The organism is Streptomyces sp. NPDC048637 (assembly GCF_040650675.1).
Taxonomy (GTDB): Bacteria; Actinomycetota; Actinomycetes; order Streptomycetales; family Streptomycetaceae; genus Streptomyces.
In genome coordinates, this window is the sequence record NZ_JBEZHQ010000006.1 from 171,903 (window position 1) to 275,589 (window position 103,687).

Annotated in this window: 81 protein-coding genes and 2 pseudogenes; 34 read left to right on the forward strand and 49 right to left on the reverse strand. The window is 71.5% G+C overall.

All coding sequences use genetic code 11. From position 1 onward, the window contains the following. Positions 1–312: 312 nt before the first annotated feature. From AB0C46_RS11675 to AB0C46_RS11695, 5 genes are all read right to left on the reverse strand, one after another. A complete protein-coding gene (locus AB0C46_RS11675) occupies positions 313–723 on the reverse strand; it encodes a VOC family protein (RefSeq protein WP_362827610.1) in 411 nt (136 codons plus the stop codon). Positions 724–733: 10 nt separating this feature from the next. Further along, the gene (locus tag AB0C46_RS11680) at positions 734–1,177 is read right to left on the reverse strand and encodes a helix-turn-helix transcriptional regulator (RefSeq protein WP_362827611.1); all 444 of its coding nucleotides are present in this window, start codon (positions 1,175–1,177) and stop codon (positions 734–736) included. Positions 1,178–1,265: 88 nt separating this feature from the next. After that, the gene (locus AB0C46_RS11685; RefSeq protein WP_362827612.1) at positions 1,266–1,931 is read right to left on the reverse strand and encodes a response regulator transcription factor; all 666 of its coding nucleotides are present in this window, start codon (positions 1,929–1,931) and stop codon (positions 1,266–1,268) included. Next, positions 1,928–3,208, reverse strand: coding sequence for a histidine kinase (locus AB0C46_RS11690; RefSeq protein ID WP_362827613.1), 1,281 nt, complete (start codon positions 3,206–3,208; stop codon positions 1,928–1,930). Before AB0C46_RS11690 ends, AB0C46_RS11685 begins: the two co-directional genes overlap by 4 nt. Before the next feature lie 131 nt (positions 3,209–3,339). Next, positions 3,340–3,504, reverse strand: coding sequence for a hypothetical protein (locus tag AB0C46_RS11695; RefSeq protein WP_362827614.1), 165 nt, complete (start codon positions 3,502–3,504; stop codon positions 3,340–3,342). A gap of 76 nt (positions 3,505–3,580) precedes the next feature. On the opposite strand from AB0C46_RS11695, the gene AB0C46_RS11700 reads away from it, so the two are divergent. The 3 genes from AB0C46_RS11700 (at position 3,581) to AB0C46_RS11710 (ending at position 7,274) form a co-directional block, all read left to right on the forward strand. Next, entirely contained in the window at positions 3,581–4,204 is a 624-nt protein-coding gene (locus AB0C46_RS11700; protein WP_362827615.1) for a hypothetical protein, read from the forward strand. Between the two features lie 309 nt (positions 4,205–4,513). Continuing rightward, complete coding sequence (gene recQ / locus AB0C46_RS11705; RefSeq protein WP_362827616.1) at positions 4,514–6,535, forward strand: DNA helicase RecQ; 2,022 nt, start codon at positions 4,514–4,516, stop codon at positions 6,533–6,535. 454 nt (positions 6,536–6,989) lie between these two features. After that, a complete protein-coding gene (locus tag AB0C46_RS11710) occupies positions 6,990–7,274 on the forward strand; it encodes a hypothetical protein (RefSeq protein ID WP_362827617.1) in 285 nt (94 codons plus the stop codon). 277 nt (positions 7,275–7,551) lie between these two features. Here the strand turns inward: AB0C46_RS11710 and AB0C46_RS11715 are convergent, their stop codons facing one another. Then, on the reverse strand, positions 7,552–8,385 hold the full coding sequence (locus tag AB0C46_RS11715) for an isocitrate lyase/phosphoenolpyruvate mutase family protein (protein ID WP_362827618.1): 834 nt from the start codon (positions 8,383–8,385) through the stop codon (positions 7,552–7,554). 271 nt (positions 8,386–8,656) lie between these two features. On the opposite strand from AB0C46_RS11715, the gene AB0C46_RS11720 reads away from it, so the two are divergent. Next, a complete protein-coding gene (locus tag AB0C46_RS11720; RefSeq protein ID WP_362827619.1) occupies positions 8,657–9,046 on the forward strand; it encodes an ADP-ribosylation/crystallin J1 in 390 nt (129 codons plus the stop codon). A gap of 265 nt (positions 9,047–9,311) precedes the next feature. Here the strand turns inward: AB0C46_RS11720 and AB0C46_RS11725 are convergent, their stop codons facing one another. Both AB0C46_RS11725 and AB0C46_RS11730 read right to left on the reverse strand, forming a co-directional pair. Continuing rightward, positions 9,312–10,832 carry a glycosyltransferase family 39 protein gene (locus tag AB0C46_RS11725; protein ID WP_362827620.1) on the reverse strand — a complete coding sequence of 507 codons (1,521 nt, stop codon included), beginning with the start codon at positions 10,830–10,832 and terminating at the stop codon, positions 9,312–9,314. 326 nt (positions 10,833–11,158) lie between these two features. Then, complete coding sequence (locus AB0C46_RS11730; RefSeq protein ID WP_362827621.1) at positions 11,159–14,464, reverse strand: serine hydrolase; 3,306 nt, start codon at positions 14,462–14,464, stop codon at positions 11,159–11,161. 222 nt (positions 14,465–14,686) lie between these two features. Here AB0C46_RS11730 and AB0C46_RS11735 point away from each other — a divergent pair, with 222 nt between their 5' ends. From AB0C46_RS11735 to AB0C46_RS11745, 3 genes are all read left to right on the forward strand, one after another. Next, entirely contained in the window at positions 14,687–15,457 is a 771-nt protein-coding gene (locus AB0C46_RS11735; protein ID WP_362827622.1) for a GPP34 family phosphoprotein, read from the forward strand. Between the two features lie 260 nt (positions 15,458–15,717). Beyond that, positions 15,718–16,584, forward strand: coding sequence for a helix-turn-helix transcriptional regulator (locus AB0C46_RS11740; protein WP_362827623.1), 867 nt, complete (start codon positions 15,718–15,720; stop codon positions 16,582–16,584). A gap of 197 nt (positions 16,585–16,781) precedes the next feature. Beyond that, positions 16,782–16,991, forward strand: a complete 210-nt coding sequence (locus AB0C46_RS11745) for a DUF397 domain-containing protein (protein ID WP_208683311.1) — start codon at positions 16,782–16,784, stop codon at positions 16,989–16,991. A 182-nt stretch (positions 16,992–17,173) separates the two neighbouring features. On the opposite strand, the gene AB0C46_RS11750 is transcribed toward AB0C46_RS11745, so the two are convergent. After that, entirely contained in the window at positions 17,174–18,058 is an 885-nt protein-coding gene (locus AB0C46_RS11750) for a hypothetical protein (RefSeq protein ID WP_362827624.1), read from the reverse strand. 316 nt (positions 18,059–18,374) lie between these two features. Between AB0C46_RS11750 and AB0C46_RS11755 the strand changes: the two genes are divergently transcribed. The 4 genes and pseudogenes from AB0C46_RS11755 to AB0C46_RS11770 form a co-directional block, all read left to right on the forward strand. Continuing rightward, complete coding sequence (locus AB0C46_RS11755) at positions 18,375–19,598, forward strand: PLP-dependent aminotransferase family protein (RefSeq protein WP_362827625.1); 1,224 nt, start codon at positions 18,375–18,377, stop codon at positions 19,596–19,598. Positions 19,599–20,138: 540 nt separating this feature from the next. Next, a complete protein-coding gene (locus tag AB0C46_RS11760; protein WP_362827626.1) occupies positions 20,139–20,588 on the forward strand; it encodes a DUF2690 domain-containing protein in 450 nt (149 codons plus the stop codon). A 133-nt stretch (positions 20,589–20,721) separates the two neighbouring features. Then, positions 20,722–21,507 carry an SDR family oxidoreductase gene (locus AB0C46_RS11765; RefSeq protein WP_362827627.1) on the forward strand — a complete coding sequence of 262 codons (786 nt, stop codon included), beginning with the start codon at positions 20,722–20,724 and terminating at the stop codon, positions 21,505–21,507. A gap of 64 nt (positions 21,508–21,571) precedes the next feature. After that, positions 21,572–22,169 (forward strand): annotated as a pseudogene (locus AB0C46_RS11770) (Na+:solute symporter); the annotation flags it as partial. A 120-nt stretch (positions 22,170–22,289) separates the two neighbouring features. Here AB0C46_RS11770 and AB0C46_RS11775 read toward each other — a convergent pair. Beyond that, positions 22,290–23,408 carry an ADP-ribosylglycohydrolase family protein gene (locus tag AB0C46_RS11775; protein WP_362827628.1) on the reverse strand — a complete coding sequence of 373 codons (1,119 nt, stop codon included), beginning with the start codon at positions 23,406–23,408 and terminating at the stop codon, positions 22,290–22,292. A gap of 468 nt (positions 23,409–23,876) precedes the next feature. On the opposite strand from AB0C46_RS11775, the gene AB0C46_RS11780 reads away from it, so the two are divergent. Then, positions 23,877–24,164: an NAD(P)-dependent oxidoreductase gene (locus tag AB0C46_RS11780; protein ID WP_362827629.1), complete on the forward strand. Its 288-nt coding sequence runs from the start codon at positions 23,877–23,879 to the stop codon at positions 24,162–24,164. A 300-nt stretch (positions 24,165–24,464) separates the two neighbouring features. Further along, positions 24,465–24,728 carry a hypothetical protein gene (locus tag AB0C46_RS11785; protein WP_018092249.1) on the forward strand — a complete coding sequence of 88 codons (264 nt, stop codon included), beginning with the start codon at positions 24,465–24,467 and terminating at the stop codon, positions 24,726–24,728. Between the two features lie 196 nt (positions 24,729–24,924). On the opposite strand, the gene AB0C46_RS11790 is transcribed toward AB0C46_RS11785, so the two are convergent. The 4 genes from AB0C46_RS11790 to AB0C46_RS11805 form a co-directional block, all read right to left on the reverse strand. After that, on the reverse strand, positions 24,925–28,704 hold the full coding sequence (locus tag AB0C46_RS11790) for a tetratricopeptide repeat protein (RefSeq protein ID WP_362827630.1): 3,780 nt from the start codon (positions 28,702–28,704) through the stop codon (positions 24,925–24,927). 125 nt (positions 28,705–28,829) lie between these two features. Further along, positions 28,830–31,376 carry a bifunctional FO biosynthesis protein CofGH gene (locus tag AB0C46_RS11795; RefSeq protein WP_362827695.1) on the reverse strand — a complete coding sequence of 849 codons (2,547 nt, stop codon included), beginning with the start codon at positions 31,374–31,376 and terminating at the stop codon, positions 28,830–28,832. Between the two features lie 235 nt (positions 31,377–31,611). Continuing rightward, the gene (locus AB0C46_RS11800) at positions 31,612–32,010 is read right to left on the reverse strand and encodes a VOC family protein (RefSeq protein ID WP_362827631.1); all 399 of its coding nucleotides are present in this window, start codon (positions 32,008–32,010) and stop codon (positions 31,612–31,614) included. Between the two features lie 307 nt (positions 32,011–32,317). Further along, positions 32,318–33,142, reverse strand: coding sequence for a TIGR03619 family F420-dependent LLM class oxidoreductase (locus AB0C46_RS11805; RefSeq protein WP_362827632.1), 825 nt, complete (start codon positions 33,140–33,142; stop codon positions 32,318–32,320). Between the two features lie 172 nt (positions 33,143–33,314). Here AB0C46_RS11805 and AB0C46_RS11810 point away from each other — a divergent pair, with 172 nt between their 5' ends. Continuing rightward, positions 33,315–34,835 (forward strand): CehA/McbA family metallohydrolase, encoded by a 1,521-nt coding sequence (locus tag AB0C46_RS11810; protein ID WP_362827633.1) that lies wholly within the window; start codon positions 33,315–33,317, stop codon positions 34,833–34,835. A gap of 161 nt (positions 34,836–34,996) precedes the next feature. Here AB0C46_RS11810 and AB0C46_RS11815 read toward each other — a convergent pair whose 3' ends face one another. From AB0C46_RS11815 to AB0C46_RS11855, 9 genes are all read right to left on the reverse strand, one after another. Then, on the reverse strand, positions 34,997–36,457 hold the full coding sequence (locus tag AB0C46_RS11815) for an aldehyde dehydrogenase family protein (protein ID WP_362827634.1): 1,461 nt from the start codon (positions 36,455–36,457) through the stop codon (positions 34,997–34,999). Positions 36,458–36,737: 280 nt separating this feature from the next. Further along, on the reverse strand, positions 36,738–38,477 hold the full coding sequence (locus AB0C46_RS11820; RefSeq protein WP_362827635.1) for a D-aminoacylase: 1,740 nt from the start codon (positions 38,475–38,477) through the stop codon (positions 36,738–36,740). A 28-nt stretch (positions 38,478–38,505) separates the two neighbouring features. Beyond that, positions 38,506–39,630 (reverse strand): LLM class flavin-dependent oxidoreductase, encoded by a 1,125-nt coding sequence (locus tag AB0C46_RS11825; protein ID WP_362827636.1) that lies wholly within the window; start codon positions 39,628–39,630, stop codon positions 38,506–38,508. A gap of 125 nt (positions 39,631–39,755) precedes the next feature. Continuing rightward, positions 39,756–40,541: a glucose 1-dehydrogenase gene (locus AB0C46_RS11830; RefSeq protein WP_362827637.1), complete on the reverse strand. Its 786-nt coding sequence runs from the start codon at positions 40,539–40,541 to the stop codon at positions 39,756–39,758. A gap of 113 nt (positions 40,542–40,654) precedes the next feature. Next, on the reverse strand, positions 40,655–41,566 hold the full coding sequence (locus AB0C46_RS11835) for an LLM class F420-dependent oxidoreductase (RefSeq protein WP_362827696.1): 912 nt from the start codon (positions 41,564–41,566) through the stop codon (positions 40,655–40,657). A 151-nt stretch (positions 41,567–41,717) separates the two neighbouring features. Continuing rightward, positions 41,718–42,029 (reverse strand): hypothetical protein, encoded by a 312-nt coding sequence (locus AB0C46_RS11840; protein ID WP_362827638.1) that lies wholly within the window; start codon positions 42,027–42,029, stop codon positions 41,718–41,720. A gap of 438 nt (positions 42,030–42,467) precedes the next feature. Further along, on the reverse strand, positions 42,468–43,718 hold the full coding sequence (locus tag AB0C46_RS11845) for a helix-turn-helix domain-containing protein (RefSeq protein ID WP_362827639.1): 1,251 nt from the start codon (positions 43,716–43,718) through the stop codon (positions 42,468–42,470). Positions 43,719–43,956: 238 nt separating this feature from the next. Further along, the gene (gene cutA / locus AB0C46_RS11850; protein WP_362827640.1) at positions 43,957–44,280 is read right to left on the reverse strand and encodes a divalent-cation tolerance protein CutA; all 324 of its coding nucleotides are present in this window, start codon (positions 44,278–44,280) and stop codon (positions 43,957–43,959) included. A 91-nt stretch (positions 44,281–44,371) separates the two neighbouring features. After that, a complete protein-coding gene (locus AB0C46_RS11855) occupies positions 44,372–45,604 on the reverse strand; it encodes an amidohydrolase family protein (RefSeq protein ID WP_362827641.1) in 1,233 nt (410 codons plus the stop codon). 357 nt (positions 45,605–45,961) lie between these two features. Between AB0C46_RS11855 and AB0C46_RS11860 the strand changes: the two genes are divergently transcribed. From AB0C46_RS11860 to AB0C46_RS11880, 5 genes are all read left to right on the forward strand, one after another. Next, a complete protein-coding gene (locus AB0C46_RS11860) occupies positions 45,962–48,904 on the forward strand; it encodes a BTAD domain-containing putative transcriptional regulator (RefSeq protein ID WP_362827642.1) in 2,943 nt (980 codons plus the stop codon). Positions 48,905–49,114: 210 nt separating this feature from the next. After that, positions 49,115–49,375: a laminin G gene (locus tag AB0C46_RS11865; protein WP_362827643.1), complete on the forward strand. Its 261-nt coding sequence runs from the start codon at positions 49,115–49,117 to the stop codon at positions 49,373–49,375. Between the two features lie 391 nt (positions 49,376–49,766). Further along, positions 49,767–49,970: a hypothetical protein gene (locus AB0C46_RS11870; protein ID WP_362827644.1), complete on the forward strand. Its 204-nt coding sequence runs from the start codon at positions 49,767–49,769 to the stop codon at positions 49,968–49,970. Between the two features lie 210 nt (positions 49,971–50,180). Continuing rightward, the gene (locus AB0C46_RS11875; RefSeq protein ID WP_362827645.1) at positions 50,181–51,731 is read left to right on the forward strand and encodes an AMP-binding protein; all 1,551 of its coding nucleotides are present in this window, start codon (positions 50,181–50,183) and stop codon (positions 51,729–51,731) included. A gap of 139 nt (positions 51,732–51,870) precedes the next feature. Continuing rightward, on the forward strand, positions 51,871–52,461 hold the full coding sequence (locus AB0C46_RS11880; RefSeq protein ID WP_362827646.1) for a TIGR03086 family metal-binding protein: 591 nt from the start codon (positions 51,871–51,873) through the stop codon (positions 52,459–52,461). Positions 52,462–52,736: 275 nt separating this feature from the next. Here the strand turns inward: AB0C46_RS11880 and AB0C46_RS11885 are convergent, their stop codons facing one another. Then, entirely contained in the window at positions 52,737–54,374 is a 1,638-nt protein-coding gene (locus AB0C46_RS11885; protein WP_362827647.1) for a FadD3 family acyl-CoA ligase, read from the reverse strand. A gap of 108 nt (positions 54,375–54,482) precedes the next feature. Between AB0C46_RS11885 and AB0C46_RS11890 the strand changes: the two genes are divergently transcribed. The 3 genes from AB0C46_RS11890 to AB0C46_RS11900 all read left to right on the forward strand — a co-directional run bounded on the left by AB0C46_RS11890 (position 54,483) and on the right by AB0C46_RS11900 (position 57,040). After that, on the forward strand, positions 54,483–55,634 hold the full coding sequence (locus AB0C46_RS11890) for a lipid-transfer protein (protein ID WP_362827648.1): 1,152 nt from the start codon (positions 54,483–54,485) through the stop codon (positions 55,632–55,634). 72 nt (positions 55,635–55,706) lie between these two features. Further along, positions 55,707–56,189 (forward strand): OB-fold domain-containing protein, encoded by a 483-nt coding sequence (locus AB0C46_RS11895; protein WP_362827697.1) that lies wholly within the window; start codon positions 55,707–55,709, stop codon positions 56,187–56,189. After that, complete coding sequence (locus AB0C46_RS11900) at positions 56,186–57,040, forward strand: enoyl-CoA hydratase/isomerase family protein (protein WP_362827649.1); 855 nt, start codon at positions 56,186–56,188, stop codon at positions 57,038–57,040. The genes AB0C46_RS11895 and AB0C46_RS11900 overlap by 4 nt, the downstream gene beginning before the upstream one ends. 15 nt (positions 57,041–57,055) lie before the next feature. Here AB0C46_RS11900 and AB0C46_RS11905 read toward each other — a convergent pair whose 3' ends face one another. Then, entirely contained in the window at positions 57,056–57,598 is a 543-nt protein-coding gene (locus AB0C46_RS11905) for a hypothetical protein (RefSeq protein WP_362827650.1), read from the reverse strand. 195 nt (positions 57,599–57,793) lie between these two features. Between AB0C46_RS11905 and AB0C46_RS11910 the strand changes: the two genes are divergently transcribed. Further along, the gene (locus AB0C46_RS11910) at positions 57,794–58,756 is read left to right on the forward strand and encodes a hypothetical protein (protein WP_362827651.1); all 963 of its coding nucleotides are present in this window, start codon (positions 57,794–57,796) and stop codon (positions 58,754–58,756) included. A 223-nt stretch (positions 58,757–58,979) separates the two neighbouring features. Here the strand turns inward: AB0C46_RS11910 and AB0C46_RS11915 are convergent, their stop codons facing one another. Beyond that, a complete protein-coding gene (locus AB0C46_RS11915) occupies positions 58,980–61,628 on the reverse strand; it encodes a PQQ-binding-like beta-propeller repeat protein (RefSeq protein ID WP_362827652.1) in 2,649 nt (882 codons plus the stop codon). 932 nt (positions 61,629–62,560) lie between these two features. Between AB0C46_RS11915 and AB0C46_RS11920 the strand changes: the two genes are divergently transcribed. After that, positions 62,561–63,208 carry a TetR family transcriptional regulator gene (locus tag AB0C46_RS11920; protein ID WP_362827653.1) on the forward strand — a complete coding sequence of 216 codons (648 nt, stop codon included), beginning with the start codon at positions 62,561–62,563 and terminating at the stop codon, positions 63,206–63,208. Between the two features lie 229 nt (positions 63,209–63,437). On the opposite strand, the gene AB0C46_RS11925 is transcribed toward AB0C46_RS11920, so the two are convergent. From AB0C46_RS11925 to AB0C46_RS11940, 4 genes are all read right to left on the reverse strand, one after another. Next, complete coding sequence (locus tag AB0C46_RS11925) at positions 63,438–63,908, reverse strand: nitroreductase family deazaflavin-dependent oxidoreductase (RefSeq protein ID WP_362827654.1); 471 nt, start codon at positions 63,906–63,908, stop codon at positions 63,438–63,440. Next, on the reverse strand, positions 63,908–65,278 hold the full coding sequence (locus tag AB0C46_RS11930) for an acyl-CoA dehydrogenase family protein (RefSeq protein ID WP_362827655.1): 1,371 nt from the start codon (positions 65,276–65,278) through the stop codon (positions 63,908–63,910). Before AB0C46_RS11930 ends, AB0C46_RS11925 begins: the two co-directional genes overlap by 1 nt. A gap of 219 nt (positions 65,279–65,497) precedes the next feature. Continuing rightward, positions 65,498–65,992 (reverse strand): hypothetical protein, encoded by a 495-nt coding sequence (locus AB0C46_RS11935; protein ID WP_362827656.1) that lies wholly within the window; start codon positions 65,990–65,992, stop codon positions 65,498–65,500. Between the two features lie 209 nt (positions 65,993–66,201). After that, positions 66,202–67,818 (reverse strand): IPT/TIG domain-containing protein, encoded by a 1,617-nt coding sequence (locus tag AB0C46_RS11940; protein ID WP_362827657.1) that lies wholly within the window; start codon positions 67,816–67,818, stop codon positions 66,202–66,204. 438 nt (positions 67,819–68,256) lie between these two features. On the opposite strand from AB0C46_RS11940, the gene AB0C46_RS11945 reads away from it, so the two are divergent. Next, positions 68,257–69,441 carry an acetyl-CoA acetyltransferase gene (locus AB0C46_RS11945; RefSeq protein WP_362827658.1) on the forward strand — a complete coding sequence of 395 codons (1,185 nt, stop codon included), beginning with the start codon at positions 68,257–68,259 and terminating at the stop codon, positions 69,439–69,441. Positions 69,442–69,558: 117 nt separating this feature from the next. Here the strand turns inward: AB0C46_RS11945 and AB0C46_RS11950 are convergent, their stop codons facing one another. Further along, entirely contained in the window at positions 69,559–70,332 is a 774-nt protein-coding gene (locus tag AB0C46_RS11950) for a VOC family protein (protein WP_362827659.1), read from the reverse strand. A gap of 425 nt (positions 70,333–70,757) precedes the next feature. Here AB0C46_RS11950 and AB0C46_RS11955 point away from each other — a divergent pair, with 425 nt between their 5' ends. Further along, positions 70,758–72,260 carry an FAD-dependent monooxygenase gene (locus AB0C46_RS11955; protein ID WP_362827660.1) on the forward strand — a complete coding sequence of 501 codons (1,503 nt, stop codon included), beginning with the start codon at positions 70,758–70,760 and terminating at the stop codon, positions 72,258–72,260. A gap of 1 nt (position 72,261) precedes the next feature. Continuing rightward, on the forward strand, positions 72,262–72,996 hold the full coding sequence (locus tag AB0C46_RS11960; RefSeq protein WP_362827661.1) for a pyridoxal 5'-phosphate synthase: 735 nt from the start codon (positions 72,262–72,264) through the stop codon (positions 72,994–72,996). Positions 72,997–73,149: 153 nt separating this feature from the next. Here the strand turns inward: AB0C46_RS11960 and AB0C46_RS11965 are convergent, their stop codons facing one another. The 3 genes from AB0C46_RS11965 to AB0C46_RS11975 all read right to left on the reverse strand — a co-directional run bounded on the left by AB0C46_RS11965 (position 73,150) and on the right by AB0C46_RS11975 (position 74,612). Further along, positions 73,150–73,638: a GNAT family N-acetyltransferase gene (locus tag AB0C46_RS11965; RefSeq protein WP_362827662.1), complete on the reverse strand. Its 489-nt coding sequence runs from the start codon at positions 73,636–73,638 to the stop codon at positions 73,150–73,152. Between the two features lie 334 nt (positions 73,639–73,972). Next, positions 73,973–74,440, reverse strand: a complete 468-nt coding sequence (locus AB0C46_RS11970) for an OB-fold domain-containing protein (RefSeq protein WP_362827663.1) — start codon at positions 74,438–74,440, stop codon at positions 73,973–73,975. 43 nt (positions 74,441–74,483) lie between these two features. Further along, a complete protein-coding gene (locus tag AB0C46_RS11975; RefSeq protein ID WP_362827701.1) occupies positions 74,484–74,612 on the reverse strand; it encodes a hypothetical protein in 129 nt (42 codons plus the stop codon). 331 nt (positions 74,613–74,943) lie between these two features. Here AB0C46_RS11975 and AB0C46_RS11980 point away from each other — a divergent pair, with 331 nt between their 5' ends. Further along, complete coding sequence (locus tag AB0C46_RS11980) at positions 74,944–77,199, forward strand: acetate--CoA ligase family protein (RefSeq protein WP_362827664.1); 2,256 nt, start codon at positions 74,944–74,946, stop codon at positions 77,197–77,199. A 136-nt stretch (positions 77,200–77,335) separates the two neighbouring features. Beyond that, complete coding sequence (locus AB0C46_RS11985; RefSeq protein WP_362827665.1) at positions 77,336–78,250, forward strand: enoyl-CoA hydratase-related protein; 915 nt, start codon at positions 77,336–77,338, stop codon at positions 78,248–78,250. A gap of 27 nt (positions 78,251–78,277) precedes the next feature. On the opposite strand, the gene AB0C46_RS11990 is transcribed toward AB0C46_RS11985, so the two are convergent. Further along, on the reverse strand, positions 78,278–78,931 hold the full coding sequence (locus tag AB0C46_RS11990; protein ID WP_362827666.1) for a hypothetical protein: 654 nt from the start codon (positions 78,929–78,931) through the stop codon (positions 78,278–78,280). An 8-nt stretch (positions 78,932–78,939) separates the two neighbouring features. Continuing rightward, complete coding sequence (locus tag AB0C46_RS11995; protein WP_362827667.1) at positions 78,940–79,524, reverse strand: RNA polymerase sigma factor; 585 nt, start codon at positions 79,522–79,524, stop codon at positions 78,940–78,942. A gap of 204 nt (positions 79,525–79,728) precedes the next feature. Between AB0C46_RS11995 and AB0C46_RS12000 the strand changes: the two genes are divergently transcribed. Further along, positions 79,729–80,355 carry a flavin reductase family protein gene (locus AB0C46_RS12000; protein WP_362827668.1) on the forward strand — a complete coding sequence of 209 codons (627 nt, stop codon included), beginning with the start codon at positions 79,729–79,731 and terminating at the stop codon, positions 80,353–80,355. Between the two features lie 72 nt (positions 80,356–80,427). Here AB0C46_RS12000 and AB0C46_RS12005 read toward each other — a convergent pair whose 3' ends face one another. The 7 genes from AB0C46_RS12005 to AB0C46_RS12035 form a co-directional block, all read right to left on the reverse strand. Beyond that, positions 80,428–80,910: a hypothetical protein gene (locus AB0C46_RS12005; protein ID WP_362827669.1), complete on the reverse strand. Its 483-nt coding sequence runs from the start codon at positions 80,908–80,910 to the stop codon at positions 80,428–80,430. An 800-nt stretch (positions 80,911–81,710) separates the two neighbouring features. Next, the gene (locus AB0C46_RS12010; RefSeq protein ID WP_362827670.1) at positions 81,711–82,103 is read right to left on the reverse strand and encodes a hypothetical protein; all 393 of its coding nucleotides are present in this window, start codon (positions 82,101–82,103) and stop codon (positions 81,711–81,713) included. A gap of 481 nt (positions 82,104–82,584) precedes the next feature. Then, positions 82,585–83,163 (reverse strand): hypothetical protein, encoded by a 579-nt coding sequence (locus tag AB0C46_RS12015; protein ID WP_362827671.1) that lies wholly within the window; start codon positions 83,161–83,163, stop codon positions 82,585–82,587. 300 nt (positions 83,164–83,463) lie between these two features. Beyond that, entirely contained in the window at positions 83,464–84,828 is a 1,365-nt protein-coding gene (locus tag AB0C46_RS12020; RefSeq protein WP_362827698.1) for an MFS transporter, read from the reverse strand. Positions 84,829–84,913: 85 nt separating this feature from the next. Further along, positions 84,914–86,014, reverse strand: a complete 1,101-nt coding sequence (locus AB0C46_RS12025) for a Zn-dependent alcohol dehydrogenase (RefSeq protein ID WP_362827672.1) — start codon at positions 86,012–86,014, stop codon at positions 84,914–84,916. Further along, on the reverse strand, positions 86,014–87,204 hold the full coding sequence (locus AB0C46_RS12030) for an acyl-CoA dehydrogenase family protein (protein ID WP_362827673.1): 1,191 nt from the start codon (positions 87,202–87,204) through the stop codon (positions 86,014–86,016). The genes AB0C46_RS12025 and AB0C46_RS12030 overlap by 1 nt, the downstream gene beginning before the upstream one ends. 198 nt (positions 87,205–87,402) lie before the next feature. Beyond that, positions 87,403–88,311 (reverse strand): SDR family oxidoreductase, encoded by a 909-nt coding sequence (locus AB0C46_RS12035; RefSeq protein ID WP_362827674.1) that lies wholly within the window; start codon positions 88,309–88,311, stop codon positions 87,403–87,405. Between the two features lie 108 nt (positions 88,312–88,419). Between AB0C46_RS12035 and AB0C46_RS12040 the strand changes: the two genes are divergently transcribed. Then, on the forward strand, positions 88,420–89,346 hold the full coding sequence (locus tag AB0C46_RS12040) for a cyclase family protein (RefSeq protein ID WP_362827675.1): 927 nt from the start codon (positions 88,420–88,422) through the stop codon (positions 89,344–89,346). A 353-nt stretch (positions 89,347–89,699) separates the two neighbouring features. Here the strand turns inward: AB0C46_RS12040 and AB0C46_RS12045 are convergent, their stop codons facing one another. The 3 genes from AB0C46_RS12045 to AB0C46_RS12055 all read right to left on the reverse strand — a co-directional run bounded on the left by AB0C46_RS12045 (position 89,700) and on the right by AB0C46_RS12055 (position 92,957). Then, entirely contained in the window at positions 89,700–90,185 is a 486-nt protein-coding gene (locus tag AB0C46_RS12045) for an ATP-binding protein (RefSeq protein WP_362827676.1), read from the reverse strand. Between the two features lie 473 nt (positions 90,186–90,658). After that, positions 90,659–91,753, reverse strand: a complete 1,095-nt coding sequence (locus AB0C46_RS12050) for an acyl-CoA dehydrogenase family protein (RefSeq protein WP_362827677.1) — start codon at positions 91,751–91,753, stop codon at positions 90,659–90,661. 7 nt (positions 91,754–91,760) lie between these two features. Beyond that, the gene (locus tag AB0C46_RS12055; RefSeq protein WP_362827678.1) at positions 91,761–92,957 is read right to left on the reverse strand and encodes an acyl-CoA dehydrogenase family protein; all 1,197 of its coding nucleotides are present in this window, start codon (positions 92,955–92,957) and stop codon (positions 91,761–91,763) included. A gap of 228 nt (positions 92,958–93,185) precedes the next feature. On the opposite strand from AB0C46_RS12055, the pseudogene AB0C46_RS12060 reads away from it, so the two are divergent. Together AB0C46_RS12060 and AB0C46_RS12065 are read left to right on the forward strand one after the other, a co-directional pair. Then, positions 93,186–94,080, forward strand: a pseudogene (locus AB0C46_RS12060) (AMP-binding protein); the annotation flags it as partial. A 126-nt stretch (positions 94,081–94,206) separates the two neighbouring features. After that, on the forward strand, positions 94,207–95,394 hold the full coding sequence (locus AB0C46_RS12065; RefSeq protein WP_362827679.1) for a winged helix DNA-binding domain-containing protein: 1,188 nt from the start codon (positions 94,207–94,209) through the stop codon (positions 95,392–95,394). Between the two features lie 31 nt (positions 95,395–95,425). On the opposite strand, the gene AB0C46_RS12070 is transcribed toward AB0C46_RS12065, so the two are convergent. From AB0C46_RS12070 to AB0C46_RS12080, 3 genes are all read right to left on the reverse strand, one after another. Further along, positions 95,426–97,648 (reverse strand): protein kinase, encoded by a 2,223-nt coding sequence (locus tag AB0C46_RS12070; RefSeq protein WP_362827680.1) that lies wholly within the window; start codon positions 97,646–97,648, stop codon positions 95,426–95,428. Between the two features lie 213 nt (positions 97,649–97,861). Continuing rightward, positions 97,862–99,988, reverse strand: coding sequence for a serine/threonine-protein kinase (locus AB0C46_RS12075; protein ID WP_362827681.1), 2,127 nt, complete (start codon positions 99,986–99,988; stop codon positions 97,862–97,864). 313 nt (positions 99,989–100,301) lie between these two features. Then, positions 100,302–102,008 carry a glycerol-3-phosphate dehydrogenase/oxidase gene (locus AB0C46_RS12080; protein WP_362827682.1) on the reverse strand — a complete coding sequence of 569 codons (1,707 nt, stop codon included), beginning with the start codon at positions 102,006–102,008 and terminating at the stop codon, positions 100,302–100,304. Positions 102,009–102,225: 217 nt separating this feature from the next. Between AB0C46_RS12080 and AB0C46_RS12085 the strand changes: the two genes are divergently transcribed. After that, complete coding sequence (locus AB0C46_RS12085) at positions 102,226–103,473, forward strand: nucleotide sugar dehydrogenase (RefSeq protein ID WP_362827683.1); 1,248 nt, start codon at positions 102,226–102,228, stop codon at positions 103,471–103,473. The last annotated feature ends 214 nt before the right edge of the window (positions 103,474–103,687 follow it).

Sequence of the window (103,687 nt, forward strand, 5' to 3'; positions counted from 1 at the left end):
CTCCGTCAGCCACGCGGGGCGCCTTCGCGGTCTCCGTCAGCCACGCGGGGCGCCTTCGCGGTCTCCGTCAGCCACGCGGGGCGCCTTCGCGGTCTCCGTCAGCCACGCGGGGCGCCTTCGCGGTCTCCATCTGTCACGCGGGGCCGCCTTCGCGGTCTCCGTCGGCGTCGCCTGGCTCGATCTGGTCAGCCTCGCACAGGACGGCTGGTTCGCCTCCGCTTCGGCCCGTGGATCCTCTGGGCCCCGGACATGCGGCGGCAGCGCGCCGCTCCCGAGGCCCTCGACGCCCCCGTCCTCGCCCGTCCGGACGGCTCAGCGCAGCTCGTTGATGCGGAGCAGGTTGCCCGCGGGATCGCGAAAGGCGCAGTCGCGCACACCGTACGGCTGCTCGGTCGGCTCCTGGACGACCTCGGCACCGCCGGCCTGCAGCTGATCGAAGGTGCCGTCGAGGTCGGCGGTGGACAGGAGGAGGATGGCGTAGGTGCCCTTGGCCATCATCTCGGCGATGATGCGGCGCTCGTCGTCGGTGACGCCGGGGTCGGCGGCCGGCGGGTGCAGGACGATGGATGTGCCGGGCTGGCCGGGAGGGCCGACCGTGATCCAGCGCATCCCGCCGTATCCGACGTCGTTGCGGACCTCGAAGCCGAGAGTGTCGCGGTAGAAGGCCAGGGAGGCCTCCGGGTCGCTGTGCGGGAGGAAACTCGCGTGAATGCTGATGTCCATGGCAGCCACGCTAAGTGCGGCCCGGGGCCGGCGCTTCTCGATTCCTGATCGGTCTGGTCACCTGTTTCGCCACGCAGGACGGCATCCCCGCCGTCGCACGCATCGCCTGGCGCCGATAGACGCTGGGCGGCACACCGACCAGCTCGGTGAAGCGACTGCTGAAGGTGCCCAGCGACGAGCAGCCGACCGCGAAGCAGACGTCGGTGACGCTGAGGTCGCCACGACGCAGCAGCGCCATCGCGCGCTCGATGCGCCGCGTCATCAGGTAGCCGTACGGCGACTCACCGTAGGCACGCCGGAACTGGCGGCTGAGGTGTCCGGCTGACATGTTCACGCCGCGGGCGAGGGCCTCGACGTCCAGCGGCTGCGCGTACTCCCGGTCGATCCGGTCGCGGACGCGGCGCAGCAGCGCGAGGTCGCGCAGGTGTTGCGCTGTGGTGGCTCTGCTGGTCACCTACGAGATCGTGCCACGACGCATCGGAGTTGCCCACCGGAGCGGCCTCGGGCTGTGCCTCCGGGGCCGTTCTGCTTGGGGCGGGAGCCTACGAGGCTGGTGAGACGAGGCCGTTCTGCCAGGCCCAGGCGGCGATCTCGACGCGATTGCGGACCTTCAGCTTGGACTGGATGTTGGCGAGGTGGGTCTTCGCCGTGCCCGGTGAGATGACGAGTTCGGTGGCGATCTCCTGGTTGGTGGAGCCACGGGCTACCAGACGGACGATTTCGCGTTCGCGGTCCGTGAGGGTGTCGGGCGTGGGGTGGGGGCGCGAGGGCGGCGGGGACAACTGCCGGAGGAGCCGTACGGTGATCTGGGGGCTGATCAGGGCGTCGCCCGCCATCGCCGCACGGACTCCCTCGATCAGCAGGGCCGGGCCGGAGCGCTTGAGCAGGAAGCCGCAGGCGCCGTGGCGCAGGGCCGTGTGCACGTAGTCGTCGAGGTCGAAGGTGGTGACCACGACCACCCTGGTCGGCCGGGTGGCCTGCGGCCCCGCGAGCAGGCGGGTGAGTTCCAGGCCGTCGAGGCGCGGCATGCGGATGTCCGCCAGTACGACGTCCGGCCGGAGGTGGCGGGCCAGGTCGAGGGCGGTGGCGCCGTCCGCGGCCTCGCCGATGACGGTCATGTCCGGCTGCGAGTCGAGGACGAGCCGGAAGCCGCTGCGGACGTCGTCCTGGTCGTCGGCCAGGAGGATGCGGGTGGGGGTGCCGCTCATGCCGTCTCCTGGGGAAAGGTGCGGGTCTGCGGGAACACGGCCAGCACCCGCCAACCGCCGCCGTGCGGGCCGTAGGAGAGGGTTCCGCCGGTCGCCTGTACGCGTGCGCGCAGGGCGGTCAGGCCGCGTCCGCCGTGACCGTCGCGCTCCCGTCGGGCACGGAGGGCGGTGGTGGCAGCGGTTCCGGCGTCGTTGGCGACCTGGATCTCGACGGCGGGTACGGGGTGGGCGGCCAGGCTGCGGACGACAGGGGTGAGGGTCACCTCGACGCGGGCTGCTCCGGGGGCGTGACGGCGGACGTTGGTGAGGGCTTCCACGACCATCCGGTAGGCCGTGGAGCTGGTTTCGCGGGAGAGGGTTCCGGGCGTGGCGGACGGCATGGCGAGGCGGGCCTCGGTGGCTCCCGCGGAGGTGAAGCGCTCGATGAGGGCGGGCAGTTGGTCCACTCCAGGTAGAGGCTCGGGGCGGGGGCTGGGATCAGGGGGTGGGGATTTTGGTGTGGGTGCTTCCTGGGCCGCGGGGGCAGCTGCTGGTCCCGGAGCGTCCGTGCGCGTGATGCCGTTGCCCTGTGCCTCGTGCAGCATCCGTACCGTGCGGTCCATGGAAGCCAAGGCGTTCAGCCCCGCCCTTTCGATGCGTTCCAGGGCCGGCAGAGCCTGGCCCGGGTCGGCTGCGGCCACAAAGCGGGCGGCCTGTGCCTGCGCGACGATTCCACTGATGTCGTGTGCGACGAAGTCATGCAGATCCCGGGCGAGTTCGAGCTGCTGCGAGCGCCGGGTTTCGACGACCAGTCGGCGCCGCCGGTTTTCCACCAGTCGTGGATAGCCGCCAACGACAGCCGCGCCCAGCACCGGCAGCGTCCAGAAGGCGACGGCGCCGGCCAGCGGCAGCAGGGACGGCGCCGGGACCAGCGGCACCGTCCACGTCGCGACCGCCAGCCCTGCCACCACCCCCGCAGTCACCGCCTGCCGGCGCGGCGCCCAACGGGCCACCACGGCAAGGAGCATCAGCAGCACCGCCATCTCGGCCGGCCGCCACACGGCCCCCCAGGGCGTCGACGGAGGGTCGGAGGTGACCGTGGTCATCAGTGACAGACATCCGACGAGCGTCAGCGGGCGGGCGAGGCGGGCGCGTGAGCGAGGCCGGCAGGCAACGGCCCAGAGGAGCAGGGCGGCGGACGCGAGGGCCGGGACTGCTCCGTAGGGGATCGCCGCCCGTGTGCCGTACGCGAGGGTGAGGGCGGTCGGGGCTGCGAAGCCCGTTATGGCGGCGGTCACGCCACCGATCCTACGAGCGGCCGTGTGGACGCTCCCTCTGCCGAACGGCGGAGATGACGCCCGCTCCGGCGTCCGAGATCCGCTGATCGGCAGATGGCCCGGTCCGGCGGCCCGGCATCAGATTGGAGGCGTCACCGACAGGACGGCAGCCGCCAAGGCTGCTGCGTCTCCAGGGAGTTCATCGTGCCCGGCATCACTTCCTCCGCCCGTTCTTCTTCCGCCCCTTCTCCCTCCGCCCGTTCTTCTTCCGTCCCTTCTCCTTCCATCCCTTCTTCCTCCGTCCGTTCTTCTTCCATCCCTTCTTCCTCCGTTGGCAGTGCCGGTTCCGCCGCTTTCCGCCGTCGCAGGGGCGCAGTCGGAGCCGTCGCCGCCGTGGCCGTACTCGCCGCGCTGACGGGGCTCACCCCCGCCGCGTCCGCTGCGCCCTCAGGCGCCGTGGGCGTCGTGGGCGTCGTGAAGGCACCGGCCGGGCTTGGCCGGGTGAGCGGGCAGGCCCGCGTCTTCTATGCCTACTCCCCGCATGACGACATCCGCTTCTCCGTCGACGCGAAGGCCGCTCCGTTCAGCCGGCCCGTCGACGGGCTGCCTCAGGGAATGCCCACCGATGCACGGGGCACGGTCACGATCTCCCATTGGTCGCCCGAGAAAAAGCAGGGCCGACGTGCGGAGGCCGCGGTGGACTGCCTGGCCACCGGGGGCGACATGGCGACACTCAGCGCCGTGGTCACCAAGTCCGAGGACCCCGCGGAGATCGGGGAGCGGCTGGGCTTCAGCGTCAGGAGCGGGGGTCCCGGCACGGGGCGGTTCGGCTTCTCCTGGGCGGTCTCGAACGTCGACGTCGTCGATGGCAAGGCCGTCTTCCCGCATGTCGGCACCTGTATGGCACCGGCCCCGTTCGCGTCGGTGACGAAGGGCGGCTTCAAGGTCACGCACGCGGAGCTGCCGCCCCTGCCGGCGGGGTGGGGGAAGCAGGCCGACGAAGCCGGTGCCCGATGACGACGATCGAGCTGCCGACCGCCTGCTCCTGTGGCTGCTGGCGTGGGGCCGGCTCCTGGGGTGGGTGACGGACCGGCGTCCACCGCCGGCGCCGCAGGTCCGGATGAGGCCTGAGCACGGCGGCTCTCGGTCGGTACGGAGCTGCACGTAGTGTGCGGGGGCGAGGCCGTACGCACCGTGCGGAGGGGCGAGGCCGTACGTACTGTGCGAGGGATCTCGTCCCGGCTGAATGGCCGGCCGACGGTGCCGGACGGTGTGAGTTATCCACAGGGTCGACGGCGACCCCCGCGGAGCTCGTAGGCTTTCGGAATGGCTCTGGCGGACGTGGAAGTGGTCGTGGACATGGATGTGGAAGGCGCTTCGGACGCAAGCGAGGCGGTGCAGGTGCTGCGCCGGGTGTTCGGGTATGACGCGTTCCGCGGCAGCCAGCAGGAGATCATCGAGCACGTCATAGGGGGCGGGGACGCGGTCGTCCTGATGCCGACCGGTGGCGGCAAGTCGCTGTGTTATCAGATTCCCTCGCTGGTCAGAAGCGGTGTGGGGATCGTGGTCTCGCCGCTGATCGCGTTGATGCAGGACCAGGTCGACGCCCTGCGGGCGCTCGGCGTGCGGGCCGGGTTCCTGAATTCGACGCAGGATCTGGAGGAGCGGCGGCTCGTCGAGGCCGAGTTCCTGTCCGGGGAGCTGGATCTGCTGTATCTGGCGCCCGAGCGGCTGCGGGTCGAGCAGACGCTGAATCTGCTCGACCGCGGGAAGATCTCGCTCTTCGCGATCGACGAGGCGCACTGTGTCGCCCAGTGGGGCCACGATTTCCGGCCGGATTATCTGGCGCTGTCGATGCTGCACGAGCGCTGGCCCCAGGTGCCGCGGATCGCGCTGACCGCCACCGCGACCGAGGCCACGCACACCGAGATCACCTCACGGCTGCGGATGGCCGACGCCCGGCATTTCGTGGCGAGCTTCGACCGGCCGAACATCCAGTACCGCATCGCGGCGAAGAGCGAGCCGAAGAAGCAGCTGCTGGAGCTGCTGCGGAACGAGCATGCAGGGGACGCCGGGATCGTCTACTGCCTGTCGCGGGCCTCGGTGGAGAAGACCGCGCAGTTCCTGGTGGACAACGGCATTGCGGCGGTGCCGTATCACGCGGGGCTCGATCCGCGGATGCGCGCCGAGCACCAGGGCCGGTTTCTCCGTGAGGACGGGCTGGTCGTGGTCGCCACGATCGCGTTCGGGATGGGTATCGACAAGCCGGACGTCCGGTTCGTGGCCCATCTGGACCTGCCGAAGTCCGTGGAGGGCTACTACCAGGAGACGGGGCGCGCCGGGCGGGACGGACAGCCATCGACGGCCTGGCTGGCGTACGGGCTGCAGGATGTGGTGCAGCAGCGGAAGATGATCGACGGGTCGGAGGGCGACGAGGCGCACCGGCGGCGGCTGTCGGCCCATCTCGACGCGATGCTGGCGCTGTGCGAGACGGTCCAGTGCCGGCGGGTGCGGCTGCTGGCCTACTTCGGGCAGGAGAGCAGCGCCTGCGGCAACTGCGATACGTGCCTGTCCCCACCGCAGACCTGGGACGGCACAGTGCCCGCCCAGAAGCTGCTGTCGACGGTCGTACGGCTGAAGCGTGAGCGCGGGCAGAAGTTCGGCGCGGGCCAGATCATCGACATTCTGCTGGGGAAGAAGACCGCCAAGGTCATCCAGTTCGATCACGACGGGCTGAGTGTCTTCGGCGTGGGGGACGACCTCCGGGAAGCCGAATGGCGAGGCGTCGTACGGCAGTTGCTGGCACAGGGGCTGCTCGCCGTCGAGGGTGATTACGGCACGCTGGTGCTCACGGAGGCGAGCGGCGAGGTGCTGGGCGGCCGGCGCGAGGTGCCGATGCGGCGCGAGCCGGAGAAGGCGGCGCGGGCGTCCAAGTCGAAGGCGAAGGGCAAGCGCGCGGTGCCGGCGGACCTGCCGGAGGCGGCGCTGCCGGCCTTCGAGGCGCTGCGCGGCTGGCGGGGCCGTACGGCCAAGGAGCAGGGCGTCCCCGCGTATGTGATCTTCCACGATGCGACGTTGCGGGAGATCGCCATGCTCGGGCCGACGACGACGGCCGAGCTGGGCACGGTCAGCGGGGTCGGCGAGAACAAGCTCGCGAAGTACGGCCAGCAGATCCTGGACGTGCTGGCCGGGCGGGAGACTCAGGAGGGCGCGGGAGCGGGCGCGGACACCGGCGCCGACGCCGGCGCCGGCGCCACGACGGCGTCCGGGGCGGCCGAGGAGCAGCACGCCGTGCCGGAGCCCGAGGACGAGGACCTGCCGGAGCCGCCGGACGACATCGACTGGTGAGAGCGGCTGAGGTGGTGCAGTGAGCGCGGCCGGCCGCCCCGTTACTCCGTGGCGAGCAGCCGACCGTCGCCCGGCATGGACGGCTGGCTGAGCTCGCCGAGAGCGCCGGCCCGGGCTGGTGACGGTGGTCGGCCGAGCCACTGACGATGGCCGGCTGAGCTGGTGACGGTGGTCAGCTGTGCTGCTGACGGCGGTCGGCTGTGCTGCTGACGGCGGCCGGCCGAGCTGGTGAGAGTGGTCGGCTGAGCTCGGTGAGGCCGGGTCATGAGGTGCGGCTGGAGGGGGAATTCAGCCATTTTGGCCCGACCTGGGCAGGGGTCCCGTCACACGACCGATCCCAGAGATCTCGGTGACTGTTACACAACGGATGGATCGCCGTTAAGGACGCTCCGTAGCGTGCTGACTCTTATCGCATCCCTACGGCGGCGCGAGCCGCCCACGACGAGGAGTACCCATGCGGGCCCAGCGCCGCTCCGTGATCCGTACCGCCACCGTCGCGACCGGCGCGCTGGCCGTGCTGCTGCTTCCCGCAGGCGCCGCCTTCGCCGCCGACTCCACCGCTCCCTCGGAGAGCCGGACCTCGATCATGCTGCCTGACAACGGGCTGGCCGGACTGGCCGAGAAGGCCGGCGAGCTGCCCAAGGCAGGGCTGATCGGTGGCGCGGGTGCACTGGGCGTCACCGGTGCGGCGGTCGCCTTCCACCGCCGACGCCACGGGAGCCGCAGCCACCAGGCCTGAACCCGGACGCCAGGCCTGAACCCGGACGCCGGGCCTGATCCCGGACGCCCGAACTGACGCCGTAGGCCGGGGCCCCGCCCGTACGCCCGGACCGGCGCCGCACTCCCGGACCGCGCCCGTACGTCCGACCCCGCCCGTACGTCCGACCCCGCCCATACGCCCGAACCGCGCGCGTACGTCGACCTGAACCCGGACGCCGGAAGCCGGCCGTCACGCCGACAAGGCCCGACGACCCGGACGGCGAGCCCGCCCCCGGCCCCCGACGCCCCCGCCGTCCCTACTCCTCCCCCACCAGCCGCTGCACCTCCGCATAGCTCAGCACCTCGCCGCCCGCCCCGGCCGCTTCCGTCGGCTGCCGGCCCGTACGGATGGCGTCCGCCGCCGTGAGAGTGGCCTGCAGGGCGGTCCGGAAAAGTAGCGAGCCGGTGCTGATGCGGCGCACGCCGAGCTCCGCCAGACGGCTGACGGTGTGCCGCCCGGGATCGAAGAGGATGTTGAGCGGGGCGGGGATCTCGGCGACCAGAACCGAGATCTCCTCGTCGGCGATGACGCCCGGTACGAAGACACCGTCCGCACCCGCGGCCAGGTACGTCTCGGCGCGCGAGAGCGTCACCGAGAGGGGCGGTGGGCTGTCCGCCCGCCAGTGGGTGTCGATCCGGGCGTTGAGGAACAGGCCCGGTGCCCGCTCCTTCACCGCGCTGATCAATTCGGCCTGACGCACCGGATCCTGCAATCCCTCGCCGCCGGGCAGCCCGTCCTCCAGGTTCAGCCCGGCCGCCCCCGCTTCCGCCAACTCGGCGGCCAAGTCCCCCACTTGGCCGGCGTCGCCGCCGAATCCGCCCTCCACGTCGACCGTGTACGGGCAGGTCAACCGACCGTTGAGCCGCAGCGCAAGCGCCACGGTGGCGTCCCGGGCCTCGGCGAGCGCGCGCCCGTCCGGATAGCCGTGGGCCGCGGCGACGCCCAGGCTCGTGGTGCCGACTGCCGCGTATCCGGCCCCGGCGAGTGCGACGGCCGAGATGACGTCCCAGGCGTTGGGCAGCAGCAGCGGCTGGTCGGCGTGGTGCAGCGCATGGAAGTGGAAGGTGGCGTACTCCGGGGAGGTGCTCATATGGGCACCGTAGGCCGGAGTCCCTTCGGTAGGTGTCGAAGACTCGCGGCGGAGAACGGAGTCATGACCACTCCGGCGTACAGCCGCCCTGCGCCACCGCCCATCCGCCCCGCGAATCCGCACCACCCCGCTCGGCCCGGTACCTACCCCACGTCTCCCCCCGCTGCCGCCCGGCCCGGTACCCCGCGTCTCCCGCCCCCCGCTGCCGCCCGACCGCCCGCGCCCCGAAATCACCGCGCGCCCGCCCTCCCCGGCCTCGTACCGTACGAGCATGATCGAGACGCCGCGCCGGAGCGAGACCGCGCCCGCCACCCTCACCCTCTGGCGCCCCACCGGCCCCGAGGAGCTCGCCCTGGTCGAGGCCTCCGGCTGGCGCGCCTGGCCGCCGCGCCTGCCCGACCAGCCGATCTTCTACCCCGTGCTCAACGAGGACTACGCGATACGGATCGCCCGCGACTGGAATGTGCCGGCCTCCGGCGTCGGCCATGTCACCCGCTTCGAGGTCGAGGCGGAGTTCGCCGAGCGTTATCCGGTGCGGCAGGCGGGTGGCCGGACGATCCTCGAACTGTGGGTGCCCGCAGAGGAGCTGGCGGAGTTCAACCGGCACATCGTCGGGCGCATCGAGCTGGTCCGCAGCTTCCGTCCGCCTCAGGGGGAATGACCGGACGGGGAGCAACCACACGGGGAACGACCGGACGGGAAGCAACCACGCGGGGAACGACAGGACAGGAAGCAACCGCACGGGAAGCGACCCCACGGGGAACGACCGGACAAGGAACGACCGACGGCCGGTGTGAGCGCACCAGCCGCGCCCACACCGGCTGCCCCCACACCGGCCGCCCCCGCACCAGCCGCGCCCACACCAGCTGCCCCCGCACAGCCGTGCCCACCCCACCCGCGTGGTCGGTGCGCCCCGAGCCCGCCGCCTACCTCTCCCCGCCGCCTGCCTCTCCCGGCCTCCTACCTCCCCCGCCGCACTCCCCCGCCCGCCCGTACACCGTGATCCGGGCGCCCCGTACCTCCTTGGTGCGGCAGATCTCGAACGCGGCGCGCAGCGTGGACCGCTTGGCGATCTCCTGGTCGTTGTCGTCGGCGGGCTGGCCGTCCGGGTCACCGGCGACAACGATCCGTCGGGCGGCCAGCATCCGGTCGCGGATCTCGTCGCCGGAGCGCTCGGTGCCGTAGAGGGTGTGCGAGGCCAATGGGCTCCCGGCCAGCGCGAGATCGTGCAGGCCGCGGAAGTCGTGCGGCAGGGTCGCTCGCCAGATCCGCCGCCGGGACGGCATGAACAGCAGCCCGTCACCGGGCTCGGCCACCTCCCGTACGGCGTGCGCGACCGCGGTGACATCGTCGACCCGGCTGTCCGGACTGCGCAGATGGACGTTGACCGGCACCAGCACCGCCACCAGCACCACCACTGCAATCGCCCGCCGCAGCCGCCGCCCACGGGTCTGGCCCCGCTCGCCGGACGGCCTCAGCAGCCGTGCCAGCGCGGCGCCCGCGAGCAGCGCGAACCCGACCACGTAGTAGAGGACATAGCGGTCCACGTAGGCCGGCTCGACATGGGAGAGCAGCAGCAGGAGGAGGGTGGGCAGAAGCAGCAGGGGGACACCGAGGGCGCGCAGCCCGATGGGGCCGCGGGAGCGGACCCGGACACGGGCGCAGGCGAGGCCGAGGACGGCAAGCACGGCGAACGTCAGCAGCTGGAGGGGGTCGGGCCACATGAGCCAGCTGATCTGCGCCGACTGCCGGGTGCTGAACACCGCGAGCGGCGCCAGACCGGCGAGGACGGTGGCCGAAGCGAGCAGCCAGGCCCGCAGGACGCGGCGGGGCAGCCGCGCCAGGACCACCGCGGCGCCGTGCGCGGGCAGCGCCAGCACCGCGAACTCGTGCAGCAGACAGGCGGCCAGCATCAGTGCCGTATAGCCGAGCCACAGCCCTCTGCGCGGACGAGCCGCGGCCAGCACCAGCACATAGGTGGCCCAGACGACGAGCGCACAGACCATCGCGTACGAGCGGCCCTCCTGCGCGTACTGCTGCACGACCGGGATCAGCACGAAGGTGAGGCCCGCCAGCAGCCCCGCCCGCCGGCCGACCAGGCGCTGTCCCAGCAGCGCGACCCCGGTGGCGGCGAGCGTCATCGCCACCACGGACGGCAGCCGCAGGCCGACCGCATCGCCGAGAACGCCGCGGAGGGTGGCGTCGTAGCCGGTGAACCAGAGGTGCATCAGCACGTAGTACAGACCGTGCACGACATCGACATGCTGGAGCGTGGACCACAGATCGGCCAGGCCGCGGTGCGCCATGTCGTAGGTGACCGCCTCGTCCCGCCATATGGCGTCCTGCCGGCGGATCCCCCACGCCCCCAGGAACAGCATCAGCCCCGCGGGCATCAGCGCCACCGCACCCTGCGCCACCCAGGTACCGCGGGCGGCGACGGGGGACACGTGCGTCTGCTGCGCTTGCGCTACGTCGATGACGGACTCCGGTCACGCGCGGGACGGACGGACAGACAGTCAGATAGGCAGGCTCACGATAAAGCGGGCCACCGGTGGACAACCAGAGGGACGAGCAGGGCGGCGGCCACGGGCGGCGACCGGGGAAGGAACGCACGCGGTGGCCGCGGGACATGAGGAGATCAGGCCCCCGGAACCGGGCGGGGCCGGCGAACCAGGGGCCGCGGGCGGTGACCCGGGAGCCGCGGGCGGTGACCCGGGAGCCGCGGGCGGTGACCCGGAGGCCGCGGGCCGGACGCCCGCGGCCCCCGGCCCGCTCAGGTGATGCGGATGAGCTTCGCTCCGAAGGACGGCTCGACGAGGTCCTCCTGCAGGGCGACCGGCACCTTCTGCATGCTCTGGCCGTTGCCGACGGTCAGCACACCGACCTCGGTACCGGCCTTCGCGGTGTGCGGGACGGTCTTGCCCCCGTCACCGACACTCAACGTCAGCTTCTGGCCGGGGACTCCCACCGCCTTCAGGTCCTTGGTGGCGACGACCGGCGTGCGTCCGTTCAGGCCGTCGTCGACATAGCCGACGACCTGGCCCTTCTTCACCGCCGTGGCCGAGGTCAGCGCGTTGCGTACGGCCTCGATGACCTTCTGACTGTTTTCCTTGACCAGGATGAGGCTGTTGCCGCCGTTGGGGTCCAGGCCCTTGAAGTGCTGGTCCATCATCGTGCCCAGTATCAGGTGGTCCTTGCCGTCCACGGTCTTGTAGGCCGCCCAGGAGAGCGTGCCGCCGGCCGCCGTGCTGGAGCCGGTCTTGATGCCCTTGATGCTCAGGCCGGCCAGCAGCAAGTTGTCGATGTTGCTGTTGATCCGCCCCGGCAGGCCCGGGATGTCGGCGTTGGTCATGGCGACGATCGGCCGGAAGGCGTCGAACTTCATGACGGCCTCGGCCAGCTTGAGCTGGTCGACGGCGGTGCTGACGGTCTTGGGGTCCAGGCCGCTGGGGTCGGTGTAGGTGGTGTTCTTCATGCCCAGGTCCTTGGCGGCGGCGTTCATCTTCTTGACGAACGCTGCCTCGTTGGCGGACTTGGTGTCCCAACGGGCCAGCAGGCGGGCGATGTTGTTGCCGGACGGGATCATCAGCATCTTGAGCATGTCCTGCTCGCTGAACTTCTGCCCTGCACTGAGCCCCTCGATCCGGGACTCGCTCTGGGAGCCGCCCTCGGTCACCGCCTTGGCGTCGACCTCGATCTTCGGGCCCGTCTTGTCCTTCTTGAGCGGGTGGTCCCGGAGGATGACATAGGCCGTCATGATCTTGGCCACGCTCGCGGTCGGCACCGGCTTCTGCGGGCCGAACGTCCCCAGGTCCCCGGAGCCCACCACCTTGACTGCTGCCTGCCCCTGCGCGGGCCACGGGACGGCGAGCTTGCCGCCCTCGAAGGTGAACGAGGACTTGGCGTCGCCGACGGTGAGCGTCGGGTTGGGCAACGGGCGCACCGCCTGGGCGACCACGAAGATGATCACCAGCAGCACCGCCAGCGGGGTCCAGATCTTGAACCGGCGGACGACCGTGCGCAGCGGGGTCTCGGGCGGCGGCGGGGTGTTGGTGAGCTGCGCCAGGAGGTCGAGCGGCGGCAGCGGCTCCTGCTTGGTGCGCTCCGACTCGGGCAGCGCGGCGGGAGCGGCGGCGGCCGTGGCGCCCTTGGTGGCGGGCGGCATGGCGCCCGACGGGTCCGCGGGCTTGGGCGGCGCGGCCGGCTCGGCGGCCTTCGCGGACTTCGCGGGCTCGGCGGCCGGCAGCGCACCGGGTGCCTTGCCGGCCGGCTTGGCACCGGCCTTGTCGGCCGCCTTGTCCCCAGGCTTGCCCCCGGGCTTGCCCTCGTCCTTTTCAGGGGCCTTGTCAGGGGCCTTGTCAGGGGTACGGGCGGGCGTCTTCGGCGCCGTCTTGCCCAGCGACTTGCCCGCCGTGCCGTCGTCCGCCGACTTCAGCGCCACGAACTGACTGGTCCGCTCCGAGTCCCGCTCGGCGACGTTCGCAGCCTTGGCCTCGCTCTTGGCGTCGCTCTTAGCCTCGTTCTTGGCCTCGTTCTTGGCCGCGGCGTTCTTGGCCTCGTTCTTGGCCGCGGCGTCGGCCTTGCCCTCGGCGTCAGCCTTGCCCTTGCTCTCAGGCTTGTCCTTGGCCTTGCTCTTGGCCGCGTCGTTGTCCTTGGCGGGCGGGGAGATCTTGAACGCGGTGGTCGCCTGGTCGACGACCTCGTCCTCGGCACCCTTGCCCTTTAGCTTCGCAAAGGCAAAGACGCGCGTCGCGTCATCGCCCGCCGACTCCTCGGCCCCGACCTCAGCCTCTTCACCGCCCTTGCCGTTGCTGTTGCCGTCGCTGTTGCCGTCGCCCTTGCCGTCGCTCGCCGCACCGGCAGCCCCGCTGGGCTTGCTCTTCTGCGGCCCGACGGTCTTGAACACGGCGGTCGGCTGGTCGACGACCTCAACCTTGGGCCGCGACTCGGACTTGCCCTCGGACCCGGACTTGCCCTCGGACCCGGACTTGCTCCCGGAATCGGGCTTGCTGTCAGACCCGGGCCTGCTCGCGGAGCCGGGCTTACCCTCAGGCTCACCCTTGCCCTCGGGCTGGGACTTCGCCCCGGCCTCGGAGCCACCCCGACCGGCGTCGGCATCGGCGAGGGCATCGGCGTCGGACTTCGAACCGGACGCGGCAGGCTTCGACCCGGACCCGGACTCGGCCTTGTCCTTGTCCGTGACCCCGGCCGCAGCGCCCTCGCCGGCCTCCTTGTCCGCCTTCCCGCCGGCCGCGGCGTCCGCCCCCGCCGCACCCTTCGCCTCAGGCTTCACCTGCTGCTTTGCGTCGGACTTTGCGGCAGGCTTTGCTTCTGGCTTTGCTTCCGGCGTTGCTTCCGGCGTTGCTTCCGGCGTTGCGGCGGCATCCTCAACGTCGCCGTCCACCTCGCCCTCCACCTCACCGTCGGCATCCCCGGACGCCTCGGAGGCATCAGCACCGGCCTCCTTGGCCTCAGCCTTGGCCTTGGCCTCAACCTCAGCGTCGGCACCGCCGTCGCCACCCTCACCCGCCTCGGCGTCCTCGTCGCCCTTGCCCGCGACCCAGGCGGCCACAGCGGCGCGCAGGCGGGCGTCGCCACCCTCGGCGCCCCCGCCGCCCTCCTGGGCCCCCTGAGGCTCCTCAGGCGCGCTTTCGGTCCCCGACGCGTCCTCGGCCCCCGGCTCGCTCCCGGACTCCGCCTCCGTCACGGCCTCTGCCTCCGTCACGGCCCCGGACTCCGCCTCCGTCACGGCCTTCGTCTCGCTCCCGGACTCCGGCTTCGCCGAAGACTCCGGCCCGCTCGCCGGTGCGGACTTCGCCGCGGATCCCTGCTTCGCCGCAGATCCCGGTTCCGGCTTTGCCGCGGACTCCGGCTCCGCCGCGGACTTCGGCTCCGCTGCGGCCTCCGCCCCGTCCTCAGGCTTCGGATCCTTCCCGGCACCCGATTTCTTCGCCGATTCGTCCGGCTTCCCGCGGAAGGCCGACAGCCGCGGATCGCGTTTGCTCCGCGCCGTCTTCCCCGACGACTGCTTCTTGTCCGACTTGTCGGGGGACTCGCCCGCCACCGATGTCTCCTTCATACGTCCCACGCTGCTGGCCCAGTGTTCCCAAGTGTCCTGTGTCCACGTGGCCCCATCTCGCCGCCACGCGTACCGGTAGGCGCCGCACCCCTCAGAAAGATGTCGCCGACGTGCAAGACGAGAACGACATACCTACCGGTTCCCTACCGAACCCCCCACGCACTCTCGACAGATGAATGTGAGAGGGGTCACCCTGTCATTCATCCACGCGGGGAGGCATGGATGGGCAGGAGCCGCAGAACAATTCCGGAGGAGCTTCTGCTGCTCGCTTTGGACCCGACCACGGGAACCACAGCGCAGCCGCAGTCGCTCGACCTCGGCCTGGCCGGGGCACAGCTAGTAGAGCTGGCTCTGGCAGGACGGATAGCCCCAGACGGGGATCGTATCGCCGTGGTGATGGCACGGCCGACAGGAGATCCGACTTTGGACTCCGCGCTCGAACTGCTGCGCCGACGCGGCAGTCCGGTGCGCGCGGTCCACTGGATCGGCGGGCCCCGACTCGGGCTGCGCCAGACCTACCTCACGCATCTCGAACGGTGCGGCATGGTGCATGCCGTGGCGGGACAGATGTGCGGGGTGCTGCCGACGACGCGCTACCAAGCGACGGAGACGGCCATCAGCCGGGAAATCAGGGCTCGGCTGGATAATGCGATCCGCACCGGCGTACCCCCGGACCCGCGGACCGCGGCGCTCGCCGCGCTGGCCCATGCGGTCGGACTCGGCAAGCATCTGTATCCAGGGAACGAAGGGCGGTCATCGCGCTCCCGTCTCCGGGATCTGATCCGGCACGACCCGATGGGCGGGCTGGTCGCACACGCCGTCATGGATGTGCAGAACGGTGTCGCGGCCCAGCCGCGGCGGCCGCAGACGGCCGCCGCGGGAGCCGCGGGAGCCGTCCGGCAACCGGCGGCACGGGCCACGGCGGACCCGGCCGGCGCGCCGGTCCAGTCGCGGCACGCCCACGGCCGGATGGCCCGGGTAGGCGCCCGCTGACGCCGTAGAACGCCGTACGACCCCTCGTACCACCCAGCGCAGCACTCGCATCACCCGCACCACCCGTCCCCAAGTTCCGTTCGGGAGCCGCAGCAACAAGCGCGGGGTGGCGGGCCGACCGTTCTGGACGACGGCCGGCCCGCCACCCCGCGCTTCTGCTCGCTCGCCTTCTGTGTGCATTTCACTGCGCGGCGTCACCTCGGAGTGGCAGTCTGCTGAAAAGGAAACAACAGCAGTACGGAGCCGGAGGTGCACGTCCCGTGGCGTCCAATGTCAATCCCACCGTCAGGCGACGCCGGTTGGGCCAGGAGCTGCGAAGGCTCCGTGAGCTCAAAGGCATGACGGCGGAGGAGGTGGCCGAGCGGTTGCTGGTCTCCCAGTCGAAGATCAGCCGCCTGGAAAACGGCCGCCGCAGCATCAGCCAGCGCGATGTCCGCGATCTGTGCGGGGTCTACGAGGTCGAGGACCACCGCATCGTGGATTCGCTGATGCAGATGGCCAAGGATTCGCGTCAGCAGGGTTGGTGGCACGCCTTCGGCGACATCCCCTACAGCGTCTACATCGGCCTGGAGACCGAGGCGGCCTCGCTGCGGATCTACGAGTCCCTGCTGGTGCCCGGTCTGCTGCAGACCCCCGGCTACGCCGAGGCGGTCATTCCCGGCACAGTCCCCGAGCTGGCGCCCGACCATCTGGAGAAGCGCATCCAGGTACGGATGCGCCGCCAGGAGCGGGTCACCGACCCCGAGCGCCCGTTGCGGCTGTGGGTGGTGCTGGACGAGAGCGCGCTGCGGCGGGTGGTCGGCAGCCATCTGATCATGCGCGAGCAACTGGACCATCTCGTCGAGATGAGCCAATTGCCGCATGTGACCGTGCAGGTTCTGCCGTACGACACCGGTGCGCACGCCGGAATGTCGGGAACGTTCTCCATCCTGGAATTCGACGATGCCGCCGATTCCAGTGTGGTGTACATCGAGGGCGTCACCAGTGACCTCTATCTGGAGAAGACCAACGATGTGCACAAATACACGATCATGTACGAGCATTTGCGTGCGCAGGCGTTGAGTGCGGAGCACAGCCGGGAGTTCATCGCCGACGCGGCGAAATCCCATGCAGACGCCATGAGATGACGTCCACCAGGGAGTCAATAGCGCGGAATCCGGGATTCCGGCGAAAGGGATCGCACGGTACACCTGCGGTCACCCCCATGAAAAGAGATCAAGAAATAAGCCCTTCGTACGGGTGAACGGCCTCTGCGGCTCGTGATGTTGGCGCGTAGCGTCGTCAGTACCGAATCCCCGGTAACTCACAGTGAGTTGGAGTGAACATGGCCGTGCAGCCCAATTCCGCGTTCTCCTGGACCAAGTCCTCGTACTCCGGTGGCAACGGCGCTTGCGTGGAAATCGCCGTGCCGACCGCCGCAGCCATCGCAGTGCGGGACTCCAAGGACCCCGACGGTCCGCGTCTCACGTTCGACAACTCCTCCTGGCGCCACTTTGTGTCGGACGTCGCCGGCGGCGCGTTCGACGCGGCGTGACCTGAGCCGTCACCGTCCGCAATCCGCAGATGTGAGCCCTCTCGACTGGATCGCCGTCCCGGCCGAGGGGGCTCGGCCATGCCCGGGCCTCCCCTTCCGGCACACGGCAGCCGCCCGCCGACGCCCACCGCCCATCGCCTGCGGCCCATCGCCTGCCGCCCGCCACCTGCCGCCCGCGTCAGTCAGCGCAGTTCGGACACATACCGGTCCGTCCCGGGCACGGTCGGAAGGAACGGCGCCACCAGCTCCACCCGCCCCAGCCCTGACTCCGCGACCTCCTCCTCCAGGCCGGCGAACCGCTCCGCCCAGGTGTCGCGCGGGTCCTGCTGCAGGAACCACAGCAGGGTCAGCCGGGTGTCGACGCCCTCGACCTGCCGCACATACGACATCCGGTCCCCCGGCAGCGGCGTCGGGCGGAAAACCGTGACCATCGCGGCCGGTGAACCCGACAGCCGCCGCGGCAGATGCCGGGCACACAGCCACTCCAGCAGCGCGTCCCGCCGTTCCGGACCGTCCGCGTCGATCACCTCCAGCACCAGCCCGGCGTACGGGTGGTCCAGTGCGTGGAAGTCGCGGGGGCCCGCCGCACCGTCCCGGTAGACCGTCGCCAGATGGTCCTGGAAGGCCGTGAAGACATGCGTACGGTCCTGGTAGACCCGGCCGTCCCGGTTGAGGCGCTTGTTGATGCCGACGGTCCACTTCATGTGCTCGTCGTAGCGGCCCGCGGTGAGCCAGTACGTGGAGAGATAGCAGCCGGCCGTGACCGGCCGGGCGACGGCGGACTTCTCTGGGCGGCGCAGCAGTTGCAGCTCGCGCGTGGCGACCCAGCGGCGGCCGGCGAAGATCCATGGCATCGCCATCGCGCCCGCGATGTAGTGGTCGTCCTCGTACCAGCGGTTGTAGGCGTATTCATGCCCGGGATGCGGTTCGACCATGGTGATCAGCGCATGTCCGGGGTGCACGCCGTAGGGGCCGATGGCGGCCAGCTCGGCGTAGGTGGCGGGCCCGGTGTCGACGGCCGCGGCGGTGGTGGTGACCTCTGGCGTTCCTTCGCTGTCTGCGGTCATGACAGACAGGTGTAGCTGACGAATCGTCAGATGGGGAGAGGTTGGTGCACGAATCGTCGGAGAGGTGATGCACGACCTCCAGGCGGCTGTCGGAGAGGTGGTGCACGGGCCCTCCAGGCGACCGTCGGAGGCCGAGCGCGTGCGGCCGCCCCCGGCCCGTACGCAGCCCCACGCGTAACCCCACACGCCCCCGCAGTCCCATCCGCACCCGGCTCATCATGCGGGCACCCCTGCTTTCCGGTCCCGTGCCGCTTAAGCTGCCTGACATCTGCAGCTAACGCTGGTTAATCGCAGACCACGAGCGATTGGAGTCGCCATGCCGGACGCGATACTTGCCCGCGCAGCCACCCCCGTTCCCGGGCTCGCCGCCCGTGCGGCGCGGACCGGTAGCTCGCCCGTACGCGACATCCTGGCGCTCACCGCCCGGCCCGAGGTCATCTCGTTCGCCGGCGGGCTGCCCGCGCCCGAGCTGTTCGATACGGCGGGCCTCGCGGCCGCCTTTCAGCATGTGCTGGCCGAGGACCCGCTGCGGGCGCTGCAGTACTCCACCAGCGAGGGCAGTCCGGCGCTGCGCGCGGCCATTGCGGCGCGCACCACCGCGCGCGGACTGGCCACCGGCCCCGACGACCTGCTGGTCACCACCGGCTCCCAGCAGGGCCTGACGCTGCTGGCCACGGCCCTGCTGGAGCCGGGCGATGTGGTGCTGGTCGAGGACCCCTGTTACCTCGCGGCGCTGCAGATCTTCTCCTTCGCCGGTGCCCGGGTGGTGCCGGTGCCGACCGACGACGAGGGCCTGGATCCGGTCGCGCTGGACGAGATCACCGCGCGGGAGCGGCCCAAGCTGCTCTACATCGTGCCGACGTTCCAGAACCCGACCGGCCGCACGCTGTCCGCCGAGCGTCGGGTCGCGGTCGCCGAGGTCGCCGCCCGGCGCGGGCTGTGGATCGCCGAGGACGACCCGTACGGAGAGCTGCGGTTCGAGGGTGAGCCGGTGCCGTGGGTCGCGTCCTTCCCCGGGGCCGAGGACCGTACGGCGCTGCTCGGCTCGTTCTCCAAGGTGATGGCGCCCGGTCTGCGGCTGGGTTCGCTGCGGGCCCCGGCCGAGCTGCGGCGCGCCTGTGTCATCGCCAAGCAGGCCGCCGATCTGCACACCTCGACCGTCGACCAGGCAGCAGCGGCACGGTACTTGGCGGTCGCGGACCTGGACGCGCATCTGAAGCGGGTGCGCGACGCCTACCGCGAGCGGCGGGATGCGCTGGTCGACGGGCTGGCGGCGGCGCTGCCCGAGGGCTCGCGGTGGAACCGTCCGGCGGGCGGCATGTTCGTGTGGGCGACGCTGCCGGAGGGGTACGACGCGACGGCGCTGCTGCCCGAGGTGGTGCGGCATGACGTCGCGTACGTCCCCGGCGCGCCGTTCTTCGCCGGGCCGCCGGATGCCACGGCCGCCCGTCTGTCGTTCGTGACGCACCCCCCGGAGGAGATCCGCGAGGGGCTCGACCGGCTGAAGAAGGCGCTGGGGGGCGCGCGTCGGCACGACTGAGCGCGTGTGGCCGGTGCCTGCGCCGGGAAGCGGCGGGCGGCGGAAAATCCGCTTCCGGACGGCCGTCGCCCTGCCGGAAACTGGAGGCCCACGGCACGTGGACCTCCAGTGAACCTCCCGGGAGGCCGGATGACCAGTGGCCCGGACAACCCGCCGGACGCACCGGAGGACAACCCGGCGCACGGCCCGTCGAACCCCAGCCCCGAACCCGAACCCGATCCCCACCCTGATTCCGACGCCGACGCTGGCTCCCAGGCTGGTTCCCAGGACGGTCCAGATTCCGATCCCGGTTCCGGTTCTGGCCTCATCACACGCCGTGCCCCTGGCCGCGACCCCGGTTCCGATCCCCACCCCGATTCCCATGCAGGTTCCGGTTCCCCTCCCCCTCCCGCTCCCGATGCCGAGCCCGAGACCGGCTCCGAGCCCGGCCGCTCGGACAACGAACCGGCAGAGCCGTCCCCTTCCTTCCTTTACCGCGCCTGGGCGCGGCTCCGCTGGGCCGGGCGGTGGCTGCGGGCGCACACCCGGCATGCGCTGGTCGTGGGTGTCGTCACGGCGGTCGCCGGTGCGCTGGCCACCGTGGGCGCCGACCAGCTGCCCAAGCTCTTCGAGGATCCACCGCCCGGCTGCCCCGGGGTGGGCTGCGACGGCAGGACGCCCAAGGACAGCGGGTGCGCGTATGACGCCACCACCTGGGAGCCGCAGGAGGGCAACCCGGTCCGCATACACCTGCGTTACAGCAAAAGCTGCGGTGCCGTTTGGGGCCGGATCGTCAACGGCGAGCCGGGGGACACGGTGACGCTCCGGGTGTCGGGCGGCGCGGCCCGCAGTGCCTCCATCGACTACAACCACGACAAGTACACGACCATGGCGACCGTCGGCCCCACCTTCCGGGTGCGGCTGTGCGCGGTGCCCTCGACCAGTCCCCGCCGCACCGGCACATGGGTCAAGTACTGCTTCGAGGCGACAGAACATGTGCCCTGGGACTGACCGACGCGTCTCTCCCGTCTTGGCGAACGGCTCTGGTCTTCCCGGGCCCCCGGATCTAATCTGACGCCAATCTGACGGACCATCAGAAATGAGCTGGGCGGTGCCGGGTGGCCTGCCCTGCCGGGAGGCACACATGCTGCTGCGGAACAAGACCGTCGTCATCTCGGGCGTAGGAGCCGGGCTCGGCCATCAGGTCGCGGCGGCGTGTGTACGGGAGGGCGCCTCGGTGGTGCTGGGGGCCCGCACGGAGGCAAATCTCGCCAAGTCGGCGGCACAGCTGGACCCTTCGGGCGCGCGTACGGCCTGGCGGGCGACGGATATCGGCGACGAGGAGCAGTGCGCGGCGCTGGCCGGTCTGGCCGTGGAGCGGTTCGGCGGGATCGACGCGGTGGTCCATGTCGCCGCCCTGGACTCGCTCTTCGGGGGCCTGCGGGACGCCGACTTCGACTCCTGGCACAGCGTCGCGGACATCAATCTCTTCGGCACGCTGCGGATGACCCGTGCCTGTCTGCCGTCGCTCACGGCGCGCGGCGGCGGCTCGGTGGTGATGATCGGCACCCAGTCGTCGGTCGCCGCACCGTCACAGGTCCAGCAGGCGGCGTATGCGGCGTCCAAGGGCGGGCTGGTCTCGGCGATGTACTCACTGGCGCGCGAACTGGGGCCGGACCGGATACGGGTCAACACCGTGCAGCCCGGCTGGATGTGGGGCCCGCCGGTGGAGGCGTACGTACGGTTCCAGGCGCGCAGCGAAGGCGTCCCGGAGTCCGAGGTGCTGGCCCGGCTCACCGAGCGGATGGCACTGCCCGAGCTGGCGACGGACGCGGATGTGGCCGAGACCGTGGCCTTTCTGGCCTCCGACCGGGCGCGCGCCATCACGGGCCAGTCGCTGCTGGTCAACGCGGGGGAGCTGATGCGATAGCCCGCCCGCCGGGCACTTCTCCTCTCGGGTGGCTGACGGGCGGGTCAGCGGCCGGCGACTGGTCTCGCACACCATGGCCATGTGCTCCTCGGACGCCAATGCCATCTCCGCGGTGTTCACCCGGGACATCGCACCGGCCCTCTCGGCGAAGGCGCGCGACTGGTCGCACCGGGCGGGCCTGCTGGCCGCGCGGCTGTCCACGGTCGCCTTCCTGGTGCTGTCGATGGCCCTCCCCAACCAGGTCAACTCGCCCACGTTCAAAGACATCATCACCGTCGTCATCAAGTGGGTGGCCGGGCTGGTCGGGCCGATCTCCATCCCGTTCCTGCTCGGCATGCTACGGATCTTCCGCACGTCCGGGCCCACGGCGGCACTGGGTTCCTGGGCGGCCGGCCTGTTCGCCTTCTGGCTGACCAACTACGGCCTGGACGATGTCCCGTTGCAGTCCAGATCGTCTCGCCGGTCGCCACCTCGCTGCTCCTGTTCATCCTGCTCGGCCACGTACGGCCGGAGGACACACCGGAGCGGGACGCGGTGCTGGCGCGCATCAACGCCGATGACGACGGGGACGCGCGGCGGGCTCGGTGGCGATTCCTGAGCAAGGGGACGGGGCCGCGGACGGGATGCGGGGTGGCTCGGGGGAGGTGTCGAGGGATCGTTAGGGCGTTCCGTGGCGTTCCGTGGCGGTCCGTCCGGGGCGAAGCGCGCGCCGAGCGGGACGCTCCCGGACTGATCCAAGAGCGGTGCCGGCCGCGGGCCCACACCACCCCCTCGGACAGGCCCTAAGCCCTCGGATACCGGGCGAGCCAGCCCGGCGACGAGCCGGCCGGGCCGTGCAGCGCGGCGCCCTGCGTCATCTCCATCGAGAAGTCGTCGGCCAGCTGCAGGATCGTGTCCCGGCCCTCCAGCTCGACCAGCCAGACCGGCGGCAGCGCCGTCTCGCCGTGCAGGATGCCCAGCAGATTGCCGCAGATGGCGCCGGTGGAATCGCTGTCGCCGCTGTGATTGACGGCCAGCAGGAGACCATGCCGGATGTCCTCGGCGACCAGTGCGCAGTACACACCGATCGACAGCGCTTCCTCGGCCGTCCAGCCCTCGCCCAGGGACTCCACCCGGGCGGGCGTCGGCATGCCCTGCCGTACGGCGCCGAGCGCGCGCTTGAGGGCGTCGGTGGTCTCCTCGTGGCCGGGGCGGGTGGCCAGATGGGCCAGCGCCTTCTGTACGGCGCTGTCGAGGTCCTCGCCACGGGCCAGCGAATGGCTGATGACGGCGAACGCGCCGGCCGCCAGATAGCCGGTGGGATGGCCGTGCGTCTGCGCCGCGCACTCGACGGCGAGCTGGAAGACCAGCTGCGGCTCCCAGCCGACCAGCAGCCCGAACGGTGCGGAGCGCATCACCGCGCCGCAGCCCTTCGAGTCCGGGTTCTTGGGCTGGTCGAGCGTGCCCATCGCCTCGTCGCCGAGACCGCTCAGACAGGCCCGGCCCGGTGCCCGCCGGGAGTACAGCCACTCCTCGCGGGCCAGCCAGCCGTCGTCCTTCTTGCGCTCGTCCGGGCCCCAGTCGCGCTGGGTGACGGCCCAGCGCAGATAGGCGCGGTGGACGTCGGTGGGCGGATGCCAGGCGCCGGTGTCGCGGCGCACCTGGGCCCGGATCAGACCGTCCACGGTGAACAGGGTCATCTGTGTGTCGTCGGTGACCGCGCCGCGCCGCCCGAAGGCAGGCACGAAATCGGTCACGCCCTCCTGGCCGTGCGCCTTGCGGATCGCGTCGAGCGAGTCGAATTCGATACCGGCGCCGAGCGCATCGCCGATGGCGCCGCCGAGCAGACAGCCTCGTACCCGGCCGCGGAAATCCTGCTGCTCCGCGCGCCCCCAGATGGCGCCGCCGCCCGCTGCGCTCATGCCGAAACCTCGCTCCGCTCGGCCTCGCATTCGCGCGGCGCGCACCTCTGAACGGCACGCTCGCTGCGCTCGCTCACTGCGCCCTCCTGAAGCTCACTACGTCCCGGGGCCTTGCGGGGCCCCTGGCGCAGCACTGTAATCGACCAGGAATGATCAATTTTCAGCCAGGAGGGTATTGCGAATAGTCATTCGCAAGGAGGCTTTTGGCCGGTACCGTCCCGATGGGTACGAGCTCGGTCGATACGGGCCGCGTGGGTGCGGGTGGGTACGGGTGGGTGCGGATGGGTGCGGGTGGGTGCGGATGGGTGCGGGTCAGCGTTGAGTGGTTACGGGCCGCGGGGGTTCCGGGGCGCGGGGGTGCGGGGGCGTGTGGGTGCGGGGCGTGTGGGTGCGGGGGCGCGTGAGTACGGGCTCGCGTGGGTGCGGGCACTCGTGGGTACGGGAACGCGTAAGTACGGGCACGCGTAAGTGCGGGGCCACGTCGTTGCGGCCGCGTCGTTGTGGGGCCACCTCGGTGCGGGGCCGCATCGGTGCGGGGCGCCGCCGGGTCCGGCCCTGCGCGCCGGTGCCGGTCTGGACATCTTCGACCACGAGCCGCTGGCCGACGACCACCCGCCGCGCACCCTGCCGAACGTGCTGGTTCTCCCCCACCTCGGCCATGTCACCCGCCGCAGTGACGAGGGCTGCTTCCGACATCCGGTCGAGGACGACGTCACGGCCTTCCTGGCGGGCAGCCCGATCCGTCAACTGGGCTGAGGCGGCACCGGTCATCCGGACGTGGGACCCGCCCCACAGGCCGGCAGCCCCGGCCAGCCCTGCCCGGCCGCCCGCCGGTCGCGTGGAGGAGACCACAGCACCTCCAGCCGGTCCTCGACCGACGCCTTCGCCACCCCACGCCTCGGGCGGCGTCCCCCTCAGGTCAGGCGCGAAGAGGCCACCGGCCTCGTCCCACCGGGTGTCTGGCGCCACTCCCGCCCCTCCTTCCCCTTCCGCCCCCCCACCTGGGCGTTCATCCGTTCGATGATGGCGGCGGCGCCCGTTGGGCATGCTCTCCCCATGTCCGAGTACGAGTGGGATCGCACCACCATGGCTGTCGTCGCCTCCGCGCTCTCCGGAGACAGCGACGGCGCGGTGGAACTCCTTCGGCCGCTCCCCCAGAGCGATGTATGCCATATCGCCGTACGGCTCGCCGCCATGGCGGCCGACGCACTGATCGTCGCTGCCCAGGACAGCGGAGGCGACCGCGAGGAGGCACTCTCGCAGTGGCAGCAGTGCATCCTGCAGCACGAGGCGGAGTACGAGGGCGGAGTGGGGGACTGAGCGGCCCGTAGCACGGTCCTGGCCCTGCCCGGCGCAGCGGCCAACGAGGAGGGTGGCTCCGCTGCGCCTGCGCCTTCGCCTGCGGGTGCGGGTGCGGGTGCGGGTGCGGATCACCGGTGCTGTCTCCACGGACCGTCCTACCCCCAGGGGGAGCAGGCGGACACCATCGGCCATCGGCGAGGCGCTGGGCCGCCCGTCATTCCGAGGCGACAGCCGTCGCCCGCAGGTGACGTATCAGCCCGCTGCGCATCGCCTCCAGCTGGTCGACCTCCGCCCCCGGCAGACGCGCGAGATCGCGCAGCCCGAGTTCGGTCTCGGCAACGGCCTCCCAAGAGCCACCGTCCAGCAGCTCGGCGGTGAGAGCCTCGGCATCCGACCAGTCGCCGAGGACACAGCGAACGAGGACGGCGACCGGCACCATCCCCATGAGAGGTGCGGGGGAGGCGGGCGCGTTGCTCCCGTCGGGGGAGGCGGGGGCGTGGCTCCCATCGGCGGCGCCGCGGTCGGTGTCGGTGCTGCGGTGGCTGTCACGGTCGGTGTTGGTGCTGCCGTTGCTGTCAGGGTCGGTGTCGGTGCTGCCGCTGCTTTCACAGTCCGTGTCGGTGCTGCCGCTGCTGTCGCGGCCCGCGCAGCCGTTGCCGAAGGGGCTGGCAAGTATCTCCTCGGATCGCAGTGCCGCCCAGGCGTCTCCGGTCACCGTCGCCGTCGCGGACGCGGATGTGGACGTGGTCGTGGTCCCAGTCGCAGTCCCAGTCCCAGTCCCAGTCGCGTTCGCGTTCGCGGTCGCAGTCCCAGTCGCGGTCCCAGCCGCGGTCACGGTCCCAGTCGCCGTCGCGGTCCCAGTCGCCGTCGCCGTCCCAGCCGCGGTCGCAGTCCCAGTCGCCGTCGCCGTCCCAGCCGCGGTCACGGTCCCACTCCTGCTCGCGCCGCTGAGTGTGGCGGTGAGCAGCGCTGCCTCGTACCGGACGACCGGGCCGGCGGCCGGGTCGGTCGAGTCGGTAGCCAGCGCTTCCCGGGCCGCCTCGACCGCCTCGTGTGCCGCGTCGAGGTGGCCGGTGCGGCGCAGGCAGCCCGCCTTGAGGGCCAGGAGGGTGGCGGTTGGCGCGGCGTCGGTGAGGGCGCGGTCGAAATCGGCCAGGGCGCGGGGGTCATCTCCCCGTAGGAGGTGGGTTTTGCCGCGTGGGGCGAAGGTGAGGGCGGGGTCGGCGCCGAGTTCGACGGCGCGGTCGAAGTCCGCCAGCGCTTCCGTCAGTCGGCCGGTGAGCAGGTTGATCGCTCCCCGGGTGGCTGCGGCCCGGCCGCAGTCGGGGGTGAGGCGCAGCGCGGCGGAGAGTTCGGAGCGGGCGTCCTCGATACGGCCCAGCGCTTTCAGCACCAGGCCGCGTCGCCAGCGGGTGAGGCCTTCCGCGGGGTCCAGGGCGATCGACCGGTCGAGGTCCGCGAGGGCGCGTTCGTAGCGGCCCAGGTGGCCGGACACCGCGCCCCGCAGTCCCCAGGCCCGGGCGTCGCCGGGGTTGAGTTCCAGGGAGCGGTCAAGGGCTGCCAGTGCCTCGTCATCGCGGTCCAGGGCGTGCAGAGCGGTCCCGCGGGCCAGGTGGGCCCAGGCATAGTCGGGGTCGATGGCAAGGGCCCGGTCGGCCTCCAGGACTGCTTGCTCGTCACGCCCGCTGTGGAGGCAGGTGTGGCAGCGCTCCGCCCATACCCAGGGGTCGTTCGGATGCAGTTCGGCCGCGCGCCCGAGGGCGGTGAGGGCTTCCTCGTAGCGGCCCATCAACCGCAGGGTGATCCCCCGGCGGGCGTAGGCCCAGACGTAGGTGGGATTGACGGCGAGGGCGCGGTCGAATTCGGCCAGGGCCAGGGCGTACTGCCCCGTCTCGCGGTAGGTGGCGCCCCGTTCGGCCATCGCCCAGGCGTAGTCCGCCTTGATCTCGATGGCGCGCTCCAGACACGCCAGCGCTTCCTCGTGCAGGCCGAGGCGACGCAGGCAGACGGCGCGGCTGGCGATGCTGAAGGCGTGGCGTGGCTCCAGGGCCAGGGCCCGGTCGAACTCGGTCATGGCCTGCTCGTAGCGGCCCAGGAGCCGGTGGACCTCACCGAGTTGGGAGGCGGCGTCCAGGGAGTCGGGGGTGATCTCCAGGGCGCGGGTGTAGTCCTCGGCGGCGCGCTCGAAGCAGCGCATGTAGCGGTGGGTCAGACCGCGGCCTAGCAGGGCGGCGGCGTCGCGCGGGTCGAGTTCGAGGCAGCGGTCGAAGTCGGCGAACGCCTGCGGCCAGGCTTCGGCCTTGCGGTGCTCGCGGCCCCGGATGCGGTGGATGCGGGCCTGCCGGTGCGCATCGAGGCCGGGGCGGCCGAGCAGTGCGGTGAGGATCGAGATCAGGCCGCCGCCGTCCTCGGTGAGCGCGGCGGTCATGCGTGCGCCCCAGTCGCCGACCTCCGGGTCGCCGGCGTCCTCACCGGCCTGGCGGAGGGTCTCCACGACTCTGCGCACGGCGTCCGGCGCATGCTCGGCGGCGTCCAGGGTGTCGGACAGCGCCTGGGTGAGGGACGGCTGCGGGTCCGCGCAGAGGGAGTGGTAGATCTCCCGGAGCCGGTACTCCAGTTGGCGTTCACCGGACCACGACTCCGCCGGGTTCGCGTCGGGCGCGCGGTCCGTGCGGTGGCGCCGGGCGGCCTCGGCGAGATGGCGGTGCCGGGCCGTCCAGGTCTGCGGTGATCTACGGCGCTGGAGGCGCAGCATCGCCGTACGCACCACCTCGTGGTACTGCCATCGCCCGGCCCGGTCGGCGACGAACGGCAGCCCGCACAGCCAGCCGAACTGTTCGGCGGCGGCCGCGTCCACCGCGGCCCGGAAGATGTCCTCGTCCACGTGGCGCGGCAGGGCTGCCGCCAATGCGGCCTCGCGGCGCACCGGGTCCGTCTCCCATTTCAGAAAGCGTTCGACGGCTGTGTCGCTGGGGTCGTCGACGGCCTCGGCGGCGCGCGGGCGGTTCTCGGCGAGGGTGGAGACCAGCACCGGAAGGCCGCCGGACAGCCGCAGGATCACCTCGACGATGCGCTCGTCGGTGATGTCCCTGGTCGCCAGGAACTGGCGTGCCTCGTCCTCCGTGAAGGCGTCCAGCGGCAGATCCGTCACGCAGTCCAGGCAGTCGGCCCAGCACCGGCGGTCCAGTGCGGTCTGCCCGGCCAGCGTCACCACCACATTGGGCGCCAGCGGTCCATAGCGATCGCTGACCAGGACGTCACGCAGCCAGACGTCGAGCAGCGGCCCCGTCCGCTCATAGGTGTCGAAGAAGAGCGCCACCGAGGGTGACTCGTCCGCGACGGCACTCAGTTCGCGGACGAAGACCGGCGTCAGAGCCTCCAGCGGCTCCATCACCAGCTGCACCTCGTCATGGGTGCGCAGCCGGGCGCTGAGCAGACCGCGGAGCCGGTCCGCGCCGCGTGCCACCTGGCGGGGGTCCAGTCCTCCGGTGAGGGCGCCGACGCCGGGCAGCAGCCCCAGGCCGGCCAGCCCGGCCTGGGCGGCGATCATGCTGCCGGGCGAGGGGGCGGCCCCCGGGGGATCGTCCTGGTCCGCCGGGCCGGGCGCGCCCTCCGCGGCGACGGCCGCCGCTGCGACCTCGTGGCGCCGCTCCCGGTAGGTGGCGAGCAGCTTGTCGAAGACCTTCAAGGGACGGCCTTGCGCGGCTAGTTGGCCACTCATGGCCGCCATCGCCTCGGGGACGCCGTGCACCGCCTCGTCGACATACGCCGTCGGCGCGCCCTGCTCGCGCGCGGCCTCCTCGAACTGCCGGACCAGTGAGGTCTTGCCGACGCCCGCCTGGCCGTGCACATGGAAGAGGAACTGGTGCGCCGGATCCTCCACCGTGCGGGAGAAGTTGTCACGGAACGCGGCGATCTCGCCGCGCCGCCCGACGAACCCCTCCCGCCGCCGGAGCCGGATCAGCTCCTGTCGCGACAGCCTGCTGTGTGCCACCGGTTCCACCCCCTCCGCCCCGGCGTTGCCGCGGTGCCGGTTTTTCTGCCCTGCTCCCGCAGATTAGCCGTCGGCGGAGCTGCGGGAGCAGGGCTGTGGATAACCGCGGCCGCCTGCCCCACCGGCTACTCCACGACCGGCAGCAGCTCCGGCAGATGACCGTCCGACGCGAGGGCGGCGGCCTGGCGTTCCCCGGTGACCGGGGCGTAGGTCGTGGTGCGGGGGCGGGACGGGCGGCCGGCCCGGTCGGCGATGGCGATGAGGTCCTGGATGGAACGGTAGGAGCCGTAACTGGAGCCCGCCATCCGGGAGATGGTCTCCTCCATCAGGGTGCCGCCCAGATCGTTGGCGCCGGAGCGGAGCATTGCGGCGGCACCGTCCGCGCCGAGCTTGACCCAGCTGGTCTGGATGTTGGTGATGTGCGGGTGGAGCAGCACCCTGGCCATGGCCGTCACCGCGCGGTTGTCACGGGTGGTGGGGCCGGGTCGGGCGATGCCGGCGAGGTAGACGGGGGCGTTGGTGTGGATGAAGGGGAGGGTGACGAACTCCGTGAAGCCGCCGGTCTCCTGCTGGATTTCGGCGAGCAGACGGAGGTGGCCCAGCCAGTGGCGGGGCTGGTCGACATGGCCGTACATCATCGTCGAGGACGAGCGGATGCCCAGCTCGTGGGCGGTCTTGATGACCTCGACCCAGGTGGCGGTGGGCAGCTTGCCCTTGGTGAGGATCCAGCGGACCTCGTCGTCGAGGATCTCGGCGGCGGTACCGGGGATGGTGTCCAGACCGGCGGCCTTGGCCTCGCTGAGCCACTCGCGGAGGGACAGCCCGGTGCGCGTCGCGCCGTTGACGACCTCCATGGGCGAGAAGGCGTGCACATGCATGCCGGGGACGCGTTCCTTCACGGCGCGCGCGATGTCGAAGTACGCGGTGCCGGGCAGGTCGGGGTGGATGCCGCCCTGCATGCACACCTCCACCGCGCCCACGTCCCAGGCCTGTTGGGCCCGGTCGGCGACCTGGGAGAGGGAGAGGGTGTAGGCGTCGGCGTCCGTGCGGCGCTGGGCGAACGCACAGAAGCGGCAGCCGGTGTAGCAGACGTTGGTGAAGTTGATGTTCCTGGTGACGATGTAGGTGACGTCGTCACCCACGGTGTCGCGGCGCAGCTCGTCGGCGATGGTGCAGAGCGCGTCCAGGGCGGGCCCGTCGGCGTGCAGCAGCGCCAGGGCCTCCGCGTCGGTGAGCCGGGTGGGGTCGTCGGCGGCCTGCGCCAGGGCCTGGCGTACGTCGGAGTCGATGCGCTCCGGCGCCATCCCGGGGGCTGCGGCCTCGCGCAGCGCCTCCCAGTCGCCGTAGACCTCGTCGAAGTCGTCGCGGCGGTCGGCGGTGCGGCCTTCGGTGTCGATGGTGTGGTGCAGGTCCGTACGGCCCGAGGAGCTCATCGTGAAGCCCCCGTCGGGCTCCTGCCAGGGGCGTCCCACCACGGGGGCGTCCTCGACAGCCAGGCCGGTCTCCGGGTCGGCGAGGGCACGGACATGCGGCAGCAGGCGGGGGTCGAGCCAGGGCTCACCGCGCTGGAGGAACTCCGGGTAGATGGGGAGCCGTTCACGCAGCTCGAAGCCGGCCGCGGCGCAGCGCTCGGTGAGCTCGTCGATCTGCGGCCAGGGGCGCTCGGGGTTCACATGGTCGCGGGTCAGCGGGGAGACACCGCCCCAGTCGTCGATCCCGGCGTCGATGAGCAGCTGGTATTCGCCGTCGACCAGGTTGGGCGGTGCCTGGATACGGGTCGAGGGGCCCATGATGTGCCGGGCCACCGCGATCGTCGCGGCCAGCTCCTCCAGTTCGGCGTCCGGCATTCCGCGCATCGCCGTGTCCGGCTTCGCGCGGAAGTTCTGCATGATCAGTTCCTGGATGCCGTGGTAGGCGCGCTGGATACGACGCAGCGCGAAAAGGGACTCGGCGCGCTCCTCGTACGTCTCGCCGATGCCGATGAGCAGCCCCGTGGTGAAGGGGACGTTGGAGCGGCCGGCGTCCTCCAGGACGCGCAGCCGGACGGCCGGTTCCTTGTCGGGTGATCCGTGGTGCGGACCGCCGGGCTCGCTCCACAGCCGCTCGGCGGTCGTCTCCAGCATCATCCCCAGGGACGGGGCGACGGGCTTGAGCCGCTGGAAGTCCGTCCAGGACAGCACCCCGGGGTTGAGGTGCGGCAGCAGGCCGGTCTCCTCCAGGACGCGGATGGCCATGGCGCGGACGTACGAGAGCGTGTCGTCGTAGCCGTGCGCCTCCAGCCACTCGCGGGCCTCGGGCCATCGGTCCTCCGGCTTGTCCCCCAGGGTGAACAGGGCTTCCTTGCAGCCCATTTCGGCGCCGCGGCGGGCGATGTCCAGCACCTCGTCGGGGGACATGAACATCCCGTGGCCGTCCCGGCGCAGCTTGCCGGGGACGGTGACGAAGGTGCAGTAGTGGCACTTGTCCCGGCACAGGCGCGTCAGGGGGATGAAGACACCGCGCGAGTACGTGATGACCCCCGGGCGGCCCGCGGCCTCCAGACCGGCGTCCCGCACCCGGGCCGCGGAGGCACACAGGTCCCTGAGGTCCTCGCCGCGCGCCTGCAGCAGCACCGCGGCCTCGCCGGCGTCCAGCGCGACACCGTCGCGGGCCCGCTTGAGCGCGCGGCGCATCGCGTTCGCCGTGGGCCGGCCCGCGGCGGTGGGACCGGCGTTCGTCCCGCGGTCGGTCCCTTGGTCGGATGCCTGGTCAGGTACCTGCGCGCTGGAAGTCATCCTCCGAGGATACGAGCGCCCGCCGACAGCCCCGCCGCCGGAGAAGGAGCCGTTGCTGTGCCGCTGATCACTGCGGACGGAGGTTCCGTCGGGGTACGGAAGGGGCACTTCCCGGCGGCGGCGCACCGCACGCTTACATACTGGCCAGCAGTTCGTCGGAGTACGTCCTGGTCAAGAACTCCATGTTGTGGCCATCGGGGTCAAGGATGTAGACACCGCGGCCGCCGTCCAGGGTGTTGATCTCCTGAGCCCTGGTGTGCATGGGGTCGGCCCAGTAGGACAGCCCGCGCTCCTGTATGCGGCCGAAGATCCCGTCGAACTCTTCCTCGGTCACCAGGAACGCATAGTGCGTCGGGACGAATTCGCCGGCTGCGACATGCTCGGCGTAGTCGAGGGCCACCCCGTTGTCCAGCTTGAGGGCGGCGAAGGGCCCGAACGCCTTGGGCTCGGGCGCGCCGAGCAGATCGGCCAGGAACCGGGCGGAGGCGAAACGGTCGGTGCTGTGCACGATCGTGTGGTCGAGGCGAGGCATGGGATCTCCTTGATCTCTCTGGTCCCGTGATCGGCGTGGTCCTCTGATCTGCGGGATCGTTCGGACCGTTGATCTTGTTGGACCGTGGACCGATGTCCTTGGACCGCTGGCCGCGGGTGGCGCAACGGGTCCTCACCTTCGACGCTACGACCGGAGGGGGCGAATGCGAATCGGTCTCCGGTACCGACCCGGACGGGAGGGGCCGTACACCGATGGTCCTAGGGCGCACCCGGCGCGGTCCCCCTCCCCGGCCGGCAGGCATCCCGCCCGCCGCCGTCACCCATCCGGTACGGCCCGCTGCCGTACGTCACAAGTACTGCGCGAAGTCGTCCAGCGTCCGCAGCACCTCCGCCTCCCCCGCCGGTGGCAGTTGCAGCACCACCTCCTGCAGGCCCAGCTCGCGGTAGTGCGCCAGCTTCCCGGGCGACGGGCGGACCGCGTACGGCACCACCACCGGCTCACCCGTGCGCCCGGCGTCCGACCACGCCTGCCGCAGCACCGGAACGGTCTCGGGCAGCCCCCGCCCGCCGATCGGCAGCCACCCGTCCGCGTACTCCGCGATCTGCCCGAAGAGCTTGGGTCCGGCCGAGCCGCCGAGGAGGATGCGCGGCGCGCCGTGGGCCGGCTTGGGGTGCGCGAAGGACGCCCGTACGGACCCGAATGTGCCCTGGTACGCGGTCGGTTCCGTGGCCCACAGGGCCCGCATCAGCGCCACCCGGTCGCGGGTCAGCTCCCGCCGGGTCGACCACTCCACCCCGTGGTCGGCGGCCTCTTCGACGTTCCAGCCGTAGCCGATGCCGAGGGTGAAGCGGCCCCCGGAGAGGAAGTCGAGGGTCGCGATCTGCTTGGCGAGGTCGACCGGGTCGTGCTGGGCGACGAGGGTGATGCCGGTGCCGAGGGCGAGCCGCTCGGTGACCGCGGCGGCCTGGCCGAGCGCGATGAACGCATCGAGGGTACGGCCGTATTCGCGGGGCAGCGGCTCGCCCATCGGCGCCGGGGTGTCCCGGCTGGCCGGGATATGGGTGTGCTCCGGGAGATAGAGGCCGGCGAATCCGCGCTGCTCCAGCTCGCGGCCCAGCCGGTCCGGCCGGATCGTCTCGTCGGTCAGGAAGATCGTGGTCGCGATCCGCATGCTGGGACACCTCCGCGTCGGGCGTGTGCGTGACCGCATGTTGCCTCACCGACCGATGGTTATCCACAGCCCTTTCCCTCGGTGTCGCACCCGCGTACAACAGTTCTCACGCGGTGCAACGAGCCGGCCGCGAGACGGTACGAAAAGGACACGACACGGCGCGGGGGCGGGGATGGAACGTCGCGAGGTTCTGAGACTATCGGCGGTTGCGGGCGCGACGGGGGCGCTTACGCTCGGACATGTGAGCTTCGCCGACGCAGCGCCTGCGGGCGGTGGGCCGTCAGGCGCGCCGGGCGAGCAGACCCGGCGGGTGACCGGCCATCTGCCCACGGGCTCACCCGACTTCGTGTATCTGCCGGTCGAAGTACCGCGCGGGGTCCGGGAAATCGCCGTGGCCTACCGCTACGACAAACCCACCGTCCCTGAGGGCACGGCCGGCAACGCCTGCGACATCGGCATCTTCGACGAACGGGGCACGGACCTCGGCGGCACCGGCTTCCGCGGCTGGTCGGGCGGGGCACGTGCGGAGTTCTTCCTGCGCGCCGACGAGGCCACCCCCGGCTACCTCCCGGGCCCCGTCAACGCCGGCACCTGGCATATCGCCCTCGGCCCGTACACGGTCGCACCGCAGGGACTGTCCTATGACGTCACGGTCACCCTGAAGTACGGCCCCCAGGGCCACACCCCGGCGCCCGTCCATCCACCCGAGCGCGCCCGGGGCCGGGGCCGCGCCTGGTACCGCGGCGACAACCATCTGCACTCCGTCCACTCCGACGGCAAGCGCACACCCGCCGAGATCGCCGCGCTGGCCCGCGCCGCCGGGCTGGACTTCATCAACACCTCCGAGCACAACACCACCTCCGCGCACCGTGCCTGGGACGGTCTGTGGGGCGATGACCTGTTGATCCTGACCGGCGAGGAGGTCACCACCCGTAATGGGCACGTGGTGGCGATGGGCACCGATCCCGGGGTCTTCATCGACTGGCGCTACCGGGCCCGCGACAACGCCTTCGGGAAGTACGCGCGCGCCATCCGGCGGGCCGGAGGCCTGGTCATCCCGGCCCATCCGCACGCCACCTGCATCGGCTGCAACTGGAAGTTCGGGCTGAACGAAGCCGATGCGGTGGAGGTCTGGAACGGCCCGTACACCCCCGATGACGAGATCACCCTCGCCGAGTGGGACAACACCCTGGTCGCGCACGCGCAGGGCCGCGCGGACTGGCTGCCGGCCGTCGGCCACAGCGACGCCCATCGCGACCCCGATGTCGTCGGCCTGCCGCAGACCGTGGTGCTCGCCGACGATCTCTCGCGCCGGGCCCTGCAGGACGGCATCCGGGCCGGCCGGGTCTGGATAGCCGAGTCGTCGGAGGTCGGCCTGGCGTTCTCCGTCACCGGTGAGCGGGGCGAACACGCCGGAATCGCCGAGCGGTTGGCGGTCTCCCGTACGGCGAAGGTCACCGCACAGCTGACGGTCTCCGGCGCCCCCGGCTGCACGGTCTCCTTCGTCACCGACCAGGGGCGGCTGTACTCCACCGCGCTGCCGCCCTCGGGCGACGGCACCGTCAGCTGGCAGACCACCCCGGATTACGCCGCCTACATACGCGCGGAAGTCCGCCACCCGCCGACGACCCCGGGCCTGCCGGGCCCCATGGCCGCCATGACCAATCCGGTCTTCCTGGGCCGCTGGGGCTGAGGCCGACCGGGCGCGGCGGACGGCGACCGGCGCCGGGGGCACGGACGGCGACCGGCACCGGGCGTGCCTCTGCGGCAGGAGCAGCTCAGGTCGGCGGACCCGGGGCCGTCGGCCGGTCATCGCCGCCCCGCCCCGCCCCGCTCACCCCCGCTCACCCCCGCTCACCCCGGCCAGACGATCGCCTGCAGCTCGCTGTAGGCATGCAGCGCGTAAGAGCCCACATCTCGCCCCACCCCACTCTTCTTGAAGCCTCCGAACGGCGCTTCCATGTTCCGCCCGACGGTGTTCACCCCGACCCCGCCGGCCCGCAGCCGCCGGGCCACCCGGAAGGCGCGGGCGATGTCGCCGGACCACACGTAGTCGATGAGCCCGTAGTCGCTGTCGTTGGCGAGGGCCACCCCCTCGTCCTCCTCGTCGAAGGGCAGGACGACGACGACCGGGCCGAAGATCTCCTCCCGTACGACCCGCATGTCCCGGGTGCAGTCGGCCAGCAGCGTCGGCGCGACATAGAAGCCGCGCTCCGGAGCGGACGGCCGTTCGCCGCCCGCCACGACCCGGGCGCCCTCCTTTCTGCCCAGCTCCACATACGACTCGATCCGGTCGCGGTGCGCGGCCGAGATCACCGGTCCGACCACCGTCCCCGGTGCGCGGGGATCGCCGACCGTCAGCCGCCCGAGGTACCGGGTCAGCCGCTCCACCAGCGCCTCGTACACCCCGCGCTGCGCGAGCACCCGTGTCGGCGCGGTGCAGATCTGCCCGCTGTAGAAGGAGTACGTCGTGCCGATGCCGGCCACCGCCGAGTCCAGGTCCGCGTCGTCGAAGACCACCGCGGCGCCCTTGCCGCCCAGCTCCATGAGCTGGCGTTTCATGCCGCGGCCGCATACCTCGGCGATACGCTGCCCGACGGCCGTCGAGCCCGTGAAGCTCACCATGTCCACGTCCGGCGAGTCCACGGCCGCCTCGCCGACCGCCGGGGAGGCCCCACTGACGACGTTCACGACCCCAGGCGGCGCTCCCGCCTCCGCCAGCGCCGCCGCCATCCGGTACACCGACAGCGGGTCCTGCGGGGCGGGCTTCACCACGACGGTGTTGCCCATCGCCAGGGCCGGGGCGATCTTGCCCGCCGGGTTCGCCCACGGGTTGTTGTACGAGGTGATGCAGGTGACGACGCCGACGGGTTGCCGTACCGCCAGGGCACCGAGCACACCCGCCTTCCCCATCGGCCCGGCCTCGTTGATCTGCGGCGGCAGCCCCTGCTCCACGGGCTCCAGCGCCCCCTTCGCATACCGCCGGAAGCGGGCCACCCCCACCGCGACCTGCATACCGCGCGCCGTGCCGGTCGTCGCACCGCTCTCCGCCTGCGCCAGTTCGGCGTGCGCCGCGAAGTCGCGCTGCAGCACCTCCGCGGTCCGGTCGAGGATCTCGGCACGCCGCTGCGGCGACGTACGGGACCAGGCGTGGAAGGCCTCGCCCGCCGCGGACGCCGCCTCGTACACCTGCTCCCGGCTCGCCTCGGGCGCGAGCCCGACGACCGCCTCCGTCGCCGGGTCGATGACCTCATAGTGGCCGCCGTCGGGCTCGACCCACGCCCCACCAATGAACAGCCGCCCCAGGGACGTCACTTGACGCTCACCGCCGCCGCGCCGCGCCCCTCGCCCCGTAGGCCGCCCACGCGCCGCGCCGCGAGCCTCGGTTTGCCGGCGCCCCACCCAGCGACCGTCACACCACCCGCACCCCGCCCCACAACCCGTACGCCGCCCACGCGCCGCCCCACCAGCCTCGGTTCTCCGACGCCCCACCCCACCAGCCTCAGCTCGCCGACGCCCCGCCCCACCAGCCTCAGCTCGCCCACGCTCCGCCCGGCGACGGCCCTCACGTCACCCGCACCCCGCCCCACAACCCTCACTTCGTGCTCACCGTCCTCGTGTCCCGTCCCGACCGCAGTACCGTCCCCGGCACCGCGCCGGTCACCACGTCCTCGCGGATGGTCTCGACACCGTTGACCCACACCGCGTTGATGCCGATCGCCCGGGAGTCCAGGCGCGGGCTGTCGCCGGGCAGATCGTGGACGAGGGTGGCCTTGCCCGCATCGATCCGTTCCGGGTCGAAGAGGACGAGGTCGGCGTGCCAGCCCTCCTCGATGCGTCCCCGCTCCCGCAGGCCGAAGAGCTGCGCGGGGTCGTCCGTCAGCATCTTCACGGCCTGTTCCAGGCCCATCAGCTTCCGGCCCCGTAGACAGTCGCCGAGAAAGCGCGTCGTATACGGGGCTCCGCACATCCGGTCCAGGTGCGCGCCCGCGTCGGAGCCGCCGAGCATGACGTCCTCGTGCTGCCAGGTCTCGGCGCGCAGCGCCCAGGAGTCCGGGTCGTTGTCGGTCGGCATCGGCCACAGGACGGTCCGCAGCTGGTCGTTGGCACAGATCTCCACCAGGCACGTGAAGGGTTCCTGGCCGCGCTCGACCGCGATGTCCTGCACGACGCGGCCGGTCAGGCCCTCGTTCGCCGCGGAGTAGGTGTCCCCGATGACATACCGGCCGAAGTGGGCGAGCCGCCGGAAGACGCCCGCCTCCTTGCTGCCCGCGCGCCGCAGCATCTCGGCCCGGACCCCGGGGTCGCGGAGCTTCTCGATCCGTTCGGGCACCGGCAGGCCCAGGATGTCGCCCCATCCGGGGATCAGGTTCAGGGCGCAGAACGTTCCCAGGGACATGTTCATGGGCGTGAGAATCGGCATCGTCAGGGCCACGATCCGGCCGCCCGCCTCCCGGGCCCGTTCGCTGGCAACCAGCTGCCGTGGCACCCGTTCGGGCACGGCCGCATCGATGGTCAGCACATTCCAGTTCAGCGGACGCCCGGCCGCCGCGCTCATCCCGACGAGCAGTTCGATCTCGGCATCGCTGAACTGGTCGAGACAGCCGCCCACGATTGCCTCGATCTGGGTGCCCTCGTGCTCGCCCACGGCCTGCGACAGCGCGAGCAGCTCGGCCGGAGACGCGTGCCGGGAGGCGACCGGCTGCCCGTCCCCGTCGGAGTGGGTGGCGGACTGGGTGGTGGAGAAGCCCCACGCCCCGGCGTCCATCGCCTCGTGGAAGAGCGCCAGCATCCGCTCCAGCTGCGCGGGCGTCGGCTGCCCGCCGATGGCGTCCTCCCCCATGACGTAGCGGCGCAGTGCGCAATGTCCCACCATGAAGCCCGCGTTGACGGCGATCCGCCCCTCCAGGGCGTCCAGATATTCGCCGAACGAGCTCCACGACCAGGGTGCGCCCTCTTCGAGCGCCACCAGGGACATGCCCTCGACCTTGGACATCATCCGGCGGGTGTAGTCGGCGTCGGCGGGCCGCTCCGGGTGCAGCGGGGCCAGTGTGAAACCGCAGTTGCCGCCCGCCACGGTGGTCACTCCGTGGTTGAGCGAGGGCGTCGCGTACGGGTCCCAGAAGAGCTGTGCGTCGTAGTGGGTGTGCGGATCGACGAAGCCGGGGGCGAGGACGAGCCCGGTCGCGTCCTCGCTGCTCCTCGCCTCCTCGGTGACGGTGCCGGGCGGCCCGACGACGGCGATACGGCCGTCGCGGAGGCCGACATCGGCGGTGTACGAGGGCGTGCCCGTCCCGTCCACGACGGTCGCGCCCTTGATCAGGTGGTCGAGCATGGGGTGCGCCCCTTCCCCTCGGCGGAATTCAGCTGCCCGCGGCCTGCCGGAACCGGGTCGTACGGTGCACCGGATCCGTGTCGATCTCCGGGATCACGTGCTCGCCGATGAGCTTGACCGTGTTCATCGTGTCCTCGTACGACACCCCGATCGGCAGCCCGAAGCTCAGCTGGTCGGCACCGGCCTGCTCCCAGCGCTTGCACTGCCGGAGCACCTCGTCCGGGTCACCGCAGATCATCAGCTCCTCGGCGATCAGCAGCTCGATGATCTCGGTGGTGTAGTCGGGCAGCAGCTCGGGCCACTCGGGGATGCCCTCGGGCCGCGGGAAGGTGTCGTGGTACCGGAAGACCAGCGACTGGAGGTAGTTGAGTCCCCCGTTGACGGCGATCTCCACGGCTTTGTCATGCGTCTCGGCGCAGATCGCGGTCGACGTCACCATCACGTTGTCGTTGACGAAGTCGCCGATCGGCTCGGCGTCCCGGATCGCCGTCTTGTACTGCTCCAGCACCCACTCCATGTCGGAGACCTTCTGCACGCTGAAGCCGAGGACCCCCAGGCCCTTCTTCGCCGCCATGGCGTACGAGGTCGGCGAGCCGGCCGCGTACCACATCGCCGGGTGCGAGGCTCCGTACGGCTTGGGGAAGATCTTGCGCGGCGGCAGCTGCCAGTGTTTGCCCTGGAACCCGACGTACTCCTCCTGGAGCCACATCTTCGGGAACTCGGCGATGGTCTCTTCCCAGATCTCCTTGGTGTGGTTCATATCGGTGATGCCCGGCAGGAACCCCAGGATCTCGTGGCTGCCGGCACCCCGTCCGCTGCCGAATTCGAAGCGGCCCTCGCTGAGATGGTCGAGCATGGCGACCTTCTCGGCGACCTTGACGGGGTGGTTGACCTGCGCGAGCGGGTTGAAGATGCCGGATCCCAGGTGGATCCGCTCGGTCGCGTGCGCCAGATACCCCAGAAAGACGTCATTGGCGGAGAGGTGCGAGTACTCCTCCAGGAAGTGGTGCTCGGACGCCCAGGCGTACTTGAAGCCGGATTTGTCCGCCTGGATGACGTACTCGGTCTCCTCCATCAGCGCCTTGTGCTCCGCGTGCGGGTCGGTCTCGGCCCGCTTGCCCACATATCCCTGTACAAAGAGCCCGAATTCCAAGGAGGTTCACCGTCCTTGTGGCCATCGTTGTGAAGTATCTGACACACCGTCAGATTGGATGTGCCGACTGTTCCACCACGCACGGAGAGCGTCAAGAGCCGCCGCCGCGCCTTCCTGACGTACTGTCAGACGATGCTGACCCCCGCCAGCCAGCCACCGTCGACGACGAACGGCTGCCCGGTGATGTACGAGGAGTCCTCGCACGACAGGAAGAGCGCCAGCTTGGCGACCTCCTCCGGCTGCCCGATCCGCCCCAGCGGCACCAGCTTCTGGTAGAGCTCGTCCACGGCCCGCTTCGACTCGGCGGGATCGACGTCCGGGTCGAGCGCGGCCGGGTTGGTCATCGGGGTGTCCACCGCTCCCGGGCACACCGCGTTGACCCGGATCTTCCTGGCCGCCAGCTCCACCGCGGCGACCCGCGTCAGCCCGAGGACCGCATGCTTGGTCGCGGCATACGCGCCGACGAAGGCCATCCCCGTCAGCGCCGTGTACGAGGCGGTGTTGACGATCGTGCCGCCGCCGGCCGCCTCGATCTCGGGCGCCACCGTACGGATCCCCAGGAAGCAGCCGACCTGATTGACCTGCACCACCTGCTGGAACTCCGCCAGCGGCGTCGACACCAGCTCGTTGAAGCGCAGAATCCCCGCGTTGTTGACCAGCCCGTCGATCTTCCCGAAGGCGTCCTTGGCGGCGCCGGCCGCGGCCTCCCAGTCCGCCTCCTGGGTCACATCCAGATGGACATAGCGCGCGGCGCCCTCCCCCAGCTCCTTGGCGAGCGCCTCGCCCTGCGCGTCCAGCACATCCCCGAGCACCACCCGCGCGCCCTCCGCGACGAACAGCCGCGCCTCCTGCTCCCCCTGCCCACGCGCCGCACCCGTGATGATGACGACCCGCCCGTCGAGCTTGCCCATGCCTGCCACTCCTCCGCTGGTGAGAACGTCCGCCGATCCACCTGGCCGTCCGTCGTCCGCCGCCAGCCCTCAGCCCTGAGCCCTCAGCCGATGGGCCGACCAGCCGTCAGCTGTCAGCCGTTGAGCAGGGGCGCGACCTCCGCCCCGAACGCCGCCATCTGATCCGTGAGTTCACCGCAGCTCCGGCTGCGGAACCGCACCTGAATCTGCTGTACGCCCATCGCGCGGTACTCCCGCAGCGATGCGGCGATCCGCTCCGCCGCCCCGGACAGCGTCCACCGGCCGACCTCCCACCCCGGCTCACCGACGTACAGCGGCTCGGCGATGGTGCCGATCACGACCGGTTCCCCGATTCCGGCCGCTTCCCTCAGCCGGCGCAGCCTGGCGATCTGTCCGGGCAGCTGTTCACGCCGGTCACCCTGCGGGAGCCAGCCGTCGCCACGCTCCGCGGCCCGGCGTACGGCGGCGGGCGAGGAGCCGCCCACCCAGATCGGCGGCCGCGGCGTCTGCACGGGCCGCGGCGCCTGCCCCAGCCCCTCGAACGCGAACCGCTCCCCAGCGAACTCCGGGAACTCCTCGGGCCCCAGCGCCACCTTCAGCGCCTCGACGGTCTCGTCCAGCACCGCCCCACGCCGCCCGAAGTCCACCCCGAGCGCCTCGAACTCCTCCGGTACGTGCCCGGCCCCCACCCCGAGAATCAGCCGCCCGCCGGAGAGCCGGTCCAGCGTCGCGTACTGCTTGGCCGTGACCAGCGGATGCCGGAGCCCGACCACCGCGACATGGCTCAGCAGCCGGACCCGCTCCGTGACGGCCGCCAGATGCGCGAGCGTCGCCACCGGGTCATACCAGACGGTGCTCATCGCCTCGGCCAGCCGCCGCGGAATCGCGAGATGCTCACAGCAGGCCACGTACGCAAACCCGCTCCGGTCCGCCACCCGCGCGATCTCGACCAGATCGGCGGGCCCCGCGGCCGCCTCCCAGCACTCCGCATACAGCGTGCTCTGCGACTGCACCGGCAACTGCATGCCGTACACCAGCCGCCCGTCCGCCGGCCGCCACACCCCACCACGCTCGCCGCCCACAGGCCCTCCAGCTATATCTGACGCATCGTCACATAGCTTGCGCGGGACATCGTCGTGGTTGTGGCGGCATCAGGCAAGAGGTGGGAGCGAGGGCTCAATCGCCGGAAGAGGAACAGCCGCAGCCCGGCGCGGCCAGCCGCGCGCCCCTACTTTCCGCCACGCGACACACATCCCGTAACGCCGCCACCAACTGACAGCACAGATAGCGGAGTTCGACGACTGTCACGCTCCGTTCGTCAAGCATGCCGGCCGCGTGGCCGAGCAGCCCGGCCGCCATGTCGAGCTGTACGGCCTCCATACTGTCGGCGACGCGAGAGACGTAGCCCTCGCCGTCACTCACGAGGAGGCACGCCTTACCATCCGGGGTCGCCCAGGGCAGCAGTCGCGCCGTATTCGAGTCGCTCACCGCGCAGCCACCTCCACTCCGCGGACGAGACCGGGATCGAGATCCACGCCATACACGGACACCCGCAGGAGGCGACGGCCGCCACGCTGACGTCGCACCTCCTGCCTCCGCTCATGCTCGACGACATACGGCCGGACCAAGACGGTGTCCTCACCCCGCAGCAGGGGCCCGCGAGTCGGACAGCCGGCCTGGGCGGCCGCGCGGGCTTCCTCGGGACAGGCGCCAGCCGCCCGATGGCGGCCCAGCGGCGGCAATAGCCACCGCAACATCGACTCGAAGATGCGGGCGATACAGGGCGGCATGTCGACCTGCTTTCCTCAGGTTGGCCGTGCCCCCGGGCCCGCCTTTGCCGCGGTCGCGGGGGTCTTCGGTAGTCGTACGACGACTGACCGTAGGGGCCCTGAGGAGAGAGAGGGGTCACACTTTGTGCCCCCTCGTTCAGGCCGCCAATACGCCGAGCTTGACGGCGAGTTCGCTCGCCCGGCGCCGCTGGGCCGGGTTCTTGGACTCCGCCTCTTCGAGGACGATGCGCCGCGCATAGCCGTTGTACCGGACGGTTTCCGGTGCCGCCTCGTGGGCCTTGTCGAGGGCCGCCAAGGCGGCCTCCACCTGACCATCGAGTTGATAACCGCGCGCTTCCTCGATCCGGTGTCGCGCACGCCGGGGACGGGAGGGGATCGTCGTGGAATCCGCGGCAGCCGCCTGTCGCACGCTCTCCGCCCCCGCGTGCAACTCGACTGCGACGGTGACGGCATGGGCTCCCATGACAGCTCGGGAGAATGAAGTCACGGGGTGGTAGTAGTCAGCGGGCAGCCGCTCCGCCATGGCCCGCGCCGAATCCCAATAGCGCCAGGCAGTTCCGGTGTCCCCCCGACGAGCTGCGGTATATCCCGCCTCGAATTGCAGCGCTCCGGCAATGGCAAGCACATCGTCGGTCGCATCCGGCAGGAACGCTTCCAGGTAGCGGAGCGTTTCCAGATTCACCGCGTCGGCAGCGTCGAAATGTGCGTGCCCGCTGTCACGGTGCGCCTGAGTCGCCAGCCACGCCGAAATACCAATGGTGTGCGGGTCTTCGGATTCCTGTGCGGACATCATTCCGCGCTCCACGACCCGCCACAGCAGAGACGCATCCGGCTGGTACGCGAGAAAGAACTGGCTCAAGCTGTACGCCTCGGACAACAGTCGTTGCGCCACTCGCCGCTCGCTCGCCGAGTCGGCTTGCAGTACCGCCAACTGCGTGTCCCGGATGAGCTCCGGCAGGAGAGCCCCGATGACGTCGCGATGGTTCGGGGCGGAATGCCGGGCACCCCACGCGCGGACAAGGCGCTCCCGAAGGTGCGCCGGTGTCGGAGCTTCCCGTCGCGTCGTCAAGGGGAACGTGTTGAGGGCCGCTCGCACCGCGGGCAGTCGGACGTGCCCAGGCCCGGTGAACATGGCGATCGCCATTGACTGATCACCCGTGAGGTCGGCGAGATTCCTGACCCTGAGGGCCTCCGCAATGCGCAAGATCGTCGGCAGCTTGGGCATCTGCAGGCGCCCGCCCTCGATCTGCTTGACCCAGCTCGGCGACTTCCCCAGCAGCCCGGCCAGGACGTTGCGGCTCATCCCTCTACGGGTCCGCAGGATCTGCATGCGCTGACCAAAGGCAACCGGCTCGGCGAACGGGTCCGGCGTGGCATCTGAAGACACAGCCTTGCCCCTCTCTGTGCAGCTCGTCACTGTCAGAGTACGGGGCTGGGCCCTCCTTGTTGATCCCTTGTGGAAACCGCTGCCGCGGGCGGGCCGGGGGCGGATCTTGTACCGGACCATCCGGACGGGTGGCGTCCGTCCGCCCCCGCCAACGCCTCGCACCAACCCTGCGACGACTCGGCAACCACCGCGATCTCCCGGCAGTGGCCGGAGTACTGGAACGGGCCCAAGCCTGAGATCAAACCGGCGCCGTTGTCGTCTCCACCCACCGCAGATACGCGGAGGACCCGGCAACGATCCGCACAGCGGATACCTCCGGGTTCTGCCACGGGTGGCGCTCCAGCAGATGCGCCTCGATTTCGTCGTACCGGTCGGCACGGACCTTGAGGAGAAGCTGCCACTCCTCGCCCGTGCCGAACTCGCCCTGATGCCAGAACACGGAGACGACCGGCCCGACGATCTGCGCCCCTGCTGCGAGCCGCGCGGAGACCACCGACTGCGCCAGCTTCACAGCCGCCTCGCGGTTCTCCGTCGCGGTGGACACCTGAAGAAACTCAGTCATGCGGCGACCATATCCCCGACTCGACAGAGGAGGGGCGGCGTGGAGGACCGAGAGCTGCGCGCACCCCTTCCCTCAGCTCCCGGCCGAAGTCCTACGCCTCAGCCCCCTCCCCCGCCCAAAGCCCCTCCCCCGTCAGCCCCAGCAACGAAATCGCATTCCCCCGCACAATCCGTTCCACCACGTCCGGCGCCAGGTGCCCCATCTGGGATTCGCCGACCTCCCTCGACTTCGGCCAGGTCGAGTCCGAGTGCGGGTAGTCCGTCTCGTACAGCACATTCCCCACGCCGATCGCGTCGAGGTTCTTCAGGCCGAAGGCGTCGTCGAAGAAGCAGCCGTAGACGTGCTCGGTGAAGAGTTCGGACGGCGGGCGGAGGACCTTGTCGGCGACGCCGCCCCAGCCGCGGTTCTCCTCCCAGACCACGTCCGCGCGCTCCAGAACGTAGGGGATCCAGCCGATCTGGCCCTCGGCGTACATGATCTTCAGGCCGGGGAAGCGGTCGAACTTGCCGCTCATCAGCCAGTCGACCATCGAGAAGCAGCAGTTGGCGAAGGTGATCGTCGAGCCGACGGCGGGCGGGGCATCGGCGGAGGTCGAGGGCATCTTGCTGGACGAGCCGATGTGCATGGCGATGACCGTGCCGGTCTCGTCGCAGGCGCGCAGGAAGGGGTCCCAGTAGTCGGTGTGGATGCTGGGCAGGCCCAGGTGGGGCGGTATCTCGCTGAAGCAGACGGCGCGGACGCCGCGGGCCGCGTTGCGCCGTACTTCCGCGGCGGCCAGCTCGGCGTCCCACAGGGGGACGAGGGCGAGCGGGATCAGCCGGCCCTGCGCCTGCGGACCGCACCACTCCTCCACCATCCAGTCGTTGTAGGCGCGCACCCCCAGCAGGCCCAGTTCGCGGTCCTTGGCCTCGGTGAACGTCTGACCGCAGAAACGGGGAAAGGTGGGGAAACAGAGCGCGGACTGGACGTGATTGACGTCCATGTCGGCCAGGCGGTCGGGGACGCTGAAGGAACCCGGGCGCATCTGCTCGTAGGTGATGCCTTCGAGCTTGATGTCGTCGCGCGCGTAGCCGACGGCCGTGTCGAGGCGGGTCAGCGGACGGTGCAGATCTTCATAGACCCACCAGTCGGCTATGGGCCCGTCGTCACCCACGTCGCCCATCTTTGGGGCGAATTTTCCGCCCACGAACGTCATTTCCCTCACGGGCGCCCGGACGATGCGCGGGCCGGCGTCGCGGTACTTCGACGGGAGCCGGTCCCGCCAGACGTTGGGGGGCTCCACCGTGTGGTCGTCCACCGAGATGATCTTCGGGAAGGTCTCCATGGCGGATACGGTAGCGCTGATCTGACGGTCCGTCAGTAATGCGTTCCCGGGCATGGATCGCGGACGAGGGTTGTTGCCCGGAGAGTCAGCAGCGGGAACGGCGTACGGCCCGGGCTTCGGAGGGCAGGCGGGGTGCATTCAGGGCGCGCAGGGGCAACTACCGGCCAGAGGGCGCACGGAAGCGGACCCTCCGCGCCTCCTTGTGCGCTGGCGCGTACACCTCCTGATCACCCGAGGAGGCTTTGTGCATGCTCCGGACCCCTACTGACGTAAGGGGCTGGGACAAGGCAGACTGACCGTTGCGCACGGTGAACCGATGCGAACGGTACGAACGGATGGCACAAGGCAGGGGGAGACATGGACCACAGTCCGGGACAGGGGCGGGAGCGGCTCCGCTTCTCCGTACTCGGTCCCGTGCGGGCCTGGCGCGGGGATGCGCCGCTGGCGGCGGGCTCCCCGCAGCAGCGTGCGTTACTTGCCGCACTGCTGCTGCGCGGCGGCCGTACCGCCACCGCACCCGAGCTTGTCGACGCGCTGTGGGGCGACGAACCGCCGCACGCCGCGCTCGCCGCACTGCGTACGTACGCCTCACGGCTCCGCAAGGCGCTGGGTGATGACGCTGCCGCCCTGGTCAGTGAGTCCGGCGGCTATGCGATCCGCTCCGTGGACGGCCGCCCGCTGGACCTGGACCTGGACCATGCCGAGCAGTACGCGGCCGAGGCCGAGAAGGCCAAGGCCGCCGGCGATCGCGGCCGCGCCCGCGAGCTCCTCGACGCCGCGCTCGCACTGTGGGCCGGCGAGCCCCTGGCCGGCCTCGCCGGCCCGTACGCCGACACCCAGCGCACCCGTCTCGACGAGTGGCGGCTGAGCCTGCTGGAGACGCGCCTCGAACTCGACCTGGAAGTCGGCTGCCACGCCGAGGCGGTCTCCGAACTGACCGCCCTCACCGCCGCCCACCCACTGCGTGAGCGACTGCGGGAACTCCTCATGCTGGCGCTGTACCGCAGCGGCCGGCAGGCGGAGGCGCTGGCCGTCTACACCGACACCCGTCGGCTCCTGGACGAGGAACTGGCCGTCGAGCCCCGCGCCTCGCTCTCGGAACTCCAGCAGCGGATCCTCCGGGCGGACGCCGACCTGGACGCCCCCCTGACGCTCAGCGACGGCGCGGACCACGCCGACCATGTCTTCATCCGGCCCCAGCAACTACCCGCCACCGTCGCCGATTTCACCGGGCGCACCCCCTTCGTCGTCGAGCTGGGCGACCGGCTCGCCACCGCCGAGGGCAGCGTGATGGCGGTCTCCGCGCTGACCGGCATCGGCGGCGTCGGCAAGACCACCCTCGCCGTGCACGTGGCGCACGCCGCCCGCGAGCACTTCCCCGACGGGCAGCTCTACGCCGACCTGCAGGGCGCCGGACACGCCCCTGCCGAGCCCGAGGCCGTGCTCGGCGCCTTCCTGCGCGCCCTCGGCACCCCGGACTCCGCGATCCCCGACGGCCTGGAGGAGCGCTCCGCCCTCTACCGCTCCACCCTCGCCGGCCGCCGCGTGCTGGCCCTGCTGGACAACGCCCGGGACGCCGCACAGATCCGCCCGCTGCTCCCCGGCGCCGAGGGCTGCGCAGCGCTGATCACCAGCCGCGCGCGCATGATAGATCTCGCCGGGGCGCATCTGATCGACCTCGATGTGATGAGCCCCGACGAGGCGTTCACCCTCTTCACCCTCATCGTCGGAGAAGAGCGGGTGAACGCCGAGCGCGAGGCCTCGATGGACGTGGTCGGTGCCTGCGGATTCCTCCCGCTCGCCATCCGTATCGCCGCCTCCCGCCTGGCCTCCCGCCGCACCTGGACGGTCTCCGTGCTCGCCAGCAAACTGGCCGACGAGCGCCGCCGTCTGGACGAGCTGCGGGCCGGTGACCTCGCCGTCACCGCCACCTTCGAACTGGGCTACGGGCAGCTCGAACCCCAGCAGGCACGAGCCTTCCGGCTGCTGGGTCTGGCCGACGGCCCGGACATCTCCCTGGCCGCAGCCGCCGCCCTCCTCGGCATGGACGCCGATACGGCCGAGAGCCTGCTGGAATCCCTCGTCGACACCTCACTGCTGGAATCCGCGGCCCCCGGCCGCTACCGCTTCCACGACCTCGTACGCCTCTACGCCCGCTCCTGCGCGGAGCGGGACGAACAGCCTCCGGCGGAGCGCGAGGCGGCGCTGTCTCGCCTCCTGGACTTCTATCTGGCGACAGCCGCGCACCGGTACCCGCTCGAACGCCCCGGCGACATCCTGGTCGACCACATGGAGACGCCGCACTACCCCGGACTGGTCTTCGAGGACCGCTCCGAGGCGATGACCTGGCTGTTCAGTGAGACCCGATGCCTGATCGCCTGCGCGCTGCAGAACACCGCACCGGGCTCCCTGCGGCGTGCCGTCGACTTGCTGGTGCTCACCAGGGACATGGCCGATTCCGGTGCCAGCAACCGGCAGTTCGAGCAAGCCAGTCTCACCCTGCTCGCCGCCGCACTGAAGGCCGACGACCAGCACGCCGCGGCTCGCGTGCACTGGATCCTCGCCCCCATCTACACCCAGTCCGGGCGGCTCGGCGAGGCCGATGAGCACGCCAAGCTGGCAACGCTGCGCGGACTGTCCGCCGGCGACGACTTCTCCGCCTGCAACGGACTCAACGACCGGGGCATCATCGCCAGCATCGAGAGTCGGCTGGAGGAAGCGGATGCCTATCTGAACCAAGCCCTCCTCTCCTACCGTGACATCAACAACCGGCAGTCGGAGGCCAGCGCACTCTGCAACCTCTCCCGCGTCCACCTGGACACCGGTCGGGTGGACAGCGCGGTTGCGCTCGCCGAGCAGGGGGTCGCGCTGTACGAGGAGTGCGGTGCCTCGCGACGGCTGGCCAACGGCAAGTACAACCTGGGCATGGCCCTCACCCTGGCCGACCGGCTGGAGGAGGCCACGCAGCAACTGACCGCGGCGCTTGTCAGCTTCCAGGACACCCGGCAGCGGTTCTGGGAAGGCATGACGTATCTGCGCCTGGCAGAAGTGGAACTGGCGGCACATCAGCCCGCCAAGGCGGCCAACTACGCTGAACTGGCGGTCGCCGCGCTCCGCAGCAGCGGTGGAGACCGCTGGCGCGCCAGCGCACTCGCGGTACTCGGAAACGCTCTGAGCGAGATCGGGCACACTGGGCGCGCACAGGTCTGCCAGCAGGAAGTGCAGACTATTCACAAGAGACTGGGGCTGCCGCAGGGCAGCGGCTCGCAGCGGTTTCCCTCCTCGGTGGCTGTCGCGTAGCGGCAGCCAGGGCGCACCCCTCCGGCGTTTATCGATCGTTCATCGCCACACGGCAGTCTCTTCTCAACCGATCCGCCGCCTCGGGGGGCAAGCGGCTCGGTGAGCGAGCCCCACCGATAAGGTGTTCGGCCGCGGTTCGCCCGTCCGGCGACCCACGGGGGAGTTGCCGGGCGGGTGCGCCAAAAGCGCCCACACGTAGGAGTTGATCGTATGGCCACCGAGAACCAGTCTCGCCCGGGTGACGAGAAGGACATCGTCAAGCCGCTCGACAGCACGCGTCCGATCCAGCCCATGGACAGCACCCGTCCGATCCAGCCGATGGACAGCACGCGCCCCATCCAGCCGCCGGACAGCACCCGTCCGATCCAGCCGGCGGACAAGCGCACTCCCGTCGTCGGCGGCGCCGGCGCCAATGACGGTCACGCCGTGACGGCGAAGGACAGCACTCGGCCGATCATCGACCCGAAGTAGCCGGCATCGCCATCAAGTGAGCCCGGGTATCGGGGGATACCCAGGAGGGCCCCGGGAGGGAGACCCGGGGAACGGGGGAAGTACGGGGGAACGGGGGGAAGTACGGGGGAACGGGGGGAAGTACGGGGGGACACCGGGGAACGGGGGGAAGTACGGGGGAACGGGGGGACCGAAGGGGCCAGCCTCGATGACATTCCAAGGGGGGAGTCATCGAAGTCGGCCCCTTTCGCGTGCGCCGGCGCAGAAGGGTCTGTGCTGCGTGCCGTGCGCCGCAGCCACCAGCAACGGCAATTCCCCTCATTCTACAGCTATTTCAGGACACCTGATCGAATGTACGGCCTATGAGCGGCAAGCTTCTGTTGTTCATGACTCACCCCTTCAAGGAGTTCAGATGAGCCGATTCACGCGCACCCTCGTCACCGTCGCCCTCGCGGCCGCTGCCGCCGGCGGCGCCGCGACGCCGGCCATGGCGGACAGCCACACCCCCGCCGCCCCGGGCTTCTCCGCGTCGGACAGCACTATGCCCATAGCCGCCAACACGGCCACCCCCGACAACCACATGCCGACCGCACCCCAGGGGTCCGTCCAGCACTGACCGAACGCAGCACCGCACCTTCACGGGGGCCGGGCCCGTCGCGCCGCGACGGGCCCGCTCGGTTTCCGGCAGCCGCTCCGCCTGCCCCACAGACCCGTCACCCGCCTACCTGACGATGCATCAGTTTTGCTGCTACAGTCGCGCCGTTCAGGCCCGCCGAGGCCGTCGGGCCGGCCCCGCCCCGCTCCGCTCGTAGCCAGGAGGCGCGCCGTGTTCGAACCCGCCCGTATCCACACGCTCTGGGAACTGGTCGAGTACCGCGCGCGGGCCTCGTACGGGGCGCCGATGTTCTTCGACGGGGACGGGCGGACCGTCACTTTCGGCGGGGTTCGGGACGAGGCACTGCGGGTCGCGGCCGGGTTCCGGGAGCTGGGGATCGGCGCCGGGACGCGGGTGGCCTGGCAGTTGCCGACGCGGATCGGGACGGTGGTCGCGTCGCTGGCGCTGGCCAGGCTGGGGGCCGTACAGACACCGGTCATTCCGCTCCACCGGGAGCGTGAAGTCGGCTTCATCCTGGCGGAATCGGCGGCGGAGTTCGTGCTGGTACCGGGGGTGTGGCGGGGGTTCGACCACACCGCGATGGTGCGGAAGCTCACCGGCGACGGGGTGCGGGTGCTCCCGGTCGGGGACGGGCTGCCCACGGCGGACCCGGCCGGGCTGCCCGCCGTGGCGCCCGTCGGCGACGGGACCACCACCTGGATCTACTACACCTCCGGCACCACCTCCGCCCCCAAAGGGGTGGAGCACACCGATGCCGGCCTCATCGCCGGCGGCGCCGGGCTGGCCACCGCACTCGGCATGACCGCGGACGACATCGGCTCGATCGCCTTTCCGTACGCGCACATCGCCGGTCCGGACTATGTCATCGCCATGCTGATCAGCGGGTTTCCCGCGGTCGTCCTGGACACCTTCGAGCCGGACCGCGCGGCCGCCGTCTACCGGCGGCGCGGGGTCACCATGGCCGGCGGCAGCACCGCGTTCTACCAAGCGTTTCTCGATGAGTCGCGCCGCTACCGGCAGCGGCAGCCGCAGGCCGGGCGGCTGATTCCGTCGCTGCGGCTGCTGTCCGGCGGCGGGGCGCCGTTGCCGCCGGAGCTGTATGCGGAGGCCGGGCGGGAGCTGGGGTGCGCGATCGTGCACGGGTACGGGATGACGGAGTGCCCGATGATCGCGATGGGGACGCCGTACGACAGCGACGAGCAGCTGTCGCGGACGGTCGGCAGACCGGTCGTGGGGGCGCAGGTGCGGATCGCCCGGCCGGACGGCTCCGCGGCCGGACCCGGGGAGACCGGCGAGGTCACGCTCAAGGGGCCGATGCTCTTCCGGGGGTACACGGACCCGGCGCTGACCGCGGAGGCGTTCACCGCCGACGGCTACTTCCGCACCGGCGACCTGGGGCGGCTGCGCCCCGACGGGCATCTGGTGCTGACCGGGCGGCTCAAGGACATCATCATCCGCAAGGGCGAGAACATCTCCGCGCAGGAGATCGAGGATCTGCTCCACACCCATCCGGCAGTGGCGGAGGCCGCGGTGATCGGGCTGCCCGACCGGGAGCGCGGCGAGCGGGTGTGCGCGGTGGTCACGCCCGCCGATCCGGCCGCGCCGCCGCTCACCCTGGCCGCGCTGACCGCGCATCTGCGGGCGGCCGGGCTGATGACACAGAAACTGCCGGAGCAGCTGGAGACCGTCGGCGAGCTGCCGCGCGGCGGGCCGCTGCACAAGGTGCTGAAGACGGTGCTGCGGGAGCGGTATACGGGGTAGCCGGGGCCGTGCGGCGGTGTGGCGATGAGTTCCGGGGGCCGGTGGAGTCTTCACTGAGAGCGGCACCGGAGGTGTGCGCGGTACGCGTCCGGGGCCGGCCCCGGCAGGACGCACCCGGCAGGACGGAAGGACCCGGACGATGACCGAGACGATCGACTTCGCGGCGCAGGCCCGGCTGGTGTCGCAGCTCGCGGCCCGCACCGCCGATGAGCAGCTCGATGCCCCCACCCCCTGCGAGGCGTACGCGGTGCGCCATCTGCTGGGCCATCTCGTCGGCCTGGCCGCGGCCTTCCAGCACGCGGCGCGCAAGGACCTCGGGCCGATGACGAGCACCGACCCCACTGCGACGGTGCCCGATGTGGAGTCCGGCTGGCGCACCGAGCTGGACCGGAATCTGGAGGGGATGGCGGAGGCCTGGCACGCTCCGGATGCCTGGGAGGGCGAGACCCAGGCGGGCGGGGTGACCCTGCCCGCGGCCATTGCGGGGCGGATCGCACTCAACGAGCTGGTGCTGCACGGCTGGGACCTGGCGCGCGCCACCGGCCAGGAGTACGCGCCCGACACGGCCAGTCTCGGAGTCTCGTACGCGCTGCTCACACCGCTTGCCGAGGGCTCGGAGTCCGGGCCCTTGTTCGGCCCTCCGGTGACGGTGGCGGCGGACGCACCGCTCCTCGACCAGGTGGTGGCGCTCAGCGGCCGCCGGCCGGACTGGACACCCCCGACGTCGTAGGCGGGGGCCGAAGGGCTCGACGCCCGATGCGTGGCCCTCCCGCGTGCGTCCCGGACGTGCGTCCCGGAAGGTACGTCCCTGAACGTATGTCTCTGAACGTACGTCCCTGAACGTGCGGCACCGAGCGCGGACAGCGCCCCTGGACACGGGGTCAAGACGTCGCGGGGTCACGGTGCCAAGGCGTCACGTGTGACGGTGTGACGGGAACAGCCGCGGGGAGCTGCCGGCGGGCGGCCCCCTCACGCGGGGATGGCCCCTCACGCGGGAGCGGGCCCTCACGCGGGGGCGGGCCCCGGGGCGCCCTTTCGCAGCCGGGTCTTGAGGATCTTGCCGCTGGCGTTGCGCGGGAGTTCGGTGACGAAGGCGACCTCCCGCGGGACCTTGTAATTGGCCATCTCGCGGCGGGACCAGGCGATCAGATCGTCGGCGGTGAGCAGGGAGCCGGGGCGGCGGACCGCATAGGCCTTGCCCACCTCGCCAAGGCGGGGGTCGGGTATGCCGACGACGGCGACATCGGCGATGTCCGGGTGGCGGCCGAGGAGTTGCTCTATCTCGGCCGGATAGGCGTTGAAGCCGCCGACGATGAACATGTCCTTGATGCGGTCGGTGATCCGGAGGTTGCCGTCCGCGTCGAGCACGCCCACATCGCCGGTGCGCAGCCAGCCGTCGGGGGTGATCGCGCGGGCCGTGCCGGCCGGGTCCTCGAAGTAGCCGGACATCACGTGGTAGCCGCGGACCAGTACCTCGCCGGGGTCGCCGGGCGGCACCGGGCGGTCGGCGGCGTCGACGACCCGTACCTCGGTGCCGGGAAGGGCCCGGCCCGAGGTCGCGGCGATCACCTCGGGGGGATCGCCGCGGCGGCACATCGTGACCACACCCGAGCTCTCCGACAGGCCGTATGCGGTCAGGACGGTGGAGATCTTCAGCTCGCTGCGCAGCCGCTCGACCAGCTCCAGGGGGACCACGGCGGCGCCGGTGACGACCAGGCGCAGCGCGGAGAGGTCGTGCAGGGCGCGGGCGGGGTGGTCGAGGAGCTGGCGATGGAGGGTGGGCGGGCCGGGGAGGACGGAGATCCGCTCGGCGGCGATCTTGGCGAGTGCGGTCTCCACGCTGAAGACCGGCTGCGGGATCATCGTTGCGCCGCGCAGCAGACAGGCGATGACCCCGGCCTTGTAGCCGAAGGTGTGGAAGAACGGGTTGATGATCAGGTAGCGGTCGCCCTCCCGGAGGCCGGCCAGTTCGCTCCAGACGTCATAGGCACGCAGGGTCTGCGCATGCGTGATCACGGCGCCCTTGGGATGGCCGGTGGTGCCGGAGGTGAAGACGATGTCCGAGGGGGCGTCGGGGCGCAGCGCGTCGGCCCGGCCGTGGACGGTCTCCGGCGGCACCGCGGCGCCGCCGGCCAGGAACTCCTGCCAGGTGACGAAGTCGGCGGGGGCGTCGTCGGAGAGCACCACGACCTTTTCCAGCCGCGGCAGTCCGGGCAGCGGGCCGTGGCCGGTGCCTTCCCGGGCGGCGCGGCGGAGGGAGGCGACGTAGGACGTGCCGAGGAAGGTGCCGGTGACGAAGAGCAGCTTGGCGCGGGTGCGGCGCAGGACGTAGGCGGCCTCGGTGCCCTTGAAGCGGGTGTTGACGGGGACGAGGACGGCGCCCGCGGTGACGGCACCGAGGGCGGAGACGATCCAGTCGAGGGTATTGGGCGCCCATACGGCCACGCGGTCGCCGGGCGCGACCCCGGAGGCGATACAGGCGGCCGCCGCCCGCTCCACCCGCTCGCCCAACTCGGCGTACGAAACCCGGGTGCGGCCCTCGACCACGGCCTCCCGGGAGCCGTACCGCCGGGCGGCCGCGCGCACCAGACGGGGGATGGCGCCGTACTCCAGGTCCGCCCGCGCGTCCACGTCGTCACGCATCGCACTGCCTCCCGCCGAAGAGCTGTACGCCAGTAGCTGACTGTCCGTCAGATTAGCGGTAGCCTCCTCCGCTGTCAGCACCACTGGCGACCGACCACGGAGGTGGCGATGGGGCCGACCCTCAAGGACGCTACGGCGATAGCCGGCATCGGACAGACCCCGTTCGCCCGGCAACTCCCGGAATCCGAGAAGACCTTGGCCTGCCGGGCGATCGTCGCGGCGCTGGACGACGCCGGGATCGCCCCCTCGGAGGTGGACGCCTTCGCCTCCTACACGATGGAGGAGACCGACGAGGTCGAGATAGCCAAGGCCATCGGCGCCGGGGACGTCACCCACTTCTCCAAGGTCGGCTACGGCGGCGGGGGTTCCTGCGCGACGGTGGCTCATCTGGCCGCCGCCATCGCCACCGGCCAGGCGAGCGTCGGCGTCGCCTGGCGGTCCCGCAAACGCGGCTCGGGACCGCGCCCCTGGAAGAACACCCGGGTCCAGCTGCCCACCCCGGGACAGTGGACCCGCCCCTTCGGACTGCTGCGCCCCGCCGACGAGATCGGCATGCTGGCCCGCCGCTATATGCATGAATACGGCGCCACCCGCGACCACCTCTTCAACGTCGCACTCGCCTGCCGCAACCGGGCCAACCAGAACCCGGCCGCGATCATGTACGAACGCCCGCTGACCCGCGAGATGTACATGACCGCCCGCTGGATCAGCGAGCCGCTCTGCCTCTTCGACAACTGCCTGGAGACCGACGGCGCACTGGCCTGCGTCGTGGTCGCAGCCGGGCGCGCCCGCGACTGCCGGCAGCGGCCCGTCTACGTCCACTCCGCCGCCCAGGGGCTGCCCGCCCAGCACCACGGCATGGTCAATTACTGGAACGACGACCCGCTCACCGGCCCCGCCTGGACGGCCGCCCGGCACCTGTGGAAAGGCGCCGACCTCGGACCACAGGACGTCGACGTGGCACAGATCTATGACGCGTTCACCCCCCTGATCCCCCTCTCGCTGGAGGGCTACGGATTCTGCGGGCGCGGTGAGGGCGCGGCCTTCACCGAGGGCGGCGCGCTGGAGATCGGCGGCCGGCTCCCGCTCAACACGGGCGGCGGCGGCCTCTCCGAGGCGTACGTACACGGTTTCAACCTGATCACCGAAGGCGTCAAGCAGCTGCGCGGCACCAGTACCGCGCAGGTCCCCGACGCCGCCACCTGCCTGGTCACCGCGGGCGAGGGCGTCCCCACCTCGGCCCTGCTGCTGAGGAGTTGATAGGTCATGAACACTCGTGAGCCCGTGCGTGAGTCTGTGCGTGAGTCCGTGCGTGAGTCCGTTCGCGATGGCATGACACCGATCGTGGCACCCGCCACTGACAACCGGCCCGACAGCGGCTCCGACCTGCTGCTTCCCGCCCAGGACGACGACGGCGCGCCCTTCTGGGAGTACGCGGCCCGGGGCGAGCTGCGCATCCAGGCCTGCGCCGACTGCGACGAACTGCGCTTCCCGCCCCGGCCCTGCTGCCCGCACTGCCAGTCCTTCGCCGCCCGCTGGCAGCGGATGAGCGGCCGCGGCCGCATCTGGTCCTATGTGCTGCCGCACCCGCCGCTGCTGCCCGCGTACGCCGAGCAGCCGGGCTACAACGCGATCGTCGTGGAGCTGGCCGAGGCCCCGCGCATCCGCCTCGTCGGCAACCTCGTCACCGCCGCCGACGCCCCCCTCAACTCCGTCGACCCGGCCCGGCTGCGCATCGGCGCCCCGGTGAAGACCGTCTTCCACACCATGCCAGGAGGCGTGACCGTACCCCGCTGGCTCCTGGAGCGGCCATGACGGTCCGCACGGAGATCGAGGACGGGGTCGCGCTGGTCACCCTCGACCGGCCCGAGCGGCACAACGCCGTCGACCTCGACACCGCCGCCGAACTCGCCGACACCTGGCGGGCGTTCCGCTTCGACGACACCGTACGGGCCGCGGTGCTCACCGGCGCCGGCGGCCGGGCCTTCTGCACCGGAATCGACCGCTCCGCCGACGTCCCCCAGCCCTCCTCGCCCTTCTCCCTCGACGATCCGCTGCTCCGGATCGGCCCGAAGGCCAACGACCTGTGGAAGCCGGTCATCGCCGCCGTCGAGGGCATGGCCTGCGGCGGTGCCTTCTATCTCCTGGGCGAGGCCGAGTTCCTCATTGCCGCCGAGAACGCCACGTTCTTCGACCCGCACACCACCTACGGGATGGTGAGCGCGTACGAGTCCGTCCACATGGCGCAGCGGATGCCCTACGGGGAGGCCGCCCGGCTGGCCCTGATGGGGACGGCGGAGCGGCTGGGCGCCCCTCGGGCGTACGAGATCGGCCTGGTCTCCGAGCTGACCGCACCCGGCGCCGCGGCCGAGGTGGCGCGGCAGCGCGCGGGCGTGCTCGCCGCCCAGCCGACCGAGGCGGTCCAGGGCACCGTACGGGCCCTGTGGGCGGCCAGGGAGGCGGCCAGATCGCAGGCCCTGGCGCACGCCCCCCAGCTGATCGCGCTGGGCAGTCTGCCCGCCGACCGACAGGCCGCCCTGTTCGCCGCCCGTAAGCGGCAGGGCGACGGGACCGGCGACCGGGCCGACGGGCGGCACGGCAACCAGGACGGCGGGCGGAGCGGCGGCCAAAACGGCGGGCAGAGCGGTCACCCCCTGGTCAGGTGACCCCGCACCCACGGGTCACATACGGGTCTTGTGCGCCCGGGTGATCTCGCAGGTGAACCAGAACTGCCCGATGGAGGACTGGTTGACGGTGTACTTGGCGGTGTACGTCTCGGTGTCGCCGGGACCGACGGTGATCGAGCGCTCGTGCAGCCCGTACGCCTTGCCGTCGGCCGGCTTGGCCTTCATCCAGTTGACGGCCATGTCGTAGGAGAAGGAATCGTTCAGGGACGGGTTGGTGATGGAGACCGTGTACGTGAACTGGCGCAGCGAATCGGAGAAGTCGCAGCTGCTGCCGCGGACGTCCGACCGCCCGTCCGGGTCGTAGGTCTCCTCGGTCGGCGAGGGCGAGTAGGTGGGCTCGTAGGACGGGGTCACGTCGTAGCTGCTGGTGTACGTGGGGCTCGGCATGGAGACCGGCACCCTCACCCGGGGCCGTCCGAAGGCACAGCCGCCGACCGTGGCCACCGTCACCAGCGCCAGCCCGGCCGCGACCGCTGTCCTGGTACCCGTACGGGCGCCCCCGCGGATGCCCGTACTTCTGCGCGTGCGCTGCTTCATGCTGCCCATCCCCCGTGGAAAACTCTGAGCCCGTCACTCTTGAATTGACGCGTGCACGGCACCCTAGCAAGCACCGGTGACACCCCTTACGGGCCCCGGCAACGCGTGCGGGCGTACTTGTCTCGCGAGCACAAAGGCTCAGGCGTAGCGTCGGTCCCGGAGGATGACCGGACGACCCGAAACGAGGCGACGCCCGTGGTGCGCAACGTTCTCGGGTCGCTGATGGCCCTCGTCGGAGCGACGGCCGCCGTCTGGAGCCCCTTCCGTCCCTGGTACGACGGCCGTCACGGCAATGACGTGCGGATTGAGGACCTCTTCAACGGGCTCACCCGCACCAGCGCCGCGCTCTTCGGTTCCCTGCTCCTCCCTATGGCGTTCGCCGCCCTGCTGACCCTGATCGGTGTCGCCCTGCGCTCCCGGGTGCTGATCACCCTCGCGGGCCTGGTGGTGCTGGGTTTCACGATCCTGTGGATGGTCCGCCAGGGACAGGCCGCGACCGAACTGACGGCCGGCGCCCGCGGGCTGGGAGTGGGCGTCGCCAACGCCCTGGGCGGCGGCGCGCTGCTGCTGCTCGGCGCCCTGATCATGCGGGGCCGCCCCCGCCGGGTCTACGACCCCCGTTACGACGACCGGCAGTACGACGACCGGCAGTACGACGACGGCCACTACGGACGCTATGCGCACGATGAGCGCTACGACGAGCGCGCGCCCTACGACCCCTACACGCCCTATCCCCCGGGGACGCCCGAACCGTGGGATGCAGGCCGCCCAGGGGCCGAGGAGTGGAACCCGGAGCCGTACCCGACCGGCCCCGGCCCCGCGGGCCCCCCGGCCGGCCCCGGAGGTGGCCCCTACAGGCAGCAGGAGGACACCCCCACCACGCCGCTGCCGATCACCCCACCGCCACCACCGCCCCCGCAACAACAGCGACAGCAACAGCAGTGGACGCAAGCACAACAACGGCAGCAGCAACCGCCCCCACAGCAGCCCCCACCGGCTCCCCCGCCGCCACCAACCATGCCGGCCCATAAACAGCCGCCCACACCTCCGGTGGAGTGGGGCAAGGAGCACCGGCAGCCGCGCCCCGCCCAGCCCGAACGGCCCGCACAGCCCGAGCAACCCGAACGGCGCGAACAGCCCCCGGAGGACCGGGAGTAGACACCCGGGCAGATAGGGGACGCGCGGCCCGTCGCGGCCCGTCACAGCAAAACCGCGGCGTCACAAGCCCGGTGCCACGCCCGTGGCGTCACGAGTCCGGTGTCACCAGCCCGGCGTCACGCCCTCGGTAGCGCCCCCGGCGTCACCAGCGCCCGGCATCACGCCCTCGGTAGCGCATCCGGCATCACGACCGCCGTATCGCCCCCGATATCACGCCCCGGCGTCACGACCGCCGCGCCAGCCCCGTCCCCTTGGCCGCGTCCAGCGCGTACACACAACGGTCCTTGCTGCAGGCGTACACCACACCGCCGACCGCCACCGGTGAGCCGGTGATCTCGCCGCCGGTCGCCAGCTTCCAGCGCAGCTGGCCGCCCATCGCGTCGAGCGTGTAGAGGCAGTGGTCGGCGGAGCCGAAGTGCACCCGGCCCTCCGCGACGACCGGTGCGCCGACGACCTCCGCGCCGGCCTGGAACCGCCAGCGCGGGGTGCCGGTCACCGCGTCGAGTGTGTAGAGCGCCTTGCCGCTGCCCAGATGGACCGCGCCGTGTGCGACCAGCACCGGTTCGGTGGACTGCCGTGCCTCGGTGGCGATCCGCCAGCGGTCGCGGCCGTCCGCCGGGTCCAGCGCGTAGACCGTGCCGAGGTAGTCCGCCAGATAGACGCCGCCGCCCGTGACGGCGGGGCCGGGGGCGAAGGCGGGCGGGCTCAGGAACACCGCGGGCGCCTCGAAGTGCCAGCGCACATCGCCGCGCGCGATGTCGATCGCCAGCACCCGGGTACCGGCCACGACATAGACGGTTCCGTCCGACGCCGGCAGCAGCCGCATCGGCACCCCGCCGCAGGACGCGGCGTCGCCCACCGGGTACGACCAGCGCTCGGCGCCGGTCCGCGCTTCCAGTGCCTTGAGCCGGGCGTCCGCCCAGACGAAGACCGTGCCCTCGTGCACCACGGGCCCGGCCTCGGCGGTCTCGAAGTCGGTCTGGACGCCGCCGGTCTCCCACAGCCGTTCGCCGGTGGCGGCTTCCCAGGCCTGGACGCCGCCCCCGCGGGTGCTGGTGACGACGGTCCCGCGGTCGACCTTGAGGGCGTAGACCCAGCCCTCGGTGTTCAGCCGCCAGCGCTCGGTGCCGTCGTCGGCGTCCAGCGCGTACAGGCTCGGGCCGTCCGAGGCATGGATCCGGCCGTCCGCGACCGCCATCGCCCAGGCGACGTCACGGGTCTTGAACTTGCGGCGTCCGCTGGCCACATCGAGCGCGTGCACCTCGAAGGAGGTGACGTAGAGCAGGTCGTCGGCGACGGCGGGGGTGCCCCACACATCGTTCGACATCCGGAACCGCCAGGGGCGCCAGCGGCCCGGTTCGGCGGGCGGTGCCTCGGGCGGCGGGGGCGGCGCGGCCTCGCCGCGGGCCGGGCTCTCGCCGCCGTGGGCCGCGCCCTGCTGGGGCACCCTGGCCGTGGGTCCGGCACCGGGCGGTCGTACCCAGTTCGTCGCGGCACCGGCCTGCCCGCGCGGCGGCGGTGCGTCGGCGCGCGGCCCCGGCCCTATCGGGGCGGGCGAGCCACCGAGCTGTACCGGACCGGCGGCACCGTCCCCGGTGACGGACGACGGGGCGGGTGGTGCGGAGGACAGTGCGGCGGCGGGGGACGGTGCGGCGGCGGGCGGCGGTGCGGACACCGGGGTCACCCGGGCCGTCGAGGCGTCCGGGCCGAGCACCGCGGGCTGCGGCATCGGGCCGGGATGGGCACCGCGCGGATCGCTGCCGCGGTGTGCGCCGGGGCCCGCGCCGATCTGACCGGGCCAGCCGGACTCCGCAGCGGCGGGGGCGCTCTCCGGCCGCGGCGGCGCCTGGGCGGGCTGTGCTGCGGGCATCGGGGGCGACGCGGGCGGGGCCGGCGGCGCGGCGGGCGCCGCACGGCCGCCACCGCGGCCGGAACCGGCCCGCTGACCGTTGCCGGAGACGGAGGAGCGGCCGCCGCGCCGGCTCTCGATGAGGCCCACCGCGCCGGACGGCAGCCAGGCCGAGGCGGTACCGCTGTCGTCGCTGCCGGAGCCGAAGAGGTGCGGCGCGAGCTGGGACTGCAGATCGGCGGGGGACGGCCGCTGGCCGGCCTCCATCTGCATACAGGACTCCATGAGCGGCCGGAGTTCGTCCGGCAGCCCCGCCAGGTCCGGGCCCTCACGCAGCAGCATGAAGACGGTCTCGACGGGGTTGGCGCCATGGAACGGCGCATGTCCGGTGGCGGCGAAGACCAGCGTCGACCCGAGGGAGAAGACATCGCTCGCGCCCGTCACACTGCGCGAGTCACGGGCCTGCTCGGGTGACATGTAGGCGGGCGTGCCCACGGCCACATTGGTCATCGTCAGACGGGTGTTGGACACCCCGGAGGCGATACCGAAGTCGATCACCCGGGGGCCGTCCTCGACGACCAGCACATTCGACGGCTTCAGGTCGCGGTGCACCAGGCCCGCGCCGTGGATGGACTGCAGCGCCTCGGCGATGCCGGCCGCCAGCCAGCGCACCGCCTGGGCCGGGAGCGGCCCGCACTCATTGACTATTTCCTCAAGGGAGGGCGCGGGGACGTAGGCCGTCGCGAGCCAGGGCACCGCCGCGCGCGGGTCGGCGTCCACCACCGCGGCCGTGTAGAAGCCGCTGACCGCGCGGGCCGCCTCGACCTCGCGTGTGAAGCGGACCCGGAACAGCTGGTCCTCGGCGAGCTCGGTACGCACCGTCTTGATCGCCACGCGCCGGCCGGACGCCGAGCGCGCCAGATAGACCAGTCCCATGCCGCCGGCCCCGAGACGGCCGAGCACCTCGAACGGGCCGATCCGCCGGGGATCGTGCTGCGTCAGCTGCTTCAGCTGCTCCACCACTTGCCTGCCACCTCCCCGTGGGGCGTAAAAAAAGAGACTCTCAATAGCCACGAGCCGCCGAGAGCCACTGCCCCGTGCAGCGTCTCACCGCCTGGCCGAAACGGCCGTACGCGTGGTGATTCTTCCTGGCCGAGCCGACGGTTGCGAACCCGGGGCCTGTCCGCCGTGTCACGGCATACCCCCCGTAGCCCGCACCGGGCCCGTTACCCGACGTAACCCCACCCCGTCTGACGTGCTCCGATACGTCCGGGGACGGGCGATTGCCGGTCGGGTTACCGGTCGGTTGTGAATCCCCTGCACGCGGCACCGCCCGATATATGGATGTTCACCATTCCGTTTGACGGGCACCCGAAGAGATCGGTTCAGCCTCTGGAGCATCCGGTGGCCGCGGTGGCCGAAACCATGCCGTTCCACCGACCGCACACACCCATCCCCCACCGGTCATGCCATCCCCGTCGTCGCTTCCGGCCCCACGCCCCAATTCTGCGCGTTCGAAGGTCATTTCGGCGCCATCACACCTGGCGTGGCGCCTTGATTGACGTGCGGGCAGCAGAAAGCGCCGCCTGCCGCGGCGGCCATATGTCCAAGCTAGCGCCGGTTCGCGAAGTCTGCCCGACAGGAATTCGAACGCAGGGCCGATTCCCGTGAGCCCCGCGGAGGGCGGCGGAACCGGCGGGGGAGCGGGGAGGAAGTTCAACTGATGGCCACTGTCGTGCACTTGTTGCACGGAGGGTGACCACTTATCCACCAAAGTTGTCCACAGGCTGTTGATAACACTGTTCACTGGTTCGGACCAACCAGTGCCATACAAGCCGTGATCGCGGGCGGGCCTGCTACCAGGGCGCTCCCGGGGGCCGCGCACCCTTAACTCCCCCATCCCCATTTGCAGGCAGCCAAATCGCGCTCCGATCACCCCTCGGTAAGCTGACGGCATGACAGGACAAGTTCGAACCGTCGACGGCAGAGTTGCCGGCCGCCGCGGACAGGCGACGCGGCAAAAGCTTCTCGACTGCCTCAGTGAAATGCTCAGTTCGTCCCCCTATCGGGACGTCAAGGTCATCGATGTAGCCCGAAAAGCGGGGACTTCACCCGCAACGTTCTATCAGTACTTCCCGGACGTCGAGGGCGCCGTCCTCGAAATCGCCGAGGAGATGGCCAAAGAAGGCGCCACTCTGACCGATCTTGTCGCCGGACGCTCCTGGGTGGGCAAATCCGCCTGGCAGGCGGCGGAGGACCTGGTCGAGGGCTTTCTCTCCTTCTGGCGCAAGCACGACGCGATTCTGCGCGTCATCGACCTGGGTGCGGCCGAGGGCGACAAGCGTTTCTACAAGATCCGCATGAAGATCCTCAATGCCGTCACCAACTCCCTTACGGACTCCATCAAGGACCTCCAGAGCAAGAACAAGGTCGACAAGGACGTGAGCCCCGCCGCCATCGCCGGCTCGATCGTCGCGATGCTGGCGGCGGTCGCCGCGCATCAGAAGGGCTTCCAGAGCTGGGGCGTCAAACAGGCCGAGCTCAAGCCGAATCTGTCGCTGCTGGTGCACCTCGGCGTCACCGGAAAGAAGCCGACCAAATAACGAAGCAACCGCAATAGCAGTCGGGGAAGCGGCCGGAGAAGCTGCCGCGCCTCGAAGTCCCGGTGCTCCCGGGACGGTTCGCCATCGGTCCTGTGTCCGTCCTGCCATAGCTGTACACCACACGCAGCGGGCGCCGCGCGGCCCCTCCGGGGTTCGGCACGGCGCCCGCTGCGCGTATGCGGCGCACCGGCCGGGCAGGAGTCGACCGGCCCGCTGCGCACCGGCTCGCTCAGCGCCGCTCCAGCCGGAACAGCCGGATCTCCCGCGTCACCCGCGCCTGATACGCGGCGTACGGAGGCCAGAGCGCCAGCGCCGCCCGCCAAGCCTGCGCCCGCTCCGCACCGGTCAGCAGCCGGGCCCGCACCGGAATGTCCCGGCCCCGCCAACTCACCTCGGCCTCCGGATTCTTGAGCAGGTTTCCGGTCCAGGCCGGATGCCCCGGCCGCCCGAAGTTGCTGCCGACCAGCAGCCAGCTGCCGCCCTCCTCCGGTACGCACGCCAGCGGAGTACGCCGTGGCCGCCCGCTCCTGGCACCGGTCGCGGTCAGCACCACACCCGGCAGCATCCGTGCGCTGAGCAGCACCTTTCCACGGGTCAGCCGGTGCACCGCGCGGTCCAGGGCGGGGATGACATGCGGCGCGATCCGGGCGAACGTACGGGTCGCGGAGACCTTCATGAGCAACCGCTCACCCGACGGCATCAGACCTCCACCGCCTCCGGCACACGGCCCGGGGCACCGGCCCGCTCCCCGCCTCCGCCCGGCTCCCCCGCCCCGTCCGGGAACAGCCCCGCCTCCTCGGCGGCCCGCGCGCGCAGCCGGTGCACGGGCCCCAGCAGCAGTTCGTCGCAGGCCGCGCGCTTGAAGTACAGATGTGCCTCGTGTTCCCAGGTGAAGCCGATTCCGCCGTGCAGCTGCACCGCCTCGGCCGCCACCGCCCGCAGGGTCTCCAGCGCCTGCGCGAGCGCCAGCGCCCCCACCCCGGGCTCGGCCGCACCGTACGGACCGGCGGTGCCCCCGGGCGCGGACGGTCCGCCGCCCGCCGACCACGCCGCGTAGTACGCCGCCGAGCGGGCCGCCTGCAGCCGCACGTACAGATCGGCGAGCCGGTGCTGGACCGCCTGGAACGCGCCGATGGGCCGGCCGAACTGTTCACGCTGCTGAACATGGGCGACGGTACGGGCCAGCGCCGTATCGGCCGCGCCGACCGCCTCGGCGGCCAGCACCGCGGCCGCCGTCACCCCCGTCGCGGCGAGCGCCCCGGCCACCGCCGCCTCGTCGCCGTCCCCTTCCCCCAGCAACTCGGCCGGTACCTCGCGCAGTTCGAGGCGCGCCTGCGGCCGGGTCTCGTCCAGTGCGGTCTGCCGGGCCCGCAGCAGACCGGGCACACCGGCCTCCGCGCCGGACCGGGCATCGCCCCCGCCCGGCGCCCGTACGAGAAAGAGCAGGGTGCGGCTGTGCGCGAAGCCACCGGTGTGTGCGGCCACCACCAGCACGTCCGCGGTGTGCCCGTTGAGCACCTGCGCGGCCTCCCCGTACAGCCGCCAGCCGCCCGCCGGCCGCCCACCGCCCTCCGAAGGGGCGTCCTCCCCCTGCACTCTCCTCGCCTGGATTCCGCCGGCCCGGCCGCCGCCCGCCCAGCCGCCGTCGTTCGGCCCGGTCAGCGCCAGTGCGGTGGCGAGCCGGCCACCCGGCACGGCCAGCGTCGCGGTCAGCTCCCCGGCGGCGAGGGCCGGGAGCAGTGCGGTGCGCTGGCGCTCGCTGCCCAGCGCGAGGAGGAGCGGGGCGGCCAGTGCGGCGGTGGCGACCAGCGGTGAGGGGAGGACGGCGCGGCCGGTTTCCTCGCAGGCCAGGGCGAGTTCGGTGGGCCCGCAGCCCACCCCTCCGTACACCGTGGGCAGCGCCAGACCGGGCAGACCGAGCCGGCCGGCGAGCTGCTGCCACAGCTGGGTGTCGTACCCCGGTGGGGTGCGTACCGCCGCCTTGACCTCGTCCGGACCGCAGCGTTTGAGCAGCAGTTCGCGCAGCGTACGGCGGATTTCGTGCTGCTCCTCGGTGAACGCGGCATCCATCGGCGGGCTCCTCCCGGCCGTGCGACAACGCCCGTCCGGTACGACGGGCCCCCGCTTCCGATCTGACGGGCCGTCATAGTAGGGACGGGGGGTGCACTTTCCTAGGCCGGGTCCGCAAGTCGTCGGCGCCGCGGGGGAATGCGGGCTCAGGCCACCCGGAAGGCAGGACGGAGCCGGGTCACGTCACCGCGACCCGGCTCCCTCGGGCTCGCCGCCCGGTCAGCGGATGAGATGGACGGTGAGCGTCGTCTCCGTGTCACTGACGTTGACGGCGTGGACGGAGCCGTGGGCGGTGCGGTAACGCCCGGTGCCCCCGGTGATCGCGAGATCGATGTTGCCGGGGCCGGCGGCTGTGACGGTGAACCGGCCCTGCACGGTGAGCTGTCCCAGGGGAAGCGCGAGGTCGGACGCGCACTGGAGGTCGAACTCATCGGCCGGGGCGGTCCGGGTCAGCGTGCAGATCTGACTGTAGGTACCGACCTGGACGATGCCGCGGAAGAGATTCCCGCTGATGACGAATTCGTCGCCCTGGCTGGGCCCGGACGAGCCGTCCACATCGACGAAGGTTCCCTGAGTCTGCTTTGCGACCAGCTGGAAGACGGTCTCTCCCGGGGGAAAGGAATCGGCGGCGGCGGCCGATGCCGCGGGTGCGCAGAAAAGGATGGCCGACAATCCGGTGGCCGCGCTCAGCAGAACCTGCTTGAAGTGACGCACAGTTTTCTCCTCTGGGACTGGAAGGGAATTGCACTGACGCTGTGCCGTGAGGCACTTTCCTTCCCGGACCGATATCGCGTGGACGGCATGGCCCCCGCGACTCCCGCCCGGCCCGTCGGCCGGGATTCCGGTCGGCCGGAAACTCGGTGTGCCGGTGCCGCGCCGGCCGGCCGGATCCGCCCGGTCGGCCGTTCGGCGTGCCCGGTGGATCAGATATCGGGATCGGCGACGTAGGTGAACCCCCCGGAGGGGGTGTCCCCGCCGCGGCCGATGACCGTGACGTCGACGGTGCCGGGAGCGCCGCTGGGCGGGGACGTGGCGATCACGGTGGTGTCCGAGATGACCCCGAAGGGCGCCAGGATGCCGTTGAAGGTGACCTGCTCGGTGTAGGCCAGGCCGGTGCCGGTGATCGTCACCTCGGTGCCGCCGGAGGTCGGTCCCGTGTTGGGGCTGATGTCGGTGACGGTGGACGGGCTGACGTAGGTGTAGGTCAGCCCGCCGGCGCTGCCGCCCGCGGTGATCACGGTGACGGCGACGCCGCCCGGCCCCGGGGCACCGGCGGCCCGCACGGTGATCTGGGTGTCGGAGACGCTCTGGATCACGGCGCGGGTGACGCCGAAGTACACATCGATCGCCCCGGAGAGGTTGCGTCCGGTGAGGACGATCTCGTCGTCACTGCCGCCGACGGGCCCCGAGGCGGGGCTGATGCCGGTGAGGGCGGGCAACGGCACGTAGTAGAAGGTGCCGAGGAAGCCGGTGCCACCTGGGGTGGTGACCGTCACGGGGGCGACACCGGCTCCGGCGGGGCTGGTGACGGTCAGCGAGGTATCCGTATTGGCGGTGACGGCGGCCGGGGTGGCGCCGAAGCGTACGGCGGTGGCGTTGGCCAGGTGGTGGCCGGTCACCGTCACGGTGGCGCCGCCCGCCGTGGACCCCTGGTCGGGAATCACGGTCGTCGCGAGGACGCCGACGGTGCCGGCATCGGCGTTGACCACATAGGCGTGCGTCCCGTCGGGGAAGACCGCGATGCTGGTGGGGCCGGCGCCCACGCCGATGTTCTCGACGACGGTGTTCGTGGCGGTGTCGATCACACTCACCGTGTCCGGGAGGGAATTCGCCACGTACACATGGGCGCTGTCCGGGCTCACCACCACGGAACGCGGCTGGGCGCTGACGCCGATGGTGTCGGTGACGGCGCCGAGGGCGGTATCGATCACGCTCACCGTGGAGTTGCCGACGTTGGTGACATAGAGGCGACTGCCGTCCGGGGTCAGCGCCAGCAGGATGGGGACGGGGCCGGCGGTGATCGTGTCGACGACGGTGTTCGTGGCGGTGTCGATCACGAACACCGCCCCCGAGTTGAAGCACGCCACGTAGGCGCGGGTCCCGTCCGGGGTGATCGCCACGCCGGTCGCCCCACCCCCGACGGTGATGGTGTCGGTGACGGTGTCGGTGGCCGTGTCGATCACGGTCACCGTGTTGCCGGCCTGCTGGCTCACATAGAGGCGGCTGCCGTCCGGGGTGATCGCCGCCACCGCCGCTCCCACCCCTACAGGGATGTCCGTGATGATGGCGTTGGTGGCGGTGTCGACCACGCTGACGAGACCGGCGTCGGCGACGACCACATAGGCACGGATGCCGTCCGGCGCGACCGCGACGGAGCTGGGGCCGGCCCCCGTGGGAATGGTGTCGCTGACGGTGTCGGTGGCGGTGTCGATCACGCTGACCGTGTTCGAGCCCCGGTTGGCGACATAGGCACGGGCCCCGTCGGGCGAAAGAGCAATTCCCTGGGGCAGCGCCCCCACCGGAATCACGGCCCCGGCCACAAAAGCTGCACGTAATCCGGAATCCCGCGCCTGCGCAGGCACCGGAATGTGTGGTGTAAAGGCGAACATGACACTCCCTGAGGCAGGCGGGACGGTCCTGTCCCACACACGGAAATGTCTGCTCCGCCGTATGGGCAAACAGCGAGCAGTCAACCAGCCTGGAGCGGCCGGCGAAATGCACAAAGCGATGTGAGAATACCCTTCCCCGGAAGTCTTTTAAAGGGCGCCGCATATCTCCGATTCTCCGATAATCCTTTTGGGTTGACCTCTTCGGGCGGCGCGGCGCGAACAGCGGGAGTGGCCGGAGCGGCCGAGGCCGCATTCAGGCCACTGGGCGCGGGGGGCGGAAGGCGGAGGGCGGAGGGCAGCCGTCGGAGGCCGCACTCGGCGCCCTGCCCACCCTGCCCACCCCACCCAATCTGATGTACCGTCAGATTCATGTCTTCAGGGACCACTTACGGGAATCGCAAGGTCGCCGTCGCCGGAGTCGCCCTGTCCGCCTGCGGACGCGTGGACCAGGCCACCCCGTACGCCCTGCACGCCCAGGCCGCCCGCCGGGCACTCGCCGACAGCGGACTGGACCGTTCGGTGATCGACGGCTTCGCCTCGGCCGGCCTCGGCACCCTCGCGCCCGTCGAGGTCGCCGAATACCTGGGCCTGCACCCCACCTGGGTCGACTCCACGTCGGTCGGCGGCGCCACCTGGGAAGTGCTCGCCGCGCACGCCGCCGACGCGATCGCCGCCGGCCATGCCAACGCCGTACTCCTCGTGTACGGCTCCACCGCCCGCGCCGACATCAAGGCCGGGCGCCGTACCTCGAACCTCTCCTTCGGCGCCCGTGGCCCGCTCCAGTTCGAGGTCCCCTACGGGCACACCCTGATCGCCAAATACGCCATGGCGGCCCGCCGCCATATGCACCAATACGGCACCACCCTGGAGCAGTTGGCCCAGGTCGCGGTCCAGGCGCGCGCCAACGCGGCGGCCAATCCGGACGCCATGTACCGCGACCCGATCACCGTCGACGATGTGCTGGACGGACCGGTGATCGCCGACCCGTTCACCAAACTGCACTGCTGCATTCGCTCCGACGGCGGCTGCGCGGTCCTGCTCGTCGCCGAGGACTACGTACAGGACCTGGCCAAACCTCCGGTATGGGTACTCGGTTCGGGCACCGCGGTGTCGCACACCACCATGTCGGAGTGGGACGACTTCACCGTCTCCCCCGCGGCGGTCTCCGGCCGGCTGGCCTTCGCCCGCGCCGGGGTCCGCCCCGCCGAGATCGACCTCGCCGAGCTCTACGACGCCTTCACCTATATGACCTTGGTGACGCTGGAGGACCTGGGCTTCTGCGCCAAGGGCGAGGGCGGCGCGTTCGTCGGGAAGGGACGGCTGCTGCGGGACGGGGAGTTGCCGGTCAACACCGACGGAGGCGGGCTGGCCGCCTGCCACCCCGGTATGCGGGGCCTGTTCCTGCTGGTCGAGGCGGTACGCCAGCTCCGCGGCGAGGCCGGCCCCGACCGCCAGGTACGCAAACCCGACGGCCGGCTGCCCCAGCTCGCGGTCGCCTCCGGCACCGGCGGCTGGTTCTGCTCGTCGGGGACGGTGGTGTTGGGGCGGGGGTGACCTTCCGGGCACCGGGCCGGGGAAGACCGGGCGGGAGGCGGCCGGGCCGGTGGGGGTGCGGCAGGGTGGCCCGCCGCGGTCCCGAGCCGAGGCGCCACACCGGAGAACCGGCCGTGATCAGCCGACGGGCGGGCGCGTGATGACGCTGAAAGCCGTCCCGAAGGGGTCGGCGATCGCGGCGATGCGGCCGTACGGGGCGTCCTCAGGGGTGCCGGCCGTACCGCCGGCGGCGACCGCGCGGGCCGCCAGCTCATCGGTGTCCGCCACCTCGAACACGGTCTGCCAGCGGGAGGCCCGGGCCGCGGGATCGCCGAAGACGCCGCCGATCTCGTGGCCGTCGGGCCGGCGCAGGAAGGTGAAGTCGAAGCCGGGGAGGTCGTCGTTGCCGTCGAGCGTGAAGTCGAAGACGGCGGTGTAAAAGCGGCGGGCGGGCCCGGGGTCCGGGGACGCGAGGTCATTGCGGACCAGTGTGCTGGGCTCGTTGACCAGCTCACAGCCCGGCAGCGTACGCCCCTGCCAGAGGCCGAAGCGGGCGCCGACGGGGTCCGCCACGACGGCCGTACGGGCCAGGCCCGCCACGTCCGAAGGCGGCACCAGCACCGCCCCGCCGCACTCGACGATCCGCTTGGCCACGGCGTCGCAGTCGTCCGTGGCGAGATACGGCTGCCACCAGGACTCGCCCTCAACGTCCGCGGCGGCGACGGGCCGCAGCGCCGCCACCCGCTGTCCGCGCAGCAGACACAGCGTGAAGGGCCCGGTCGCCGCCGACCGCTCCGCGTACTCCCAGCCGAACAGTGCGCCATAGAACGCCTTCGCCCGGTCCAGGTCGGGGACTCCGAGATCGATCCAAGTCGGCGTTCCGAGCGGCTGATTGCTGCTGATCTCGCTCAACGTCTGCTCCTTCACGGTGTCACTGCCCGGAGCGACGCTAGTGCGTATCTAGGACAGGAAGCGTCCTGGAGCGGGCGCCGGAGCGGCCCGGTGCGCTGGAACGGCCCGGTGCGCCAGAGCGGCCCGGTGCGCTGGAGCGCCCGGCGCTCCGTGGGCCCGCAGGCGTCCGGCGCACAAGCGGCCCGCACGAGCGGCCCGCACGAGCGCCATGAGCAAGCGGCATGGACGAACGTCACGAACGGACGTCACGGACGCGGGCGTCACGGACGCGGGCGTCATGAATAAGCGTCATGAACGGGCGTCATAGACAAGCGTTTAAGACGCTCGTATAGTCGGGGCGTCAGTCGGCGAGTGCACCACGACCGAAAGCCACCGCCGTGTGGCGCAAGCCTGCAGGAGCACCACGATCCCGAAGGGAACCCGCCATGTCCGGCAGCGCTTCGACGTCCCCCCGCACCAGGCCACGGACCGTGCTGATATCCGGCGCGAGCATCGCCGGCCCGGCGCTCGCCCACTGGCTGCACCGCTACGGCTTCGCGGTGACCGTCGTCGAGCGCGCCCCCGAGCTGCGGACCGGCGGATACAAGGTCGACATCCGGGGTGCGGCCATTGAGGTCGCCGAACGGATGGGCATCCTGGAGGACATCCAGCGCGCCAGTACGGACATGCGGACCGGCGCGTATGTGAACGACGACGGCAAGCGGATCGCCACTCTCCCCGCCGGCATCTTCAGCGCCCGGGTCGGCCGGGACGACGAGATCATGCGGGGTGACCTGGCGCGCATCCTCTACGAACGCACCCGGGCGGACGTCGAGTACGTCTTCGGTGACTCGATCACGTCCCTCACCGAGCGGTCGGGCGATCGCCAATACGGCCGCCACGACGGCCGCCAGGGCCACAACGACCGCCGGCACCACGAGCACCACAAGCGCCAAGAGGACCAAGAGGGCCAAGAGGGCCATGGCCCCGGCGGAACCGGCGGTGTCGCGGTCACCTTCGAGCACGGTGCGCCCCGCCGTTTCGACCTCGTCGTCGGCGCGGACGGTCTGCACTCGAACGTCCGGCGGCTGACCTTCGGCCCGGAGGAGCAGTTCGTACGACACCTCGGGGCGTATATCGCCGCATTCTCCGTGCCGAACGAACTCGGCCTGGACCGCGAGGAGTTGTACCACGCCGTACCCGGCAAGCTGATCTGCATCTACAGCTCGGCCGGTGACCCGGCGGCCAAGGGCCTGCTCTCCTTCCGCTCACCTCGGCTGGCCTACGACCACCGGAACAGGACAGAGCAACTGGCCCTGCTGAAGGAGGCGTTCAAGGAGGTGGGTGTCTCCCCGTCCGCAGGGTGGACGGAGGTCCCGCGGCTGCTCGAAGCGGCCCGCGAGGCGGACGACTTCTACTTCGACGGACTGCAGCTGATCGAGATGGACCGCTGGTCGCGCGGCCGGGTGGTGCTGCTCGGCGACGCCGCGCACTGCGCCTCACCGGCGTCCGGGCAGGGTACGGGGATGGCGCTGGTCGGCGCGTATGTACTGGCCGGGGAGCTCGCGGCGGCCGGCCGCGACCCCGAGGAGGCGTTCGGCCGGTACGAGAAGGAGATGCGCGGCTATGTCGCGGTCAATCACGCGCTGGCGGCGAAGTTCGCCGGGGAAATGACCGCGGACACCTGGCGGCAGATCCGGTTCCGGCATCTGATGATGCGGATCCTGCCGCACATGCCGTGGAAGAACCTGGTCGCGAAGAAGATCGCCGAGGACGTACAGCGGGGCGCCAACGCGATCACCCTCAAGGCCCATCCGGCACCGGGCACGGCCACCGCTCACGGTCCGGCCGCCGGCCACGGTCCGGCCGCCGCTCACGCTCCGGCCACCGCTCACGGTCCGGCCGCCGGCCACACTCCGGCCGCCGGGAGCCCGACGTACGCTGCCTGACATGACCGAGCACCCCGCGCACCAGGACTCACCGGACGCCACCCCCGCCGGCACGCCGTCGCACCACTCCGGCGACGCGGACGCCCAGGCGTTCCGCGAGCTGCTGCGCGGGCTGCGGGTCTGGGACGTCGCACTGCCGTCATTCGACCCGGCGGCGGCCCCGGCCGAACCGCTCCCCCTGTTCCGGCAGTGGCTGCGGGAGGCCGCCGAGGCCGGTGTCCCCGAGCCGCACACCATGACGCTCGCCACGGCGGACTCGGCCGGTGACCCCTCCGTACGGACCCTGATGCTGCATGACGCCGATGAGCGCGGCTGGCACTTCGCCTCGCACCTCGGCAGCCGCAAGGGCCGCGAACTGGCCGTGCGGCCGCGGGCGGCGCTCGGCTTCTACTGGCCGGCGGTCGGCCGCCAGGTGCGGGTCCGTGGGCCGGTGACCGCGGCGGGCCCCGAGGAGAGCGCGGCCGATCTGCACCGCCGCTCCACGGGCGCGCTGGCCGCGGCGCTGGTCGGGCGGCAGAGCGAGGTGCTCGGCTCGCCCCAGGAGCTGGCGCGCGCCTCGGAAGCGGCATGGGAGCGCGCCCAGCGCGAGCCGGAGGCGCCGGTGCCGAGCTGGACGCTGTATGTGCTGCGCCCCGAGGAGGTCGAGTTCTTCCAGGGCGATGCGCAGCGCCGTCACGTACGGCTCAACTACCGCTATGTGAACGGGTGTTGGGCGAAGGAACTGCTCTGGCCGTGAGGCACGGGCGGCTGGGGCGGCTCGGACGGCTGAGGCGCCACGAGCGGCTCGGACGGCTGAGGCGCCACGAGCGACTGGAACGGCTCGGACGGCTGGGACGGCACCCGCTCGCGCCGTGCGGTGAGGCGTGACCGGTGCGGGCCCGCCTCACCCTCACAGCTGCTGATACATGATGTGCAACCCCACATAGCCCTCGGTGGGGTGCCGGAAGCCCTCGGGGAGGGTCGTCATGATCTGGAAGCCGAGGGACTTCCAGAGCGTGACGGCGCCGGCGTTGGTCTCCACCACGGCGTTGAACTGCATCGCGCGGTAGCCCTCGGCGCGGGCCCAGGCCAATACGTGCTCCCCCAGGGCCCGGCCGACGCCGCGTCCGGCGCACTGCGGATCGACCATGAAACTGGCGCTGGCGATATGCGAGGCGCCGCCCATGTGGTTGGGGTTCATCTTGGCCGTACCGAGGACGGTGCCGGAGTCGTCGACGGCGACGACCGTGCGGCCGGGCGGCGTCAGCACCCACATCTCGCGGGCCGTCGCCTCGTCGAGGTCTCGCGGATAGGTGTAGGTCTCCCCGGCCGCCACGATGGTGTGGAAGAAGGGCCAGATGGCGGGCCAGTCGGCCGCGGTCGCCTCACGAATCAGCACGGCCACAGCATGCCTCGGGCCCGGCCGGCCCGCCACCGGAATTCACCGGGGTGCTGGGCGGGGCCGGGGGCACCGGGCACGGGCACACGGGGGCACGGGTCGGCGACGCCGGGGTACGGCGGCGCACGGGGACGGCGACACCGGCGTACGGCAACGCACAGGTACGGCGGCGCCAGGCAGGGGCGTCGGGCATGTGGTCACAGGGGGCGCCAGGGCAGGGGCGTCAGACATGTGGGCATGTGGAGACCGGGGGCGGCGCCGGGGTGCGGTGGAGCCAGGTCAAGGGTGCCGGGCCCGAGGACGCGGGTTCACACCGGGCCCCGAGGACGCGCGTTCACACAGGCCGGAAGACAGGGACAGCGAACGCGACTCCCTCGCCCGCACCCTCGCCCTCGCCCCCGCCTTCGCCTTCGCCTTCGTCCCCGCCCGCTTCCCGGAAGTGCACCACGAGCGGCATCCCGATCCGGAGCTCCCGCTCCGGGCAGTCGGTGATCTCGGTCATCATCCGGGGGCCTTCGGCGAGATCGACCACGGCCGCGACGTACGGGACCCGGCCGCCGAACGGCGGGAGATCGTTACGGTGCACGACGGACCAGGTATAGAGGGTGGCGTGGCCGGTGGCCGGCTCCCAGCCGACGTCCTCGCTCCAGCAATACGGGCAGAACTCGCGCGGATAGTGGTGGGCCGCACCACAGCCCCCGGCCCGGCAGCGGCGCAGCAGCAGCCGCCCCTCGGCCGCCGCGTCCCAGTACGGCCGGGTGAAAGCATCCACCTCCGGCAGGTCGAAACGCGCGGACCTCACTGGAACACCCCCAGCACCTCGTCGAGCGACCCTGTCTGCCGGCTCATCGCCGGCTCATCGTGAACGGGGCGACGAGGGAGATCAGCGCCATCATGGCGTTCTGCCCCTGCCCCTGCTCCGTCCCGTCATGGATCATCTGCACCAGAGCCTCACCGGGCCGGATCGTCCGCATCCCGCACACCCTCCCACTGCCGTACCGGGTGCCGGGTGCCGGCGCCGTACACCGCGCGCCGGACGCCCACCCCACCCCCACTCGTTCCTGACGATACGTCAGTTCAGCGGAAGCGGGCCGGGTACGCAAGGGCCCCGGTGCCCGGCAAGGGTCCCGGCGCACCGCAAGGGCCCTGGTGCCCCGCAAGGGCCCCGGTGCACCCCTCCTTGCCCCGTAATGACCGAGGGCGGACAAGCTTTCCCCTGCAGAACCATTCCTGACATGCCGTCAGTTCAGTAATCTGACTATGCGTCAGTTAATGAGAGCCGTCACACAGGAGCGGGCGTCTGCGATGCTTGGATCGACTCACGGCACCCTCACCACTCACTCCCGGCCGGCCCGCGTCGTGGCCTGTGGGGAGCAACCACCACACACCGTCCACGGCATGAGTGAACCGCACCGCGACGGCGGGGGACAGGGCGCCTGCCCCGTCGACCGGGACGTCAGCGGCCGTCCACTGCACGCTCCGGTGCCCGACCTGGACCGGTTCTTCCGGCCCGAGTCCGTGGCGGTGATCGGCGCCTCGGACCGCGAGGGCCGCCCCAACACCGGCATCACCCGTCAGCTGATCGCCTGGGCGGAACGGGTCGGCGCCCGGCTCCACCCCGTCAATCCGGGACGCACCCAGGTCTTCGGGCAGCCCTGCCACGCCACCGTCGCCGATCTGCCGGAACCCGTCGACCTCGCGGTCCTCCTGGTCGGCGACCCGCTGCCGGTCATCGAGCAACTCGCCGAGGCCAAGGTGAAGTTCGCGGTGGCCTTCGCCTCCGGGTTCGCCGAGACCGGCGAGCGCGGTGCAGCCGCCCAGGCCCGGCTGGCCGAGGCCGTCGCCCGCTCCGGCCTGCGGCTGCTCGGCCCGAACACCAACCTCAACGCCTTCGAGAAGTTCCGGGAAGACCTCGACGGCCCGGCCATCGCCCTCATCACCCAGTCAGGCCACCAGGGCCGTCCCGTCTTCAGCCTCCAGGAACTGGGCATCCGCCTTTCGCACTGGGCCCCCACGGGCAACGAGGCCGATCTGGAGACCGCCGACTTCCTCTCCTACTTCGCCACCCGTCCCGAGGTCGGTGCCATCGCCGCGTATGTGGAAGGCCTCAAGGACGGCCGCAGTTTCCTGCTGGCCGCCGACCGCGCCGCCCGTAACAAGGTGCCCGTCGTCGCCGTCAAGGTCGGCCGCACCGAGACCGGCGCCCGGACGGCCGCCTCGCACACCGGCAAGCTCACCGGCGCGGACGAGGTCGTGGACGCCGCGATGCGGCAGTTCGGTGTGATCCGGGTGGACGGGCTCGACGAGCTGCAGGACACCGCGGCGCTGCTGGCCCGCGCCAGGAAGCCCGCCGCCGAGGGCGTCGCCGTCTATTCGATCTCCGGTGGCACCGGCGCCCACTTCTCCGATCTGGCGACCGCGGCCGGCCTGCGGCTGCCCGCCCTCGGCGCCGCCAAGCAGGCCGAACTGCACCAGTGGATACCGGAGTACCTCGACGTCACCAACCCGGTCGACAACGGCGGGCACCCGGTCGGTGACTGGCGCGGCCGCAAGATCCTCGACGCCATCCTGGCCGACCCCTCCATCGGCATACTGATCTGCCCGATCACCGGCCCCTTCCCGCCGATGAGCGACAAGCTCGCGCAGGACCTGGTGGACGCGGCGGAGCAGACGGACAAGCTGGTGTGTGTGGTGTGGGGCTCGCCGGTCGGGACGGAGGACGCCTACCGCCGCACCCTCCTCGGCTCCTCGCGGGTGGCGACCTTCCGCACCTTCGCCAACTGCATCACCGCGGTCCGCGCCTATCTCGACCACCACCGCTTCGTCGACGGCTACCGCTCCCCCTTCGACGACGCCCCCCGCGTCCTGTCCCCGTCCGCGCGCAAGGCGCACGCCCTGATGCGTCCGGGTCAGCAGCTCAGCGAGCACGCGGCGAAGCAGCTGCTGCGCGCCTACGGCATCCGGGTCCCGCGCGAACAGCTGGTGACGAGCGCGGCGGCGGCCGTACGGGCCGCGAGCCTGGTCGGCTATCCCGTGGTCATGAAGGCCTCCGGGCCGCAGCTCGCGCACAAGACCGAACTCGGCCTGGTCAAGGTCCACCTGACCTCGGCCAGCCAGGTCAGGGACGCCTATCGCGAGCTCACCGACATCGCCCGCTACGAGGACGTCCCGCTGGACGGGGTACTGGTCTGCCAGATGATCGAGCGGGGTGTCGAGATGGTCGTCGGCGTCACCCGCGACAGCCTCTTCGGGCCGACCGTGACCGTCGGCCTCGGCGGGGTGCTCGTGGAGGTCCTGCAGGATGTCGCGGTGGGCGTACCGCCCTTCGGTGAGGACCAGGCACGCGCCATGCTCGACGAACTCCGCGGCCGCGCCCTCCTGGACGGCGTGCGCGGAGCGCCGCCCGCGGATATCGACGCGCTGGTCGAGGTCGTCCTGAGAGTGCAGCGGATGGCGCTTGAGCTCGGTGACGAGCTGGCCGAGCTGGACATCAACCCGCTGGTGGTGCTGCCGCGCGGACAGGGCGCCGTGGCCCTCGACGCGCTCGCCGTCTGCCCTTGACCACACCCGCACCCGCGCTCGCACCTGGCCCCACGCCCACACCCGCACCCACAGCCCCGGCCACCACGCCGCCAGTCGCCGCGACCGCCCCGACCACCCCGACCACCCCGACCGCACCCTCTGGAGCCGCTCCCCCATGACCCCCTCGCCTCCCCCCGGTTCCGTTCCCCCCGCCAACTCCGCCGAGCCCGGCGAGCCCGCCGGCTGCACCGACCACGCCGAACCCGCGGAACCCATCGAACCCGCCGAACCCGCCGAACCCGCCGATTCATTGATACTGCACACCACTGACAACGGCGTCTCGTGGATCACCCTCAACCGGCCGGACGCGATGAACGCCCTCACCCGGGACCAGCGCGAACGCCTCATCGGCCGGCTCGCCGACGCCTCCGCCGACCCGGACGTCCGGGCTGTCGTCCTCACCGCGACCGGCAAGGGCTTCTGTGCCGGCGCCGATCTGCGCGGATCGCCCTCGACCGGTGAGCGGGTCGCCGGTGATGTCGCCCGGCTGATCCGGGGCGGCGCCCAGCGGCTCATCACGGCGGTGCTGGACTGCGAAAAGCCGGTCATCGCCGCCGTCAACGGCACCGCGGCCGGGCTCGGCGCCCATCTCGCGCTCGCCTGCGATCTGGTGCTGGCTGCCGAATCGGCCCGCTTCATCGAGGTGTTCGTCCGCCGCGGCCTGGTCCCGGACGGCGGCGGCGCCTACCTCCTGCCGCGGCTGATCGGCCCGCAGCGCGCCAAGGAGCTGATGTTCTTCGGGGACGCCCTACCGGCCGCCGAAGCGGAACGGCTAGGTCTGGTCAACCGGGTCGTGCCGGACGGCGAGCTGGCGAAGACGGCCCGGGAGTGGGCCGAACGGCTGGCGGCCGGCCCGACCCGCGCCCTGGCTCTGACCAAACAGCTGGTCAACGCCTCGCTCGACACCGACCGTGGCACGGCCTTCGCCGCCGAGGCCACCGCCCAGGAGATCAATATGACGACGGCGGACGCACAGGAGGGTGTCGCCTCCTTCGTGGCGCGACGCCGCCCGGCGTTCCGGGGGCGCTGACCTTCCCGGAGCCCCGGCCCCGTGGGCCTACTGCACCCCGGCAGGGCACTCCGGCACCTCACGGGTGTTCCGCGTCCGCACCCCCGGCAGCCAGCCCCGCACCCCCTGCCCGCTGGTGACCAGATACCAGCGGGTGGAGGTGATGCCCGCTTCGTCGCGGACCATCCGGCCGTCCGTCACCACACAGCGCGCGGCCAGCGCATCGCCGTGCCAGACCCGGCCGGCGGAATTGCCGCGCGCGGCGTACTTGGCGTGCGGGTCGTTGGCCAGCCGCAGCGCGCACTCCAGGGAGCGGCCCGCGCGGCAGGCCTGTTCGCTGTTGTAGACCGTGATCTTCACCGTCGGGGTCGGCCCCGCCGGCTGCAGAGTGACGGGCCCGGGACGCACCAGCCACCACACCCCCAGTGCCACCGCGGCCACCGCCGCCGCCACCACGAGCATGACCATGCGCGGCCGCCTCTGGGGCAGCGGCACCACGGCGGGCGCCTGCTCCGCACCCGGTTTCCTGATGCGGTCCCACAGGCCGGGCGGTGTCTCGATCTGTTCGTCCGCGAGCCGTAGCCGGGCGCGCAGCAGCGCCTCGGCATCGTCACCGGCCCCGTCGCCCCGGCCACCGCCGAAGTCCCGGCCGTCGCCACCCGCACCGCCCGCACCGCCGTCGTAGCGTGGCCCCACGCCCACCGTGCCGTTCACCTCCCGGCCTGCCCGTGCTCCGATTCAACGAGGTAGGCGCGCAGCCTGTCCAGCGCACGGGCGCGATGGCGGGCGGCGGTGCCACGATGCACCTTCATGATCTTCGCGGCCTGGTCGATGGTGTAGCCGTCGAGGTCGACGAGGATGACGATGCCGGCCTGCCGGTGCGACAACCTCCCCAACAGGCGCACCGCTTCGATCTCGGCCTGCCGCCGCTCCACCCCGCCGTCCCAGCCGCCGGGCGCCCCACCGGACACCCCACCGGCGCCCCCTCCCGCACCGGCCTCCTCGACGCCCTCCATACCGTCGACCAGCACCTGGCGCCGGTCCTTGCGGTAGGCGTCGCGGGCGACGTTGAGCACGGCAGTGAAGGCATAGGCGTACGGCTCCGGATGGGCGAGGAAGCGCTGGGGGCGGGCCGCGAGTTTGAGATAGGCCTCGTGCACCACATCCTCCGCGGACTGTCTCGATCCGGCCAGCATCACCGCCCTCCGGTACAGCCGGGGCAGCAGCCCACAGAAGACCTCGTCGAAGGTGGGTGACGCGGCAGGCGAAGCTGATGACGGTGTCGCATCGGCCATGTACCGGAACTCTCCCCCGTGCTCGGCTACGGACGCGGCCGGAGTGGACGCTACCCGCGCGGACGACACGCAATCAGGAATGCAGTCCCCAATCTCCCCCGAATCCACCGTAGATCAGCCGTAAACCACCGGGAAACCACACGTGCGGGTGGCGGCAGCTCCTTGCGTCTTCACATCTGATGCACCATCAGATTCAATAACGTCATGATGGGACACGCTGGAATGGCGGCCGCGGCCGTGCGGTACCTACGCTCCGTCGGCGCGCCCACCACGGCCGCCGCACCGTCCCCCGCCCCCGCTCTGCCACGGCCCGCGCTGCGCGCCGTACGGGAGGACGAGCGCGCCCCCCTGGACCCGGCCGAATTCCGCTCCGTCCTGGGGCACTTCGCCAGCGGCGTCACGGTCATCACGTCCCCCGGAGAGCCGGGACCGGCCGGTTTCGCCTGCCAGTCCTTCGCCTCGCTCTCACTTGACCCGCCGCTGGTGACGTTCATGGTGGCGCGTACGTCGACCACCTGGCCGCGGATCGCCCGCACCGGGGTGTTCTGCGTCAACATCCTCGGCGCCGGACAGGGCGACCTGTGCCGCGGGTTCGCGGTCAGCGGCGGCGACAAGTTCGCCGGCGTCGCCCACGAGGCCGCGCCGGTGACCGGTTCACCGCGGCTGGCGGACGTCCCCGCCTGGATCGACTGCACGGTCCAGGCCGTCCACACCGGCGGTGACCATCTCATCGTGGTCGGCCGGGTCGAGGCCCTCGGCACGGACCCGGCGGCCGCCGGGAACGGCCCGCTCCTCTTCCACCGGGGGGCCTTCGGGCACTTCCATCCTTGAGGGGCGGTGGTACGGCCACGACGACACCGGCGAAAGGGGGCGAAGCTGATGCCTCGCCCCCGATGCCATCGGTCAGGCCCCGCCGCGGGCCAGGAACGCCTCCGTGGCACTCATATCGAGTCCGCCGGCTGTCGGGCTGTGCTTCATGACGTGGAACCGCACGTCATCACTGTCGTTGCAGCCACCGAACTGCGGCTCAGGGGTGGTCTTGCCGTTCAGGCAACTGCCGGATTCGTTGAGGATCTGATACTCGTTGGGCAGAAGGTCGTGGGCCTTGACCAGCTTGAGGTGGAGAAGCTCGCTCGTTTGGCCGCCGGTCTTGCTGACCAGACGGAATTTCCCACCTCCCTCAGACCTGACCGTCAAGAGAGCGCCCCAATTGACTTCCCCGTTTTCCCCCATGTAGGCCTGCCAGGTGAAACTGTTGCCGGCCGATGCTTGCGGACCGGTGACTCCCAGGTACTTGCTCGCTCCCAAGGGGCTGAAGGCCACGCAATCTCCGGGATTGCTGTCGTCGCACGTCGGCGCGGTCGGATTCTCCGCTGCATGGGCCATGCCGACTACGAGGGGCGATACCCCGAGGGCGACTACGGCGAGGGCGGTAGCCAGCGGTGTGGCGAGCGGGCGCTGCCCCGGGCTGCGTCGGGGGAACCGAATAACCATGGTCTCTCTTTCTCCTCACGGAAGCCGTACTGTGCAGTCGGCTCCGTTGGGCTGATTGCGTAGTACCCGCGACAAGGCCTGTGGACCGTAAAGGCAGATCGGGCAGGTGATGTGGCAGACATGGTTGCTCGCGTTCCTGTACCCGGCCCCTTCAACTCGTCGCGCGAACCTCAACGTAGGGACCGCGTGGCGGACAATTCATCCGCCAACTGACTTAGAGATCCAGGGGCCACGGCACATTCAGCCCCCGCCTCGCTTTCAGGACTTGGCGATTCCACTCGTCCGGATCGCCCGCGAAGCAGTAAAGGGTCAGTGCCGCCGAGATACCACACGCCCCCGCAGCCGCCACCCAGTTCGACACGCAGGTCGCCCCCCCAGGCCCGCGCCGGCTTCCAACTGCCCGTGCCACCGCAGCCGTCCCCCCGGTGACAAAGCAGCCAGGAAACCGCCGCCCACGACGGTGCGGGCCAGCCGGACGATGCGCCGGGCCCCCGCGGGGACCGTACGGTCCGGCCGCCCCGGCCTCCCCTGCCAACTCCCTTGCCTGCGCGGCCGATTCCCCCCGGCCCCGTCCCCGGCTCCGGCCGCAGCGACGGCCGCTATGCCCCCCCATTCCCCCGTGATCCCACCCCCATCACCCTCTCCCGGGATGATGGGGGTGGGGGCCCAGCCGGCGGGGTAAGCACCGTGCATCAGGACCCGTGATCGGCCAGGAACTTCTCGATTACGGAAGCATTGTTAGCCCCGGTGCTTTCGTGAGAGAACACCCACTTCTGGCTGGCACTTCCGTCGACGCACGCCCTGAACGCTGGGCCCCCGTCCTTGTCCAAGCATCTGCCGTTTACCTCGGTGCCGCTCCTGTCCTGGAACACGTACTCGTGGGGCTTGCCCTCGTGGGTGACTGCCCGCTTGATGTGAACTTCCATGGCCATAGCAGGATTGTCCTGGTTTTCGACGCGGAAGTTCCCTTTTCCGTGAGCAATCATTGCCCAGCGAGTGTCCCAATTGGAACTGGAATCCTTGAGTGCGAGGCCGCTCTCCATCGACTCCGGGTTGGAGAGTCCCACCGCCTCATTCGTCTCCAAGGGGCGAATGACTGTGCAAGCGCCGTCATAGCTGGTCTCGCACTTCACCGGGAGCGGGGGCGCACCCTCCTCCGCATGGGCTGTGCCGGCAGCGAGGGGCGATACCCCGAGGGCAACTACGGCGAGGGCGGTCGCCAGCGGTGCGGAAAGCGGACGCCGCTCCGGGCTGCGTCGGGGGAACCGAATAACCATGGTCTCTCTTTCTCCTCACGGAAGCCGTACTGTGCAGTCGGCTCCGTTGGGCTGATTGCGTAGTACCCGCGACAAGGCCTGTGGACCGTAAAGGCAGATCGGGCAGGTGATGTGGCAGACATGGTTGCTCGCGTTCCTGCACCCGGCCCCTTCAACTCGTCGCGCGAACCTCACCGGCGGCGACCATCTCCTCGTGGTCGGCCGCGTCGAGGCCCTCGGCACCGACCCGGCGACTCCGGCGACCCCGTCGATCCCGGCGACCCCGGTGAACAGAGGGCGAAGCCGTCAATCAGGCCCCGTTGGCGACCAGGAACTTCTCGATACGGTCACCTCCGTATAGGTCACCGAACTGGACCTTCTGGTTGTCGCTGCGGTCGCACTCCCTGAACACCGGCAGCGGGCTGGTCTCGTTCCCAGCCTTGCTGTCGATGCACTTGCCGGAGGTGCCGCGGACCACGTACTCAGCGGGCTTCCAGTAGGTGGTTTCGCCGCGGTCGGACTGACTGGGCTGGTTGGGGTACGTGGCCACCTGCGTGATATGAACCTGGATCTTTTGGCCGGTGCCCTCGTTGGTGAAGTGGAAGTTCCCGCCTCCCAGAGGAGTGGCTTCCCAGCTAATACCCGCATTCGGTTGCCCGTCCGCCGACAGGAAGCTTTTCAGAACGAGGTGGTCATCGCCAGGCGATTGCGGGTCCGAGGCCACAAACTGATTCACCCCCAGAGGGTTGAAGGTGAAGCAAGCGCCGGCCTTGGTGTCATCACAGCGCGGCTGCGGCGCTGCATGAGCGGTGCCGGCCGCGAGGGGCGAGGCCCCGAGGGCGAGGGCGGTGAAGGCGGTCGCCAGCGGTGCGGCGACCGCACGCCGCACCGGGCTGCGTCGGGGGAACCGAATAACCACGATCTCTCTTTCTCCTCACAGAGGCCATGCGCTGCGGCCGGCCCCGTTGGCTGGATTGCTTACCCGCGACAAGACGCGTGGGCCGCAAAGGAGGACCGGAGAGGTGAATGGGCGGACATGATGCTCAGACAACCCGGAGCCCGGCCCCTGCAGCTCGTCGCGAATCCCAACCTAGGAACCGGAAGGAGGCGAATCATCCGTCAGCTGACGTAGGGATGAGAGATCACATGGATTCAGCAGTCTCGGCCGCTCAGGGTTCTCGTCATTGCGTTAACTTGGCCCGGCGTTTGCGAGCTGACCCCTTTCCGTGGGATGGGCGGGCGGACCGCCACGGTGCCGCTCCCGGATGACCAGGGCCATCAGCGCCGCGACGGCACACAGCGCGCCCGACGCGTACCAGACCGGGTTGTACGTACCGAACGCATCGCGCGCCAGACCGCCCAGGAAGGCGATCAGCGCGGCGCCCACCTGGTGGGCGGCCAGCACCCAGCCGAAGACGATCGCGCTGTCGTCCCCGTAATACTCGCGGCACAGGGCGAGGGTCGGCGGGACGGTCGCCACCCAGTCGAGGCCGTAGAAGACGATGAAGAAGACCATCGGCGGGTGGACGCTGTCGGACAGCAGCAGCGGCAGGAACATCAGCGACAGGCCGCGCAGCCCGTAGTAGGTGGCAAGCAGCCGGCGGGTGTTGAAGCGGTCGGTGAACCAGCCGGACGCGATGGTGCCGGCGATATCGAAGATGCCGATCACCGCGAGCAGCGAAGCAGCAGCCGTCATCGGCATGCCATGGTCGTGCGCCGCGGGCACGAAGTGTGTCTTGACCAGGCCGTTCGTCGTGGCACCGCAGATCGCGAAGGTGCCCGCCAGCAGCCAGAACGGACCCATGGGGGTCCTCCCGCTCGAGCGAAGCCGAGAGTGGGGGAAGGCCGCCGAGACCAGCACCCGTACGGCGCGCCGGGCCGCACCCCGCCGGGGCGGCGGCTTGGGGAGGAACTCCGTCGCCCCGTACGGTGCGACGCCCACATCCGCCGGGTGGTCGCGCAGCAGCAGCCACACCAGCGGGACGACGGCGAGCGCGGCGAGCGCGACGGTCACCGCGGCCGGCCGCCAGTCGTGCCGGTCGACGATCCAGGAGAGGACCGGGAGGAAGACCAGCTGTCCGGAGGCGCCGGCCGCGGTGAGGATGCCGGTGACCAGCCCGCGCCGGGCGGTGAACCAGCGGCCGGTGACCGTCGCCGCGAAGGCCAGCGCCATCGAGCCGCTGCCCAGGCCGACCAGCACACCCCAGTACAGGACGAGTTGCCAGCTCGCCGTCATGAAGACGGTCAGACCAGCGCCGGTCGCGATCACGGTCAGGGCGACCACCACCACCCGCCGGATACCGAACCGGTCCATCAGCGCGGCGGCGAACGGCGCCGTCAGCCCGTAGAGCGCGAGGTTCACCGACACCGCGAAGCCGATGGTGCCGCGCGACCAGTGGAACTCGGCGTGCAGCGGATCGATGAGCAGGCCGGGGAGGGAGGCAAAACCGGCGGCACCGATGATGGTGAGGAAGGTGACGGCCGCGACGGACCAGGCCCGGTGCGGGCGCCGCCGACGGGGCACGGGGGCAGGGGCGGGGTCCGTCGTGCGCAGGGGCAGTTCGGGTGGTGTCTGGGTCACCGGAGCAGCTTCGTCCGTCACCCCCGGGCGGCACGAGTGGCCGGAAGGCCAGGGTTCATCAGGTTCGGGCCAGGGCCGTATCGGGGACCGGTCCGAAGGTCAGCACACCCCGGGCCACCCGCCCATGATGCGCATCGTCCGCCGCCTGCGCGAAGTCCTCCACCGGATACGTCCGGGTCACCAACTCGTCCAGCAGCAGCCGTCCTTCGCGGTACAGCCGGGCGTACAGCGCGATGTCCCGCTGGGGCCGCGCCGACCCGTAACGGCAGCCCAGGATCGACTTGTCCAGATACATCGACGACACCAGGAACGAGGCCTCCGCGGTGGCCGGCGGCACCCCGAGCAGCACCGCCTGGCCGTGCCGGTCCAGCAGATCGATGGCCTGCCGGATCAGCCGGGTGCTGCCCACACACTCGAAGGCATGGTCGGCGCCGGTCGGCAGGATCCCCTTCACCGCCTTGACGCTGTCGGACACCGCCGACGCATCGATGAAGTGCGTCGCCCCGAACTGCCGCGCCACCGCTTCCTTCGCGGGGTTGGCGTCCACCGCCACGATCACCGACGCCCCGGCGATCCGCGCCCCCTGGAGAACATTGAGGCCGATCCCGCCGGCCCCGATCACCACGACCGAGTCCCCGCGGTCCACCTTCGCCCGGTTGAGCACCGCGCCGACACCGGTCAGCACCCCGCACCCGATCAGCGCGGCCGAGGTCAGCGGAATCTCCTCGGAGATCTTCACGGCCTGCACCGCCTTGACGACCGTACGCTCCGCGAACGCCGAGTTCGACGCAAAGCTGAACAGCTCGCGCTCACCCCGCCGGAACGGCTTCTGGGGCATCCCGATCGCCTTCCGGCACATCGTCGGCCGCCCCCGGTCGCACTCCGCGCACGCCCCGCAGTTGGCCAGCGTCGACAGCGCGACATGATCACCGGGGACCACATGGCCGACCCCCGCGCCCACGGCCTCGACCACCCCCGCGCCCTCGTGACCCAGCACCACCGGCACCGGAAACGGAATGGTCCCGTCGACCACCGACAGATCGCTGTGACACAGCCCCGCGGCCCGGATCCCGACCAGCACCTCACCCGGGCCCGGGTCCCGCACCTCCAGATCGTCCACGACCCGGGGCTGCTCGCCGTCGAATATGACGCCTCTCATCACCGCTCCAGTCTGGGCAGGCCGAGCACACGCTCGGCAATGATGTTGCGCTGGATCTCGTCCGAGCCGCCGTAGAGGGTGTCGGCCCGGGTGAACAGGAACAGCCGCTGGAGCGCGTCCAGTTCGTACGGCGCCTGCGCGGTCCAGTCCACGGGCCCGAGCGCCGCCGCGGCGCCCCGCACCCGCATCGCCAGCTCCCCGAGCCGCTGGTGCCAGCCGCCCCACAGCAGCTTCGCCACACTCGGCGCACCCGCGTCCCCGGCGGCCCCCAGGGTCCGTAGCGCGTTCCACCGCATGACCTGCAACTCGGCCCACTGCTCGATGAGTTGACCGCGCAGCACCGGATCCCGCAGCGCCCCACCACGGACCGCGGCTGCGATCACGGCGGCCAGCTCCGTGGCGAACCCGATCTGCTGCACGAGCGTGGACACCCCCCGCTCCCGCGCCAGCAGCCCCATCGCCACCCGCCAGCCCGCGCCCTCCCCGCCCACCACATGCGGGGCCAGCGCCCCGTCGAAGAACACCTCGTTGAACTCCGCCGTCCCCGACATCTGCCGGATCGGCCGCACCTCGATCCGCCCCGGCTGGTCCATGGGCACCAGCAGGAACGAGAGCCCCCGGTGCCGCCGCTCCCCCGGATCCGTCCGCGCCAGCACGAAGCACCAGTCGGCCTCCCTGGCCAGCGACGTCCAGATCTTCTGCCCGCTGACGCGATGGCCGGCACCGTCGCGGACCGCCACCGTGCGCAGCCCCGCCAGATCCGACCCCGCTTCCGGCTCGCTGTAGCCCTGGCACCACAGCTCCTCGCCCCGGGCGATGGCCGGCAGAAACCGCCGCCGCTGCGCCTCGTCCCCTTCCGCGATCAGCGTCGGCGCGAGCAGGTTCTCCCCGATGTGCCCCACCCGCCCCGGCGCCCCGGCCCGCGCGTACTCCTCGGCCCACACGACCTGCTGGGTCAGGCTCCCCGACCGGTTCCCGTACGCGCCCTCCGCGCACTCCCACCCGAGCCCGATCCACCCCCCACCCCCCAGCTCCCGCTCCCACGCCCGCCGCACCCCGGCCCCCTCGTGCTCGCTCCCGGGACCGCCCTTCCCTGCCATCTCGGCGTACGGCCCGACGAGATGCCCCGAAAGCCACTCCCGGGCCGCCGCCCGAAAGGCCTCGTCCTCTTGCCCGAACCCAAAGTCCACGACGCCCTCCCCTGCACGCCCCCACCCGGCATTTCCCACCCACCACGGGGGACGGGCCGGAGGGGCCGGTGTCCAGGACGTAGAGCGAAGCAGCCCTGGACACCGGCCCCGGAGGCCCGTCCCCGCACCCCAACAGCCCCGCGCAGCGGCCACAAGAACCACCACGGCGCCGCACCCGGCAACGCACGGCCGGGGCACCTATTGATTCGGCCGCGCCTTCGCCTTGGCGGCGGAAGCCATCGCCGAAACCCGCCCCAGCATCGGCATCGGATCCGTCCCCACGGACCCGGGCAACACCTCCGCCACCCGCTCCGGCGTCCACCCGCCCCCCTCGGCATATACGGAGCGCAGCTCCACCGGCTGGGCCCATACGGCGATCTTCGGCCCGGCGACCGTATAGACCTGCCCGGTGATCTCCCGGGCCCGTTCGCTCAGCAGATAGACGACCAGCGCCGCCACATCCTCCGGCGCACCGATCTCCGTCAGCTCCATCGGCACCTGCGCCGACATCCGCGTCCGGGCGACGGGCGCCACCGCGTTGGCCGTCACCCCGTACTTGTGCAGCCCGAGCGCGGCGCTCCGCACCAGCGAGATGATCCCGCCCTTCGCGGACGCGTAGTTGGCCTGGGAAACCGACCCCTGGTGGTTCCCGCTGGTGAAGCCCACAAGGGTCCCGGACTTCTGGCGCCGCATCACCGCAGCCGCCGCCCGGAACACCGTGAACGTCCCCTTCAGATGAGTGGCGACCACCGGGTCCCACTCCTCCTCGGTCATGTTGAAGAGCATCCGCTCCCGCAGAATCCCGGCCACACACACCACACCGTCGATCCGCCCGTACTGCGCCAGCGCGGTGTCCACGATCCGCTGGCCGCCGGCCATGGTCGACACATCGTCGGCGACCGCGGTCGCGACTCCGCCCGCTGCCTCGATCTCCTTCACCACGGACTCGGCGACCTCGCTGCTGGGTTCGCCGCCCTCGATGGAGACCCCGTAGTCGTTGACGACCACCTGTGCGCCCTGTTCCGCGCAGGCGAGGGCGACCGCCCGGCCGATGCCGCGGCCCGCCCCCGTTACGGCGATCACTTTGCCGGCCAAGAAGTTCCCCATGCCGTGACCCCTCCCGCAGTTTCTGACGGACCGTTAGATTTTTGAGCAGACCCGGTACGAACACAAGACCCCGGGCCGAACCGAACCCGGCCACCCCGAGGAGGGCACATGCCCCTGCCGCAGGAGTTCCACGACATCGCCAAACGCGTGAACAACTGGGGGCGTTGGGGAGCGGACGATGAGATCGGCACACTGAATCTGATCACTGATCAGGCCGTCCGGGAGGCCGCCGGCGGCATCCGCAGCGGCCGCCGCATCCCGCTCGCCCTCCCCCTCCGGCACGACGGCGTACAGACCGGTCTGATCCCGGGCCGGGTGAATCCGCTGCACGCCATGACCGCCGTCAACCAGGAGATCTTCGGCCCCGGTACGGTCGCGACCTCGGACGACGTGGTCACCATGGGCCTGCAGGCCGCCACCCACTGGGACGGTCTCACCCATGTCTCCCACTCCGGACGGCTCTACAACAACCGCCCCGCCGACTCGGTCACCGCACACGGCGGCGCCACCAGCCTCGGCGTGGAGAAGGCCACCCCGATCGTGTCCCGCGGGGTCCTCCTGGACGTGGCCCGGGCACACGGAACCGAGGGACTGCCCGGCGGGCACGCCGTCACCCCGGAGGACCTCAACGCCGCCGAGGAACTGGCCGGAACGACGGTCCGGGCCGGCGATATCGTCCTCGTCCGGACCGGGCAGCTGCGGCACTATCTCGCCGGCGACCGGCAGGCCTACGCCTTCCCGTCGCCCGGCCTGTCACTGCGCACCCCGGAGTGGTTCCATGCGCGCGATGTCGCGGCGGTCGCCAACGACACCCTGACCTTCGAGATCTTCCCGCCGGAGATCGAGAACCTGTGGATGCCGGTGCACGCCCTCCATCTCGTGGAGATGGGCATGCTGCAGGGCCAGAACTGGAATCTGGAGGAGCTGTCGACGGCCTGCGCGGAGGTGGGCCGCTTCGCGTTCTTCCTGTCCGCGATGGCCGAACCGTTCGTCGGGGCATCCGGTGCGCCGGTCGCCCCCGTGGCGATCCTCTGAGGCGATCCTCCGAGGCGTCCGCGTCGAGTCGCCGACCGCGCCGGCCGGCGACTCGACGGCGCCCGGCCGACCAGGTGACGGTGCGCTCATGCGCGCCCCGAGCACGGCACTGCGGACCGCCACCCTCCCCCGGCTCCCGCCGGGGCCCCAGCCAGGCCACGATCCGCACTCGTCAAGGCCCCGGACCGGAATCCCCGGCTCTCCCACGACCTCGGCGTCCCCTCGCGGCGCATCGCTTCACCCAAGGGTGATCAACTGAGCACGCCACGTCAACACCTGGTCTGGACTAATTTCGTTACGACCGATTTGCCATAGCTGGCGGCGAAGCGTCGACTGTGCGCCGATCGGCGCGATTACGCCTGGTGTGTCACGGTGCGTGACGCCGCGCAGTGGGGCTCATATGCCCCCAGATCGGATCCGGCTGCCATCAGCAGCGGGCGGCCGCGGTCCACCTCGCACCAGATCCGCTTGCCGGTGCCCTCCTGCTGCCAGCCCCAGCGGTCGGCCAGACCGTCGACCAGCTCCAGACCGCGGCCGTTGGTGTCGTCGCCGTCGGCGTGCCGCTGGCGCGGCGGGCGGGCGCTGGCGTCCACCACTTCGACCCGGACCGTACCCACCACGGCGCCCGCCCCGGAGAAGCGCATCCGCAGCTCAGCCGCCGCGCCGGTGTGCACCACGGCGTTGGTGACGAGCTCGGAGATCAACAGGATCAGCGTCTCCGCAAGCGGCTCATCGACCCCTATACCGGAGCCCACGAGCCGCGATCGGGCCCACCGCCGGGCCCGCCCCACCTCCGCGGGGTCGGGCCGTACGTCCAACTGCACCTGAAGCACCTGCACCGCTCACACCATCCGAACCGGCGGAAACTTCGCCTCGCGCCTCCACGGAGTCACGGTGCGTGACCCCGGCGGAGCACAGCATGGTTGACGTTCAGTCACCGCAACAAGCGCTTCGGGCATATTCCAGCGCAAGGGAGTATGCATCCTGCATACTGTGCGACGCACTTTGCGAGGAGTCGAACAAGGGGGGCAACCCGGCCCCTGCCTGAGGCGAGCGGCGCGCAGTCCGTACCTCGGAGCCGTCGTTCCGACGGCACCGGGTTCGTTGCGCCACAGAACCACTCGCACCCAACGGAGAGTACCCGAGCGGAGCGCTGACTCCCCCCTGTGACGAGTCACGCCTGGGACACAACCCGATATCGACACTCCGTGACCACTTCTGCGTAGTGAGTCCGACATTCCGCACACGGGGTGCCAGAGTCTGACATCAGCGGCCACCGGACACCTCCAGAGCGGGCTTCACGCCCGCACCGTCAGGCGATCAGGCCCGCGGCCAGCAGTTCCTCCGCCTCGCCCACCGTTCCCCAGCGCTCGGCGTGCAACCAGGCCCGCTTGAGATGCAGATGGACATCGGCTTCCCAGGTGAAGCCCATTCCGCCGTGGACCTGCAGACAGTCCCGCGCGTTACGCACCGCGGCCTCGTCGGCGAGCAATTTCGCGCCCGTGATGTCGAGAACACCCTCCGTGACCGACGCCGCATATACGGCACTTCGGGCTATTTCCGACCGTACGAGCATCTGCGCGCACAGCTGCTTGACCGCCTGGAACGAGCCGATGGGGGCGCCGAACTGCTCGCGCTCGCAGGCGTAGCCGGCCGCCATCTCGACCGTCTTGACGGCACTGCCGAGCTGCTGGGCCGCGGTGAGCAGCGCGGCCTCGCGGCGGAGCCGGGGCACGTCCAGGGCAACGGGCTCGGTGCGCGGCAGGTCCAGGACGCGGGCGAGCGGGGTGAGGGGGTCGACGGAAGCAAACGGGGCGCAGGACACCCGATCCGGCGCACTCCGGTACGCACCGCCTGTGCGCCCCCGTGCGCCCTCTGCCTCGCCCCCGGTCGGGCCGTCGCGATGACCGTCGTGGCGGCCGTCGTGGCGGCCGTCGCGATGACCGTCGGAATGCCCCCCGGTCCGGTCGTTGCGACGGACACCGCGATGGCCGTCGCAACGACCACCGTCACCCTCCACCAAGATCAACTCATCGCATCCGCCCGGGTGTTCCCACAGCACCGGATCCCGCGACCCCTCGCACAGCCCGGCGATCCTCTCGCCGGTCGCGACGCCGTCCACCACCCCGGCCAGCAACTGGCACGCCACCAGCGGCCCCGGCAGCAGCGCCCGCCCGGCCTCCTCAAGGACCAGTACCGCTTCCGGCAGCCCCAGCCCCACCCCGCCGTCCTCCTCCGGCAGCCGCAGTGCGAAGAACCCGGCCGCACCCAGCTCGCGCCACAGCGCACGGTCCGGTACGGGGCCCTCGACGGCCGCCCGCAGCCGGTCCCGGCCGAACCGCCCGGCCAGCAGCTCCCGGGTGCCGTCCTTCAACGCCCGCTGCTCATCGGTGAGTTGGAAGTCCATCGCCCGGTCACCGCCCCTTCGGCAGGCCGAGTATCCGCTCGGCGACGATGTTCTGCTGGATCTGCGAGGTGCCGGCCGCGATGGTGTACGAGAGGGACGACAGCCGGTCCGCGACCCATTCGTGGTCCACATCCAGCGCACCGGCGCCCAGCACCTCGGCCGCCGTGTCGTACAGCTCCTGGCGGGCGTGCGAATAGCGCAGCTTGAAGACCGAGCCGCCGGTGCCCGGGACGCCGCCGGTGCCCGGGACGCCTCCGCCGCCCCTCCCGCCGCGCGCGGGGGCCCGCATCGCCTCGCTCACATTCCACTGGGTCAGCCGCCACAGCGCCGTGAACTCCGCGTGCAGCCTGCCCAGTCTGCGGCGCAGCACGGCATCGCCCCAGCGGCCGTTGGCGCGGGCCGCACCGGCCAGCGCGCCGAGCACCCGGCGGCAGGCCACCACCTCCCCGACGAAGGCGGTGCCGCGCTCGAAGGACAGCGTCACCATCGTCACCCGCCAGCCGTCGTTCTCCGCTCCGACCCGGTTGGCGGCCGGGACCCGCACCTCGTCGAGGAACACCTCGGCGAACTCCGTCGAACCGGCGAGGGTGCGCAGCGGCCGGACCGTCACGCCCGGCGCGTCCATGGGCATCGCCAGCCAGCTGATACCGCGGTGCTTGGGCGCGGCCGGGTCGGTGCGGACGAGGAGTTCACACCAGTCGGCGACCTCGGCGTGCGAGGTCCAGATCTTGGCGCCGTTGATGACATACGCGTCCCCGTCGCGGACGGCCCTGGTGCGCAGCGCGGCGAGGTCGGAGCCGGCGTCCGGTTCGCTGAAGCCCTGGCACCAGATCTCCTCGCCGCGCAGGATCGGCGGCAGCCAGCGGGCGCGCTGCTCGGCGGTGCCCTCGGCGGCGAGGGTGGGTCCGGCGTGCAGCAGCCCGACGAAGTTCGCGCCGACGTAGGGCGCCCCGGCGCGCTCCGTCTCCTCCAGGAAGATCAGGTGCTGGGCGGGGGTGGCGCCCTGCCCGCCGGCGTCCCGCGGCCAGTGCAGGCCCGCGTATCCGGCGTCGTACAGCATCCGCTGCCAGGCGGTGTCGTACGCCCGGCGGCCGGGCCAGTCGGTCGCGGCGGGCGGTGCGGGGAGCCGGGGCAGCACCTCGCCGAGCCACTGGCGCAGCCGGGCCCGGAAGTCTTCCTCCTCCGGTGTGCAGGTGAGGTCCATGGCGGCTACGTGTCGAGGTCCGGGCCGAGCAGGCGGACCGTGTCGCCGCGCCTCGGCTTGTGGACCGCCTCGTCGTCGAGGCCCACCCTCGGGTTCGCCATCGCTGTCCCCTCACCGATATCTGACGTACCGTCAGAACGAGGCTAGCCCGGCCCCTCTGGACCGACAAGGCGCCGGCCCCTAATCTCGAAAGCTGATCTGACGTGGCGCCAGCCAAGGGGAGGGCAGATGACCGGCAGCACCCTCTGGGACCTGGTCACCTGGCGCGCCGTCCGTACCCCTGACGCGCCCGCCCTCATCCAGGGCGCCGAGTCCGCCCGGCAGGAACGGCGGATCACCTTCGGCGCCCTGCACCGGCGCGCGGAACGGGTCGCGGCCGGCCTGTACGAGAGGGGCGTACGGCCCGGCAGCCGGGTCGTCTGGCAGCTGCCGACCTCCCCCGAGCTCTTAAGGAGCAGGGGGGACCCCCACCGAGACCGTCCTGTTCAGCCTCGCCCTGGCCCGGATCGGCGCCGTCCAGAGCCCGGTCGTGCCGCTCTACCGCGCGCATGAGGTCGGCCAGGTGCTGCGCCGCACCCGCGCGGCCTTCTTCGCCGTCCCCGGCGTCTGGCGCGGCTTCGACCACCGGGAGATGGCGGACCGCCTGGCCGCCGGCCTGCCCGGTCCGCCCACCGTCATCGAGGCGTACGACACCCTGCCCGACGCCGACCCGGCCGTCCTGCCCCCGCCACCGGCCGACGACGACGCGGTGCGCTGGATCTACTGGACCTCCGGCACCACCGCGGCCCCCAAGGGCGTGCTGCACACCGACCGCAGCCTGCGGACGGCCGGCCGGTGGCTGGGCGCGGCCCTGCGCCTCGGCCCGTCGGACATCGGCTCGATGGCCTTCCCGTACGCCCATGTCGCCGGGCCCGACTACACCGTCATGCTGCTGGAGCACGGCATCCCGGCCGTCCTGCTGGAGCACTTCGCGCTACCGGGCGCGCTCACCGCCTACCGCCGCCACCACGTCACCCTCGCCGGCGGCTCCACCGCCTTCTACGCCCTCTTCCTCGCCGAGGCCCGCAAACTGCCGCCCGGCCACCGGCTGCTGCCGTCGCTGCGGCTGCTGGCCGGCGGCGGCGACACGGCCGCCGGGGACGCCCTGGTGACACGGCCGCCGCGGACGCCCTGATGACCGCCCGCCCTGACCACCATGCCCGCGCCAATGCGGACACCCCCTGTCCTCCACCCCCCATACGCTCCCCCCATGAGTCACTCACGACCCCATATCGACACCGCCGGGCGGCGGGCCCGGCTCGGGCGGCGGCAGTTGTTTGCGGGCCGGGATCGGGCGGAGCGTGTGGAGGAGGTCGCCCAGGCGGTTGTGGGGCTGCATGCCAGCGATCCGGCGACCGTTCATCTGGCGGCCTGCGCGCGGCTGGCCGAACCGGATCCGGGCGCGGTGGAGCGGGCGCTGTACGACGACGGCACGCTGGTCCGGATGCTGGGGATGCGCCGCACCCTCTTCGCGGTCGACGCCGCGCTCGTACCGGTCATCGCCTCCTCCACCGCACGGGCGGTGGCCGCCAAGGAGCGGGCGGGGCTGGTCAGGTGGATCAGCGAGGGCGCGCCGGGGTGGGACGAGCGGCGGCTGGCCGGGGTCGAGGCGAAGGTGCTGGCCGCGCTGGACGTGCACGGTACGGCGACCGCGGCCGAGCTCACCGCGGAGGTGCCCGAGCTGCGCGACACCATCGTGGTCTCCCCCGGCAAGCCGTACCAGGCCACGGTCGCCGTCTCCAGCCGCATCCTGCGGGTACTGGCCGCCGAGGGCCGCATCCGGCGCGGACGGCCGCGCGGCAGCTGGACCAGCAGTTCCTTCCGCTGGACGCCCGGCACCGCCTTCGCAGAACTGCCCGCGCCACCGGCCCCCGAGGCGCGCGCCGCCCTCGCCCGCCGCTGGCTCGCCTCATACGGCCCGGCGACCGTCGAGGACCTCAAGTGGTGGACGGGCTGGACGCTCACCGCCACCCGTCATGCGCTGGCCGCCACCGGCGCCGTCGAGGTGACCCTGGGCGACGGCGCGCCCGGCGTCGCGCTGCCGGACGACCTCGAACCGGTCGCCGCACCCGAACCCTGGGCCGCCCTGCTGCCCGGCCTCGACCCCACCACGATGGGCTGGAAGGCCCGCGACTGGTACCTCGCCCCGGACCAGCTGCCGCAGCTCGTCGACCGCAGCGGCAACATCGGGCCGACGGTGTGGTGGCACGGCCGGATCATCGGCGGCTGGGCCCAGCGGGCGGACGGGGAGATCGTCTGGCGGCTGCTGACCGACGACGGGGGCAGCGCGGCCGCCGCCGCGGTGACGGACGTGGCGTCCCGGCTGGCGGCCTGGGTCGGTGATGTCCGCGTCACCCCGCGCTTCCGGACGCCGCTGGAGCGGGAGTTGACCAGGTAGCGGTCGGCGGCCGGGCCGGCGCCCGGCCGCCTCAGCCCGGCCGGTACGCGCTCGTCGCCTGTGCGTAGAACTGGTCCACCTCGTGCCGGCCGTGGTCCGGGCCGATGACGAGGACGAGGTGGTAGCGGCCCTTGTGGATCATCGCGAGGTTGCGTACGTACACCTCGCGGCCGCTGCTGTCGCGCCAGGAGAAGGTGCCCTCGGCCATCGCCGTCTTCCCGACGTCGATCCGCTGGAGGCCGGAGGCCGAGGCCCAGCCGGAGGAGCGGTACGGCGCCAGCTCGGCTTCCTTGTTCTGCAGATACGCCATCGGGTCGGTGCCGAAGCGCGCCGTCGTGTCGCGGCCGGGCACGACCACCAGCTCATAGTCCCCGCCGACGTACCGCACCTGGCCCCGGTCGTTCGCGCCGCGCCGCTGCCAGCCCTTGTGGACCGCGACCTGGAAACCCTCCGGGTCGTTGCGCACCTCGAAGCCCTTGGCGACCTCGGCGGGCGCGGTGGTCTGCGGTGCGCCGGTGCCGGCGGAGGCGTGGTCGCTCCCCTGGTCCCCGGACGGTGCGGGGCTGCCGGGTGCCGCACCCGAGGAGCCCGTACGGTCCGCACCGCGCTCACCCGCCTTGGAGTCCGGGCCGGACTTCGGCAGGAACGCCATCGCATAGACGACCGCGCCGACGAGCAGCAGCAGGATTCCGGCGAGCAGCAGCCGGCCGAGGTGGCGCGGCGTACGCGCCGGGCGGGGTGCGGCGTCCGGGCCGGCCTGAACCGGCGTCTGCTGCTCGTACGGGTCCCGGTCCGCGGGCCCGCGCCGTCCGGACGGCGGGGCCGGCTTGCCGGGCCGGGCCGGTCTGGACTGCCGGAGCGGCTTCGGCTGCTTCGGGGGGCGGGGCGGGCGGGCGGTGGAGACGAGCGGGGTGGGCTGCTCCGAAGACGGCGCCTGCGGGACGGGCGGGGCGGCCGCGGCGGCGCCCACGGCGGCCGGGGCCGGCTGCGGCCGTACGCGGCGGGCCGTCCGGGTCTTCTTGTGCCGCCCCTTGCGGACGAGTTCGCCGCGGCGCCGCACGATCGGCAGCCGCCGCGGATCGGCGCCCTCCGCCGGGATCGTCACCAGCCGGCTGCCGACCTCCGGCTCCGGTGCGGTACGGATCAAGGAGCGCAGCCAGCCGCTCAGCTCCTCGGCATCCGGGCGGTCGGCCGGGTCCTGGCGCAGCAGCGACTCGACGACCGGCCGCAGCGCCCCGCACTCCTCGGCCACCGCGGGCGGCTGCGAACAGACCAGCTGCGCCAGTTCGACGGCGTTGTCCTCGGGGAACGGCGGCTGCCCCTGCACGCTCCGGTAGAGCAGCGCGCCGACCGCCCACAGATCGGTGGCCGGGCCGACCGGCGGCGCCAGCTGCCAGTTCTCGTGCACCGTTCCGGCCTGCTCGGGCGCCCAGCGCTCGGTGACCGGGCCGATGACGGTCAGCCGCGCCTGCCGGGCCCGTTCGGCAGCCAGCCCGGCGGTGGGCCGTCCGTAAGCGGGGGCGGTGGCGTCGCCGTCCGGTGCGGGCTTGGTCAGCGAGGTCGTGGCGGCGGGTCCGGCCGGTGTGGGCTCGTCCGGGGCGGGTTCGTCCGGCGGGGTCCCGGCCGTGGTGGTCGGCTCGGCTCCGCACAGCGCTTCCTGGGCCGCGCCCGCCGCCAGACCGGTCAGGATGGCCCGGCCGTCGTCGCAGACCAGGACCGTACGGGCGGTGATGTTGCGGTGCAGCCGGCCCTCCGCGTGCAGCACCCGCAGCGCGGTCAGCAGATCCGCGGCGATCTCCGCGGCGCGGTGCGGGGACAGCGGCCGCTCGGCGAGCAGCGCGGACAGCGGCCGGGCGACGAGGAGTTCGGCGACGATCCACAGGCTGCCGTCCTGCGCGAAGACGTCGAAGACCTGCTCCAGCCGGGGGTGATCGGCCAGCTGGGCGGCGGTCGTCGCGGCGTCCAGCGCACGTCGTACCGCGGGGTCCCGGGGGCTGCGGTCGGCCACCCCCGCCCCGCCGGTCAGCCGTGCGGCACCGTAGCGGCCGCCGCCGGCACCCCCCTCGGCGGGCCCGGCCGGCTCCGCCCCCACGACCTCCGCTTCGACGACCTCCGGCAGCGGCACCTGGCGGACCAGGACCTCCTGTCCGCTGAACGTGTCGAACGCCCGGGACTCGGTGAAGTCGTCATCGCCGAGGGGCCGCAACGGCAGGCGGTAACGCTCGGCGAGCACCCTTCCCGCGTACTCGTCCACGACGCCTCCCCGCAGCGCGCTGTGTCTACCGCCGCGCCGGAACGCCCTCGGCGCTGGCGCCTCCGGTCACTTCCGGTCGTATTCCCGCCGAATGCGGATGCGTACGGTCTTAGCGGTCTCACGATACGTGCCCGCACCGAAGCTTGCGGCCCGGTCTGCCCAACGACGCGCGCTCTGTCCGTTCACCGCCCGGCCCGTGCCCCGGTCCCGCACTCAGTCCTTGATCGCGAAGGACTTGAACGCGGTCGCGACGACGTTCTGGCACTCCTTGTCCGGCCAGGCGTCCGCCTTGCAGGTGATCATGATGGCGTAGCCGTGCTGGTCGTCGGCCTTGAAACCACGGTCGAGGACCCGGACCTGCTGGCCGCTCTGCCGACGGGTGAAGGACCAGTCGGCGACGGTCGGATAGCCGCGCCACTTCACCGACTTGATGCCGATGAGGTGGTAGTTCTCGCTGGAGCCGCGGACGGCCGGCTCCAGGCTGCGCCAGGAAGCCGCCGCGTCGGTGCCGGGCTCGGCGTTGTAGTCCACCTGGACGCGGGGGAAGCCGCCCGAGGCGCTGTAGATGACACCGGAGCCCTGCCCCGCGGTGGCCGTCTGCTTGAAGCCCTTGGGCATCGCCATACCGAAGTGGAATCTGCGGTTGGTGACCTGGGCGAAGCCGTCCGGCACCGCCTTGCCGTCCTTGCCGTCCTTCCCGCCGGTGTCGCCCTTGTCGTCGGCGGGGGAGACACCGCCCGGCTGCTCCGGGGCCGGCGAGCCGGGCCCGCCCTCCGCGTTCCCGCCCGTCCCGGCCGATTCCGTGGAGGGCTTCGCCTTCGCCGCGGACGACGTCTTGTCGTGCTTGCCGGCCGGCCTGCCACCGTTCTTCGCGGTGTCACCGCTGCTCAGCGCGACGGCCAGGACCGCGCCCAGCACCGCCAGGGCGACCATCACGGCCACGATGATCAGGGTGCGGCGCGGGACGACATCGGTCACCGACGCACGCGTCGACGGACGGTTCCCGTCGTCGGGTCTGGAGGCGGCACGGGCCCGCGCGGCGGCGGCAGCGGCGGCGGCACGGACCGTCTGCAGGGCGCCGCGCAGCCGCTCCTTGGCGGCATCGGTGTCGAACCCGGGGCGGGTGAGCGTCGGCCGGGACGCGCCCGACCCCGCCCCGTCCACGCCGGTCGTCTTCTCGTCGGCCTGGGTGGCCGCCCGCTGCGGGCGCTCGGTCCGCTCCGGGGTGCGCGTCGCGGCGGCCTTGGCGGCACCGGCCCTGGCTCCACCGGCCTTGCTCCTGCCCGCCTTCGGACCGTCGGACGCAGGCCCGCTCCTGGCCGCCGGCTCCGCCACCGGGGCGGCGGCCGGCTTCGGCTTCGGCTTGCGCGGCACCCGCGACTTCGGGGCGGGCTTCGGCTTCGGCGTGCTCTCCGGCTTCGCCGCCGCCCGCTCCTTGGGCACCGTCGGCAGCACCATCGCCCGGGTCTCATCCAGCGGGGGCTCCGGCTTCTGCGCCTCGGGGGCGTGCACCACATCCAGCAGCAGCGCCCGCGCACCGGTGTCTTCCAGCCGGGCCGCCGGGTCCTTCACCAGCAGGCCGAAGATGACTTCTTCCAGCGCGCCGGCGCTCTTCGGCGGCTCGACCGGCTCGGTCATCACCGCCGTCAGCGTGGCGATCGCCGAACCCTTGTCGTACGGCGGCACGCCCTCGACACAGGCGTACAGCAGTCCGCCCAGCGACCACATGTCGGCCGGCGGGCCCGGCTTGTGGCCGCGGGCGCGCTCCGGGGAGATGTAGGAGGGGGCGCCGACGAGCATGCCGGTCGAGGTCACGGAGGGGTCGCCCTCGACCTGGGCGATACCGAAGTCGGTCAGCACGACCCGGCCGTCGTCGGACATCAGGACGTTGGACGGCTTCACATCGCGGTGCAGGATGCCCTCGGCGTGGGCGGCGCGCAGCACATCGAGCACCGCCAGGCCGACCTCGGCGGCACGGCGGGGGGTGAGCGGGCCGTCGTCACGGACGACCTCGGCGAGCGAGCGGCCCTCGACCAGCTCCATCACGATCCATGGGCGGTCGTCCTCGTCGACCACGTCAAAGACCGTCACCGCGCCGTTGTTCCGGATCCGGGCGATCGCCTTGGCCTCACGCAGCGTGCGGGTGATCAGACGACGCTTTTCGTCCTCCTCGACCCCGCCCGGGAAGCGCAGTTCCTTGACTGCGACCGTACGGCCCAGGACCTCGTCGCGTGCCCGCCAGACGGTACCCATGCCGCCCCGGCCGAGAACATCGGCGAGCCGGTACCGGCCGGCGAGCAGCCTGCCCTCCTTGCCGTTCATCTCGACCTCGTCGCCCACTGAATCCCCTCTGCAATCCAGCCGAGTTGGCAGCTTCGACATCCCATCGATCACCAAACTGGCCCAACTCGGACAACCCACCCTGGCAGAGCCTTCATTCTCCCTCATCCGCGGCCATGCGGAAGGCCCGGGTCTGTGCCGGACAACACCTCGTACCCGTCAGGATGGCCCCGGCGAACGGGAGTCCCGACGACGAACCGCCCGCGTCGCCCGGCCACGGCCCGCCCCCTCCAACCCGGCGCGAGCCGGCTGACCGCCCTCCCTGTCACCCTGCACGGCTGACGGGTTCCGCCACCTTGCGGTAGCGGGGCACCTAGAGCGGCACGATGTCCGGCGCCCCCAGCCGCGCCGCATCCGCCGTCAGATCGTCCGGCTGCCGCTGCGATTCACGCTCCGCCTCGACCCGCTTCCGGTAGTGCGCGATCTCCTTCTCGATCTGGTCGTTGTCCCAGCCCAGCGCAGGCGCGATCAGCTCGGCGACCTCGCGGGCACTGCGGGTGCCCCGGTCGAAGGTCTCGATGGAGATACGGGTGCGCCGGGTCAGCACGTCGTCGAGATGCCGGGCGCCCTCGTGGGTACACGCATAGACCGCCTCGGCCCGCAGATAGTCGTCCGCGTGCGCCAGCGGTTCACCCAGTGCCGGATCGGCCACCACCAGCTCCAGCAGCTCCTCGGTCAGCGAGCCGTAGCGGTTCAACAGATGCTCTATGCGGGCCACATGCAGCCCGGTGCGGGCCGCGATCCGGGCCCGCGCGTTCCACAGCGCCTTGTAGCCCTCGGCCCCGACCAGCGGCACATCCTCGGTCACACAGTCCGCGACCCGCTGGTCGAGGCCGTGCACCGCCTCGTCCACCGCGTCCTTCGCCATCACCCGGTACGTCGTGTACTTGCCGCCCGCCACCACGACCAGCCCCGGCACCGGATGCGCGACGGTGTGCTCCCGCGACAGCTTGCTGGTGGCGTCCGACTCCCCGGCCAGCAGCGGGCGCAGCCCCGCGTACACCCCCTCCACATCGTCCCTGGTCAGCGGGGTCGCGAGCACCTCGTTCACATGCTCCAGCAGATAGTCGATATCCGCGCTGGAGGCCGCCGGGTGCGCCTTGTCCAGATCCCAGTCCGTATCCGTCGTCCCCACGATCCAGTGCCGGCCCCAGGGGATGACGAACAGGACGCTCTTCTCCGTCCGCAGGATCAATCCGGTCGTGGAGTGGATCCGGTCCTTGGGGACAACCAGGTGAATCCCCTTCGACGCCCGGACATGGAACTGCCCGCGCTCCCCGATCAGCGCCTGGGTGTCATCCGTCCACACCCCGGTGGCGTTGACGATCTGCTGCGCCTGGATCTCGTAGTCGCCGCCCCCCTCGACGTCCTCCACCCGCACGCCGACCACCCGCTCACCCTCGCGCAGAAAGCCCGCCACCCGTGCCCGGTTGGCGACCTGCGCCCCGTAGGCGGCCGCGGTCCGCACCATCGTCGCGACATAGCGCGCGTCATCCATCTGCGCGTCGTAGTACTGCAGCGCGCCGACCAGCGCGTCCCTCTTCAGACAGGGCGCCACCTGCAGCGCCCGCTTGTGCGACAGATGCCGGTGCACGGGCAGTCCGCGGCCGTGCCCCGACGAGACCGACATCGCGTCGTACAACGCCACACCGGAGCCCGCGTACCAGCGCTCCCAGCCCTTGCCCTGCAGCGGATACAGGAACGGCACCGGCTTGACCAGATGCGGCGCCAGCCGCTCCAGCAGCAGCCCCCGCTCCTTCAACGCCTCTCTGACCAGCGCGAAGTCCAGCATTTCCAGATACCGCAGACCGCCGTGGATGAGCTTGCTCGACCGGCTGGACGTGCCCGAGGCCCAGTCACGCGCCTCGACCAGACCGGTGGACAGACCGCGCGTCGCCGCGTCCAGCACCGTCCCCGCGCCGACGACTCCGCCGCCGACCACGAGAATGTCCAGCTCCCGCTCCGCCATTCGGGCGAGCGCCTCGGCCCGCTGCGCCGGTCCCAGTATCGCTGTCTTCACCGCTGCCTCCCGCTGTGATCGGGGCCACACCGCCCGTCCGTCGATTCTGTCCGCGCTGCGTGCCGGTATCCACCCTTCGCTCCTGGCGGCAACACCCCGCCGTCTTGATCCACCAATCCCTATTCTGGGTCAAATATCCGCTTAGTGTATTTATGCGCCCTCCGCACAGGCCATGCGCACACGTCATTCGCAGTCGCTCGGGAAGGACGGCCGCAGCATGCCCGCAGACCTCGCCGTCATCGGACTCGGTCACCTCGGCCTCCCTCTCGCCCAGGCCGCCACCGCCGCCGGCATCGGCACCATCGGCTACGACCCCGACCCGCACACCGCCGGACTCTCCGGCGCCGACGGGCCGCTGTCCGCCACCGAACTCCGCCGGCTGCTCTCCGCCGGCTTCCGCACCACCACCGACCCCACGGCCCTCGGCCGGGTCCGCACCGCCGTCCTCTGCGCGCCCACGCCCCTCGGCGAGGACCGCGCCCTGGACCTCACCGCCCTCGCCGACGCCGCCCGCACACTGGCGGCGCAGCTGCGCCCGCACACCACGGTGATCCTCGAATCCACCGCCTACCCGGGCACCACAGAGGAATTCCTGCGCCCCCTCCTGGAGGAGGGCTCGGGCCTCACCGCCGGACGGGACTTCCACCTCGCCTGCTCCCCCGGCCGCCACGACCCCGGCAACCGCACCCACCGCTACGCCAACACCCCCAAGGTCATCGGCGGCCTCACCCCTGCCTGCACGGAAGCGGCCGCCGCCTTCTACGGCCGCCTCACCGACAAGGTCGTCCGCGCCCGCGGCCCCCGCGAGGCCGAGACCGCCAAGCTCCTGGAAACCAACTACCGCCACATCAACATCGCCCTGATGAACGAGATGGCGGTCTTCTGCCATGACATCGGCGTCGACCTGTGGGACGTCATCCGCTGCGCCGAGACCAAACCGTTCGGCTTCCAGGCCTTCCGCCCCGGCCCCGGGGTGGGCGGTCACGCCACCCCCATCGACCCCAACTACCTCTCCTACAAAGGCCGTTCGCTGGGCCACCCGCTCCGCATGGTGGAACTGGCCCAAGAGGTGAACGGCCGTATGCCGCGCTATGTCATCCAGCGCTGCGCCACCCTCCTCAACGAACACGGCAAATCCGCCCGTGGCGCGCGGATCCTGCTGCTCGGCGTCACCTACAAGCCGGACATCGGCGACCAGGCGGGCTCACCGGCCCGCGAGATCGCCTCGCGGCTGATGGAACTGGGGGCGCACCTCACGTATCACGACCCGTACGTCCCGCAGTGGCACGTACTGGGCCGGCCCGTGCCCAGAGCCGACTCCCTGTACGAGGCCGCGGCCGCCGCGGACCTGACGGTGCTGTTGCAGCCCCATCGCACGTATGACCTTCAGGGCCTGGCCGTGAAAGCGCAGTTGCTCCTGGACACGAGGGGGGCGACTCCTACGGGGTCCGCGCATCGTTTGTAGCCCGCACGTTGCCTTCTGCGGCGCCGTGTCGCCTTCGGCGGGGGCGGGGTGGGTTTGGGCGGGGGCCGCGCTTGTTTGTGGTGGGTGCCGGGTGCGGTCCTCCGGGGGCGGGTTTCCGGACTGCTTCGCTTTACGTCCGTGACCCTGGAACTCCCCCTCCTGGACGTCTTCGGCCGCGGCGGCGCCCTCAAGTCCTCCTGGTACGGCGACTGTC

Coding starts and splice junctions, on each gene's coding strand:
- AB0C46_RS11860 (WP_362827642.1), top strand. CDS start 45,962: ATGGACCACAGTCCGGGACAGGGGCGGGAGCGGCTCCGCTTCTCCGTA.
- AB0C46_RS12000 (WP_362827668.1), top strand. CDS start 79,729: ATGATGGGACACGCTGGAATGGCGGCCGCGGCCGTGCGGTACCTACGC.
- AB0C46_RS11885 (WP_362827647.1), bottom strand. CDS start 54,374: ATGCGTGACGACGTGGACGCGCGGGCGGACCTGGAGTACGGCGCCATC.
- AB0C46_RS11870 (WP_362827644.1), top strand. CDS start 49,767: ATGAGCCGATTCACGCGCACCCTCGTCACCGTCGCCCTCGCGGCCGCT.
- AB0C46_RS12040 (WP_362827675.1), top strand. CDS start 88,420: ATGCCCCTGCCGCAGGAGTTCCACGACATCGCCAAACGCGTGAACAAC.
- AB0C46_RS11900 (WP_362827649.1), top strand. CDS start 56,186: ATGACGGTCCGCACGGAGATCGAGGACGGGGTCGCGCTGGTCACCCTC.
- AB0C46_RS11710 (WP_362827617.1), top strand. CDS start 6,990: ATGCGGGCCCAGCGCCGCTCCGTGATCCGTACCGCCACCGTCGCGACC.
- AB0C46_RS11720 (WP_362827619.1), top strand. CDS start 8,657: ATGATCGAGACGCCGCGCCGGAGCGAGACCGCGCCCGCCACCCTCACC.
- AB0C46_RS11930 (WP_362827655.1), bottom strand. CDS start 65,278: ATGGATGCCGCGTTCACCGAGGAGCAGCACGAAATCCGCCGTACGCTG.
- AB0C46_RS11955 (WP_362827660.1), top strand. CDS start 70,758: ATGTCCGGCAGCGCTTCGACGTCCCCCCGCACCAGGCCACGGACCGTG.
- AB0C46_RS11960 (WP_362827661.1), top strand. CDS start 72,262: ATGACCGAGCACCCCGCGCACCAGGACTCACCGGACGCCACCCCCGCC.
- AB0C46_RS11735 (WP_362827622.1), top strand. CDS start 14,687: ATGGGCAGGAGCCGCAGAACAATTCCGGAGGAGCTTCTGCTGCTCGCT.
- AB0C46_RS12050 (WP_362827677.1), bottom strand. CDS start 91,753: ATGGACTTCCAACTCACCGATGAGCAGCGGGCGTTGAAGGACGGCACC.
- AB0C46_RS11945 (WP_362827658.1), top strand. CDS start 68,257: ATGTCTTCAGGGACCACTTACGGGAATCGCAAGGTCGCCGTCGCCGGA.
- AB0C46_RS11865 (WP_362827643.1), top strand. CDS start 49,115: ATGGCCACCGAGAACCAGTCTCGCCCGGGTGACGAGAAGGACATCGTC.
- AB0C46_RS11715 (WP_362827618.1), bottom strand. CDS start 8,385: ATGAGCACCTCCCCGGAGTACGCCACCTTCCACTTCCATGCGCTGCAC.
- AB0C46_RS11830 (WP_362827637.1), bottom strand. CDS start 40,541: ATGGGCAAGCTCGACGGGCGGGTCGTCATCATCACGGGTGCGGCGCGT.
- AB0C46_RS11995 (WP_362827667.1), bottom strand. CDS start 79,524: ATGGCCGATGCGACACCGTCATCAGCTTCGCCTGCCGCGTCACCCACC.
- AB0C46_RS11805 (WP_362827632.1), bottom strand. CDS start 33,142: ATGCGGATCGCGACCACGATCTTCCTGACCGACGAGACGATCCGGCCG.
- AB0C46_RS11890 (WP_362827648.1), top strand. CDS start 54,483: ATGGGGCCGACCCTCAAGGACGCTACGGCGATAGCCGGCATCGGACAG.
- AB0C46_RS11685 (WP_362827612.1), bottom strand. CDS start 1,931: ATGAGCGGCACCCCCACCCGCATCCTCCTGGCCGACGACCAGGACGAC.
- AB0C46_RS11775 (WP_362827628.1), bottom strand. CDS start 23,408: ATGAGCGCAGCGGGCGGCGGCGCCATCTGGGGGCGCGCGGAGCAGCAG.
- AB0C46_RS11835 (WP_362827696.1), bottom strand. CDS start 41,566: ATGCAGTTGCCGGTGCAGTCGCAGAGCACGCTGTATGCGGAGTGCTGG.
- AB0C46_RS11925 (WP_362827654.1), bottom strand. CDS start 63,908: ATGCCGTCGGGTGAGCGGTTGCTCATGAAGGTCTCCGCGACCCGTACG.
- AB0C46_RS11800 (WP_362827631.1), bottom strand. CDS start 32,010: ATGCCTCGCCTCGACCACACGATCGTGCACAGCACCGACCGTTTCGCC.
- AB0C46_RS11985 (WP_362827665.1), top strand. CDS start 77,336: ATGACCCCCTCGCCTCCCCCCGGTTCCGTTCCCCCCGCCAACTCCGCC.
- AB0C46_RS11820 (WP_362827635.1), bottom strand. CDS start 38,477: ATGCTCGACCACCTGATCAAGGGCGCGACCGTCGTGGACGGGACGGGC.
- AB0C46_RS11675 (WP_362827610.1), bottom strand. CDS start 723: ATGGACATCAGCATTCACGCGAGTTTCCTCCCGCACAGCGACCCGGAG.
- cutA (WP_362827640.1), bottom strand. CDS start 44,280: ATGACTGAGTTTCTTCAGGTGTCCACCGCGACGGAGAACCGCGAGGCG.
- AB0C46_RS11905 (WP_362827650.1), bottom strand. CDS start 57,598: ATGAAGCAGCGCACGCGCAGAAGTACGGGCATCCGCGGGGGCGCCCGT.
- AB0C46_RS11855 (WP_362827641.1), bottom strand. CDS start 45,604: ATGGAGACCTTCCCGAAGATCATCTCGGTGGACGACCACACGGTGGAG.
- AB0C46_RS12085 (WP_362827683.1), top strand. CDS start 102,226: ATGCCCGCAGACCTCGCCGTCATCGGACTCGGTCACCTCGGCCTCCCT.
- AB0C46_RS12005 (WP_362827669.1), bottom strand. CDS start 80,910: ATGGCCCATGCAGCGGAGAATCCGACCGCGCCGACGTGCGACGACAGC.
- AB0C46_RS11980 (WP_362827664.1), top strand. CDS start 74,944: ATGCTTGGATCGACTCACGGCACCCTCACCACTCACTCCCGGCCGGCC.
- AB0C46_RS11755 (WP_362827625.1), top strand. CDS start 18,375: ATGCCGGACGCGATACTTGCCCGCGCAGCCACCCCCGTTCCCGGGCTC.
- AB0C46_RS11695 (WP_362827614.1), bottom strand. CDS start 3,504: ATGGAAGAAGAACGGACGGAGGAAGAAGGGATGGAAGGAGAAGGGACG.
- AB0C46_RS11765 (WP_362827627.1), top strand. CDS start 20,722: ATGCTGCTGCGGAACAAGACCGTCGTCATCTCGGGCGTAGGAGCCGGG.
- AB0C46_RS11745 (WP_208683311.1), top strand. CDS start 16,782: ATGGCCGTGCAGCCCAATTCCGCGTTCTCCTGGACCAAGTCCTCGTAC.
- AB0C46_RS11795 (WP_362827695.1), bottom strand. CDS start 31,376: ATGCGCCGCGCGCTCAAGCGGGCCCGCGACGGTGTCGCGCTGGACGCC.
- AB0C46_RS11785 (WP_018092249.1), top strand. CDS start 24,465: ATGTCCGAGTACGAGTGGGATCGCACCACCATGGCTGTCGTCGCCTCC.
- AB0C46_RS12035 (WP_362827674.1), bottom strand. CDS start 88,311: ATGGGGAACTTCTTGGCCGGCAAAGTGATCGCCGTAACGGGGGCGGGC.
- AB0C46_RS12055 (WP_362827678.1), bottom strand. CDS start 92,957: ATGGACCTCACCTGCACACCGGAGGAGGAAGACTTCCGGGCCCGGCTG.
- recQ (WP_362827616.1), top strand. CDS start 4,514: ATGGCTCTGGCGGACGTGGAAGTGGTCGTGGACATGGATGTGGAAGGC.
- AB0C46_RS11730 (WP_362827621.1), bottom strand. CDS start 14,464: ATGAAGGAGACATCGGTGGCGGGCGAGTCCCCCGACAAGTCGGACAAG.
- AB0C46_RS11810 (WP_362827633.1), top strand. CDS start 33,315: ATGGAACGTCGCGAGGTTCTGAGACTATCGGCGGTTGCGGGCGCGACG.
- AB0C46_RS11920 (WP_362827653.1), top strand. CDS start 62,561: ATGACAGGACAAGTTCGAACCGTCGACGGCAGAGTTGCCGGCCGCCGC.
- AB0C46_RS12065 (WP_362827679.1), top strand. CDS start 94,207: ATGAGTCACTCACGACCCCATATCGACACCGCCGGGCGGCGGGCCCGG.
- AB0C46_RS12025 (WP_362827672.1), bottom strand. CDS start 86,014: ATGAGAGGCGTCATATTCGACGGCGAGCAGCCCCGGGTCGTGGACGAT.
- AB0C46_RS11750 (WP_362827624.1), bottom strand. CDS start 18,058: ATGACCGCAGACAGCGAAGGAACGCCAGAGGTCACCACCACCGCCGCG.
- AB0C46_RS11975 (WP_362827701.1), bottom strand. CDS start 74,612: ATGCGGACGATCCGGCCCGGTGAGGCTCTGGTGCAGATGATCCATGAC.
- AB0C46_RS11895 (WP_362827697.1), top strand. CDS start 55,707: ATGACACCGATCGTGGCACCCGCCACTGACAACCGGCCCGACAGCGGC.
- AB0C46_RS11880 (WP_362827646.1), top strand. CDS start 51,871: ATGACCGAGACGATCGACTTCGCGGCGCAGGCCCGGCTGGTGTCGCAG.